Origin of the sequence: Mesorhizobium sp. CA14 (assembly GCF_020165195.1) — a bacterium.
In the GTDB taxonomy this organism is placed as follows: domain Bacteria; phylum Pseudomonadota; class Alphaproteobacteria; order Rhizobiales; family Rhizobiaceae; genus Mesorhizobium.
Window position 1 is genome coordinate 1 of the sequence record NZ_JAIUHR010000028.1, and the last position, 92,944, is coordinate 92,944.

The window sequence follows — 92,944 nt, forward strand, 5'->3', positions numbered from 1 at the left end:
GCCTACTGCCTACTGCCTACTGCCTACTGCCTACTGCCTACTGCCTACTGCCTACTGCCTACTGCCTACTGCCTACTCACATACCCCACCACTCCATCCTCAGTCAGTTCCGCCAAGGCCAGCGACTGATCGAGGTGAGCGGCGCGCCAGGCGAGCATCTTTTCCGCGAACTCCAGCCGCACCGGCAGATAGGCCGGGTCGTTCGCCACATTGTTCAGCTCGCCGGGGTCCTTCGATAGGTCGAACAGAAGCGGCGGCAGACCGCCGCCGAAATGTACATATTTGAAGTCCACGGTGCGAATGACGGCGAGGTTGCAGGCGCGCGATCCGATGCCGAAATGACGCTCGGCTTCGCCTTTGGAGACCGTGCGGAAATCAAACTCCCAATGCGCGGCGTCGCGCCAGGTCTGCGGCTCCTTGCCGTCTATCCACGGCGCGAGCGAGCGGCCGTCGAGGTGGCGCTGAGGCGCGGCGCCGATAAGGTCGAGCACGGTCGGAAAGATATCGACAGCCTCGGTGAAATGATCCACGGACGTGCCCGCCGCGGCGCTCCGGCGCGGATCGCGGACGATCAGCGGAATGTGATAGCTGGCGTCGAAGAAGCCGCCTTTGCCGAGCATGAAATGGTCGCCCATCATCTCGGCATGGTCGGAGGTCAGCACGATGACGGTGTCGTCCCAGGCGCCCGCTGATTTGATCGCTTGCCAGATGCGGCCGAGCTGCGCGTCGACCTCGGAGATCATGCCGTAATAGATCGCGCGGATGCGGCGGAAGTTCTCCTCGCTCCAACCCTCCACCTTGCCCTCGATGCCGGGGATGAATTTTGTCCGCTTCTGCCCCGCGAAATCGTAGACGAGATAGGGATGGCTCTCGGCTTCGGCTTGGGGGTTTGCCGCGCGCTTGAAAGGGGGCCCTTCAGCCGGACCGTACATGCTGTTGTAGGGTTGGGGCACGATGAAGGGCGGGTGTGGGCTGATGAAGGAGATATGCGCGAACCACGGCGCGCGCTCGTCCTGCTCGCCAAGCCAGCGGATGAATTCGCCGGCCAGGAAAGCGGTCGGCGTCTGGTCTTTCGAATAGACCGGCGGTGCGTTGGTCACGTCGCGTTTCGCCTGGCCGCGGGCCGGACGGTGGATGTCGGGGCTGCCCGCGCCGGTGTCAACGCCTTGCGCGCGCAGCCACGACAGCCATTGCTTCTGATGCTCAGGCAGGGCCTGGCGCACGGTGAAGCCCGGCAGCACGCCCTCATAGCTGCGCAAGCGCGGATCCCCGGTCGCCAGCCGGCGCGGATCGAGCGAGACATCGGTGTAGCCGAACAGGGTGGGATCATAGCCCGCCGCGCGCGCCGAAAGCGCGATGTTGCCATGGCGCGCGTCAAGCGGCGTGCCATTGCGGCAGACGCGGTTGTTCATCTGGTAGAGCCCGGTGTAGAGGCACGCGCGGGCGGGAGAACACGGCGCCGCCCCGCCATAGTGGCGGCGGAAAAGCACGCCTTCCGCGGCGAGCGCATCCACATTCGGCGTCTTCACCACCGGATGGCCGGCCGCCGACAGGCAATCGCCACGCCACTGGTCGCAGGTGATGAGGAGAACATTCGGGCGGCTCGGCTGATTGTCCAAGATCGTCTCCTTGTGGAAGCGCTCAGATGGACCGGAAATCACCGGCGTTGCAAGCCAATGCCGGTGATAGACCGGTGAACATATTTCGAATAGTTGTTCACTTTTATGACACAGTCCATTCTGTGTTTGCCCGCTTTGCCGCCAGCCCGCCTATCCTCATATTGGCGTGGACAGCGGCGAGGGCCGCACAAAGACAAGGGAAGGAGCACGATCATGCTCAATCAGATCCAGGGGTTGCATCACGTCACCTCGATGGCGAGCGATGCACGCCGCAACAATGAGTTCTTTACAAAAAAGCTCGGCCTGCGCCGGGTGAAGAAGACCGTCAATTTCGACGCGCCGGACGTCTACCATCTCTATTACGCCGACGAGGTCGGCACGCCGGGTTCGGTGATGACCTATTTCCCGTTCCCCGATATCGCCAAGGGCAGACACGGTGTCGGCGAGGTGGGCACAACGGTGTTCTCAGTGCCGGAAGGCACGTTGGCCTATTGGGAAAAGCGCTTCGCCGATGAGGGCGTGGGCAATGTTGCCCGCACGACAAGCTTCGGCGAAAAGCGGCTCACCTTCACCGGTCCGGACGGCGACAGTTTCGCGCTCGTCGAGGACAAGACCGACAAGCGGGCGCCCTGGATCAAGGGCGGCGTTCCCGGCGACGAGGCGATCCGCGGCTTCCACTCGGTCTCGCTCCGGCTGAAGGATGGCGGCGCCGCCGAGGAGCTGCTGAAGTTCATGGGCTATGAGGAGGTCGACAAGTCCGGCAACATCCGCCGGCTGGCGATCAAGAAAGGCAACGGCGCCGATGTCGTCGACATCGAATCGCTGCCGGGTGCCGGCTTTGCCAATCTTGGCGCCGGCTCGGTGCATCACGTCGCCTTCGCGGTCGAGGATCGCGCCAAGCAGCTGGAAGTACGCAAGGCGCTGGTCGACACGGGCTATGGGGTGACGCCGGTCATCGATCGCGACTATTTCTGGGCGATCTATTTCCGTACGCCGGGCGGCGTGCTGTTCGAGGTCTCCACCAACGAACCGGGTTTCGACCGCGACGAGGACACCGCGCATCTCGGCGAGGCGCTGAAGCTGCCGACGCAGCATCAGCATCTGCGACCTTACCTCGAAGAACACCTGCCGAAGCTGGAAGACTGAGGCCATGAGCAAGGGTGCTTACATCCACAAGGTGCTGCCCGGTCCGCCGGGCAGTCCGCTGCTCTTGGTCTTGCACGGCACCGGCGCCGACGAGAACCAGCTTCTCGGTTTCGGCCGCGAGCTTCTTCCTTCGGCGACGATCGTCTCGCCGCGCGGCGATGTGTCGGAGCACGGTGCTGCGCGCTTCTTCCGCCGCACCGGCGAGGGCGTCTACGACATGGACGACCTGGCGCGCGCGACATCGAAGATGGCTGGCTTCGTCAGGGCGCATACCGAAGCGGCAAAACCCTCGGCGGTGTTCGGCCTCGGCTACTCCAACGGCGCCAACGTCCTGGCTTCGGTGGTGTTTGCCGAGCCCGGCCTGTTCGACGCCACGGCGCTGATGCATCCGCTGATCCCGTTCGAGCCGCAGGTGCAGGGCAGTCTTGCCGGCCGCCATGTCCTGATCACGGCCGGCAAACGCGATCCGATCTGCCCGCCCAATTTGACGTCGCGGCTCGAGGCCTATTTGCGCGCCGACGGCGCCGATGTCACAGTGGAATGGCACGACGGCGGGCATGAGATTCGGCCGAATGAAATCGAGGCGGCGCGGCGGTTCTTCGCGCCGGCGCCGGTTGCCGAAGGAGGCAATTAAAGTGACTGACCAACTGCCCGAGATCGAACTGGAAGACCGTGGCTCCAAGGGGCGCTATGTGCTGCGCGGTCCCGGCGGCGCCGAGGCCGAGATGACCTTCACCAAGATCGGCGAGCACCAGCTGATCATCGACCACACCGAAGTGCCGGATGTCTTTCGGGGCCAGGGCGCCGGGCTTCGGCTCGTCACCCGCGCGGTCGAGGATGCGCGCGCCGCCGGCAAGAAGATCATCCCGCTCTGCCCCTTCGCCAACGCCCAGTTCCGCCGCCACCCGGAATGGGCGGATGTGCTGAAGCGGTAGCGCGGCGTTCCCTTCTCCCTTGTGGGAACTGAGGAATTGAAGAACTGAAGAACTGGGGAATTTTAGAAAAAAGCTCAGCGCCCGACGTGACGTCGCTTCTTCAATTCCTCAGTTCCCGCAGGGGATAAGGAAAAGAGCAGCGCTGGCATTTGCACCGCCCGGTCATCTTGCCTAAGTTGACGGTTCGCCCGGACGAAACCTGTCGTCCCGCCCGTCCCGATTTGAATGGCTTCCCTGATGACCGATACCGACCTGATCCCCGTTTTCGACGGACATAACGACACGCTGCTTCGGCTCTACCAGTCGAAGGAAGCTGATGTCGAAAAACTGTTCATCGAGGGGACGCCGGGCGGGCATATCGATCTGCCGCGCGCCAGGAAGGGCGGCTTTGCCGGCGGTATGTTCGCGATCTTTCCGCCGCCGGTCGAAAAGTCGAAACGCAGCGCGGTGCCGCCGGCACCGAGCGACAATGAACCGCTGCCGCCGGAACTGCCGCGGGCCGATGCGATCACCTCGACCATCGGCATGGCTTCCATCCTGTTTAGGCTGGAGCGCGCCGGCGCGCTGACCGTCTGCCGCAGCGCCGGCGACGTGCGCGACGCGATGGCCAAGGGCTCGATCGCGGCGGTGTTCCACATCGAAGGCGTCGAGGCGATCGATCCCGAGCTTGCCATGCTCGACGTGCTGCATGCTGCAGGTCTGCGTTCGCTGGGCATCGTCTGGAGCCGCCCCAACGCCTTCGGCAATGGCGTGCCGTTCCGCTTTCCGTCCTCGCCCGACACCGGGCCTGGCCTCACCGATGCCGGCAAGGCGCTGGTCAAGGCCTGCAACAAGCTTCGCATCATGATCGACCTCTCGCATCTCAACGGGATGGGTTTTCGCGATGTCGTGGCGCTGAGCGACGCGCCGCTGGTAGCGACCCATTCCAATGTGCATGCCATCTGCGGTCATTCGCGCAACCTGACCGACTGGCAGCTCGGCGCGATCCGCGAATCGGGCGGCATGGTGGGTCTCAACTTCGCCACCGGCTTCCTGCGCGAGGACGGCCGCATGAACGCCGACACCAGTCTCGACATCATGGTGCGCCACATCGACTCGCTGTTGCAGGCGCTGGGTGAGGACGGCGTCGGTCTGGGTTCGGATTTCGACGGCGCCATGATCCCGGCCGTTATCGGCGACGTTGCCGGCCTGCCCAAGCTCATCGATGCGCTGGCGGCGCGCGGTTTCGGGCGCGCGCTGATCGAGAAGATCGCTTACCGGAATTGGTTGGATGTGCTGGAGCGCACGATCGGCTGAGACCCTGTCGATATTCAAGTGATGCCGGCCTGAGCTGTAAACTTGCAGTGTGGATTGGCTGACGGCCCGAAATTCGTCATCCAAGGGCGAAGCGGACGCGCAGACCCCAGGATCCATGCCGTGACTTGGCGCGAAGGATAAAGGCGGCGCAGAACAGAGGCTTTTCTGCACCGTGGCGACGCCTCGAAGTCACGGAATGGCCTATATCGCGGCCGAAGGGCTCTCCTTCGCCATGGCCTCGCCGGCGTGCTATGCCGAGGCGATGCGCCGCGCCGGCTTTATCGACATCAGCATACGCGACCGCAATCCATGGTATCGCGAGGTCGCGCGCGAAGAGCTTTCGCGGCTCAGGGGGCCGCTCTACGCGCGGGCCGCGGCAGCGGTCGGCGCGGCCTATGTCGACAAGAACATCCAGACCTGGGAGGCGATGCAGAAGGTGCTTGACAGTGGCGAGCACCGCCCCACTCATCTGCGCGGTTGGAAGCCGGTTGGATAACCGGCGATGCTGGAGACCGTCACACCCATGAAGACTGCAGAGGCGAGCGATGCTCTCCCCGATACGGCGCGGAAAGGCGATGCCGAAAAGCGTGGCCGCAAGGCCTCCAAAGAGGTCCGGCGGCTGCAGCTGATCGAGGCGACGATCGATTCACTGGCCAAGCGCGGCTATGCCGAAACGACGATGGCTGACGTGGCCGACGGCGCGGGCCTGTCGCGCGGCATCGTCAACTTCCATTTCGAGAGCAAGGAAAAGCTGCTCATTGCCACGCTGCAGCACATGTATGACGAATATTCGGCGCATTGGCGCACTGCCCTGCAGAAGGCGGGCGACGATCCGGCGCGACAGCTGCAGCATCTGGTATGGGCCGATTTCGACCGCTCGATCTGCAACAAGCGCAAGCTTGCTGCATGGCTCGCCTTCTGGGGCGAAGCCAAGTCACGGCCGACCTACCAGGCGCTGAGCAGTTCGCGCGACGCCTATTACCAGCAGGTCTTCATCGATCTCTGCACGACGCTCAAAGAGAGCGGCAACTACACCTATGACCCCCAGGTCATCGCGCTGGCGCTCAGCGCCATGCTCGAAGGCTTGTGGCTGCGGCTGATGATGGGGACCGAGGACACCACGCGAGAGACCGCTTTGCAGGCGGCGAATGCGTTTTTGGCCGCCGCCTTCCCGAAACACTATGGCTAGCGAGAACTGGGGCTAGCAAAAGCCGGGGTTAGCAACAGCCGGCCAGCAAGACCGGCAAATCAAAAGAGGATGGAACAGCATGAAGAAACTCAGTCGACGCCTGACATTGAGCTTGGCGCTTGGAAGCGCGATCGCGGCTTCGGCTGCGGCGTTCGCCGTTGCCGCCGCCGATCCGAAATACAAGGGCAGGGTTTCGATCGGCGACAATGTCGACCCGCCTATGCGCTGGCCAGCCTCGCCATCGGGCTCAAGGACTGGACCAAGATGACGGACGACCAGTTCAAGCAGGCCTCGGATTTCCTGCGCCAAGTGCACAAGAATGTGCGCTCCTACTGGACCGACACCACCGACATGCCGATCAAGTCCAAGAAGGACACCGACGAAGGCATCTCGACCTGGGTCTGCGGCTACGTGCTGTTCAAGGACGCGCCCGGCGACGCCGACAAGGCCTATGACTACCTCAACGCCATCAACGATCCAGAAGTCGCCAAGGTGCTGGTCAAGGACTGGGGCTACGGCCAGGCCAATGCCAAGGGCATGGCCGGCGTCGACCCGGCGGTCCTGAAGGAAAAGGGCTACGACAACGTGGAGAAATGGGTGGACAAGACGCTGTTCCAGCCGCCGCTGCCCTCGGGGCTCAAGCAGCGCATGGTCGCCGAGTTCGAGAAAATCAAGGCCGGCTATTGAAGAGCAGCATCGAAAGGACCGACGTCGTCATCGTCGGCGCCGGCTTCACCGGCCTGTCCGCAGCGCTCGACCTTCAGCGGGCGGGCATCGATTTCCTCGTGCTGGAGGCGCGCGACCGTGTCGGCGGCAGGGTAGAGGCTGTGTGCAATGGGCTAGGCGAACTGATCGACAGCGGCGGCCAGTTCCTGTGCGTGGACATGCCCGAAATGATGGCGCTGGCCAGGGCCCACGGCAAGACCTTCGTCGAGACCTATGTCGAGGGCGAATTCATCACCCATCCATCGATGGAGCCGGCGCGGGCGGAGCGGACCTATCGTGTCTCGATGGCGATCCGCGAGCGCATGAACAGAATCGATCCGGACGATCCAGCCATTGCCGGGCTGACCGTCGCCGATTGGCTGGAACGCCAGCACGATGAGGCCGATGCCAAGGCCGCTTTCCGCTCGTTGGTCGAGGGCCTGTGGTGCCTGGCAGCGGACAAGGTGCCGCTCTGGTATCTGATCGACAATGATCGCCGCATCACCAACGAGGTGTTCGAGCTGCAGTATTTTCTGGGCGACACCATGCAATCGCTGGCCGATGACCTCGCCGGAGAGCTTGGCGACCGGCTGCGCCTGAACCAAGCGGTGGCCCGTATCGAGCGCGCCCCTGAAGGCATTCGCATCAGCACCGGCGCAGCCACGATCGAAGCGCGCGAGGTGCTGATCGCGCTGCCGCCGGCGACGGCCGCGAAGCTCGATTTCACGCCGGCTTTGCCGGCGGAGCTCGCAAGCGCGCTCGGCGTCTGGGAAAGCGGCGCGGTGATCAAGATCCTGGTGCGCTACGCCAAGCCGTTCTGGCGCGAGCGCGCCTTGAGCGGCATGATGATGTGGCGCGATCAACCGGGGCTGTTTGCCTGCGACGCCAGCAAGGATGCCGATCACGCCGCGCTTGTCGTCTTTGTCGGCGGGCCGCTCGCGCTGCGCTGGCATCCGCTCGGCAAGGCGGCGTTGCAGGCGGAAGTCACCGCGCGGCTTGTCCAGGCGCTCGGCCCGCAGGCCGCCGACATCGTCGATTTCAGCTCGCGCGACTGGACGCATGACCGCTGGAGCGGCGGCGCCTATAGCGATCTCATCGTCGATGTGACGGCGCGTAATGCCGAGCGCGTGATCCTTGCCGGCGCGCCGCCGGTCCATTTCGCCGCCTCGGAACTCTCACCGTCTTTCCCGGGTTATGTCGAAGGCGCGATCGTCGCCGGCCGCATCGCGGCCAGGAAGATTCAGTCCGCCATCGCAACCAAGGCTTCAGGATCGTAGGCGAGACGGATCGGCGCGCCGACCGGAATGTCGTCGGCGCCGAAATCGTTGGTCTCGGTCATCGAAAGCGGCTTTTCGAGCCCAGGTATCTCGACGATCAGATGCGTGATCTCACCGAAATAGTGGCGCTCGACGACCTTGCCGGCGACCTCAAATTTTGCTGACGCATTGTCCCACAAAACGCGCAGGCGTTCGGGCCGGATGCCAAGCGTCGCAGCGCCGCCATTGCGGACGAAGGCCTTCGGCCTGTCGGTCCTGACGCGGCCGAAGCCCAGCGTGTCGAGCACCAGCGAAGCGCCGTTTTCCTCGACGATCTCTGCCTTGACGAAATTCATGCCGCCGAGGAAGTCGGCGACCTGGCGGTTGACCGGACGCTGGTAGATTTCCTTCGGCGAAGCGACCTGCGCGATGCGGCCGCCGAACATCACCGCGATGCGGTCCGACATCGTCAGGGCCTCGTACTGGTCGTGCGTGACCAGAACGAAGGTGCCCGTCGCCGAGGTCGGTCGCGGCTTCGACCAGGGTCCGGTCGGCCTTCTCCAGCGAAACGAAGATCGGCAGGATGGCGAAGGTCGCCCAGGCATGGGTGAGCGTGATGACGACGGCGCTGGAATTGTAGAGCAGCGCCGTCGACGGCTCGTCGATGATGCCGAGGCCCGTCAGGCCGGAATTGAGCACCCCGTTGTAGCCGAGGATCACCTTCCACGACATCACGCGCAGCAGATAACTCGTCCAGAACGGGATGGTGATGAGAAACAGCCACAGGCTCTTGTGGCGCCCGCCATGGAAGGAGATGAAATAGGCGATCGGGTAGGCAAGCATCACCGTCAGCAGGCTGCCCGTCAGCGATATATAAAGCGAGCGTCAGAGCAGGTCGCGGTAGATCGGCTCTGTCAGCGCGATCCGGTAGTTCTCCAGCGTGAATGTGTGGTCGATGGTGAGGTAGTTCTGCGTCCAGAAGGAATGGGCGATGACGACCAGGATCGGCAGGACGAGGAGAATAAGGGCGTAGACGAAGGTGGGACTGATCAGGGCAAAGCCCTGGACGGCTTCCGATTGCAGAAGGGGACTTCGTCTCGATCCCGCCATGCGCAACGGGGGCGACGACCCTTCTGCGGCAACCGTCATTGCAGCGCTCCGGGCGTGATTTCGGTAGCTGGCTCGGACTGTCCCGCCATGCGGCCTTCCCATTCGTAGCGCCGACCGCCTGTTCCCGAATTATGCTTGGAGCATGATCGCTCCTGGCTTGCCGGCTTTCTTCATCATGAGCGCATTCGCCGATTGAAATCAAGCGCTATTTCTGAGATATTGATTGAACGGATATTCAAAATGAAGCGACGAAAAGCCGAATTTCCATGGTTTTCCGCGTCGTTCGATATCCGATCAGAACAACCTGGCGATGCGAGGCGAAAATGGCGGCTCAGAGCAAGATCAAGGCAAGCGAACTCATCGAGCCCGGCGATGACGACGCGGTCGAGCTCGCCAAGCGCCATCTCGTGCAGCCCTGGCCCTATGCGGGCTCGGTCGGCAACGAGGCCCGCGCGCTGATCGGCGAGGGCGACGGCATCTACATCACCGACGGTTCCGGCAAGCGCCTGATCGACGGGCCGGCCGGTATGTGGTGCATCAATGTCGGCCATCGCCGCGAGGAGCTGGCCAAGGTCATGTACGACCAGGCGATGGCGCTCTCCTACAACACGCCATGGTACACGATGAACGCGCCCTCGGCCGCGCTTGCGCGGCGCATCGCCGATGCGGCACCCGGCGATCTCAGCCACACCTTCTTTACCACCGGCGGCTCGTCGGCGGTGGAGACGGCGCTGCGCTTCATGCAGTTCTACAACAATGTGCGCGGACGGCCGGAGAAGAAGCTGATCCTCAGCCGCGGCGGCGCCTATCACGGCTCGACCTATCTGTCGGCCTCGCTCAACGGCCGGCCGCGTGACCGCGACTGGATGGACGGCGCCGACGATCTGGTGGTGAAGCTGTCCTCGCCCGATCCGTTCCGGCGGCCGAAGGAGATGAGCATCGCCGCCTTCACCGATTTCCTGGTCGATCAGTTCCGCGACACCGTCGCGCGCGTCGGCGCGGAGCGCATCGGCGCCTTTGTCGGCGAACCGGTGCAGGCTTCCGGAGGCGTCATCGTGCCGCCGGACGGATATCTCAAGCGCATCCGCGAGATCTGCCGCGAGAACGATATCCTCTATGTCTCGGACGAGGTGGTGACCGGCTTCGGACGGCTCGGCCATGTTTTTGCTTCCGGCGATATGTTCGGCATCGACCCGGACATGATCACCTTCGCCAAGGGCGTCACATCGGGCTATTCCCCGCTCGGCGGCGTCCTCATCTCCGAGCGGCTGCTCGAAGAACTGCGCCGCTCCAACCATCCCGGCGCGCTGTTCGGCCATGGGCTCACCTACACCAGCCATCCGATCGGCTGCGCGGTCGCGCTGAAGAACCTCGATCTGCTGGAGGAGGGCGTGCTCGCCCACACGCGCGAGGTCGCGCCCTATTTCCAGGCGCGACTGAAGACGCTGGAAGAGCTGCCGCTGGTCGGCGAGGTGCGCGGCGTCGGCCTGATGGCTTGCGTCGAATGCGTCGCCGACCGCGAGAGCAAGGATCCGCTGCAGCTCGACAAGGATGTGGGAAAACGCATCGACGCGCATTGCCACGAGCTCGGCCTTCTGGTGCGGCCGCTGATCAACATGTGCGTGATGTCGCCACCGCTCATCGTAAGCCGCGAGCAGGTCGACGACATGGTGGCGATCCTGCGCGAAGGCATTTCGCGGACCATGGATGATCTGAGGAAAGAAGGAGTGTGGCGGGGGTGATTGGCCAGTCTCCCTCCTTGAGGGGGAGATGTCGCCGAAGGCGACAGAGGGGGTCGTCTCACGTAAATCGCCAGCGTTGTCTATCATGAAGTGTTGGCGCTTCACGCGCAGCGACCTCCTCTGGCCGCTTCGCGGCCATCTCCCCCTCAAGGGGGGAGAAGGAAAGTTCTACCCCCTCGACCGCAGCACGTCGTTCAATCCCCACATGTCCTTTTCCTCGGGCGCCGTCTCAAGGTTCAGCACAGGCACCTGTTTGCGCAAATGGTCGTGGTGGGTGCGCACGCCATATTCGAGGTCGGAGAGATAAAAGCCCTCGAAGGCTTCCGACAACATGGATTCGTTCGACCACACGGAAAGCTGCACGTCTTCGTTCATGGTGTCGCGGTCGATGCGATAGGCGAGGTAGCGTGCCGCCGCCTGTTCGCGCGTCTCGTCCTTGTAGCGGTAGATGGCGCCGCGCAGCAGCGTCTCGCCGGTCGATAGCGGGAACTCCTGATAGAACTGGACGGATTCCGGCATGATCGACAGCGCGTTGTTGGGGAAGATGCCGTAATAGATCTAGGCCTTGCGCAGATGTTCCGGCAGATTCGTGGCCTCGGGCGCGAGCTTGATGTACTCGCGCACGCTCCAGCGCCGCCCGGCGTGCGGATTGTAGTGGCGAAGGACCGCGACACGCCGTTGATGAAGGGTTCGTCGAAATAGGTGGCGCCATACAGGTCCTGCAACGCGGGATGCGCCATGGCGACGTGATAGCCTTCATTGTCGACGTCGCGCACCGACTTCCAGTTGACCGGCGATTTCTGCGTCCAGATGCCCCAGGACGGCACCATGTCGGCGACGTGGTAATGAGCGATCTCGGCCTCGATCGGCTTGAGCAGCTCGGCCACCGAAGGCTGCGGGCCGCCCCTTGCGGAAGCGGATGAAGATGAAGCCCATCCAGATTTCGAGGTCGAGAGGCATCAGGCCGAACTCGGTCTTGTTGAGCTCGGGGAAGGAGCGCGGACGGGCGGCACCGCGCAGCGTGCCGTCGAGATTGTAGACCCAGCCATGGAATGGGCACACCAGGGCGTTCTTGCAACTGCCCTGGCTGTCGGCGACAACGCGGCTGCCGCGGTGGCGGCACATATTGTTGAAGGCGCGCACGACGCCGTCTTTGCCGCGCAGGATCAGCGCGCGTTCGCCGATGACGTCCATGGTCAGATAGTCGCCCGAATATGCACGTCGGAGACATGGCCGGCGATCTGCCAGTGATTGCGGAAGACGTTTTCCTTCTCGAGTTCGAGAAGGGCGTTGGAATGGTAGCTCCACCCCGGCAAACCCCGCCGGTCCCAATCGTTGGGGATCGCCATGTCACGGAGGTGCGGGTTCACCTGCGTGTTCTTATTTTGTTGAATACTCATTCAATATAAGCATATTTTGCATTGAAATGCAACGGCTTGTTGGAGTATGGAAATTCCGTGGCGGCGAGTTTGACCTCGCCCGATCCGGAAAAACCCCGGAAAATCCGGGTATTAATCGAGGAAGTGGAACGGCTATTCAGCGGGCGGATACCAGCCTCGGAGAAGGCGTGTTTTGCCGAGTCAAGGGGCGTGCGCAGACAGCGGCGGCGCTCGATTCAGGCGTTGCTGTGTGAGGCTGTTTACAGTCCGACCGGGCGCGGCAGGCGTATATCTGCTCTGACCGTTTCGATCGCCGGTCGAATGGTCGCCTCGGATTGGGATGCTGCTGCGTACGGTGCCTGTTTCAATCCTGTTACACAGACAATCGCCGTCGATCATTCGGCTGTTACCTGGTGCGATTAAGTTCGTTTCATAGTCAAAAGAAAGATAAACGAAGGGAACAGGGATGTTTGCGAAAGTTCGTACCTCCGACGTCAATCGCCGCCTGCATGGACCGGAACGCAATGACCGCCGGCCGAAGCTGGCGCTGCGCCAGCGCGCGAGCGATCATCCGATGGCGATGTTCATGGCGATCGGCGTCTGCGCTTTCGGCTGCATGCTCGCGGCACCTGCTTCAGGCCCGGCTTTCGCCTCGATCAATCCGCCGGCCAATGTCATCGAGGGTGCGCAGACGACGCTCAAGACCGCCCGTCTGCCGGAGTCCTCGGTCGACTTTGCCTGCAAGGGCCAGAACTGGGGCGCCGAGAGCCTCGAGTGCCTGCGCGCCATCGCCGAGCAGTCCGGCCAGCACCGGGAACGCGCGGTGCGCATGATCGCCAACGCCGCGCCGCTCACCAACACGCCGAACATTTTTTAAGACCTCCCCTGAGCGCGCCCTCCTGCGCTCGAGTCAGGCTCCCGCCGTGGAAATCGGTCGGGAGCCTCTTTTTTTGGTGCCTGTCGATATTCAGGTGAGTCCGGCCTGCGAAGGGCAGCTTCCTGCGCTTCCGGTGCTCACGTACTGAAAGTACGCTCCGCTCCGGTTCTCGGAATCCACCCTTCTCGGCTCGGCCTGACCTGAATCTCAACAGACCCCGCGGCGGCGCCAGAACAAGAGGTTTCGCCGCACCTTCCTTACGTTTCCCAGTCGCTCTGGGCAGTCAACTCAGATATGAGCGCCGTTGTCGGCGGCGGCTTCGTCGGCGACGGTTGATAGGATGCCGCGGACGTCGAGGGTCGAGAAAGGCTTTTCCAGTATATGCGGGCGCTGCTGCGGCGGCAGCGCTTCGATTTCCGCCTTGGCGCCGATCAGATCGCCGGTGACCAGCACGAAGCGCTGCGCCAGCGCCGGCTTCTCGGCAAGCAGCTCGCGGTAGATGGCAATGCCGCTGATGCCCGGCATGCGCAGATCGGAAAAGACGATGTCCGGCGGCATGTAACCGTTCAACAGGTTGGCCGCTGATGTCCAGCTTACCACGACGCGCGACTTCACGCCCATCAATTCGAGTATGTCGGACAATGAGGCGGCGACATCGGGCTCGTCGTCGATCACCAAGGCATGACGCAGTCCGCTCGAACGCGCCGGACCTTCGCCGGGCGCGGCGCTGCTGCCCGCGATCGCCGGCAATTGCACGACGAAGCGCGCGCCATTCGGCTCCACGTCCTCGAACCAGGTGCTGCCGCGGTGGCGCTCGACGATCGATTTCGAGATCGACAGGCCGATGCCGGTGCCGACGCCGACCGGCTTGGTGGTGAAATAGGACTCGAAGATGCGCGCGCGGATCGCCTCGGGAATGCCCGGGCCGTTGTCCTCGACGGAGAAGCCCGGATTGCCGTGCTCGTTGCGAAACGTCCGCACCTTGATGCGCCGCTCGCCGGTGACGCCGGCCAGCGCATGCTGGCTGTTAATGAGGAAGTTGGCTGCCACCTGCGTGATATGGTCGGCATCGGCCATGGCAAGCAGCGGCCCGCTGGCAAAGTCGGTGTCGATGATGATGCCGCTGGAGCGCGCGCCATAGGCGGTGACTTCGAGCGCCGAACGCATCACCTGGTTGAGGTCCGTCTCGGCCTGCTCGGTCGGGTGCAGCCGCACCATCGATAGGAAGCTCTTGACGATGCGGCCGCATCGCTCGGCAGCCGCTCGCACCTTCTCGGCACGCACCTTGGTCTGCGGGTCGCCGGCGAATTCATGCAGTAGCGTCGACTGCGCCACCACCACCGCCAGCGGATTGTTCAGCTCATGCGAGACGCCGGCGAGCAGCGAGCCCATCGCCGCCATCTTCTCGTTCTGGTGCAGCTTCTCGCGTTGACGGTTGATCTCCTCCTCGGCCTGCAGCTTTTCGCGCAGGTCACGGATCGAGCCGAAAATCAGGCGGCGGTCGGCAACACGCATCTCGGTTGCGGTCAGCTCGATCGGGAAAATCTCGCCCGCGGCGTTCTGCGTGACGGTCTCCAGCCGCTGGCCGACCATCGGCGCGCCGCGGCCGGCCATGTATTCGGCGCCAGAGGCATAGCCTTTGCGGTAGTATACCGGAACGATGGTATCGAGCAGGTCCTTGCCAAGGATGGCGCTGCGCTGGAAGCCGAACATCTTCTCGGCGGCCGGATTGAACTCGATGATCGAACCCGTCTCGTCGATGACGATGATGGCGTCCAGAGAGGCCTGCAGCATGGTGCGACGGATCACTTCACTGGCATGCGCCTCGGATGGCGAGCGCTCGATGGCGTCGCCGATGGCCAAGGCGATGATGTGCAGCGTCGCTTCTTCCTCATCCGTCCATTCGCGCTCGGCGATGCAGTCGTTGATGGCCAGCGTGCCCCAAAGGTGGCCATGCGCGAAAACGGAGACGGACAGGAACGACTTGATGTTCTGCTTCTCGAAATCGGCCCGCAGGAAACCGTCGAGGTCGCGCGTGTGGCCGGAGAAAATCTTGCCTTGCCGCTCATCCTCCTGCAGCTGCTCCAGCAGCGAGTCCGAATTGATGATCGACTGCATGATCACCGTGGGCGACGCCAGCTCGCCGCCGAAGTCAGGGTCGATCCAATAGGCGGCGACGGACTGGGCGAAGCCTTCGCCTGGCAATTCACGCAAGCGGAAAAGAATGCCGCGCTGGCAATCCATCTTGCGGCACATTGTTCCCAGAATGTCGTCCATCTCGCGCTGCCAGTCGCCTGCCTCGCGCAGGCGGCGCACGACATGGACAGCCGCCATCGCGGCGCCGCCGGGACGCGAGCCATTCATATCGGTGCGTGCTGCATCAGCAGTCATGGTCATCCAAGGCCCGGACGTCGGTCGTTCAGAGCGTCCCTCCGTTCCACGGAAATGGCGAACCGCTCTACCGCTCTGTTTTGACGCAATTCCGGACGGAAGGCTACGGCCAAGGCGCCAAGCCTGGCCGTTTCACGCCATTCCCGGAATGCTCTTGTTGCGGCTCACCGTTTCACGCCCTACCGCTTTGTTTTGACGCAATTTGGACAGAAGGCTACGGCGAAGACGCCGAGCCTAACCGCTCACACTCTAGTCTAGTTGGCGTCGCCGCTCGGCAGCGAGAAGATATAGCCTTCGCCGCGCACCGTGCGCAGGAATTTCGGATTGGCGGGGTCGGCCTCGATCTTCTTTCGCAACCGCATGATGCGGATGTCGACCGCGCGTGAGGATTCCGGATCCTCGACGAAGCCGATCGCTTCCGAAATCGCCGCTCGCGTCAGAAGCCGGTTGGCGCGGGTGAGGAAAACCTCGAGCACGTCGAACTCGCTCTTGGCCATCTCGATCACCGCGCCATTGGCGGCAGTAACCAGCCTGCCGTCGAAATCGGCCTTGAAGCCGCCGAAATTCATGAAGCGGCGATTGCCGGCGTCGGCCTTCTGCGCCTGCGGCTCGGCCGGCTGCGGCACGCGGCGCAGCACGCTGCGCACACGCGCCAGCACCTCGCGCAATTCGTATGGCTTGACGATGTAATCATCGGCGCCGAGCTCCAGCCCGACGATGCGGTCGAGCGCGGTGCCTGCGGCGGTGGCGTAGATGATGCCGATCTGCGTTTTCGAGCGCAGCCAGCGGCCGAGCGACAGCCCGTCCTCGCCGGGCATAGCGATGTCGAGGATGGCGAGGTGGAAGGGCTGCGCCTCGAACAGCGCGCGCGCCGCCACGGCATTCTCGGCCGTCGCGACGACAAAGCCGCTGGCGCCGAGATACTCGGCCACGGCCTCCCTCAGATCCGGTTCGTCCTCGACGACGATGATGCTTGCCTTCACAACGCGCTCGCTGCCGCTTTCAGCGGAAAGTAGATTGGGTATAAACATGATGTCCAGCACTCATCTCGAGTTGTCTGTGGCGGGGTGGAGAAAATGGCCGCACGATCCGTCATTGCGCTTGTGTCCGTCGCCGAGGTGGTGGCCAAAGATCTCGCCGACCATCTCGATCGGCGCGGGCACGACGTGCGCCAGGCGCGCCAGCCCTGGGAGGCCGAGACGCTGCTCTCGGCCGGCGGCATCGATATCGTGGTGGTCGGCGACGAGGTCACCCAGGCCGAGGGCCGCGAGCTGCTCAGGCGTTACAGCAGCCAGGGTGGGGGTGGCGAGGGTGGCCCCGATTTCATCCTGATCTGCCGGCCGCGCGACCTTGTCGACAAGGTGCTGGCGCTTGAGCTGGGTGCTGCCGACGTCATCGAAAGCCCGCTCAACGTGCGCGAGCTTGCCGCGCGCATCGGCGGCCTGCTGGCCAGACGCGGCAGGGCCGCCGGCGAACTGATCGTGCTGGAGAACGCCACCGTCGATCTGCGGTCGGCCATGGTGATGCATCGCTCGGGCGCGGAGGAGCAGCTTTCCCCCGGGCAGGTGGCGCTGCTCAAGCTGTTCCTGGCCAGCCCGCGCAAGGTGCTGACGCGCGACGACATCATTGCCGCGGCACCGGCCGAGAATGCCGATGCTTTCGACCGGTCGATCGATTCGCGCATCGTGCGGCTGCGCCGCAAGCTCGACACCGAGACCATCACCACCATCCGCGGCGCCGGCTATCGTTTCGATCCACCGCTCTCGCGCAATGAGTGAGTTCAGGTCGGCGAGGCTATCGAGCATCGGATTCCCCAAAGCGGCGGTCATTCTGGGTCCGTTGCCCGGCGCTCAGCGCACCACGATGACCGAGGGTCCAGTTGGAACGTTCGCGCTGACGGTGATCTCGGCCGGGGCACGCTCCTTCAGCAGCACCGTCGCCAGGGCGGCGAAGCCGAGCAGGCCCTGGGCGTAAAGGAGCGCGGACAACACCGAGGCGGCAAGTTTCGTCTTCATGTCCTATCCCCAATCTCGATATCGTCGGTGCTTCAGGAAACTCCCGAAGCGCCCGCGCCGCTGACGGAGCCCCCCGCTGCGGCGCGGGCCTTCGGTCCTCTCGGCAGCAAGTAGCCGGAGGGGCCGCGCGTCCTCATCAGCCGACGGCCGACCCGCCAGAGGGCCTTCAGCCGGTGGACGCGCAGGCTGGAAACAATCCAGACCGTGGCGATGAACAGAGCCATGTGCAGCGTCGAAACCTCGCCGGAACTCATCGCCGCCACCGTCATCGCCGGGTTGCCGGCCACCGAGCCGGCACCGCCGAGCACGATGGCCGCGACGCTGATCCTGAGAAGCCAGGAGCGGAGTTTCGATTTCCTGCCCATTTTCGTTTGCAGATGTCTGTTCCCGTTGCGTCAAATCTGCCGCGGGCCTGTATCCGAATCATGCCGCCGGAGACGCATTTTGTTGCAGATCGGTTTCGAAAGTGGGCTCCAATCTTTCATTTACATATGAAATGAACTTTCGTTTCTGGCTAAAGCTGATTGTGCGACGGCTGACCGCCATATCTCGGAAAGGTTCGCAGTGTTGCCCAACTGGCCGGGCCGTTAATGTGCAGAAACGAATTCGAAACAGAAACGAGCATCAAGCGAAATAGGTCTGAAACGGACGAGCACGATAAGGCCACATCGAAATTGAAGCCGGACACAACGGCAAAAAACAGAGGGATCGTCATGCACACCGCCATTTCGGCCAAGCTTATTCATATCACCGCCGCCGCGCTCACCGGCGCGGCGCTTCTGTTGGGCGCCGGCAAGGCCGCCCACGCCAACCAGCTCGTCGCCAAGGTTTCGCTGTCGCAGCAGATCATGGAAGTCACGGTCGATGGCCGCCCGACCTACATCTGGAAGGTTTCGACCGGCAGCAGAGGGCACATCACGCCGACGGGCTCGTTCAAGCCGACCAGCATGCACGAGATGTGGTATTCGAAAAAATACGACAACGCGCCGATGCCGCATTCGGTCTTCTTCAGCGGCGGCTATGCCGTCCACGCCACCTATGCCATCAGCCATCTCGGCCGTCCCGCTTCGCATGGCTGCGTGCGGCTGCATCCTGATGCGGCGGCCGATTTCTATCAGTTGGTCGAGGCCTTCGGCCCCGGCAACACCAGCATCGTCATTGTCAAGTAACGCCCTGGGTCAAGTAACGGCCTGGCGAAGTGACCGGCTGGGCAAGAGTAGCAGGCAGGTTGCCGCCTTCCACCGATCGCGAAGCTGTGAGGCAGCCGCCAAAAAAAGAGGCCGGAATTTTCCGGCCTCTTTTGTTTTTCGCTTCGGTCGCCGTCTCAGCTCGGCAGCGCCGGCATCAGATTCGGATCGGGCTTCTCGGCGAGATGCGGCAGGTCCTTGCTGGCGATGAAGGTGTAGAACATCGGCACGACGAAGAGCGTGAACATGGTGCCGACCAGGATGCCGGTGAAGATCACCAGGCCCATCGAATAGCGTGCGGCAGCACCGGCGCCACTGGAGATGATCAGCGGCACGACGCCGAGCGCCATGGCCGCCGTTGTCATCAGGATCGGCCGCAGGCGCACCTTGGCCGAAGCGATGATGGCATCGCGGCGCCGCATGCCATGGATTTCACGCTGCTGGTTGGCGAATTCCACCAGCAGAATGCCGTGCTTGGTGATCAGGCCGATCAGCGTGATCAGTCCGACCTGGGTGTAGATGTTCAGCGTCCCCAGGCCGATGTTGAGCGGCACGATCGCGCCGAAGATCGACAGCGGCACCGCCATCATGATGATCAGCGGATCGCGGAAGCTCTCGAACTGTGCCGCCAGCACCAGGTAGATGACGATCACGGCGGCGGCGAAGGCGATCAGGATGGTGTTGCCCTGTTCCTTCTCCTGCCGCGACTGACCCGAATAGTCGATGAAGAAGGTATCGGGCAGCGTCTCCCTGGCGAGCTCCTCCAGCACCTTCAGTCCGTCGCCGGTGGTCACGCCGGGCAGAGGCAAGGCCGAGATCGTCGAGGAGTTCAGCTGGTTGAACTGCTCGATGGCGGCCGGCGAGGCATTGGTGGAAATCTTCACGACCGCCGATAGCGGCACCATCTTGCCGTCGACGCTGCGCACGAAATATTCGCCGAGCTTGTCGGGATTGTCGCGGAATTCCTGCGGCACCTGCGGGATGATGTCGTAGCTGTTGGAGTCGCGGTCGAACTGCGCCACTTCGGAGCCGCCCACAAGCAGCGTCAGCGTATTGCCCACATCGGCGATCGGCAGGTTCAATGCCGCCGCGCGCTCGCGATCGATCGTGACGGTCACCTGTGGCGCATCGTAAGACATCGAGTTCTGCACGACGATGAAGCGGCCGGAGGCCTGCGCCTTGTTCTTGATCTTCTCCGCCTGCTCGAAGACCTCCGAGGGATCGCCGGTGGAGCGCACCACCATGGAAATCGGCAGGCCGCCGCCGGAGCCGGGCAGCGTCGGCGGCGCGAAGACGAAGGCTTGGACGCCGGCCACCTTGGCGAGGCGGCCCTGGATGTCGGCTTGCAACTCCTTCGAACTGCGCTTGCGCTCTGCCCAATCCTTGAAGGCGAAGCCGACGAAGGCGCCGTTGGTCGCGCCGCCGAAGGCGACGGCGGAGAATTGCGCCCTGGTCTCCGGAATATCCTTCACCAGGCCGAGCATCTGGTTGACGTAGGCCTCGGTATAGTCCGACGTCGCGTAGCGCGGCGCGGTGACGATCGAGAGCAGGAAACCCTGATCTTCTTCCGGCGCGAGCTCGGTCGAGGTCTTGGTGAACATGAAGCCGGTGAGGGCGACGAGGGCGACGACGATGATCAGCGTAACCGGCCGGTTCCTGAGCGAAGCGGTGACCGCCCGTTCGTAGACGCGCTCGACGCGGCCGAAGGTTCCGTCGACGATCCGCTGGAAGCGACCGTGCTGGCCGGCCTTCAGCAGGCGAGCGGACATCATCGGCGTGATGGTCATGGCAATCACGCCCGACAGCACCACGGAGCCGGCCAGCGTCACCGCGAATTCGCGGAACAGCGCGCCGGTGAGGCCGCCGGTGAAGGCAAGCGGGGCGAACACGGCGGCCAGCGTAATGGTCATCGCCACGATGGCCGTCGCGATCTCGCGCATGCCGTTGAAGGCCGCCTGCATCGGCGACATGCCGTCTTCCTCCATGTGGCGGTGGATGTTCTCCACCACCACGATGGCGTCGTCGACGACAAGGCCGATCGCCAGCACCATGGCCAGCAGCGACAGAAGGTTGATCGAATAACCGACGGCGAACAGGATGAAGCAGACGCCGATCAGCGACAGCGGGATGGTCACGATGGGCATCATCACCGAGCGGAACGAGCCGAGGAACAGGAGGATGACCACGATGACGATGGCGACGGCCTCGCCGATGGTCTTGAACACCTCCTCGATTGAGGCGCTGATCTGGCCCGTTGCGTCGTAAACGACCTCGATCGTCATGCCTTTAGGCAGCGTCTCCTGGATCTGCGGAACGAGCTTGGTGACCGCCGCCGCGGTCGTCAGCGGGTTGGCTGCTGGTGTCGGGAAGATGGCCAGGAAGGTTCCCGGCTTGCCGTTGAAGCTCACCCTGGTGTCGGTGTTTTTCGCACCGAGCTCGACACGCGCGACATCGCGCAGGCGCACAACCTCGCCGTTCGTCGAGCGGATCGGGAGCTGGGCGAAGGCCTCGGGCGTCTGCAGGGTCGAATGCACGGTGATCGATGAGACCACATATTCGTTCTGGGTGTTGCCGGGCGCCGACAGGAAGTTCGAGTTGTTGATCGCGGTCAGCACGTCCACGGCCGTGGCGCCGCGGGCGGCGAGCCGGATCGGGTCGATCCAGATGCGCATGGAATATTCCTGGGCGCCGAAGATCTGGACGTCGGCGACGCCTTCCACGGTCGAGATGCGAGGCCGGATGACGCGCTCGATATATTCGGTGAGCTGCTCCTTCGTCATGTTCGGGTTCTGCATCGAGATGTACATCATCGCGAACTGCTGGCCGGTGCCCTTGACGATCACGGGGTCCTTGGTGGCTTGCGGCAGGGTGCCGCGCACGCCCTGGACCTTGGACAACACCTCGGCGAGCGCGACGTCCGGATTGGAGCCGAGCTTCATCTGCACCGTCACCGTGCTCGAGGACGGACGGCTGGACGAGGTGACGTAGTCGATGTTTTCGGTCGAGGCGACCGCCCGCGCGATCGGCGCCGATATGAAGCCCTGGATCAGGTCGGCGCTGGCGCCCGGATAGGCCGTGGTGATGGTGATCGCCGTCTCGTCAACCTTCGGATACTGGCGGATCGACAGGCCAAAAATGCCCTGGAAGCCCAGAAGCAGGATCATGCAGGCCAGCACCGTCGACAGCACCGGCCGACGGATGAAGAGGTCGGAAAAGCTCATTGCTGAACCTGCTTGTTCGCCGATTTGCTGGGATCGATGGTGTTGTCGACGGCAACCGACATCCCGTTGAAAAGCCGATTCTGGCCGGCCGTGACGACCTGGTCGCCATTCTTGAGACCCTGGACGATCTCGACCATGCCGTTGTTGCGGCGGCCGAGCTTCACGAAGACCTGCGAGATGGTGAGCGCCGGCTGCTGCGCGGCGTCGGCCGGCTTGGCGGCGTCGCCGGCCGCTTTGTCAGCCGGCTTCGCGTCAGCCGGTTTTGCCGTGGTGTCGGCGGCAGGCTTGGTGGTGTCCGCCTTCGGCGTGGCGGCATCGCCGGACGCCTTGTCGGCGCCGGCCTTCTGCTCATCCGGCTTTGCCGGCGCGGCAGCGGCACCCCCGGCGGGCTTTGCCGGTTGGACCACGAAGACATAATCGCCATAGAGGCTGGACGTCACCGCCGTCTGCGGCACGGAGATGACATTGTTTTCCTGCGGCAGCTCGACGCGGATCTGGACGAACTGGCCAGGCGTCAGCTTGCCTTCCGGATTGGCGACCTCGCCGCGAATCGAAACCAGCCGGCTTGCCGGGTCGATCTTCGGGTCGATGCCGCGGATGGACCCGGCAAAGGACATGTCGGCGAGATTGGTGCCGAGCTTGATGGCCTGGCCGATCTTGAGCAGCGGCAGCTGCTGTTCGGGTACCGTGAAGTCGACCCGCATCGTGTCCAAATCCTGGATCGTCACCACCGCGTTGCCTGGCGCCAGATACTGGCCGATATCGATCTTCGGGATACCGACCGTGCCGCCGAAGGGCGCGGACAATTGCTTCTGGTCGAGCACCGCCTGCAGCTTGTTGACCTGCGCGGCCGAGGCGTCCGCCGCGGCGCGGGCGGCATCGAGCGTCGCGTCCGTGCCGACGCCGCGCCGCTGCAACTCGATCGCGCGGGTCAGCGCCGCCTGGTCGGAGGCGGCCTGCGCCTTCTGTGCCACCAGATCGGCTTTCTCGACGGCATCGTCGAGCTGCACCAACACCGCGTCGGCGGCAACCTTCTGGTTGGCGTGGAAAAGGATGTCCTTGACGATGCCGCTGGTCTCGAGGGTGAGATCGACGCCGCGTACGGCGTTGACGGTGCCGATAGCCTCGATGCCGGGCGTCCACTCCGATGGCTTGACCGTCACTGTCGAAACCGTCGCGGCCGGCGGCTTCATGGTGGCGAAATACTGCTTGATGCCGGCGTCGCGCATGAAGTTGAAACCAACGATGCCGACGCACACCAAGGCAAGCAGGAGCAAGAATCCGGCGATGATGAAAAAGCGCTTCACGGTGGTCCCCTGAGCCGGCAACCGGCAAATCAATCGATGCCGGGGCACATATCGACGATAAGTCCCGATTTCAAATCGGCGCGCTTTACTGTACCGGCTGGACGGTCTTGTCAATTCCGCCTAAGCTAATGTACGGGGAGGCGCGATGAGAGTACCCAGGGCGAACTCGCGCGAAAAGATACTTGCCGCCGCTGCCGACGTGGCGCGCGAGGCCGGTCCGGGAAGCCTGTCGCTCGAGGCGGTCGCCAGCCGCGCCGGCGTGTCGAAAGGCGGCCTGCTCTACAACTTCCCGACCAAAGCCAAGCTGATGCAGGGGCTGGTCGAAAGCTATCTCAGCGACTTCCAGAAGGCGCTGGAAGCACGCGCCACCGAGGCCGGCCATGAAAGCGTGCTCTCAGCCTATATCAAGTTGTCGGCCGACGATTGCGAGCGGCCGAAACCCTCGGCGTCCTGGATGTTCTCGGCGATTGCCGAAGATCCCGATTTCCTGACCCCAATCAAGGCCTTCAAACGCCAGCTGTTCGAACGGCTGAAGGGAGAGACGGATGACCTCGGCTCGCTGCTGGTCTGCTTTCTCGCCATCGAAGGGATGCGCAGCATGAATCTGTTTGATTCAGACGTGCTCTCAGAAGACGAGCGCAAGCTTTTGGTGTCGTCGCTCCTGAAGATAGCCGGATAGGTCACCAAACGGTTCGGTAGTGACCAAACGGTTTGCGACCAAGCGGTTTGGTGGTGACCAAACGGTTAAGAGCGTCATACCAGCTTCATCCTAGGGACATAGCGTCCTCCCCGGTTCTTTGCTGCAATGCAAAAGGAGTGGGACAATGGTGGACGTAGTTTCCAGTGAGGCGGGGATCCCGAGACCGGATCATCCCCTGGAACAATCGGGCGGGGCCAAATGGTTCTTGCCGGCTTTCGGCGTGCTGGTGCTCGTCGGCGTCGTCTATGTCGGCTATGCGCTCAGCCAGGATCTGGCCATCGCCAAGACGGTTCCCTGGATCCTGCTCGGCATCGCGCTTTTGATTGCGCTGGGCTTCGAGTTCGTCAACGGCTTCCACGACACCGCCAACGCGGTCGCCACCGTCATCTACACGCGTTCGCTGCCGGCCGAATTCGCGGTCATGTGGTCCGGCGTCTTCAACTTCCTCGGTGTCTTGACCTCGAGCGGCGCGGTGGCGTTCGGCATCCTGTCGCTGCTGCCGGTCGAGCTCATCCTGCAGGTCGGCTCGTCGTCCGGCTTCGCCATGGTGTTCGCCCTTCTGGTTGCCGCCATCCTGTGGAACCTGGGCACCTGGTTCCTCGGCCTGCCGGCCTCGAGCTCGCACACGATGGTCGGCTCGATCATCGGCGTCGGCCTCGCCAACCAGTTCATGGCTCCGGCCGGAAGCGCCACCAGCGGCGTCGACTGGGGCCAGGCGACCAATGTCGGCACCACCTTGCTGGTCTCGCCGATCGTCGGCTTCTTCGCCGCCGCGGCGCTGCTCTACGCCATGAAGCTCCTGGTGCGCAACCCGGCGCTCTACGAGGCGCCGAAGGGCAACACGCCGCCGCCATGGTGGATCCGCGCGCTGCTGATCTTCACCTGCACCGGCGTCAGCTTCGCGCATGGCTCCAATGACGGCCAGAAGGGCATGGGCCTGATCATGCTGATCCTGATCGGCGTGGTGCCGACGGCTTACGCACTCAACCGCACGCCCGACATCAACTATCTCGACGCCTACAAGTCGGCGTCGGTCGCCGTCGAGCAGGCGCTGGGCAAATATGTCAAGCCGGGCGTTACGGTCGCCGACGCCAATGCTGCCAAGGCTACCGTGCAGGAGGCCGTGCGCAGCAAAACCTGGAGCGATCAGACCACGGTCGCGCTGCAGACCTATATCCACAACACCACTGCCGGGCTGCAGCCTTATGCCTCGGTCGACAACGTGCCCACCGATCTGGTCAGCAACGCGCGCAACGACATCTACCTGATCGGCGAAGCGCTGAAGCTGATCGACAAGAAGAAGCTGCTGCCGATGCAGGACGCCGATCTCAAGGCGGTGACCGATTATCACAAGGCCGTCGATAATGCGACGAAGTTCATTCCGCTCTGGGTGAAGATCGCCGTGGCGCTGGCGCTCGGCCTCGGCACCATGGTCGGTTGGAAGCGCATCGTCGTCACGGTCGGCGAGAAGATCGGCAAGAGCCACCTGACCTATGGCCAGGGCGCCGCCGCCGAGCTGGTCGCGATGATCACCATCGGCATGGCCGACCGTCTCGGCCTGCCGGTGTCGACCACACATGTGCTGTCGTCCGGCGTCGCCGGCACCATGGCGGCCAACGGCTCGGGCCTGCAGTGGTCGACCGTGCGCAACCTTCTGCTGGCCTGGGTGCTCACGCTGCCCTGCTCGATCGCGCTGGCCTTCGTGCTGTTCGTGATCTTCCGCCAGGTGTTCTGAGCGGGAAGGCCCTCAAGGAAACGGAGCGGCCGGCGGCGCCGTTTCCTTCTATCGCCGCGCAACTTCCGCCCTGCTAGAGCGGTTCACCGTTTCACGGAAACGGCGAACCGCTCTATCTCTTTGTTCTACGCAATTCCGGACGGAAAACCGCTCACACTTTTGCTGGAATTGCTCTAAGGCGGCGCAGCTGGCGTAGCGACACAAGATGCAGCAGGATTGAGCTTGGCACCACGAAAGCAGGGGTCAGCACACCCGGATAGTCGCCAGCGCCGATGCTCAGCACATCCGGAACGATCAATTGCCACGGGCCGGGCGAGGTGATTATGCCCATGGTGATCGCGACAGCGAAATCGGCAAGGCCAAGGATATTCCAGAGGGTAGCTGCCCTCCGGCCCCCGGCTGTGCCGGTCGCCACCGCGATCGCCGCAGGCAATGCGAACAGTCCTGTCAGCACGTCGCCAATGCCTGCCGGCACCGCGAACACGCCGGGCAGCGCACCATGCAGCCACGCCGCGAGCGCCCAACTGCCGAATACGCGGTAGAGCTGAACCGCGACGAGCCAGCTCGCCGGCGTCGCATCGAGCACCTGCCCGACCCGCCTGGAGAACAGCAATAGCGGCGCACCGATGATCACCGGCAGAAAGATGGCCGATGGCAACGCCGGTAAAGCCGTGGCGTCCGGATGGAAGGCGCCATTGATCGCGGCGCTCCAAGCGACGGCGAACCACAGCGTATCTGGGATCATGATCGCCAACCAAGTCGCGCGACGTTGACCCGGTGTCAGGCTCGTATGTTCGAGACCGAGCCACAATCCCAGGGCGATGAGCCCGTGGGCCGCGAGCTGGTGGAACGTGGTCGGAACGCCGCTCTCCGGGATCGCCGGCCAACGATAGATCAAGAGTAACCACAGCGTTGTGAGCGGCACAAACCACAGCAGGCCTCGCCAGGCGTCACGCAAGGGAACGACGGCAGGGGAAACAGCTTCGGCGGTCATCGGCGGTACTCCATTGAGCCCAGCGCATTTTTTGCTGACGCCCAGATGTAAGCCCACTCTCCGCGAGGCGGCTATCCGCGACAATGTTGATGGCCTGTGAAGCAGAGCTTCACAGCTTTACGGGCTCCCAGGCCAGCGACCGCTGTGACTTTTCCCGAGATTGCTCCGCTTGTGGCGAATGCAAATATCAGGTCGGGTCTTCGCGATGCAGGTCGTGGATGGTCGCGCCATCGGCGTTGTCGGGCAGCATCAGCCACTTCTTGTGGCGCAGCGTGCGCTCGGTGTCTTCCAGGCCCATTTCCCAGTGCTCGCGCATCGAGGTGCCGGAGAATTCGTAGTCCTTCGCGTGGCCTTCATAGCCTTTGTGCTGATAGATCAGGTGGACGATGTTGACCACGCCGGCGTCGGAATAGTCGGCTATCAATCCCTTCTCGCCATCCTTGAGCTGGTCCGGCGGCACGCGCTTCAGCGCGTCGAGCAGCTTCATCTTGAGCGCATGGATGCGCTGGAAGTTGTCGGTGTTCTGGCGCGTGCGGCTGGAATACATGATGTCCTTGTGGCGCGACAGGACGTCGGCCAAGCCGCGCGGCAGCACGCCGCGGGCGCTGAACAGATCGACCTGGAACACCAGCGAGGAGCGGTCCTCCTCCTGGTCGAGCGGATATTGCAGCGGCGTGTTGGAAACGATGCCGCCGTCCCAGTAATACTCGCCTTCGATGCGGATCGACGGGAAGGCCGGCGGCAGCGCGCCGCTTGCCATGATGTGCTCCGGGCCAATGCGCACCTTGTCGGTGTCGAAATAGACGAAATTGCCGGTCCTGACATTGACCGCGCCGACGCTTAAGCGCTTCTTGCCGTCGTTCAGCACGTCGAAGTCGATCAGGCTTTCCAGCGTGTCCTTGAGCTCGGCGGTGTCGTAGAAGCTGGTGGCGCCTTCCGCTCCCGCGAGTTGGAACCAGGGGTTGGGGCTGCGCGGCTTGAAGAAGCCGGGCTGGCCCATGGTCATCGTCATCCACGACGAGGTCTGGTTGCGGATGTCGCGATAGATGTCGCCTTCCGGCGTATAGGCCCAGATCTTGCGGCCCGAGACCGTCTGCCAGAACTGCTCCAGCCGCTGCAGGCGGCGGCTCGGCTCGTTGCCGGCGATGATCGAGGCGTTGATGGCGCCGATCGAGACGCCGGACAGCCAGGTCGGCTCGCAGCCGGCGTCGGCAAGCGCCTGATAGACCCCCGCCTGATAGGCGCCGAGCGCGCCGCCGCCCTGGAAGACCAGGGCGATGCGGTCATATTGCGCCGTGATTTCCGCGATGGTGGCGGCGGCCGCCTTGTTGCGGGTACGCTCAAGCACCGGCTTTCTCCAGCTCTTTCGCGCCGGCAGCCGATCGGCCGCGGTCGGCGAGATAATCATGCACGACTTCGCCAAGACCGAGCGTAAGGTCGGCGGTGAAGTGAACGGCCGAGACGATGTCGAGCACAGGCAGCTTGGCGACATCGGCCATGACATGCGGGCGCAGGTCGAGCGCGGCGGGCGCCGTCCAGGCTTCCTTCAGCGTGACGTCGGTGAGGTAGTAGCGGACCAGCTCGCAGATGCGCGGGCTGCCGTCGACATGCGGGATGATCTTGATGAGGAAATTGGGCGCGGCGAGCGAGGCGAGCACCTGGTCGTGGTCGGCTTCGCGGTGCTTGTAGCCCATGGTGCCGGTGGCGCACAGAACGCTTCCATAGTGCAGCGTGCCGACCACCACCTCGCCCTCGTGCACGATCTTGGGGCTGGCGAGTTTTTTCGGGAAACCCCAGAGCTCGCGGCCGCCGGCAATCGGCGCGTCGTCGTCGAGATACATTGAATGCACATAGCCGCCATGCTGGCCCTTGTAGCGCACCGGGATGACCTGGCCGGTTTCGGTGTAATCGCCGAAGCCCGTCGAATCCGGCATGCGGATGAACTCGTATTTCACCAGCGGCTCGTCGATCTCGAGCGGCTCCGGCACGACGGCTTCCAGCGCCTCGCGCGTCGTGCGGTAGGTGATGATGATGTATTCGCGGTCGAAGAAACGATAAGGGCCGGGCGGGAAGGACGGGTTGGTGAGCGGCATCGCATAGGCGCGCTTCACGACGTCGGCGATTTCCATGGCTGGTGCCCCAGTAAGGTTTGAAATGACCCCGCGCGAATGCGCTGGCAAATGTGTTGCACGGCAGCATGACAGTGCCGTGTCAGCGCCAAGACGGCGCTTCCCGGAGCCGGCAAATGCCGTCGTGGAGCTGTAATAGCGCGGACATATGGGTGTGGCATTGTGATGCTGCGGCGCACAAATCATGTGCCTTCCCGGTTGTCTGCCTTCATACTCTTCCCTCCTGTCCTCCTGTCGCGAGATCTCCCATGGGTTCCTTGTCTTCGAAGAATGCGCTCGTCACCGGCTCGACCAGCGGCATCGGCCTTGCAATCGCCCGTGCCTTCGCCGCGGAGGGCGCCAACGTCACCATCAACGGCCTGGGCGACGCCGCGGCGATCGAGCAGGAGCGGGCCGGCATCGAGAAGGATTTCGGCGTCAAGTGCCGCTATTCGGGCGCCAACATGATGGACGGCGCCGCCGTCACCGCCATGATCCACGAGGCCGAGGAGGCGTTCGGCAGCCTCGACATCCTGGTCAACAATGCCGGCATCCAGCATGTCGCGCCGATCGAGGAATTTCCCGACGACAAGTGGGAAGCCATCATCCGCATCAACCTTCTAGCCGCCTTCTACGCCATCAAGGCGGTGGTGCCGGGCATGAAGCAGCGTAAGTGGGGCCGCATCATCAACACGGCCTCGGCGCATGCGCTGGTCGCCTCGCCGTTCAAGTCGGCCTATGTCTCGGCCAAGCACGGCATTGCCGGCCTGACCAAGACGGTGGCGCTGGAGGTCGCGCAGAACGGCATCACCGTGAACGCGATCGCGCCCGGCTATGTCTGGACGCCGCTGGTTGAAAAGCAAATCCCCGACACGATGAAGGCGCGCGGCATGACCGAGGAGCAGGTCAAGCACGACGTGCTTCTGGCCGCGCAGCCGACCAAGGAATTCGTCACCGTCGAGGAGCTCGCCGCACTTGCGCTGTTCCTGTGCACCGACGCGGCCAGGCAGATCACCGGCACGACCTTGCCGATGGATGGCGGCTGGACGGCGCAGTAAGGCCACCGACCGCTTCAGGCCAAAGCGCGGGGCGGAGCTCCGCCCCTGGCAATTTGAATTCTTGACAATTGCAGGGGACCGTTCCAGCATTCCCGCAAGGGGTTCCCCGCGACGACCCCGTGAGGCGTCAGCCCAACGATCGCGTCCAGACTCTCTCTGTTCAGGAGGTGGACGCCATGCCGTCAACAACCGCAATTACCGTTCCGCAGCTTGCCCGTCTCATCGGGCTGCCCGACGCGCCTTGTCTGATCGATGTGCGCATCGACGAGGATTATGAAGCCGACCCGCGCCTGCTGCCGGCGTCTTGCCGGCGCGATTTCAGGACTGTCTCGACCTGGGCGTCGGAATTTTCGGGACGCAAAGTCGTCGTGATCTGCCAGAGGGGGCAGAAGCTGTCGCAAGGCGTTGCCGCATGGCTGCGTCATGAAGGCATTCCGGCGGAGTCGCTTGAAGGCGGCTTCGAGGCCTGGCTTGCCGCCAAGGCGCCGTTGGTCAAGGCCGGCGCGATCCCGCCTCGCGACGAGAAGGGCCACACAGTATGGGTCACGCGCTCCCGACCGAAAGTCGACCGCATTGCCTGCCCCTGGCTGATCCGCCGCTTCGTCGATCCCGAGGCGGTTTTCCTGTTCGTCGACCCGGCCGAAGTGCCTCTTGTGGCGGACCGCTTCGCAGCGGTTCCCTTCGACATCGAAGGCGTGTTCTGGAGCCATCGTGGGGATCGCTGCACTTTCGACACGATGATCGAGGAATTCGGCCTGCGCGTCGAAGCGCTCGATCGCCTGGCGCTGATCGTGCGCGCCGCCGATACGGCGCGCCTCGACCTCGTGCCGCAGGCCGCCGGGTTCCTCGCCGCCTCGCTCGGCCTGTCGCGCATGTTCCGCGACGATCTCGAGCAGCTCGAAGCCGGCATGCTCTTCTACGACGCCTTCTTCCGCTGGTGCCGCGACGCCACCGACGAGACGCATAACTGGCCGGTCGGAGGGAAGGCACAATGACCATGCTTGCCAAGGACGGTGCGGCGCGGCCGGTCGAGGTCCCGGCCGCGCCGAGCTTCCGCGAAGCGACGCGGCTCTGGACAAAGATCGGCCTGCTTTCCTTCGGCGGGCCGGCCGGGCAGATCGCGCTGATGCACAAGGAACTGGTCGAGGAGCGCCGCTGGATCGGCGAGGAGCGGTTCCTGCACGCGCTCAACTACTGCATGCTCCTGCCGGGCCCGGAGGCGCAGCAGCTTGCCATCTATATCGGCTGGCTGCTGCACCGGACGGCCGGCGGTCTTGTCGCCGGCACATTGTTCGTGCTGCCGGGTGCGCTGGTCATGCTGGGCCTGAGCAGCTTCTATATGCTCTACAACGACGTCCCGGTGGTCGAGGCGTTGTTCTTCGGCGTCAAGGCAGCGGTGCTCGCCGTCGTCGTCGAAGCCGTGATCCGCATCGGCAAGCGGGCGCTGAAGAACCGGGCCATGATCGTGATCGCGGTGGCGGCCTTCCTGGCCATCTATGCAGGCAAGCTGCCGTTCCCCCTGATCGTGCTCGCGGCAGCCTTTATCGGCTGGATCGGAAATCGCTTCGCGCCGGGGCTGTTTTCGGGCTCGGCGCACGGCAAGGGCAGCGCCGCTGCCGACAGGACCGGCGTGGTCGACCTGATGTTCGAGCGCGGCGAGCTCGGCCACACCATGCCGACGAGATGGCATGCGGTCCGCACCACCGCCATCTGGCTTCCGGTCTGGCTCGGGCCGGTGGTGCTGATCGCCGCGCTGGCGGGGCCAGCCAGCGTGTGGGCGCAGATCGGCGGCTTTTTCAGCCTGATGGCCGTCGTCACCTTCGGCGGCGCCTATGCGGTGCTCGCCTATGTCGCGCAGGCGGCGGTGACCTCTTTCGGCTGGCTATCGGCGGGCCAGATGGTCGACGGGCTGGGGCTTGCCGAAACGACGCCCGGGCCGCTGATCCTGGTGCTGCAATTCGTCGGCTTCGCCGCCGCCTATCGCCATGCCGGCGCGATCAGTCCTTTGCTTGCCGGATCGCTCGGGTCGGCGCTGACGCTCTGGGTCACCTTCGTCCCCTGTTTCTTCTGGATATTTTTGGGCGCGCCCTACATCGAGCAGCTCAGGCAGAACAAGGCGCTGGCAGCGGCGCTGGGCGCGATCACGGCGGCAGTCGTCGGCGTGATCATGAACCTTGCATTGTGGTTCGCGCTGCATGTCGTCTTCGGCAAGGTCGCAAGCGTCGGCTGGGGTGTGGAGGTGCCGGTTCTGTCCTCGCTCGACTGGCGCGCCGCGCTGCTGTCGGCGGCGGCGATGGTCGCCATGTTCAGGCTGAAGGCCGGCATGCTGCCGACGCTGGCGGGATCGGCGCTGGCGGGGCTTGTGCTGCTGGCCTTTTAGGTTCGCACGCCTTCCGATCACGTTAGCGTGAACGAAAAAGCCGACCGGCCGGGAATAAACGGCCCGGTCCGCCGGTCTCCAGGGCATGCGCCCTTTGTGCGCGACAGCAGGAGACCGTCATGAAGCGGCACGAAGACAAATACGCACGGGCTGAAGAGGGCGAAGGCGTCAGCCGCCGTCGTCGCTTGGAGCATTGCAGTTGGGCGCATCTGTGTTGGGCGATACCGCCCCGCCGCCGGCCCTGATCCGTGCCGACCGCAATTATCGAGATCCACGACCGTGACGGCGAGCATCTCATTGCAGCCAGCGATGCGCCGTCCTCTTCCGAGGCGCGCCTTGCTTCCGAGACACTTGACTCCGGTGACACCAATGCCTTCTCCTCCCTCGAAGCAGGCGCCATCGCCTGCGGTCGCGATCTTCACCCGCGCGAGCAGGGACAGATCGTCGCCTCCCGCTGAGGGCGGCAGACCCATGGCGGGAGCGCCCGGCGGCGGAACGGTGTTGAGCGAAAAGATGCTGGCAGCGCGTTTTGCCGAAGTGGTGCTGCCGCATCTTGGCGATGCGCTGTCGCTCGCCCGCTGGCTGACCGGCAATCAAGCCGATGCCGAGGATGTCGTGCAGGAGGCCTGTCTCAAGGCGCATGCGGGCATTGCCGGGTTCGCTGGGGGAAACCCCCGCGCGTGGCTGCTCACCATCGTGCGCAACGCCTCCTACACATGGATGGCGAAGAACCGCCCGCGCAGCGTGGTCGCCGTCGGCGACCTCGCCGATCTCGACGACGTGTCGCCGCCGCCCGATTCCGATGCCGACAGCCCGGAGGCGGCGCTGATCGCCAAGGCGAATTCGGCGGCGGTGGAAGCTGCGATTGCCAAGCTGCCGCAAGCCTTCCGCGAAACGCTGGTGCTGCGCGACATAAACGGTCTCAGCTACCGCGAGATCGCCGCGATGCTCGGCGTGCCGCAAGGCACGGTGATGTCGCGGCTGGCGCGAGCCCGCGGCCTCTTGATGACGGAACTTGGAGGGCGCCACCATGAGCCCGCATGAAAATCGCCCGCGTGAGGACGGATTGCCGCAAGACCCGCAGGATATGAAGCTGATGATCCACGCCCTTGTCGATGGCGAGCTCGATGCCGCGGCCGCTTTGGCGGTCGAGCGGCGCATGGCCGCCGATCCGGCGCTGGCCGCCGAACATGCGTGCCTCGTGGCGTTGCGCGGCGCTGTCGCCAGCGTGCCGCGCCCGACCGTCAGCGACGATTTCCTGGCCCGCATTGCGGCCATCGCCGAGGTGAAAGACGCCGAGGACGCTGCCGAGCCCATGGCCGCGAAGGCGGAGCCGCTGCCGTCCGCGCAATCGCGAGGCCAAGTCATCGCGATGCAGCCGCGTGCGGCACGCTGGTTCGACTCCTTCGACTGGCGCCAGATGGCGGCCTCGATCGTGCTGACGGCATTTCTCGCCAGCGGCGCGACGCAGTGGCTGGCGACGGCGGACAATGGGTCCGACAGCTTCGCCGTGGCCGTCGCCAACGGCCACCGCCGCAGCCTGCTCGCGGCGACGCCGGTCGACATCGTCTCGTCCGACCGCCACACGGTGAAGCCGTGGCTCGACGGCCGCATCGGCGTGTCGCCGCCGGCGCCCGACATGGCCAAGGACGGCTACGCGCTGCTCGGCGGCCGCGTCGAGGTGATCGGCGATAGGCCGATGCCGGCGCTGGTCTACCGCCATCACGAGCATCTGATCACGCTGGTGGCCGCACCCCGACAGAACGAGGCCAAATCGGTGCCGGTGGCGGACGATCTGTCGGCAGGTGGCTTCCTTCTGGTCCACTGGACCGACGATGCCTTCTCCTACTGGGCAATCTCGGATGCCGAACGTCCGGCGCTGGACGATTTCGTCGCCCGCTTCCGGGCCGCCATCATCGCCAATCCGGCGGCCGGCAGCCCGGGTTAGGGAAATGAAACTTCTTTCGCCGCTATTTCAGAGCCCGATAACCCGTTTGGCGGGATGAGCGAAGGCAGACGCCTGTCCGTGCGAGATAATCGGGCCAAAGCACTTGCCCGGCGGCCCCCGGCGGCACGTAGATAAGTCAAAGTCGACTTTGGTATGTTATACACGCTTCGTTCTCGGGGCGGACACGAGTCGATGGATCAGGAAAGACTTCTAGCCGCGGTCCTCTTGGCTGATGTCGTGGGCAGCACGCCGCTCTATGAGCGCATCGGCGACGATGCCGCTCTGCGGCAGGTTTCGGATTGCCTCGACGCGATACGCGAGATCGTCGCCCAACACGGTGGTGACTTCATCTACTCGAAGGGCGATGACGTGCTCAGCCTGTTCGAGAGGCCGGAGGCGGCGCTGAGGGCCGTCTGCCAAATCAGCAGCCACCTGATGAAAGGGCCGTTGAGCGCCCGTATCGGATTGCATTTCGGAGCGGTCATTCGCGCGCGGGGCGCCCTATTCGGCGATGTTGTCAATGTCACCGCAAGGTTGTCCACCACGGCCAACCCCGGGGAGGTCCTGATCAGCCAGAGCTTCTTCGAAGCCCTTTCCGCGGACAGCCGCAGCACCTTGCGGCTCCTCGACAAAATGGCCTTCAAGGGAAAGCAAGAACTCTTCGATGTATATACCCTGAGGAGCGACGATGGGGCCCTCAGCACGCACATCGCCAACCGAGGCACCTTTGTCGATAGGCGCTCCGCCGCGCCGCCGCAGATCAATCTGATCATCCGCTATGAAGATCAGTCGCGATCCTGCCGAAACAACGAATTCGTGACGATCGGCCGATCTCCGGAATGCGACATCGTCGTCCAGCGGCCCTGGGTCTCAAGGCACCACGCGACCTTCACCATTTCGAATGGCAAGGCGCGCCTTGTCGAGCGAAGCTCGTCGGGCACATTTGTGTCGATGGGACCCGGCCATGAAGTATTCGTACGCCGCGAAGATATTCTTCTCTTCGGCTCCGGCGTCATCTCGCCTGGACGCAGATCGTCCCTCGGCGACGCCCAGATCCTTCACTACGAAATTATCTCAGGCTGACCTCGCTGGCGCCGACAAACTTTAACTTCCTTACGGCGATCTCTCGCTTGCGACCCGGATATGCCGCTTCGCGTCGGTCTATCGGACAATGGATTGGAGTAGCTGGAGACAACTGCAGGGAAACGACGCTCCATGACATCAGCCAATATTCTGATCTGCGATTTTGTCGGCCTCCGCTTTGGCGCGGACGGCAATCCCGACCACAGCGAGGTCAAGGCCTACATCGAAGCCAAAGGTGGCGTGTTCCACCAGACAGGCATCGCCAAGGCCGGCGCTCTCTACCCCGGCAAGCTGCATTTCTTCTACCTGCCGCAATTGAGCACGCGCGAGGAATTGTTGGCCGAGGCCGGCGACGGCCGCTACGACGCCGTCATCGCCGCCGCGACATTCATTCCGGCCGAGACCAGGTTCCGCCTTGGCGGCGTGCGCATCGGCGCCGGCACCGGCAATATGGGGTCGGCATCGTGGGGCGGGGGCAGCGGAGAAGGCGGCGAAGCGCCTCTCATGAACACGCCGGGCATCAACAGCCGCGCCACCGCGCAAATGGCCATGAAGGCGCTGCTGAAAGTCAGGCCGGATCTTCCCGTGGACAGGCTCAACGCCCTGGTCGCCGGTGGGCAGTTCGATACGGGAAAAGATCTGCGGCACTACCCGACCGAAAAACTCGAAGGCAAAAGACTGGCGGTGATCGGCTATGGCAATATCGGCCGGGAGTTCGCCAGGCTTGGGCAGGCCTTCGGCATGCGGGTCTGCATCCATGCGCGGCCACGCCACCAGAAATGGATCGAGCTGGAAGGCTTCGACTACGCCGCAACCATGGAAGACGCGGCGCGCGGCGCGGACGCGCTTTCGGTCCACCTTGGCCTCGGTGCTTTCGATGCCGGCAAGCAACGATACGCCAACGCCGGACTGATCGGAGATGAGGTCCTCTCCCTCCTCAACCACGGCGCCGTGCTTATCAACTACGATCGCGGCGAACTGGTCGACGTGGCGGCACTGGAGCGCGCGCTGGCATCAGGGCGCGTTTCCCATGCGGCGATCGACGCGGACCTGTTCAAGGACGGCGGCACAGTTTCGGGGCCGATGCTGCCTTATCTCAGACTGGTCGAAGCCTATGGCCAGCGGCTGGAACTTCTCCCCCATGCCGCGGCCGACACGGACCATCCCTCTCGTGTCGCGGGCGCCAAGCAGGCCGTCGATCAGATCCACGCCGCCATCACCGAGCATCGCGTCCACAATCTGAAAGGATCGCTGCCTCCGGGCTTTGTCGACATGGGAGCGAAAGTCCCGCCCGGCATCGGCGGCATCACACCTCGGCACTTGGTGGCGCTAGCCGCCGATCAGGCCGTGGCCGCCGATCTCGCCCGGTCGAGCGCTGTCGTCGCCGCTTTCTGGGAACGCGTCCTGGCTGCGTCCGAGCAGGAACGACCGGCACTGATCGCTTCCGGAGGCGAAGCACTCGCCGAGGCCGCGAACCACCTCTCCACACTTTTGCGCAGGCACCATCTTTCGGGGCCGTTCACTTCAGGATCACCTTGACGCCCACGATGCGGCGACCTGCTCGCCAACCATTGAAAAACTTGGTGATCCCGACAGGAATCGAACCTGTGACCTACAGATTAGGAATCTGCCGCTCTATCCTACTGAGCTACGGGACCACGCGGCCCGACACATAAACGCTTCGGGCCGGTTCGCCAAGGGGCATGCTGACCTCCCCCTTGGGCTGCAACTCATCCCGGCAGGCCAAGCCGGCCAAGCCGTATCGCGGGATGCTCACCGCCTTCGCCTCAAGGCGCTTAGGCAGCCAGCGCGGTTTCGGCCAGCTTCACCCAATAGCTCATGCCGTGCGGGATGACCTCGTCGTTGAAGTCGTAGGCCGGGTGATGCAGGCCGGCGGAGTCGCCATTGCCTATGAAGATGAAGGCGCCGGGGCGGGCCTCCAGCATATAGGAGAAGTCCTCGCCGCCCATCACCGGCTGGATGGCGCGGTGGACATGGCTGTCGCCGGCGATATCGGCTGCGACATCGCCGGCAAAGGCGGTTTCCTCGGCATGGTTGAAGGTGACGGGGTAATTGGCGTCGTAGTCGACCTCGATGGTGGCGCCGAAGGCCGCGGCGAGGCCGGCGCAGAGCGCGCGGATGCGCTCTTCCGATTTCTTGGCCACTTCCTTCTTCAGCGTGCGCACGGTGCCGGCGATCTCGGCGCTTTCGGGAATGACATTATAGGCGTCGCCGGCGTGGAACTTCGTCACCGACACCACCACGGCCTCGACCGGATCGGTGCTGCGCGAGGCGATGGTCTGCAGCGCGCCGACCAACTGGCTGGCGATGACGATCGGATCGATCGTGCCGTGCGGCATCGCCGCATGGCCGCCGCGGCCCTTGACGGTGACGGTGAATTCGGCCGTCGCGGCCATGATCGGGCCGGGCTTGATGGCGAACTGGCCGACCGGCAGGCCCGGCATATTGTGCATGCCGAACACCTTCTCGATGCCGAAGCGCTCCATCATGCCGTCCTTGACCATCTCGTTGCCGCCGCCGCCGCCTTCCTCGGCCGGCTGGAAGATCACCGCCACGCTGCCGGCGAAATTGCGCGTTTCGGCAAGATATTTGGCCGCACCCAAGAGCATCGCGGTATGGCCGTCATGACCGCAGGCATGCATCTTGCCGCGCACCGTCGAGGCCCATGGCTTGCCGGTGATCTCGTCGATCGGCAGCGCGTCCATGTCGGCGCGCAGCCCTATCGTCGTGCCATCGCCCTTGCGGCCGCGGATGATGCCGACGACGCCGGTCTTGCCCAGCCCCGTCACCACCTCGTCGCAGCCGAAGGCCTTCAGCTTCTCGGTGACGAAGGCGGCGGTCTGGAACACGTCGAAATTCAGCTCCGGTGTCTGGTGCAGATGCCGTCGCCAGCCGGCGACTTCTTCCTGCATTTGCGCGGCGCGGTTCAGAATCGGCATGATCGGTCCATCTCTTGGTTGATTGGCGGCAGTCGGTCAGAGCCGCTGCTCAGCAATTATGATTGTCTTGAACTTTGCCATTTTGGCGTCACATAGGGTAAATAGCACCGCAACAATGCGGTCCGGGTCGAGGGCCGGGCCGCATTTATGCTGGCGATGGGTAACGAAATCTTACGGACCCAGCCGCGATTACGGCAAGAGGCGATTTCGGATTTGATCATGCGGCGAAGGCATTTCCTCAACCTATTACTGGGAGGCGCGCTTGCGTTGCCGGTGTTTGCCGGCGCGGCCCGGGCCAATCCGATCGTGCTTTTCGACTTGAAGAGCGGCTCAATTTTGGAGCACCAGGACGCATTCAAGCGCTGGTATCCGGCCTCGCTCAGCAAGCTGATGACGGCCTATGTCGCCTTCCGCGCGATCCAGGCCGGCGAGGTGGCGCTCGATTCGCCGATCAAGGTGACGAAGCATTCGGCCGGCGAGCCGGCGAGCAAAATGGGCTTCAAGCCCGGCTCGGTGATGCGGCTCGACAACGCGCTGAAGATGATGCTGGTCAAGTCGGCCAACGACATCGCCATGGCCGTGGGCGAGAATATCGGCGGATCGCAGGCCGCCTTTGCCGACCGCATGAACGCCGAGGCGGCCAGGCTCGGCATGGTCGGCACGCATTTCGTCAACCCGAACGGGCTCTATTCGCCGGAGCAGTATACGACCGCGCGCGACCTTGCCGTGCTGGTGACGGCGTTGCGCAATGATTTTCCGCAATATTCCCCGTGGTTCTCGATCGAAGGCCTTGCCGTCGGCAAGAAGGCGATCCCGAATTACAATCTCCTGATCGGCCGCTATCCGGGCGCCGACGGCATGAAGACCGGCTTCGTCTGCCCGTCCGGCTTCAACATGATCGGCTCGGCGACGCGCAACGGGCGCACACTGGTGGCCGTGGTGCTCGGCGAAAAATCGGCGATCAGCCGCGCCGAAGCGGCGGCAAAGCTGCTCGATCAGGGTTTTGAGATGCCGACGGCCACTTCGACCACGCTTGCAGCGCTCAAGCCCTATGGCGACACGCTGTCGCCCAACGATATGCATGACGAGATCTGCGCGAAAAAACCGAAGGACGAGCAATCGGAGGCGGCCCCCGAGGTTGCCGCCAAGGATAAGCCGAAATCGCCCTACCAGGTGAAGCTCGGCCATCCCACGCTCGTTTCCGTCGGTCTCGGCGGCGCCACGGGGCCGGCGCCCAAGGCGTTCGTCGACCAGGCCGATCAGAATTATGCCGGTGTGCCGCTGCCGAGCTGGCGGCCCGACAGACCGGCGCCGGCCGGCGCCGAGCCGCTGGCGACCGGAACGGCCGCCGCCGCGGCACAGGGCGACCAACCCGCCAAGGCCAACTGAGCCGCGTCATGGACAGCAGTTTTCCCATTCCCGTATCCGTGCTCACCGGTTTTCTCGGCGCCGGCAAGACGACGCTGCTCAATCGGCTGCTCAAGGATCCGGCGCTTGCCGACACGGCGGTGATCATCAACGAGTTCGGCGAGGTGGCGATCGACCATCTGCTGGTCGAGCAGGCTTCCGACGGGATCATCCAGCTTTCCGACGGCTGCCTGTGCTGCACGGTGCGCGGCGACCTGGTCGACACGCTCGCCGATCTCGTCGACCGGCTGCAGACCGGCCGTATCGCGAAACTGGCGCGCGTCGTCGTCGAGACGACGGGTCTGGCCGATCCGGCGCCGGTGCTGCAGTCGATCATGGCGCATCCCGCGCTGGTGCACGCCTTCCGGCTCGACGGCGTCATCACGCTGGTCGACGCTGTCAATGGCGAGACAACGCTCGATACCCATGTCGAGGCGGTGAAGCAGGCGGCGGTGGCGGACCGCATCGTGCTGACCAAGACCGACCTGGCCGACGCGGCCGAGGTCGAGGCGTTGCGGGCAAGGCTGAAGCAGGTCAATCCGGGCGCCGTCCTGCTCGACGTCGCCGATGCCGGCGCTGCGGCGCTGTTCAATTGCGGCCTCTATAATCCTGAAACCAAGTCCGCCGACGTGCGGCGCTGGCTCGGTGAAGAGGCGGCGCATGATCATGATCATCATCACCATGACGGCGACCACGATCACCACCATCATGAGCATCGCCACGATACGCGCGTGCGCACGCACTCGCTCGTCCATGACGGCCCGGTGCCGTTCTCGGCGATTGAAATGTTCCTCGACCTTCTGCGCTCGACGCATGGCGAGAAACTCCTGCGCATGAAGGGCGTCATCGAGCTTGCGGAGGATCCGTCGCGGCCGCTGGTCATTCACGGCGTACAGAAAATCCTGCATCCGCCGGCAAGGCTGCCGGCCTGGCCCGACGGCCAGCGCGGCACCAGACTGGTGCTGATCACGCTCGACATGCCTCAGGACTATATCCGTCGGCTGTTCGCGGCCTTCACCAACAGGCCGTCGATCGATACGCCGGATCGTGCCGCGCTCGAAGCCAATCCGCTGGCAATAGCCGGGCTATAGGCCGAAAACGGCGCCGGCTCAGGCCGCGCTGCCGCGCTCGACGAGAAAGCGGTGGCCGCCAGTGACTGCGGCCGTTTCGACCAATTGGTGGCCGGCATCGGCGCAGAAGGCCGGGATGTCGATCACGGCCAGCGGATCGGTGGTCTCGAGCCACAGCCTGGCGCCCGGCCGCATCGCGGCCAGCCGCTTGCGGGCTTTCAGCACCGGCAACGGACAATTCAGTCCCTTGAGATCGTAGATGGCGGGCGGCTTTGCCCTCTGTTCATGCATGTCGTAATTCCAAAACCGCCTTACGTCCTCGGGTCAATGCCCGACGGCATGCTTTTGGGCGACATGCATGAAGTCTCAGCCGCCGAACATGCCAAGCAGCTTCTTCTTCAGCTTGGACACGGTGCCCTGGTCGGCGTCGGCAGCCTGCTGCGTTTCCTGGGCGGGCACTGCCTCGACGCCTGCGGTGACGACCGGCTGCTGCGCCGCCTGCTTGGCGGCTTCCTTCTCGGCCAGCGCCTGCTGCTTGGCCGCTTCCTTGGCGGCCTTGGCCGCCTCGATCGCGGCCAGGCGCTGCTCTTCGGCCTTGCGCTTGGCTTCCTTCTCCGCGTCGGCTGCTGCCATCTTGCGGCCGAGCGGGGAATCGATGCGGCCCATGCGCGTCGTTTCCGTCACCGAGCCGTCGGCGTTCATCGACGGCGGGTCGATCGGCACGCGCTCGCCGCGGGCGCGGCGCTTCGACCAGTCGGAAACGATGCTCGCTTCCTTGATGCCGGCAATCGTCGGCTTCGGCGGCGGCGTGCTGGAATTGACGGCTGCTTTGAAGGCCGCGTCGTAACGCTTCTCGTAGTCGGCGTAGGCCGTTTTCAACGAGTCAGGCTGCATGGTCGCGGGGCAGGGGCCGGTCGGGTTGAAGGTCGTGCCTTCCGGCGCGACCTGGTTGAAGACGTAGCGCTTCTCGCAGACGTCGACCTTCGGCGGCACCTTGGTGATCTCGAAATTGTCGTAGCCGACCTTCAGCATCTTCCAGAATTCGTAATTCGGGTCGTTGCGGTAGCGCGCCATGTTGGCGGCGGTCATGCGGAATGGAAAGGCCTGGATCTGGAACTCGGTCTGGCCGCCCTGGAAGGCGTCGCGGCCGAAGGCATAGATCTGTTCGATCTGCGCGTCTGTCATCGAATAGCAGCCGGACGACGAGCAGGCGCCGTGCACCATCAGGTTCTGGCCGGTGCGGCCATTAGCGCGGTCATAGGCGTTGGGGAAGCCGATGTTGAAGGACAGATGGTAATTCGAGCGCGGATTCATCTGCGACGGACGCACCGTGTAGAAGCCTTCCGGCGCCTGGCGGTCGCCCTCGGTGTATTTGGGGCCGAGCTTTCCCGACCATTTGCAGATGTCGTAGGTGGCGACGAGATCGTAGCGGCCATTGGTCTTGGCCTTCCAGATCTCCAGCTTGCCTTCTTCCTTGAAGATGCGCGCCATCACCGAGGAGGTGCGCACCATGCCCTTGGCCTTCATATCGGCCAGGATCTTGTCGGGCAGCGGCTTGTTGGCCTCCGGCGCGAAATCCTTCATCGACGAATCATTGCAGCCGGCGACGCCGATGGCGGCGATCAGGACTCCGGTGCGGGCAAGCTTGGCAAACATCGATACGGCTACGTCTCTTCTCTCGGGCCAACGGCTCTCGGCATGGCCGGGGCCGCAGGCTGAACACCAGTGGACCGTAAGCCCGTTAACCTTGAAAATTCCTTACCGCAAGCCTTGGCAAACCCCTCGCGGCGATTTCCATTGAGCCGAATCCGGCGGCATTTTTGTGGCGGAATTGCTTATTCCGGCCACAGTTGAACGTCTTGCCGGGACTTGAGAGGTCAGAGGCTGCGGCCCATCGCCAGGTATTTCTCGCGGCGCTGCTCGCGGAAATCGGTGTTGGCGCCGGCAAAATCCTTCATCGTCCGAGCGATGAGGTCGCCGGCGGACGCAATCACCGTCTCCGGCGCGCGCTGGGCGCCGCCGATCGGCTCGGGAATGATGGCGTCGATGATCTTCATCTCGAGAAGATCCTGCGCGGTGATCTTCATGTTGGTCGCAGCGTCCTTGGAACGCGTGGTGTCGCGCCACAGGATCGACGCCGCGCCCTCGGGCGAGATCACCGAATAGATGGCGTGTTCCAGCATGTAGACGCGGTTGGCGGTGGCGATCGCGATGGCGCCGCCGGAGCCGCCTTCGCCGATAACCACGGAGATCGAAGGCACTTTCAGCGAAAGGCAGGCCGAGGTCGAACGCGCGATCGCTTCGGCCTGGCCGCGCTCCTCGGCGCCGACGCCGGGATAGGCGCCGGCAGTGTCGACCAGGGTCAAAAGCGGGATCTGGAAGCGGTCGGCCAATTCCATCAGGCGCACCGCCTTGCGGTAGCCTTCCGGCCGGACCGAGCCGAAATTGTGCTTGATGCGGCTTGCGGTATCCGAACCCTTTTCCTGGCCGATGACCGCTACCGGCTCGCCGCGAAAACGCGCGAAGCCGCCGACGATCGCCTGGTCGTCGCCGAAATTGCGGTCGCCGGCCAAAGGCGTGAAATCGGTGAACAGCCCTTTGATGTAGTCGACGCAATGCGGGCGGTCGGGATGGCGCGCCACCTGCACCTTCTGCCAGGGCGTGAGCGCCTTGTAGAGGTCGCGCAACGCGTCGCGCGAGCGCTTTTCCAGCCTGCTGATCTCTTCGCCGACATCGACGGCCTCGCCGTTCTCGGCAAGCTTCTTCAGCTCAAGGATCTTGAGCTCCAGATCCTGCACCGGCTTTTCGAAGTCGAGGTAGTTGTACATGCTTGGGCGGACCGGTCCGTCGGAAGGCAAAATGGCTGGCGGAACCGCTGAAATGCCGGCTCCGGGCGGTGGAACGTCGCCCTCACATAGCGATATGAGGCCTAGTCGGCAAGCGGGTGATGATCGTTGACCAGCCGCACCAGCCGCTCCTCCAGCACATGGGTGTAGATCTGCGTGGTCGAGATGTCGGCATGACCAAGAAGTTGCTGAACGGCTCTGAGATCGGCGCCGTTCTGCAGGAGATGGCTCGCAAAAGCATGGCGAAGCACATGCGGCGAGATCTTCGCCGACGCTATGCCGGACCGCGCGGCCAAACCCTTGAGATCGCGGGCGAAAACCTGCCGGGAGAGATGGCCGCTATCGGAGGAGGCCGGAAACAGGAAGGGGCTCTCGGCAAAGGCCGGCCGTTTGGCCCTCGCGGCAAGCCAGGCGCGCATGGCGGCGCGCGCCTTGGCCGACAGCGGCACCATGCGTTCCTTGTCGCCCTTGCCGCGCACCATGAAGAAGCGGTCGTCGCGCAGCGCCACCGTGACCGGCAGGCCGACCAGCTCCGATACGCGCAGGCCGGTGGCGTAGAGAACCTCGACCAGCGCGTGCAGGCGCAGCGCCGCCAACCTGTCGCCGTCCGGTCCGGCTTCGGCCGCTTCCTGCGCCGCGCGGTCGAGCAGGCGCCCGGTTTCGGCCTCGCTCATCGTCTTCGGCAGCGGCCGGCCCTTGCGCGGGCTGTCCAGCGTGCCCGTCGGGTCGTCGCCGCGCAGACCTTCGGCATAGAGGAATTTGAAGAACTGGCGGATCGCCGACAATTTGCGCGCCTGCGAGGTCGGCGCGAAGCCCCGCGCGGCGATGTCGTCGAGATAGGCGCGGATGTCGGCCGGCCCCGCGCCGGCAAGCCCGCCTTTGATCGCCTCGGAAGCATCCTCCAGATCGCGGCGGTAGGACGAAAGCGTGTTTTCGGCCGCGCCCCGCTCGGCGCTCATCATTTCGAGGAAGGCTTCGATGCGGGCGGCGCTGTTCATCGGGCCGGGATCAATTCTTCTTCGGATTGAGCTTCTCGGCCGGAATTCGGATGCTCATTTCGGCCTTTTTCGGCTCCACGAACATGGCTAGGGCGAACATCGCGCCATAGGCAATGCCTGCAAGAACCGCCAGCGTCACGACGAAGCGAAACAAAGTCGGCATTCAAATTTCGCCCGTCTTCTTGTTCTGCGTTTCCAAAGCCCTGTGCCCTTATGGGACGCCAATCCAGGCAATTCAAGGACGAAGGATTTCGGGCGACAGAGGTTTTGCCGGAAAAGCTTTGAAACCGTTCGTCCGCCTGCGCTTGACGCAAACAGGCTTTTGATGTCGATACGGCGCAAAGAGGCCCCGATGAACGCTCTGCCAAATCCGACGGACGAAGGCTGCGCCGCGCTGATCGAAGCGCTCGGCAGCCGTTCGATCGTCTTCGTCGGGCTGATGGGCGCCGGCAAGACGGCGATCGGCCGCAAGGTGGCGACGATGCTTTCGCTGCCCTTCATGGATAGCGACCAGGAGATCGAAAGCGTCTCGCGCATGACGGTGCCGGAGCTGTTCGAGCGCTATGGCGAGCCGGAATTCCGGGCGCTGGAGCAGCGCGTGATCCTGCGCTTGCTGGAGAACGGCCCGCAAGTGCTGTCGACCGGCGGCGGCGCCTTCATGAACGCGCAGACGCGCGAGGCGATTTCCGCGCATGGCGTATCGGTCTGGCTGAAGGCCGATCTGGACCTGTTGATGGAGCGCGTCTCCAAGAAGCAGAACCGGCCGCTGCTGAAAAATCCCGATCCGCGCGGCGTGCTGGAGCGCCTGATGGGCGAGCGCTATCCGGTGTACGCGACCGCCGATCTGACCGTGCCGACGCGCGACGACCGCAAGGAGATCATCGCCGGCGAAGTCGTCGCGGCGCTCTGCGCCCAACTCGGTGTGGCCACCATCGCGACGGGCGCTCCAACTGACGAGGTGCAGCCGTGAGCCATGCCGAGCCGGTGAAGGTCGAGGTCGGGCTCGGCGATCGCGCCTATGACATATTGATCGGCGCCGGGTTGCTGGCGCGCTCCGGCGAAGAGATCGCGCGCCGCCTTCCCGGCACCCGCGCGGCCATCGTCACCGACGAGAACGTCGCTGCTGCGCATCTCGACACGCTCAAGGCGGGGCTGCAGAAAGGCGCCATCCAGTCCGCCGTCATCACGCTGCCGGCGGGCGAAAAGACCAAGAGTTTCACCCATCTCGAGGAGGTGGTCGACGGCGTGCTTGCGGCAAAGCTTGAACGCCGCGACGTGGTGATCGCGCTCGGCGGCGGCGTCATCGGCGACCTTGCCGGCTTTGCGTCGGGCATCGTGCGGCGCGGGATGAATTTCGTGCAGGTACCGACCTCGCTGCTGGCGCAGGTCGATTCCTCCGTCGGCGGCAAGACGGGCATCAACAGCGCGCGCGGCAAGAACCTCGTCGGCGTCTTCCACCAGCCCAGGCTGGTGCTTGCTGATACCCAAGTGCTCGACACGCTGCCGATCCGCGAGTTCCGTGCCGGCTATGCCGAGCTCGCCAAATACGGGCTGATCGATCGCCCGGCCTTCTTCGCCTGGCTGGAACAGAACTGGCGGGACGTGTTCGCCGGCGGTCCGGCGCGGGTCGAGGCGATCGCCGAGGCCTGCCGCGCCAAGGCCGATGTCGTCGCCCGCGACGAGTTCGAGACCGGCGACCGCGCGCTGCTCAATCTCGGCCACACATTCGGCCACGCGCTGGAAGCAGCCACGCAATATGACGGCGCGCGCCTGGTCCATGGCGAGGGCGTCGCCATCGGCATGGCGCTGGCGCATCGTTTTTCAGCGCGGCTCAACCTGGCGAGCCCGGACGACGCGGAGCGCGTCGAAGCGCATCTGCGCGCCGTCGGCCTGCCCTGGCGGATGGCCGATATTCCGGGCGACCTGCCGGATGCCGAGGCGCTGCTCGGCTTCATCACCCAGGACAAGAAGGTCTCGCGCGGCGCGCTGACCTTCATCCTGACGCGCGGCATCGGCCAGTCGTTCATCGCCAAGGACGTGCCGTCCTCGGAAGTGCTCTCCTTCCTCAAATTGAGCCATCCCGAACGGCTCAAGATGAGCCATCCCAGATGACCGGCGCCGGCTGGATCGTCGCCGCCGTCCTTGCCGTCATCGTGCTTTCGGCGCTTCTGTTCCGCGCCCGGTTGCTTGCCGCTTTCGGCTACGCGCTGCGGCCGCTCGAGCCGCATCGGACCGAGCGCAACGGCAAGGACGAAGACAGCGACGATGCCCGCCGCGACGGCGCGGCTGCCGGTGAAGAGCGCAATCGGCTTGAGGGTCTCTTCGACCTCGATGAACTCGAAGTGTCGGACATCATGGTCCACCGCACCAATATGCGCTCGGTCAATGCCGATAATGCGCCCGAGGCGGTGGTGCGCGAAATCCTGCAGAGCCCGCACACCCGCATGCCGCTGTGGAAGGGTTCGCTCGACAACATCGTCGGCGTGCTGCACGCGAAGGATCTGCTGAGAGCCCTCAACGAGGTCGGCAACGACTTTTCGCGGATCGACGTGATGAAGATCGCGGCGAAGCCGTGGTTCGTGCCGGACACCACGACATTGCAGGAACAGCTCAACGCCTTTCTGCGGCGCAAGGCGCATTTCGCCATCGTCGTCGACGAATATGGCGAGGTCGAAGGACTGGTGACGCTGGAAGACATCATCGAGGAAATCGTCGGCGAGATCGCCGACGAGCACGACATCGACATGCAGGGCGTGAAGAAGGAGGCCGACGGCTCGGTCGTTGTCGACGGCACGGTGCCGATCCGCGACTTGAACCGCGCGCTCGACTGGGATCTGCCCGACGAGGAGGCGACGACGATCGCCGGTCTCGTCATCCACGAGACGCAATCGATCCCTGAGGAGAAGCAGGCTTTTACGTTCCACGGCAAGCGCTTCGTCGTCATGAAACGCGACAAGAACCGCATTGCGAGGCTGAGGATACGTCCGGCCAACGAGGGCTAGGTGTGTTGAAAATCAGGTGATGCCGGCCTGCCAGAGCATGATCCCAAAAAGTGGGAACCGGTTTTCGGAGAAGATCATGCTCCAACAAAGAGTTGGATCAGGATGGCGATTCAATGAAACGTCATCCTGATCTGATGACGGCCTGCGAATCTTAGAGTTCCTTGGTCCAGCGCTCGGAGAGCATTGCGCCGGTTCCGCCGTCGATTGCGGCCAGGCTGACGTCGTAGCCCCAGAGGTTGCGGACATGTCGCAGCGTTGCATCGCGGCTTTCACCCTCGAGCATGACGCCGTCCTTCACCGTGTGCTGAAGCCGCAGGTGCCGATCGCCCAGAAGGTCGACGTCGACCACCTGGATGTCGGGGCGACTTGCCCCGATATCGTAGCTTTGCGCCAATGCCGACCGTATCTTGGCATAGCCACGCTCATTGTGGATCGAGGCGACTTCGTAATGCGGCTCGTCGGCGCCGTCGGCCAGCACGAACAGCCGCCATTTGCGGATCAGCGCCGGGCTCAGATACTGGCGGATGAAGGATTCGTCGCGGTGGTTGGCCCAGGCGTCTAGCAGGGTGTCGCGCCAGTCGCCGCGGCCGGCGATGTCGGGAAACCAGTCGCGGTCCTCGGCAGTCGGCGCGGTCGAGATGCGCTGGATGTCCTGCATCATGTCGAGACCCAGCGCATAGGGATTGATGCCGGAAAAGCGCGGGTCGTCATAGGCCGGCTGAAAGACCACATTCGAGTGGTTGCGCAAGATCTCGAGCATGGCGCCTTCGCTGATACGGCCACGGTCGAAAAGCGTGTTCATGAGCGTGTAATGCACGAAGGTGGCGCAGCCTTCGTTCATCACCTGGGTTTGCCGCTGCGGGTAAAAATATTGCGCGATGACCCGCACGATCCTGACGATCTCGCGCTGCCAGGGCTCGAGGATGAGGCTGTTCTTCTCGAGGAAATAGAGCAGGTTTTCCTCCGGCAGATGGAGCGATTTCTTGCGCTCGGCCGCATCCTCGTCAATGCCTGTTTTGGTCTCGCCGCTCTCTTGCGGAGGCGGCAGTGTTCGCCAGAGATCGTTGAAGGAACGCTCCTCGTATTCCAGGCGCTCGCGAAGCCCTTCGCGCTGCTGCTCGGACGACAGTCTCGGCGGCCGGTGATAGCGGAACACACCCTGCTCCATCAGCGCGTGGGCTGAGTCCAGGATCGCTTCCACGGCCGCCAGGCCATGCCGTTCCTCGCATCGGGCTATGTAGCTCTTGGCAAAATCCAGATAGCTCAAAATGCCGCCGGCATCGGTCCATTGCCGGAAGAGATGATTGTTCTTGAAAAAATGGTTGTGCCCAAGCGCGGCATGGGCGGTCACCAGGGCCTGCAGGGCCATGGTGTTCTCTTCCATGAGGTAGACGATGCAGGGATTGGAGTTGATGACCAGCTCATAGGCCAGACCGCGCGCGCCCTTGCGGTAAAGAAGCTCGTCGTAGAGGAAACGCTTGCCGAATGACCAATGCCGGTACATCAGCGGCATGCCGACCGAAGAATAGGCGTCGAGCATCTGCTCGGAAGAGATGACCTCCATCTGCACCGGATAGATGTCGAGTCGAAGCTCTTCGAGGCCGAGCGCTTCGATCTCGTCATAGACGCGGGACAGTTTCGCAAAATTCCAGTCAGACCCGGAAAACAACAGTTCGGATTTGCGCGCCTGGCTGACCATCGGCCTGTGTCCCTTCGACCCTCAGTCCTCAAGCGCTCTTGCGCAGATCAGGTTGCCTGGCGAAGAGCTCGCGGAAGACCGGGTAAATGTCGGCCGGCGCAGCGATGCGCCTCATCTGGAAGTTCGGCCATTTCCCGTCGACGGCGTTGTAGGCCCGCCAGAGCGACGTTCCGTTCTCGGTCGAGCCGAAAATATGGCTTTCCCGCTCGTCGATGATCTCCACATAGGCGAAATACTGGCAAAGCCGCATGAGCTTGCGGTCGAGCAGTTCTATGCAGCGCTCGGAATCGGTGGCGAAATTGTCGCCGTCGGAAGCCTGGGCGGCGTAGATGTTCCATTCGGCGACCGGATAGCGTTCTTCGATGATGCGGTGCATTTCCTCGAGCGCGGTTGAGACGACGGTGCCGCCGCTTTCGGTGTGGTAGAAGAATGTATGTTCGTCCACCTCCTTGGCTTCGTGGGTGTGGCGGATGAAGACGACTTCGGTGCGTTCGTAACGGCGCGTCAGGAAGAGATGCAGCAGCACGAAGAAGCGTTTGGCCAGATCCTTCTCGCGCTCTCCCATCGAGCCGGAAACGTCCATCAGGCAGAACATGACCGCGCTCGCATTGGGCACGGGCTGGGGATCGAAGCGATTGAAACGGATATCGACGGGATCGACATAGGCAATGCGCCTGCGCCGGCGCTCCAGCCGTTCAAACGCCTCGCGCAGGGCGGCGATGCTTTCACTTACCGCCGCGCTGGCCGGCTTCGCTTCCAACTCGGCGATCTGCTGGGCGATCGCATCGAGCTCCGCCTCTTTGGGGCGTCTCAGCGCGATGCGCCGCCCGTGGCTGTTGCGCATCGTGCGTCCGACATTGATGTTGGTCGGCGCTCCGCTTGCGCTGAAGCCCGCCCGTCTCGGCTTGAAGCTCAGTATCTGCTTGAGATTGAGCTTGACCAGATCCGGCAGTTCGAGGTCTTCGAAAAAAAGATCGAGCACTTCCTCGCGCGACAGCACAAAGCGAAAGTCGTCCTCGGATGCCGTGGTTCCCGGGGCCGATCCGTAGCCTCCGCCGCCGCCCGGCTTGGCGATAAGATCGCCGGGGCTGAACGTCCGGTTGCCGGGCAGGATATGCTGGCGCCGGCCGGTTTCCTTGTCGTTGCCGAAGGTCGGTTCGTTGATACCCTTGCGAGGCATCGGCACGGCGTGCTCGCGGTCGACGTCGGCGATGCGGCCTGTCCGGACGTGGTCGCGCACGCTGCGCTTGAGGTCTTCGCGCGCGCGCCTGAGGAAGCGCTGGCGATTGCCCAGGCTCTTGTCCTTCGGATTGAGGCGGCGGTCGATGAAGATCGGCATGGAACCGTCCCGGCTTTGTTCAGCCCGCCTTGTTCACGCGCATGTACCAGTCGACCAGCCGTCGCACCTGCCGCTGAGTGTAGCCGCGCTCCACCATGCGCTGGACGAATTCGTTGTGCCGCTTCTCCGTTACGCTGTCCTGCTTGGAGCCGAAGCTGATCACCGGCAGCAAGTCCTCGACCTGACCGAACATGCGCTTCTCGATGACCTCGCGAAGCTTTTCATAGCTCGTCCAGGAGGGATTGCGGCCATGGTTGCGCGCCCGGGCGCGCAAGGTGAATTTGACCACTTCGTTGCGGAAGTCCTTCGGATTGGCGATGCCGGCGGGTTTTTCGACCTGCGACAATTCCTTGTCCAAGACCTCGCGGTTGAGGATCTGGCCGGTGTCGGGGTCCTTGTAATCCTGATCCTCGATCCAGGCGTCCGCATAGGCGATGTAGCGGTCGAACAGGTTCTGACCGTACTCGCTGTAGGATTCCAGATAGGCCTTCTGGATCTCGTGTCCGATGAACTCGGCGTAGCGCGTCGCGAGCTCCGACTTGATGAATTCGAGATAGGCGGCCTCGGTCTCCTTCGGGAATTGCTCGCGCTTGATCGCCTCCTCGAGGATGTACATCAGATGCACCGGGTCGGCGGCGACCTCCTTGGTGTCGTAGTTGAAGGTCTGCGACAGGATCTTGAAGGCGAAGCGGGTGCTGACCCCGGTCATGCCTTCGTCGACGCCGGCGGCATCGCGATATTCCTGGACGGACTTCGCCTTCGGGTCGATTTCCTTGAGGTTCTCGCCGTCATAGGCGCGCATCTTGGTGTAGAGCGGCGAGTTCTCATGTTCGGCAAGGCGGGTCGAGACGGTGAAGCGGCTGAGAATGTCCAGCACCTCCGGCGCGCAGGGACTGTTTGCCAACTCGCTTTCGCGCAGCAGCTTTTCGTAGATCTGCCGTTCCTCGGTGATGCGCAGGCAATAGGGAACCTTGACCACGAGGATGCGGTCGAGGAAGGCCTCGTTGTTCTTGTTGTTCTTGAACTGCTGCCATTCCGACTCGTTGGAATGGGCGACGACGATGCCCTGATAGGGGAAGGCGCCGAAATTCTCGGTGCCGTTGTAGCTGCCTTCCTGGGTTGCCGTCAGCAACGGGTGCAGTACCTTGATGGGCGCCTTGAACATCTCGACGAATTCGAGCAGGCCCTGCGTCGTCCGGTTGAGGCCGCCGCTGTAGGAGTAGGCGTCCGGGTCGGACTGGCTGAAGTGCTCCAACTGTCTGATGTCGACCTTGCCGACCAGGGCCGAGACGTCCTGATTGTTCTCGTCGCCGGGCTCGGTCTTGGCGATGGCGATCTGGCGCAGCCGCGACGGCGTCAGCTTGACGACGCTGAATTTGGAGATGTCGCCCGACAACTCGTCGAGGCGCTTGGCCGCCCAGGGCGAGATCAGCCCGTTCAGGCGGCGGCGGGCGATGCCGTATTTGTCTTCCAGCAGGTCGCCCATGCGATCGGGATGGAAAAGGCCAAGCGGCGACTCGAAGATCGGGCTGATCTGGTTGCCTACCTTGAGCGTGTAGATCGGCCGCTCTTCCATCAGCTTTTTCAGCCGTTCGGCGAGCGAGGATTTGCCGCCGCCGACCGGACCGAGGAGATACAGGATCTGCTTGCGTTCCTCGAGGCCTTGCGAGGCGTAGCGGAAATATCCGGCGATGCGCTCGATCGTATCCTCCATCCCGTAGAAGTCGGAGAAGGAGGGATAGACCTTGATGGTGCGGTTGGAGAAAATGCGACCGAGCCGCTCGTCCTTGCTGGTGTCGACCAGGTTCGGCTCACCGATGGCCTCGACCATGCGTTCGGGCGCCGACGCATACATGGATTTGTCTTCGCGGCAGGCCAGTAGATATTGCTGTAAGCTGATCTCTTCCTGGGCCGCGTTGGAATAAATCTCCGAAAACAGATCGAAGACGTCTGATTGGTTCTCGCGCATGGTGCTTTGCCTCGGAGCCGATGGGCTGCCAATCGGCTCATCGCTGCATCAACTGCCGGAAAGCGCTGTTTGTTCCCTTCATATGAAGGATAGCGCATGCAATCTGACATTGACCCGTTTAGATGCCCGATGCGGCCGAATTGCTCGCCTTGGAAAATACGTGGTGATTGCCGCCGGAGCTTCAAGGGCCGGATTTGGTTTGCGCCTCACAAGTTGTCGTTATTGATGCTTAATCCAGGCGCGCGGCGCGCTTCTGCGCGCTGCCGCCGCAATCTGGCCGCAGATGATGATGGCGATCGATTGACGCAGCTTCATCGCGGCATGGCTGGCGGCGCTGTTGCCAGGAGGGCGCGTCAGCCACCGGGTGTTCGGGCAAGGTCACGCTGTTCGACGGCAGCGCCTATACGCATATGTCGATCTATCGCGATTTCGGTCAGGACGGCGACGTCTTGACCGCGGCGCCTTGGCGTTTCTCAAGGCGACGGTCGGCTGACTACCAGCGCGTCTTCTCGCCCGGTGCCGCCGGCTCGATCGCCAGCGCATGCACGCCGGCTTTCAATTCATCGGCCAGCAATTCGTTGACGGCGCGGTGACGCTCGACGCGGCTCATGCCCGCAAAGGCGGCCGAGACGACACGGACGCGGAAATGCGTCTCGCCGGTGCCGTCGAAGTTGGTCTCGTGACCGTGCTCGACGTGATGATGGCCGGCATGAAGATGGCTTTCGTTGATGACGGCGAGCCGTTCGGGCGAAAATGCCGCTTTCAGCTTGTTTTCCATCGTCGACTGTATGGACATCCGGGCTTCCCTTCCCCACTTGACGGCCATAGCCGCAAGTTGTTGACGGCATGGCCGCAACTTACCTGCGGCACAGCCGCAAAATCTTGAATTTCGACCGCTTTTAAGCCGCGATTCAGCGGTTAGGGCGATCATCGGCGAAATGTCAATTCTTGTTTCGCAGGTGCGAACAGCCCATAAATGGGTGAGATGAAAGCGTATCCCAAATATTTCGAGAAAATTCGAATCCGGCCGGAAAAGGACGCGGAGCTGAAGTCGCGCGCGCCGATCTGCCAGTGGGACGGCTGCAACGAGGCCGGCACGCATCGGGCGCCTGTCGGTCGCCTCAAGGAGGGCGAGTATTTCCGCTTCTGCTTCGAGCATGTGCGCGAATACAACAAGGGCTTCAACTACTTCTCCGGCGTGTCGGACAGCGAGATCGCGCGCTTCCAGAAAGAGGCGCTGACCGGCCACAGGCCGACATGGCGCATGGGCGCCAATGGCGGCGGGCCGCGCTCGGCGCCGGATTTCGCGCAGCAGCGCTCAGGTCGCGCCGGCTACTACAACCGCATGCGCGATCCGTTCAACCTGTTCGGCTCGGGCGCGCGCGAGCCGCGCGAGCGCAAGGCAAAGCCGCTTGAGGCCAAGGCGCTGGAAACGCTTGGCCTTGACACAAAGGCGACTGGCCAGGACATCAAGGCGCGTTATAAGGAATTGGTAAAGCGCCACCACCCGGATGCAAATGGCGGCGACAGAGGTTCGGAAGACCGGTTACGCGATGTGCTCCAGGCCTATCGCGTGCTCAAGCAGGCAGGATTGTGCTGAGCGGCCCTACGGTCCGTGTCGTTTTCCAACTTTCATAAGGTTGGAAAAGGCTCTAAGACCGCCCCCGGACAAAATCGATTGCCGGCGAAACGCGGCGTTTCGCCCGTGGAGACGTTGATAGAGATGAACAAGGTCGATCGCGACATCGCCAACCTGCCCGACACGACGGTGTCGGTGAAGGAGAAATTCGGTTTCGAGTCCAAGATGGTCGTTCCCGCTTATTCGGCGGCGACCGAGCACGTGCCGGACATCGATCCCGACTACCTGTTCGACCGCGCGACGACGCTGGCGATCCTCGCCGGCTTTGCCTACAACCGCCGGGTCATGGTGTCGGGCTATCACGGCACCGGCAAGTCGACGCATATCGAGCAGGTGGCGGCGCGGCTCAACTGGCCCTGCGTGCGCGTCAATCTCGACAGCCATGTCAGCCGTATCGATCTCGTCGGCAAGGACGCCATCGTCGTCAAGGAAGGCCTGCAGATCACCGAATTCCGCGACGGCATCCTGCCCTGGGCCTATCAGCACAATGTCGCGCTCTGCTTCGACGAATATGACGCCGGCCGTCCTGACGTGATGTTCGTCATTCAGCGCGTCCTGGAATCGTCGGGGCGGCTCACGCTGCTCGACCAGAGCCGCGTCATCCGTCCGCATCCGGCGTTCCGGCTGTTCGCCACCGCCAACACGGTTGGTCTCGGCGACACCACAGGCCTCTATCACGGCACGCAGCAGATCAACCAGGCGCAGATGGACCGCTGGTCGATCGTCACCACGCTCAACTATCTGCCGCACGACAATGAAGTGAACATCGTGCTGGCGAAGGCCAAGCACTATCGCGACAGCAAGGGCAAGGATATTGTCAACAAGATGGTGCGCGTCGCCGACATGACGCGCTCGGCCTTCATCAATGGCGACCTGTCGACCGTGATGAGCCCGCGTACCGTCATCACCTGGGCCGAGAACGCCGAGATCTTCGGCGATATCGGCATGGCGTTCCGGCTAACCTTCCTCAACAAATGCGACGAGCTCGAGCGTCCGGTGGTGGCCGAGTTCTACCAGCGCGCCTTCGGCGAGGATCTGCCGGAGAGCGCCGCCAACGTGGTGCTGGGTTAGGCGCGCAGCTGAAAGGCCTCCAGCCTTTCAGCATGAATCGCGCAGGGAATGATCAATGGCGGGTCCGGGCGACAACACGCGCAACAAGCCGAAGAACGGGTCTGAAGCCGACAGCTTCAAGCGCGCCGTGACCGTGTGCATGCGCGCCGTCGCCGGCGACAAGGACCTCGAGGTCGGCTTCGCCAAGGATCGGCCGGCGCTCGCCGGCAACCGCGCCCGGCTGCCCGAGCTGCCGAAGAAGGCCTCCCGCAATGACCTCGCGATCACCCGCGGGCTGGGCGATTCCATGGCGCTGAAACGCGCCTGCCACGATCAGCGCATCCACAACAAGCTGGCGCCGGAGGGCAAGCTGGCGCGGTCTATCTTCGATGCCGTCGAACAGGCCCGCGTCGAGGCGATCGGCAGCCGCGCCATGCAGGGCGTGGCCGACAATATCGGCTCGATGCTCGAGGACAAATACGCCAAGGCGAACCTCGTCGATGTTCGGGACAAGGCCGATGCTCCGCTCGAAGAGGCAATTGCGCTGATGGTGCGCGAAAAGCTCACCGGACGTCCCGTGCCGAAGAGCGGCGAGCGGCTGGTCGACCTCTGGCGTCCCTGGATCGAGGAGAAAGCCAGCGCCGATCTCGACGGCCTGTCGGCCAAGCTCGGGGACCAGCAGGCATTTGCCCGCGTCGTGCGCGACATGCTGGTTTCCATGGAAATGGCCGAAGAGCTCGGCGACGACCAGGAAACCGACGACTCCGAGGAAAACGAAGAGAACGAGCAGCAAGGCGAGGAACAGAGCGAGGAAGGCGGCGAGGAGGATTCAGGCTCCGAGCAATCGCAGTCGGAAGATGCCGAAGCCTCCGCCGACGAGGAAGAGTCGGCCGAGACCGAAGCGACCGACGCCACGTCGGACGACCTGTCCGACGAGGACGATTCCGACGCCGAGACGCCGGGCGAGGCCAAGCGCAACGACAACCCGTTCCTCAATTTGCCGAAAGAGATCGACTACAAGGTCTTCACCACCGCCTTCGACGAGACGGTCGGCGCCGAGGACCTTTGCGAGGAAGAGGAACTCGACCGGCTGCGCGCCTTCCTCGACAAGCAGCTGGCTAACCTCTCCGGCGTCGTCGGGCGGCTCGCCAACCGGCTGCAGCGCCGGCTGATGGCGCAGCAGAACCGCTCGTGGGATTTCGACCTTGAGGAGGGCTATCTCGATCCGGCGCGCCTGGTGCGCGTCGTCATCGATCCGATGCAGCCGCTGTCCTTCAAGCAGGAGCGCGATACCAAGTTCCGCGACACGGTGGTGTCGCTGGTGCTCGACAATTCGGGCTCGATGCGCGGCCGTCCGATCACCGTCGCCGCGACCTGCGCCGACATCCTGGCGCGCACACTGGAGCGCTGCGGGGTTTCGGTGGAAATCCTCGGCTTCACCACCCGCGCCTGGAAAGGCGGGCAGGCGCGCGAGAAATGGCTGAAGGATGGCAAGCCGCCGAATCCCGGCCGGCTCAACGACCTGCGCCACATCATCTACAAATCCGCAGACCATCCGTGGCGGCGCGCGCGGCGCAATCTCGGGCTGATGATGCGCGAGGGCCTGCTCAAGGAAAACATCGACGGCGAGGCGCTGCTTTGGGCGCATAACCGCCTGATCGGCCGGCCGGAGCAGCGCAAGATCCTGATGATGATCTCGGACGGCGCGCCGGTCGACGATTCCACGCTCTCGGTCAATCCGGGCAATTATCTGGAGCGGCATCTGCGGGCGGTCATCGAACTGATCGAGACGCGCTCGCCGGTCGAGCTGCTGGCGATCGGCATCGGCCACGACGTCACGCGCTATTATCGCCGCGCGGTCACCATCGTCGATGCCGAGGAACTGGCCGGCGCCATGACCGAGCAGCTCGCATCGCTGTTCGGCGAGGAAAGCGCGCGCGACACAAGGCGCGGCGGCCTGCGGCGCGCCGGATGAGCTTTTCAAGGGGGCGTGCGCGGCGGACGCTTTTCGCCTGCGTGCTGGCCTGCGCCTCGCCGGCCATTGCCGCCGCGGGGACTCCCGTCGAGACGGTCGAGATCTCGGCGCGGCCGATCAGCCAGGTCCACATCGGCCGCGACGAGACGCGGTTCGGGCCGCTCGAATTCGTCGGCGGGCTGGAGATGACCTCGCCGACGCGCGATTTCGGCGCGCTGTCGGCCTTTCGCTTCCTGAAGCCGGGCGAGGATTTCATCGGTGTCGCCGACACCGGTTTCTGGTTCTTCGGCACGATCACGCATGACGCCGGCAAGCGACCGTCGGCTGTGACGAATTTCCGCATGCAGCAGATGGTCGACGCCTCGGGCCGCCCGATCGACCGGAAATGGGAGGTCGATGCGGAGGGGCTCGCGGTCAAGGACGGCATTGCCACCGTCAGCTTCGAGCGCGACCAGCGCGTCGCCCAGTTCAAGATCGATCCCGACAATATGAAAGCCCCGGTCAGGCAGCTCGATTATCAGGTCCCCGCCGAGGAGCTGCGCCAGAACCGCGGCTTTGAGACCGTCACCCACGCCAATTCTTATGGGCAACACGCCGGCAGCCTTGTCGTGGTTTCGGAGCGGAGCCTCGACAAGGCAGGCAATGTCTACGCCGCTGTCATCGAGGGGCCGCATAAGGGCGTCTTCACCGTCAGGCGCGACGGCGATTTCGACATAACCGACGGCGCCTTCCTGCCGGACGGCGATCTGCTGCTTCTGGAGCGCAGCTTCTCGATTGCCCGCGGCGTGAAGATGCGGCTGCGGCGCATCTATGGCGAAAGCGTCGCGAAGGGTGCGGTCGCCGACGGGCCGGTGCTGATGGAGGCCGACATGGGCTACCAGATCGACAATATGGAAGGGCTGGACGTCTGGACGCGCGACGACGGCGCGCTGATGGTGTCACTGGTGTCCGACGACAACCATTCGATCCTGCAGCGGAACCTCTATTTGGAATTCATCCTGCACCAGGACTGAGCAAGATCGGCTGGCATGCAGCCAGTCTTGCCGACGGCGAGCACCGAGAGATTACCGGCCGACGTGGCGGACTTCGTTCATCACGAAATTGGCCGCGCGCTTACTCCGGTTGCGGATTTTGAGCGTCGCGGTGTTGTCGACGAAATAAGTGTGAAGGATGCTGTCGCGGGTGCGGACCTCCGGTCCGACCGTGTCGACCGCGTGCCAAGTGTCGGTGCCGACCGCAAAGGCGTAGCCTGTATTCGGCGAAAACGACATCCGATGCGAATTCTCGAAACGCCCGTCCGGCATGCGCTCGGCGAAGCGGGTGCCGATATGGTTGATCGAGTCGTCCTCCGGCAGGTAGAACTGGACCGTGATGCCCTTCCATTTCGTGTCGGTGTGGAAACCGATCTTGTAGCCCGCCACATCGCGCGTCAGCATCGGCACCGGATACATGCCGACCTTCATGAAATCCGAGCCGAACCGGCGCTCCAGGCCCGGGGCAAGGCGGCGCATGAACGCGTCCTTCAGTTCCGGCGCATGCAATGCCTTGCCGACCAGGGCCCAGACGGCCCGCTTTTCGGTGGGCAGATGGCGGATATATTCGGGGTAGAGGTCGATCTTGATCCGCGTCGCGGTGCCGTCAGCCTTGATATTCACATTGTTGCGCCCCTTGAGCGCGCGATATTCGCGCGCCTCCGGCATAGCGGCGCGCATGCGCCGATAAAGGTCCGCCGGGAAAACATCGGTCATTTCCAGATGCCAGAAAGGCTTTTCCACAAAGGCGGCGCGGTTCACGGCATCCACCATGTGGGAGACTACATGCTGCAGCGTTTGTGTGGCTGATGCTGGCGCCAACGCGCCGTCTATGGCCGACATGGATATTCTCTCCCCGAAAACCGTGAATCCAAATGCTTGAACACATATATCGCCGCCCAAGCGAAATGCTAACCAAAGCACAGGCTGGATTGCAACGACCACGGAACTGATTTCGATCGCGATTTTCTAAATCACGAAGTGAAGTTGCATCAGCTCAAAGCAAGCAGGTTGCGAGGGGCGCGGTCGACGATGCTGATATCGTTGCAGGCTGATATTCAACGGACCTTGTAAATCTCGATCGGCTTTCCCGCCGTCGACTGGTCCAGTTCGAGCCATTCCGGCAGGTCGCCCCGCAGCAACGCCGCGGCAAGGCCATCCGGCGCGTCCAGGCCCAGCGATATCTCTTCCGTGTTGCCGCGGCAGATCGCGATCAGGCCAACATGCTCGCGCTCGATGACGGCGCGGGCGGCGTCCGGGGCTCCCATGAAGGCGTCGAGCATGGCCAAATTGCCGCCGACATTGCGGTGGTAAGGGCCGGCCAGCGTCCGGTGGCCGGTGAACACCAATATTCCCGAGCCGAGATTGGACGAGGCAAGCACGGTCGTCGCCGGCATGGCGGCGAGATCGCGGAAGTCGCCCGGCTTGCCGCAGGTCACGGCATGGTCGGGATCGGAATTGATCCGCTGCGGCGCCGTGTGGACCATGGACTGCGCCGCTATCGCGACCCCGGTCCAGGTCGCGTTCAGCGAGACCAGCCACGCCATGACGATGCCGGTGGAAAGGCGCCATGACGGCGCGGCGTCCGCCCGCAGGCGGATTTTCGCGATCCAGGCCGAGAGCGGCAATATTGCGAAGGCGACGGAGAAGGTCGAGCCGCGCACCTGCCAAAGGCTGACGACGAAGGCAACGAGGAGCAGGATGGCGGCGAGCGTCTCCTCGCGGCGCAAGCCACGGCTTCGCAACCGAAAACCGATCAGCAGGATCGCGATGAAGGGCGTCACATAGCGCGCCGCCATCAGCTTCGGCTGGTGGATGGCGACGCTCCAGAAGGGCTGCGCTTCGATCACGTCGGCCAGCCAATAGGTGCGGATGCGCTCGTCCATGCCCGCATAGGGCGATGCCAGGCACTGCGGGAAGAACAGCACCATGGCGGCCGCGACCGCCACCGCAAGCGCCAACATTGAAACCAGCCGCGCCCGGGGTGTCGACGCGGTCAATGCAGCCGCGATCGCGAGGCCGAAGCCGGACAGCGCTGCTACTGCGAACTGGAAGGACGAGAAGGCGTCGCATTGGGCCGCGCCCCAGTCGGCGGGCCGGATGGTCGCCACGAAAACCAAGGAGGCGATGCCGGCAAATCCGAAGCCAAAGCCTCGTGCCGTGACGCGCTCCTTGTCGTCGAGGATGAACAGGACAGCGGCGCAGATGCCGAGCACCGCCACATAAGGAGCGGTCTCCATGCCGACGGCGAGCGTCAGGCCGGCGCAAATGCCCGACAGAAGGGCAGCGGGCCGCCAGGAGGGCGCTTCCATCAGGAGCCAGAGGCTGGCCGCGGTCAGCAACAGCTGGACGTTGTGGTGATCGATCACCCCCGGGCTGTAGATCACCAGGAAGAACAGCGCCGCCGTCGACAGGATGATTGCCGGCATCGCGACATTCGCAGCGGCGAAGCGCTGCGAGGCGCGCATGAGCACGAATATGTTCAACCCGTAGAGGAGAGTCGGCCAGATGATCTGCGCGGCGCGTTCGGCAGCGGCCGTGCTGGCGCCCAGCGCATCGAAGGCGATGATGATCAGCGCGAGCGGCGTGTCGACAAGCCGCGACCAATGCATGACGAAGCCGCCCGAGGTGCCCATCCTGTATTGATGAAGATCGAACCAGCTTTGGCCGCCGAGCAGGTCGCGAACCTCGACCAGCCGCAGCATGCTGTCATTGTCGGCGCCGTAGTTGGCAAGGGTGGGGAAGCCGGAAACGGCGTTGATCGCCAGCACCACCAGCGTGGCGCATAACGCAAGCAGCAGATCGTTTTTCCAACCGGTGCCTTGCACGGTCATGCTGGTCGCGATGCCCTAGAGCAATTCCAGGAAAAGTGTGCCACGGTTTTCCGTCAGGAATTGCGTCAAACCAAAGAGATAGAGTGGTTCGCCATTTCCGTGAAACGGCGGACCACTCTGGAGAATTTCCGCGATCCTGCATCATCGGGCGTAACAAAGCGTAAAGCCGCTGCGGCTGTGGCTGAAAGCGTCAGGCCTGGTTGGTAGCAACCCAGATGACGTGGCGGGCGCCGCGCTTGCCGTTGGCCCGCGTGCTGATCTCCTCGACCGCGAAGCCCGCCTGCTTCAGCCGCCGGGTGAAGCCGCTGTCCGACCCCTGCGACCAGACCGCCAGGACGCCGCCGGGCGTCAAGGCGACCCGCGCGGCCGCCAAGCCGACCGCGCCATAGAGCGCGTCATTGCCCTTGTAGACGATGCCTTCGGGACCATTGTCGACGTCGAGCAAGATGGCGTCCCAGGCGGCTTTCTCCGCCCGTATCAATTGGCCGACATCGGTCTCGCGAATGGTGACGCGAGGGTCGTCGAGGCAGCCGTCGAAGATTCCCGCCATAGGGCCGCGCGCCCAGGCGACGACTGCGGGGACGAGTTCGGCAACGGTTACGGCAGCATCGCCATCGAGCGCGGCGAGAGCGGTGCGCAAGGTGAAGCCCATGCCGAGCCCGCCGATGAGGATGCTTGGCCGTTTGCGGCCGGCGATCCGCTCGCAGGAAAGCCTGGCCAGCGCTTCCTCGGAGCCGCTGAGGCGGCTGTTCATCAGCTCGTTGGTGCCAAGCATGATCGAGAATTCAGCGCCGCGCCGTTTAAGGCGCAGTTCCTGGCCGCCATCGGGCGTGCGGGCAGAATCAAGCTGAATCCAGGGGATCACGGCCTGATTTCACTTGCTGGGTTCATGGCCTAGACTGCGACCGCCGGCTGGCTCCAGCGCGCGGCGAGCAGCCGGTAGGGGATCAGCGCCACGACAGCGATGATGAGCTTCACCGAAAGGTCGCCAAGGGCCCAGGACACCCAGCGCATGGTCTCGACCGGCAGCACGCCCATCAGCGGCGCGGTCTCCAGCGCGAAGCCGTCATTGGGGCCGGCAAAGGCGAAGGCGGCGGAGAAGGCGACGCCGAAGAAGACGACCGTGTCGAACACCGAACCGACCAGCGTGCCGACGATCGGCGCGCGCCACCAGCTCTGCCGGCGCAGGCGGTTGAAGACGGTGACGTCCAGCAATTGCGCGGTGAGGAAGGCGGCGCCGGAAGCGGCGGCGATACGCACCAGCCGGTCGGCGGCGGTCTCGAACTCGATCAGACCATGGCGGAACAGGAAGGGCGGGATCAGGATCGAGCAGGTCACCGCCGTCATGAAGCCGACGAACACCACCTTGCGCGCCACGGCCGGGCCATAGCGGCGGTTGGCGAGGTCGGTGACCAGGAAGGAGAACGGATAGGTGAAGGCGCCCCAGGTGAGCAGGTCGGCCAGCGACAGGCCGCCGATCTCGCCCTGCATCGGGAACTGCACGAGGATGTTCGACGCCACGACGACAAGCGCCATGGCGGCCACGAAGGGCGAATATCGCGTCAGGAAATTCATTTTTTTATCCTGGGTGATGGAACCAGCGGAGCGTCATGCCGACGCTCGCTCACATTCCGAGCACCGGTCTGGCCGGTGCCCGAGGCGGTCGTCCCCCGCCTGAAAGCTGTTTTAAGCGGCCGACTGCTCGGCAAGCTTCTTGGCGATCTGCTTCTTGAGCAGGCGCGCGCGCCGCGACAGTTCCTTGACATCGGCCTTGGCCAGGAAGGCGTCGAGGCCGCCGCGATGCTCGACCGAACGCAGCGCGTTGGCCGAAATGCGCAGGCGAACGTTCTGGTTCAGCGCTTCGGAAATCAGCGTCACATTGACCAGGTTCGGCAGGAAGCGACGCTTGGTCTTGTTGTTGGCGTGGCTCACATTGTTGCCAGTCTGGACTGCCTTGGCAGTGAGTTCGCAGGTGCGGGACATCTTGTCTTACCTTCAGTTTCTAAACCTGCCAAACCATTCTGCCCGCGCCAGGCGGCGCGCGGTATCGGTCAGGCGGCCTTTGGAAAAGTTGGCGTTCCATAGTGGCATTTCACCACTGCGTCAAGCTCCGGGACGTAGCCAGGCGTCATCCGCGCTCCATATAAAGGCCGGATTTCGCACTATAAGCCCTTCGCGAAGGGATATGCCAGGCTGGAGCCGTTGCGTTCCGGCCGAACCGCCAGGGATTCGCCAGCCGCCATGCTCCGTCCATCTCATGCATTCGCAGCCCTGCTTGCCCTTGCCGTGCCGGCAACGAGCTTCGCCGCCGCGGCGCCGCAGTCCTTCAAAGGCGAGTATACGGTGTCCTATCTCGGACTTTCGATCGCCAGGGCGACTTTCTCCAGCCGCTACGAGGGCGACACGTACGCCATCAACGGCACCGTCTCGGCCGCCGGCCTCGGCAGGCTGTTCGACGACACGAAAGGCACGATTTCTTCGAAAGGTACCATTTCCGGCAAGCAGATGCAGCCGCGGGCATTCAGGGCCGATTATACGTCCGGCAAGAAAGCCTCGATGGTCGACATCCGCTTCAGCAACGGGACGGTCACCTCCACGCAAGTCGTTCCCGCGCCAAAGGAGCGTGACCCCAAGAACTGGGTCCCGATCGGCGCTGGAGACCTGAAATCGGTGCTCGATCCCATGGCCGCGACCGTCATCCATGCCGACAGCCCGGACAAGGTCTGCGGGCGCACGGTCAAATTCTATGACGGCGAGATGCGCGCCGACCTGACCTTGACCTATGCGTCCAAGGGTTCGATCTCGGTGCCCGGCTACAAGGGTGATACGGTTACCTGCAAAATGGGCTTCGAGCCGGTGGCGGGCTATCGCAAGGGCCGCAAAGCGTTGAATTTCCTCAAGAACAAGAGCCGCATGCTGGTGACGTTTGCACCACTCGGCCAATCCGGCGTATATGCGCCAATCCGCGCCACGGTCGGGACCCAGATCGGTCCGCTGACCATCAGCGCGGGACGGTTCGAGGCGGTAAATTAGGTCAGGCGCCACCGCGCGCCGGCGGGGGAAATATGGGGCGCGCAACACTGATCGGGTTTTCGGCGGTCGCCATGTGGGCGTTGCTGGCGCTGCTCACGGACGCCTCGGGCCAGGTGCCGCCGTTCCTGCTTTCGGCTATCACCTTCGCCATCGGCACCTGCGTCGGGCTTGCCGCCCGGCTGGTGATGCCGGCTGTCGACAGAAACCAGAAGATCCCGCCGCAGGTCTGGGTGATCGGCATAGCCGGGCTGTTCGGCTATCATTTCTTCTACTTCACGGCGCTGCGCAACGCGCCGGCGGTCGAGGCGAGCCTGATCGCCTATCTGTGGCCGCTGCTGATCGTGCTCGGCTCGGCGCTGATGCCGGGCGAGCGGCTTGCCTGGAACCATGTCGTCGGCGCGCTGCTCGGCCTTGCCGGCACCTTCCTGATCGTCACCAAGGGCGGCGGGCTGGCCTTCGACGCGCGTTACGCCTTCGGCTACGCGATGGCCGCCGTCTGTGCACTGTTGTGGTCGTCCTATTCGCTCTTGTCACGGCGCTTCCCATCGGTGCCGACCTCGATCGTCACCTGGTTCTGCGCCGCGACGTCGGTGCTGTCGCTGGCCTGCCACCTGCTGCTTGAGAAGACGGTGCTGCCGGATGGTCCTGGACAGTGGCTGGCCGTCATCGGGCTCGGCCTAATGCCGGTGGGCGCAGCCTTCTATGCCTGGGACATTGGCGTCAAGCGCGGCAACATCCAGGTGCTGGGCGCGGCGAGCTATGCCGCGCCGCTTCTGTCGACGCTGGTGCTGATCGGTGCCGGCGTCGCCGAGCCGTCGCTGCGCATCCTCGCGGCTTGCGTGCTCATCACCGGGGGCGCCGCGCTTGCGGCGAAGTCGCTGCTGATGCGCAAGCCGGCCAAGGAGGTCAACGCATGATGCCGTTTTCCGGCGGCGTCGAGGCCAACGCCAACGCGACGCTGCTGTTCTCGTTCGTCGCGGCCGTGATCTACGCCTTTGCGCTCGACATGCCGCCGAAATGGACGCGCACGGCGGCAAAGACGCTTGCCGTGGCTTTGCTGGCCGTGCTTGCCGCCATGCAGGGCGGTCCACTGCTGTTGGTCGCGGCGCTGGCACTCAGCGCGGCCGGCGACGCCTTCCTGTCGCGCGACGGCGAAAAGGCCTTTCTCGGCGGGCTGGCGAGCTTTCTCGCCGGCCACATCGCCTATGTCGCGCTGTTTTCGCAGGCGGGCGGCGGGCTCGGCCTGTTGAGCGCCGAATCCTAGCGCGGCGCGATTGCGCTCGCCATGGCCGCCTTCAGCATCGTCATGCTTGCCGCGCTCTGGCGCCGCGTCGGCCCGCAACTGCGCGCGCCCGTCGCCGTCTATGTCGCGGCCATCCTCGCCATGGGTATTTCGTCGCTCACGACAAATGCTCTCTGGGTGATAGCCGGCGCTGTGCTGTTCATCGCCTCGGACGGGCTGCTGGCAGCCGAGCGCTTCCTGCTCGCGGCGATCTCGCCGCATCGCCTGTGGATGCGCTACGCCGTCTGGATGCTTTATTACGCGGCCCAACTGGCGATCACGCTAGGTTTCCTGCTCGGTTAAGCGGTTTTCGGCTGCCAGCCCGGCTCGGCCAGCTCGAAAGCGGCGAAATCGAAGCCCGGCGCCACGGTGCAGCCGACCAGCGTCCATTCGCCGAGGCTGAGCGCCGACTGCCACCAGCCGGCCGGCACGACGATCTGCGGCCGCTCGCCGGCGGCAAGGGCCGTGCCAAGCACCTGCTCGATGACGGCGCCCGCGCCGTCCTCATGCATCGACAGCGCCAGCGGCGCGCCGGCATAAAAATGCCAGACCTCGGCCGCGTCCTTCACCCGGTGCCAGGCCGAAAGCTGGCCCTGCTCGAGCAGGAAATAGATCGCGGTCGAATGACCGCGCGGGCCGCCCGCGGCATCGCGAAACGTCTCGGCGTACCAGCCGCCTTCGGGATGCGGGTGAAGGCCTAGCGTTGCGATGATCTCGGCGGCGCTGGTCGTCATTCGCATTCTTTGTCTTGAGGCATGTCGTTATCCCAAAACCGCTGCGCACTTTCGGACGACATGTATCAAAAATTATCCTTGCGCTTGCGGATCTCGGCGAACACCTCCGCGTCCGAGGCTTTCTCCATGCCGAGATGCTTGCGGATCGCCGGGTCGTGCCAACGCAGGAACGGGTTGGTCGACAATTCCTCGCCGATGGTCGTCGGCAATGTCGGCTTGTTGTCGGCGCGCAGCGCTTCGATCCTCGCCGCGCGCTGCTTCAGCGCCGGGTTGGTCGGATCGACCGTCACCGCGAAACGGGCATTGGCCAAAGTGTATTCGTGGCCGCAATAGATGGCGGTTTCGGCCGGCAGCGCCGCCAGCTTCTTCAAAGAGTCATACATTACCGGCGGCTTGCATTCGAACAGGCGCCCGCAACCCAACGCAAACAGCGTGTCGGCAGTGAAGGCCACTTTCGAGGCAGGCAGATAATAGGAGACGTGGCCGGCGGTATGGCCGGGCGTCTCGATGACTTCGATTCGTTCCTCGCCAAGGCGCACGACCGAGCCCTGGCTGACCGTCTCGTCGATGCCGGGGATTTTCGCCTTTTCGGCTTCCGGGCCGACGATGCGCAATTTGAAGCGCTCCTTCAGCGCCAGATTGGCTTCGACATGATCGGCGTGATGGTGAGTGGTGAGGATCAAAGTCGGCGTCCAGCCGGTGCGCTTGATCGCCGCCAGGATCGGCGCCTCTTCCGGCGCGTCGATGATCGCCGTTTGTCCGCTTTTCGGATCGTGAACCAGCACGCCGAAATTGTCGGTGCGGCACATGAACTGCTCGATTTCGACCGGCATCGCATGTCCTCCATTTGTCGTCGCAGACATAGGGCGAGCGGCGGCCGATGTCATCCGCGTTTGTTGAGCTGGGCGCCTTTGTTGAACTTGGCAGGCTTCGCAGCTACCGTCGCGCGCATGCATTCGGATATCGTCGATCTGCGCTCCTTCTACTCGTCCACACTCGGCCGCCTGGCCGAGCATTCGATCACCATGGCGCTGTCGTCCATATGGGCGACCGTGCCCAACGAGCGGCTGGTCGGCCTCGGCTACACGCTGCCCTGGCTGGAGCGCTTCGGCACCGATGCCGAGCGCGTCTTCGCCTTCATGCCGGCTACGCAAGGCGCGGTAGTGTGGCCGGCATCGGGGCCGGCGGCGACGGCGCTGGTCTTCGACGAGGAACTGCCGCTGGTCGATTCCTGCATCGACCGCATGCTCCTGGTGCACTCGCTCGAACATGCCGAAAATCCGCGCGAGACGCTGAACGAGATCTGGCGCGTGCTGTCGCCGGCGGGCAGGGTCGTCATCGTCGTGCCCAACCGGCGCGGCGTGTGGGCGCGCTTCGAGCACACGCCCTTCGGCAACGGCCGGCCGTTCTCGCGCGGCCAGCTGACCGAGTTGCTGCGCGAGGCGAACTTCACCCCGGCGAGCTGGAGCGACGCGCTGTTCTTCCCGCCGTCGCCGCGGCGTTTCCTGATGCGGTTCCACAATGTGCTAGAAAAAGCCGGCCGGCGGTTCTGGCCGATCTTTTCCGGCGTCATTGTCGTCGAGGCGCAGAAGCGGCTCTATCAGGGCGTACCGGTGGTGCAGCGCGCGTCTCGCCGCGTCTTCGTGCCGGTCTTCTCGCCGCAGGGAGCAACGCGGCTTGGCCGGCATGCGACTGGCGGCGCGCCTGGCCAAGTGACGCGTTCGTGATCGCCGCGCCTTGCATCGCGCGACAATCGTCACCCTATCTGAGGCATGCCGATCTAAGGCGTGCTCGCTTGGCGGTAATCATGGCCGCAGCGGAAACCAGGAATATCCTTTATGGACGACCAGACCAATAAAAAGCCGGGGCCGCAGAAACCCGTTGTCTCGGTGGAGGCGAGCAGCCTCGCCGACCAGGTGGCGACGATCAAGCTGGGGCTGAAATCCTCGCCGGTGCGCAGGCAACTTGCCTGGGTCTCCATCGGTATTGTCGCGGTCATCGTCGCCACCTCGATCGGACAGGTCCTGCTCAATCGCTGGAACCAGCCTTTCTACGATGCGCTGGCCCGGCGCGACATGACGGCCTTCCTGCACCAGCTTCTGGTCTTCGCGATGATCGCCGGCGGCCTTCTGGTGCTCAATATCGGCCAGACCTGGCTCAACCAGATGATCCGTCTGAGGCTGCGCGAGGCGCTGACGCTCGACCTGATCGATCAATGGATGCGCCCGGCGCGGGCCTTCCGGCTGGCCAATGCCGGCGCCATCGGCGTCAATCCCGACCAGCGCATGCAGCAGGACGCCGCTCACTTGTCGGATCTGTCGACGGATCTCGGCGTCGGCCTGCTGCAGTCCTTCATCCTGCTTGTCTCCTTCATCGGCGTGCTGTGGGAGCTGTCTTCCGGCTTCGTGTTCCATGTCGGCGGCTATTCGCTGGCGATACCGGGCTATATGGTCTGGGCGGCCTTCCTCTATGCCGGCATCGCCTCCTGGCTAAGCTGGCTGGTCGGGCGCCCGCTGATCGGCCTCAACAGCGAGCGCTATACCCGCGAAGCGGAACTGCGCTCGTCCATGGTGCGGGTCAACGAGAATGTCGACGCGATCGCGCTCTACCATGGCGAGCCCGATGCCCGGCGCCGGCTGGAGCTTGACCTCGGCACGGTGCTCGGCGCCATGCGGCGCATCTTTACCGCGCAGATCAACCTGTCCTGGGTGACCGACACCTATGGCTGGATAACGGTCGTGGCGCCCATCCTGGTTGCATCGCCGGTCTATTTCTCAGGCGACATCTCGTTCGGCGGGCTGATGATGGCGGTCGGCGCCTTCAACCAGGTCCATTCGTCCCTGCGCTGGTTCATCAACAACATCGGCAGCATCGCCGATTGGCGCGCGACGCTGATGCGCGTGGCCGATTTCCGCATTGCGCTCACCGAGACCGATGCGCTGCACCACAAGGAAAAACGCATCCAGTTCGTCGAAAACGCCAATGGCAGCCTGACCTTCGAAAGGCTCGAAGTGGCTTCGCCCGAAGGCTGCACCAAGCTTGCGCAGACGGATGTCGAAATCCACGCCGGAGAGCGTGTCATGATCACCGGCGAGCCGGGCGCCGGCAAGACATTGTTCTTCCGCGCCATTGCCGGCCTGTGGCCATGGGGGAACGGCCGGATCGGCCTGCCGGCCGGCGAGACCCCCATCTTCGTGCCGCGCGTGCCGTATTTCCCGGCCGGCACGTTGCGCGAGGTCCTTGACCATCCGAACGGCCAGGCCCCGGCCAGCGATGCCGAGATTGCTGCAGTGCTTGGCGAGGTCGGCCTCGATCGGCTGGCAACCTCCCTCGACCATCCCGGGCGGTGGGAGCGTGAGCTCGGCGATGACGAACAACGGGCGCTGGCTTTCGCCAGGCTCGCCATACGCAAGCCGAAATGGGTGATCATCGACGAAGCCCTCGACGCGTTCGACGGCCCGACTTTGCGGCGCGTGCTTGCCATGCTGCAGAAGCGTCTGCCCGAAACTGCGATCGTCAATATCGGGCGCGGTCAGCACAACGATGAGTTTTTTCCGCGCTCGCTGAACATCGTCAAGGATTCCGGCGCCCCGGCGCTGAAACCCGTGCGCGTCAGGGCCGGGGCGATCGAACCGCCGCCTCCGGCGGCGCGCCGCAAGAAGGAATCCACTGAAGCCTAGGGTGTTTCACTGTTTCACCGAAACGGCTCTATTTCTTTGCTTTCACGCAGTTCCTGACGGAAAGTGTGGAGCGGTTCTCCGTCCGCGACCGCGTCAAGAAGGCGATCAGACCGCCCGGGCGCCAGCAGGTCCAAGCGACGGCCTATCCCGATGACCTCCGAGGTAATCGACCGAACTACCTGGTTCCCGCATGGTGATCCCACGAGGCCGGCCGATCGGCTTCAATCCAACGAGGAGCAGGACCATGACCGCTTACGCCGTTGCCCATATGCGCCAAGTCACGCCGGGTCCCTGGATGATCGAGTATCTTGAGAAGATAGACGCCACGCTGATGCCATTCGGCGGGCGTTTCATTGTCCATGGCGGCGATGTCGAGGTGGTCGAGAACAGCTGGCCCGGGCACCTGATCGTCATCGAATTCCCCAACAGGCAGCATGTGCGGGATTGGTACAATTCGCCGGCTTATCAGGCGATCCTTTCGCTGCGCACCGAGAATTCACTGTCCGACGTGATCTTCGTCGACGGCGTCGAGCATCCGCACAAGGCTACGGATGTGCTTGGTTAGCGGGTATCCATCAGATTTGTGGAATTGGCGCCGCACCTTCAGCGCCTCAACAAAAACACCGCCTGCTGGCCGAAGAAATTCCAGAACCACCAGGGCATCGACAGGCCGATCTTCTGACCGTTGGCGTCGAGCGCGGTGGCCTTCTCGACGGTCGCGCCGAGCTCCTCGCACAGATTGACGAAGTCGCGGATGGTGCAGAAATGGATGTTGGGCGTGTCGTACCAGGAGTAGGGCAGGTCCTTGGTGACCGGCATCCTGCCCTTGATCAGCAGCGAAAAGCGCACGCGCCAATGACCGAAATTGGGGAAGGAGACGATGGCGCGGTTGCCGATCCGAAGCAGTTCGTCGAGCACGACCTTCGGGTTGCGCGTCGCCTGCAGCGTCTGCGAGAGCACGACGAAGTCGAAGCCCTTATCGGCGTAGAATTTCAGATCCGTGTCGGCGTCGCCCTGGATAACCGACAGCCCGCGCGCCACGCATTCGTTGACGCCGCGCTGCGACAGTTCCAGCCCGCGGCCGTCGACCTGCTTGGTCCCCTGCAACAGTTCCAGAAGCACGCCGTCGCCCGAGCCGACATCGAGCACGCGCGAATTGGGCGGGATGAGATCGGTGACGACCTCGAGGTCGACGCGCTGGGCGCGATTGACGCTCATGGCTTCGCCTCCTGCATGGCGCATGATCCCCGCCCGAAAAGCCTGAAAGTTTTTGCGTTCGCCGACCTTCGGTTCGGGGTCATGCGCTGAGCCCCCTGGCGCGGGCGGCGGAGGCGATGAAGCCGTTGATGGCCGCGAACAGCTCCGGCTCGTCGAGCAGGAAGGCGTCATGGCCGCGGTCGGTCTCGATCTCGACGAAAGAGACGGAAGCGCCCGCCGCGTTCAACGCATGCACGATCGAGCGGCTCTCCTCGGTCGGGAACAGCCAGTCGCTGGTGAAGGAAACCAGGCAAAAGCGCGTCTTGGTTCCGGCGAAGGCGTCGGCGAGGCGCCCGCCGTGATCTGCGGCAAGGTCGAAATAGTCCATCGCGCGGGTCAGATAGAGGTAGGAATTGGCGTCGAAGCGGTCGACGAAGGTCATGCCCTGGTGGCGCAGATAGCTCTCGATCTGGAAATCGGCGTCGAAGCCGAAAGTCAGCGCCTCGCGGTCCTGCAAATTGCGGCCGAACTTGCGGTGGAGTGCTGCTTCCGAAAGATAGGTGATGTGGGCGGCCATACGCGCGACGGCGAGCCCCTTTTCCGGCCGCTTGCCGAAATCGAGATATTTGCCGCCATGCCAGTCGGGATCAGCCATGACGGCCTGCCGGCCGACCTCATGGAAGGCGATATTCTGCGAGGAATGGCGGGCGCCAGTGGCGATTGGCAGCGCGCAGAACACGCGCTCCGGATAGCTTGCGACCCATTCCAGCACCTGCATGCCGCCCATCGAGCCGCCAAGCACGCAAAACAGTTTCTCGATGCCGAAATGATCGATGAGCATCGCCTGCGCGCGCACCATGTCGCGGATGGTGATGATCGGCAGGTCGAGCCCGTAGGGCTTGCCGGTCGCCGGGTTGGTCGAGGCCGGGCCGGTCGAGCCGAGGCAGCCGCCGACGACGTTGGAGCAGATGACGAAGAAACGGTTGGTATCGATGATCTTGCCAGGGCCGATCAGCACCTCCCACCAGCCCGGCTTGCCGGTCACCGGATTGGTGTTGGCGACGTGCTGGTCGCCGGTCAGCGCATGGCAGACGAGGATGGCATTGGAGCGCGCGTCGTTGAGCGTGCCGTAAGTCTGGTAGGCGATCTGGAAAGGCGAGAGCAGCGTGCCGGCATCGAGCTTCAGCGGCTTGTCCGGGCCGAACTGCAGCACCGGGCTCGACGGATGGTCGACCTCGTCCTTGGTTCTTGCAGCGCGCTGAGCGGCCATGTCCGTCCTCATCCTGTGCCGCAACGGTCTCGTCCGAAGCGGTGTCCGGCCGGCGGCGGACAATAAAAAACCGGCATTGCCGTCGCAAAGCCGGTTACAGGTTGCAAACGGCCCTTTAGCGAGTTGTTTAACGTGGCTGCAAGCCGACCGGCCAAATCACCACGGAAGTCTGGTAGCCCTTCTAGGACCAGTGCCGCGCTTCGTCAACGGGTAGCGTCCTCGCGGCGGTCCGCACACACAAGGCGTCGGCACTCGACATTCCGGCCCGTGGCCTGTATTTCCGCTGCGGCCTTGGAGGCCTTCTCGACGGATTTGTGACATGAAGCAGGATCAGCCCCGTCCGACGCCCCGCGCGGGCATTATGGACATCGAGGCCTATGTGCCGGGAAAAAGCACCGCGCCGGCCGGCGTGACGAAAGTCTACAAGCTGTCGTCGAACGAAAACCCGCTCGGGCCTTCGCCGAAGGCGATCGAGGCCGCGCGCGAGGTGGCGGCTAAGCTCGACGTCTATCCCGACGGCACGGCGCGGCGGCTGCGCGAGGCCATCGCCGAGGTGCATGGGCTGAACCCGGCCAACATCATCTGCTCCAACGGCTCCGACGAGATCCTTGGCCTGCTGGCGCAGACCTATCTCGCGCCGGGCGACGAGGCCGTGTTCACCGAGCACGCCTTCATGGTCTACAAGATCTATATCCAGGCGGCGGGCGCCAAGCCGGTCGCGGTGAAGGAAACCGAGGAGCGCGCCGATGTCGATGCGATCCTTGCCGCGGTGACGCCGGCGACGCGGATCGTGTTCCTCGCCAATCCCAACAATCCGACCGGCACCTATGTGCCGTTCCAGGAGGTGCGCCGGCTGCACGCGGCATTGCCGAAGAACGTGCTCCTGGTGCTCGACGCCGCCTATGCCGAATATGTGCGGCGCAACGACTACGAGGCCGGCATTGAGTTGGCGGGCAGCTCCGAGAACGTGGTGATGACCCGCACCTTCTCCAAGCTCGGGCTCGGCGGCGCGCGTATCGGCTGGATGTATGGGCCGGCGCATATCGTCGATGCGATTAACCGCATTCGCGGCCCCTTCAACGTCAACGCGACCGCGATCGAGGCCGGAATCGCCGCGATCCGCGACCGCGCACATATCGAGCGCAGCGTGGCGCATAACGAAAAATGGCTAGCCTGGCTCAGCGCCGAGCTGACCGGGCTTGGCCTGCGCGTCACACCCAGCGTCGGCAATTTCGTGCTGATCCATTTTCCCGACAGCAAGAAACATTCGGCGGCGGCCGCGGACGATTATCTGAGCGCGCGCGGCTATATCCTGCGCCGCGTCACCGGCTATGGCTTCCCCAACGCGCTGCGCATGAGCGTCGGCACCGAGGAAGCCAATCGCGGCGTCATCGATGCGCTGAAGACCTTCCTGAAAAGCTAGAACACCATGGCACCACCGATGTTCGAGAAAATAGCGCTGGTCGGCATCGGCCTTATCGGCTCGTCGCTTGCCCGCGTCGTCCGCCGCGAGGGCCTGGCGCGCCGTATCGCCATCGCGACGCGCAGCCAGTCGACGCTGAAGCGTGCCGAGGAGCTTGGCCTGGGCGATTCCTACAGCACCGATGCTTGCGAAGCCGTGCGCGACGCCGATCTAGTCATCGTCTCTGTTCCGGTCGGCTCGTCCGGCGAGGTCGCGGCCGAGATCGCGCCGGCGCTGAAGAAAGGCGCCATCCTCACCGATGTTGGCTCGACCAAGGCCTCGGTGATCGCGCAGATCGAGCCGCATGTGCCGGAAGGCGTGCACTTCATCCCCGGACATCCGCTGGCCGGCACGGAAAAGTCCGGGCCTGATGCCGGCTTTGCCGATCTCTTCGAGAACCGCTGGTGCATCTTCACGCCGCTGCCGGGCAGCGATCCCGCCGCGCTCGAGACGCTTTCGGAATTCTGGCGGCGCTGCGGCTCCAACATCGACACGATGGACCCGCAGCATCATGACATGACCTTGGCGATCGTGTCGCATCTGCCGCACATCATCGCCTACAACATCGTCGGCACCGCGGACGATCTGGAGGCGGTGACCAAGAGCGAAGTCATCAAATATTCCGCTTCCGGTTTCCGCGACTTCACCCGTCTTGCCGCCTCCGACCCGACCATGTGGCGGGACGTGTGCCTGCACAACAAGGACGCGATCCTGGAGATGCTGGCGCGGTTTTCGGAGGATCTGGCCTCGCTGCAGCGGGCGATCCGCTGGGGCGACGGCGAGAAGCTGTTCGACCTCTTCACCCGCACCCGCGCCATCCGCCGCTCGATCATCGAGGCCGGCCAGGACATCGATGTGCCGGATTTCGGCCGGCAGGCCGTCGAGCATCCGGCCAAGTCCTAGGCGTTTTCCTTCGTCTGCTGCGATGGCGGCCAGTGCGCCGCCATCATCGCCAGCGTTTCGGCCCGATCCGGCGCGCCGAGGCGGCCGCCGAAGCGCAGGCATTTGAGCGCGGCGGCGGCGCTGGCAAAGCGCAAGGCTTCCTCCATCGGCATCGCCTCGGCGAGGCCGACGGCGAGGGCGCCGTGGAAGACGTCGCCGGCGGCGAGCGTGTCGATCGCCTTGACCTTCGGTGCCTCGACATGGCGCACGCGCCCGGTCGCCCGATCGTGCCACCAGGTTCCGGCGCCGCCGCCGGTCACCGCGACAAAGGCGTCGGTGCGCGAGGCGAGGTCGGCGCAGGCGCTTTCAGGATCGAGCGCATGGCCGCAGACGATGCGCGCCGCCGGTTCCGACGCGACGATGTGCGAGGCCAATGGCAAGAGCCGCTCCAGCACCTCGACGGGCGCGGTGTCGGCGTCCAGGATCGCCGGACGGCCGATCGATCTGGCCGCGCCCAGGGCGAGCGCCGCAGCGCCCGGCCAGCGGACATCCACCAGCACGGCGTCGAAGCCGGAGAGATCGGCAAGCGGCAGCGCCTCGGGATCGGCTTGCGCTTTTTTGTCGTAGAAGGGGACGATGATGCGCTCGCCATGCGCATCGACCACGATCGCGGCCAGCGCCGATCGCGCGCCGGGAACGCGGCGGATAAGGCTGCAGTCGACGCCTTCGGCCTGAATGTCGGCGATCAGCTGGTCGCCGACCGGATCGTCGCCCGCGCTTGCCCAAAGCGAGACTTCGGCGCCGAGGCGATGTGCGGCGCAGGCGGCGCTCGTCGCCATGCCGGAGGCGATCTGGACGCCGTCGCTGGCGATGAACTTGCCCTGATGCGCCGGCAGCGCCTCGACGCGAAGGATGGTGTCGAGGGTGAAGGCGCCGACGCTGAGCAGTCTGACCGGCTTCGCCATTGTCGCATTACTCGAGCGGCTTGATCTTGCCGAGCGGGATGAAGCCGAGCGAGGCCTTGCCCTTGACGATCTTGAGCGGCAAGGACGGTTCCTTGCCAAGCATGGCAATGGCAGAAAAACCCTGCTCGATTTCGCTTTTATGCTCGGGAATCGCGCCGGCAAGAATAGATGCTACCGCCTTTGGGTCGTTGAGCTTGATCGTCAGGTCCCCGTTGACCAGCCCTTCCGCATCTACGGAGACAGGCCCGGACAGGGTGATGCGCGCCGTGCCGGACGACAAATCGAGCCTGGCAATCTGGATCGACTGGTCGCGCAGGCTCTTCGGCGGTGCTGCGATCAGCGCCACGCCGTTCTTCAGCGTTACGTCGCCACTGCCGTCCAGCGCCGGCAGCACACGTCCATCGATGGCATCCGCGTTGATCTCCAGGTCGCCGAAGCTGCCGACGTAATTGATATCCTGGCCAATCGGCTGCAACTGGCCGGCCGCCTTGCCGGCGCTGAACAATTGCATCGGATCCGTGTCGTCTTGCGGATCGGTCTGACCGTTCAGTCCTTCTGCCCGCAGCGAGACACTCCGCGGCAACGGCCACCACACTTTGACATTGGCCTGCAGCTGGTCCCAGTCGATCCAAAGCGGCGGCACGCCGGGCGCCATCGTCCGCAGCGGCCCGCGCAGGTCGGCGACGGGCGACAGCGGTCCGGTGATCCCCGCCACGGCGTTGAAGCTTCCGGTGGAGGCCGCAACCTTCCGGGCGTCGTCCTCATAGGCGATGTTGTCGCAGGAGACCGTGAAACTCATCGGATAGCCGCTGACGGCGAGGTTGGCGCAGCCGGCGGAGATGCCTTTGCTGCCCAGCTTCGCCACCGCCTGGTCGGCCTCGGTCTTGAGCCTGCCGGCGAGATAGAACCAGCCACCGCTGTAGATGGCGAACAACACGAGGACGAACGCCGCAAGCCAGAACAGCCGGCGGCGAAGTTTGGGCGATCGCTCGTCACTTGACGTCATGCTGCGGCTCTCGTTAACCCCGGCGAGCGGGCATTTACCAATACGCAAACAAACGGGGACAGAAGAAACACCTTGGCGGTGCGGTGTCGTTCACTCGAATGCGATCAGGCCTGGCGATATGGGCGATTTTTGGGTTTTTGGCTATGGGTCGCTGATCTGGCGGCCCGGATTTGCCCATGTCGAGACGCGCCGCGCCCGGCTCTACGGCTATCGCCGCTCGCTTTGCGTCTATTCCTTCGTGCATCGAGGCACGCGCGCACGGCCGGGCCTGGTGCTCGGCCTCGACCGGGGCGGCTCCTGCATCGGTCTTGCCTACCGTGTTCCCGGCAATTTGCGCGACGAGGTGCTTTCCTATCTGCGCGAACGGGAATTGGTGACCAGCGTCTATCTCGAACGCATTCTCGATGTCCGGCTGGATGGCGAAGGCTCGGTCGAGGCGGTCGCCTACACCGTTGACCGCCAGCATGAGCAATATGCCGGCGCGCTCGATGCCGATCATGCGGCAAGGATCGTTCGTGGCGCGGTCGGCCAATCCGGCCGGAACGAGGACTATGTCTTGAGCACGCTCGAGCACCTCGAGGCGCTCGGCATCCGCGATCATTGGCTGGAGGAAGTGGGCCGTCGGGTCGCGTCTTCGTGAAGCGCATTTTCGGCGAAATGATTTCGCCTCCAATGCTCTATCTCTTTGTTTTTACGCAATTCCAGACGCTAAACCGCGACGCACTTTGCTGGAATTGCTCTGGTCCGATCAAAAAGCAAAACCATGCCTTTGACCTCGACCGGCCGCGACCTAGCTTAGCGGCATCCCATCACTGGGCGTCAGGCCCGTTCAAGCACCACGGAGATCAGTCTTGCAGAAACGTCGTCTCGGTCGCACCGACCTTTCCATTGCGCCGCTGGTCCTGGGCGGCAACGTCTTCGGCTGGACGGCCGATGAGAAGACCTCCTTCGACCTGCTCGACCGGTTCGTCGCTGCCGGCTTCAACGCCGTCGATACGGCCGATGCCTATTCGCGCTGGGTGCCGGGCAACAAGGGCGGCGAATCGGAAACGATCATCGGCAATTGGATGAAAAGCCGCGGCAATCGGGACAAAGTCATCGTCATCACCAAGGTCGGCTCCGACATGGGCCAGGGCAAACGCGACCTCTCCGCTGCCTATATCGAAAAGGCGGTCGAGGCGTCGCTGAAGCGGCTGCAGGTCGATGTCATCGACCTCTATCTGTCACACTGGCCGGACCCGGCCACGCCTTACGAGGAAACGCTCGGCGCCTATCAGCGCCTGCTCGAAAAGGGCAAGATCCGCTATCCCGGCTGCTCCAATCTCGATGCCGGCCAGCTGCGCGCGGCGCTCGACGTCGCCAGCCTGCGCAGCCTGCCGCGTTACGAGGTGCTGCAGCCCGAATACAATTTGTACGACCGCTCGTCGCTCGACGGACCGCTACTCGACCTCTGCAAGGCGGAGGATATCGGCGTCATCACCTATTTCAGCCTCGCAAAGGGATTCCTGAGCGGCAAGTACCGCAGCAAGGCCGATCTCGGCCAGAGCGCGCGCGGCGAAGACGTCGCCGAATATCTCAACGAGCGTGGCATGCGCATCCTTTCCGCTCTCGATGCCGTGGCCGAGCGCCATTCGGCCAAGCAGGCGGAAGTGGCGCTGGCCTGGATCATCGCGCGGCCGGGCGTCACCGCGCCCATCGCTAGTGCCACCACGCCGGCCCAGATGGACAGTCTGATACGCGCCGCGTCGCTCAAGCTTTCGGCGGACGACATCGCAGCGCTCGACCGTGCCAGCTCGTAGCATTCGCACGATCGTCCAAGACGGCAATGACGATCCCTCCTAAGTCCTGCCGCATCGCGGCAGGAGGAGGTTCGGCATGGCTGGTGGCGTTCTGGGCGCGGCACAGCCTTGGCAGCAAGTGCTGGCGCTTATCGTGGCCGCGGCTATCGTCATGGGCAGTCCGGGACCGGCGACGATCAGCGTGACCGCCGTCGGCGCGGCTTTCGGTCTGCGTCCTTCCCTGGGTTACACGTCTGGCGTGGTGCTCGGCACGATCGCCGTGCTTCTGGCCGTGGCGGGCGGGATCTTCGGCATGCTGACCTCAGTGCCGGGAGTGGCGCCGGTGCTGGCGATCCTTTCGGCCGCCTACATCCTTTATCTCGCTTTCAGAATAGCAACCGCGCCGCCATTGGCGGAGCGAGGGAGCACGGCGACGAAGCCCGATTTCCTCGGCGGCTTCATGCTCGCCGTCGCCAACCCGAAAGCCTATGTGGCGATCGCCGCCGTGTTCGCCGGCGCCGCGCCGCAGGCCGATGCGCTCGGCGTCTCCACCCGGCTGCTGGTGCTCGCCGCGATGATCGTCGCCATCCACGTCGTGTGGCTGCTTGCCGGAACAGCGTTCGCGCGCGTCCTGCGCCATCCGCTGGCCTCGCGGATCATCAACCTGGTGTTTGCCGCCACGCTGGTGCTGACAACCCTGCTGGCGGCGCTGCGGTAGCCGATCAGGTCTTGGCGGTTACGCCGAGCTCGGCCAGGCGCTTCACCGCCGTCGGCGGCATGGGCGGCGGGTTCGGCGCCTGCGCGGCCTCGACGAGCATCTGGTCGCAGGCGGCCTCGGTCTCGCCGATCAGCCGCTGCATGAATTCCTCCTTGCCGAGACCCGGCGGGATCGGCGGCAGGAAGCGGGCCTTGACGGTGCCTGGATAGCGCAGGAACTTGCGGCGCGGCCAATAGAGTCCCGCGACATGAGCCACCGGGACCACAGGAACGCCGAGCTGCGTGTAGAGCTCGACGATGCCGTATTTGTAGGACGGTTCGGCACCCGGCGGGCGGCGGGTGCCTTCGGGATAGATGATGAGCTGGCGCGGATTGCGGTTCATCTCTTGCCTGGTCGCGACGACGACCGCCTTCAGCGCTCTCGAACGGTTGCCGCGGTCGACCGGGATCATGCGCATCTTCATGATGTACCAGCCGAAGAAGGGGATCCAGGTCAGTTCGCGCTTCAGGATGTAGAGCGCGTCGTCGAGATAGGGGAAGAAGGCGATCGCGTCCCAGAAAGACTGATGCTTCGGCGCCAGGATGAAGGAGCCTTGCGGCAGGTTCTCGATACCGGTGATCTCGCTCTTTGTCGCGGCGATCTTGTCATAGAGCCACATCGAGGTGCGCGACCAGAATTTCGGCACGAACCAGGCGCGGTGGCGCGGCGACAGGAAATAGAAAGGCGTCCAGAAGATCATCTGGACGATCAGGCTGAGATAGAAGACGAGGTTGAACGCCAGCGAGCGGATAATGAGCATGCAAAGGGCCCGTGAGGAAGTGTGCGTTGGTTACACCAAGCGGCGCAAAAAAGGAAACGGCGCCTTGGTCGAACGGTGCCCCTACAACGAGCCTGCCAGCCGTTCCTTCAGGCGCGGTGCTGCAAAATCGAGGAAGGCGCGCAGCTTCACCGGCACCCGGCCCTGGCCGGCATGGACAAGGCTCACCGGCCAGGGCGGCGGCTCGAACGGCTCCAGCACCACCCGCAGCGCGCCGGCGCGCACGGCGGCATCGGCTTGGTAGGAGAGCACTTTTGTCAGGCCTAGGCCGGCAATCGCGGCATCGATCGCCGCCTCGGCCGTGTTAACCTGCAGGCGCGAGCGGACCGCGACCGTGGTTTCCGTCTTGCCCGCTCCAAAACTCCATGTCGCGGGAGCGGCAAGACCTTCGAAGGTAATGCAGTTGTGGCCCGCCAGCTCCGGCGGCTTCTTCGGCGTGCCGTGCATGGCGAGATAGGCGGGACTTGCGCAGACGATGCGGCGGATCGAGCCGACGCGGATCGCGACCATGGCCGAATCCGGCAGCTCGCCGATGCGCACCGCCAGATCGATATGCTCCTCGACCAGTTGGGTGATCCGGTCCGACAAGTTCAGGCGGACATCCACCTGCGGATAGACGGCGAGAAAGCCGGTGATCACCGGCAGCACATGCAGGCGACCGAAAACCACCGGCGCCGTGATGACCAGCTCGCCGGTCGGGCTCGAATATTCGCCCGCCGCGATGCGTTCGGCCTCGCTCACCTCGTCGAGGATGCGACGGCAGGCGGCAAGATAGGACTGGCCGGCATCGGTCAGCGTCAGGCGTCGCGTCGAGCGGTTGAGCAGGCGCGTCCCCAAGTGCTTCTCCAGTTCGGAGAGCTTGCGGCTCACGGTCGCCAGCGGGATGCCGGCGCGGCGCGCGGCGGCGGAAAGGCTGCCGGCCTCGGCTGTGGCGACGAACAGGGACATGGCGTCGAGGCGATCCATTATTCTCCCGAAATATGGAAGGATGAGTTTGCAAATATGCTCTCTACATCCGAATTTCGGAAGAGGCTAAATGGTGTGCGATACTGTTCGCGGAGCGCCGGCATGAATGAATTCACCAGCGACGTCGCCTTCACGCCGACCGTCAAGGCCATCCAGTCCCGCAAGGGATCGCGTGATTCCTATGCGCGCGTCGAGCAGCGCGGCGGCTGGCGGGCAACAATCACGCCGGACCTCGCCGCCTTCATCGAAGCGCAGACCAGCGTGTTCTTGGCGACGGCCAATGCCGAAGGCCAGCCCTACATCCAGCATCGCGGCGGGCCGGCCGGTTTCCTCAAGGTGCTGGACGAGCACATGATCGGCTTTGCGGATTTTTCCGGCAATCGGCAGTTCATCACCCAGGGCAATCTCGAGGACAACGACCGGGCCTTCCTGTTCCTGATCGACTACATGCTCAGGCAGCGCATCAAGATCTGGGGCAGGGCGCATGTCGTCGAGAATGACCCGGAGCTGACGGCGAAGCTGATGCCGGCGGACTACAAGGCGCGGCCGGAGCAGGCGATCCTGTTCACGGTCACGGCCTGGGATGCCAATTGCCCGCAGCATATTCCCCAGCGTTTTGAAGCCGCGGATGTCGCGGCCGCCCTTGCCGAGCGCGACCGGCGCATAGCCGGCCTGGAGCAGGAGATAGCCCGCTTGCGCGATAATGCGGCGGCTGAGGTTTAATTCTTCACCACGGTCGATGCTTCCGCCAAAGTGACGCCTTCGGACGTCGTGCGAAGCCGCAGGAAGCCGCGCGCCAGCGACAGTACATATTTGCTGTACTCGGTCAGCAGCACGCGCAGCGCTTCCGGCTTGGTCAGCCAGCCGCCATTGCCGAGGTTAGTGTTGACCACCGGATAAGGCTCCAGGCGTGCGCCATGCAGCAGCCGGCCCATCTCGAGCAGGCTGCGCGGCATGTGGTAGTTGTTGGTGACGATGATGATGCTGCCATAGGCGTGGTTCTCCACCCATTTGGCGCTTTCCTCGGCATTGCCGATGGTGTCGAGCGCGGCGCGGTCGATATCGACGCAGCAGGAGAAGAGCTGCCTGTCGCCGCCCATTGCCGCCTGCAGCTGGCGCCTGGTAGCCGACGGATGGACGCCGCTGATCAGCAAGCGTTCGCCTTTGCCGGAGGCCAGCAGGTCCATCGCCGCGTCGAGCCGCGACTGCCCGCCGGTGAGCACGATGATGGCATCGGCCCTGGCCGGATTGGCCGGAGTCGTCATATGGCTGACCTTGTCGGCAAACCAGCCGAAGCCGCCGGCAAAAAGCACCAGCGCGGCCAGAACCACGAAACCGCAGACGCGCAAGGCGAGCCGCAGACGACCGAACCCGACGGAGGCAGCGCTGCGCATACGCATCGCCGGCATCCGTCCAGCCGTCTCGATCGAATCCCGCGCTTCCATCATCCCCGGGTTAATCCTGAAAGCTTCTAATGGTTAACTCCGAAATGCGGCCGTTGATAGGTGGGACGGCGCACATTGCGTTACGGCAAGTGTCCCACGTGTGATCGTTGTCTTGTTTGAATATAGCGCTTTGCGCTGGTTTCCGGATTGATCTCATGGGTCAGCCCGCATCCGGCTGGCGAACGTCGATGTCGCTGAGATAGGCGACGACGGTCGCATGCGAGGTGGCCGCGGTCAGCGCGCCGATCACCAGCACCATCAGGCCGACGCCAAAGTAACCGGCCGAACCGATGGCGAAATTGCCGAACAAAGCGGTCGCCTGGTCGGCCTGGGGCGTGGCCATGTTGCGCGACGACCACCAGGAAAAGACGATGAAGACGGCGATCGCCAGGGCGCCGCCGGCGGCCGCGCCCTTCATGCCGGTGACCAGGAAATGCCAACGGAATTCGCGCGCGATGAAGCGCGCCTCGGCGCCGACGAAATGCAGCACCTCGATGATGTGGCCATTGCCGGCCATGGCGCCGCGCGTGGCGAACACCACCGTCAGCACGGTCGCCGACAGCATCAGCACCAGAACGGCGATGCCGATCGTCACCGTCGTGTGCGCCATGGCGACCAGGCGGTCGACCCAGGTGCGGTGGTCGTCGAGTGCCGCGGTCGGGATTTTCGGCGTGATGGCGGCGCGCATGGCGGCGAAGTCCGGCGGGCTGGCCTCGTCGATCGTGACGATGATGAGGCGCGGCACCGGCAGCTCGTCGATGTCGAGACCGCTGCCCAGCCATGGTTCCAGAAGGCGCGCGGTCGCGTCGCGGTCGATGATCTTGGTTCCCTTCACACCGGGGAACTCGCTGGCGATCTGCGAGGCCTGCGCAAGGGCCGCCTCCATGTCGAGACCGTCGGCCGGCTTGATCTGGATCGTCGCCTCGCGCGAAATCTGGTTTTCCCATACCGATGCCGTATCGCGCACTAGCGTCACCGCGCCGAAGGTGAGGCAGGACAGGAAGGTCATGATGGCGATGACCAGCACCAGCGCCCGTCCGGCGATGTTCTGCGCCGGCACGATCGGCGCCGTCTTGCGCTGGACACGCCGGACCGTCACCGGCGTCTCGGCTTCGTCGTGGAGGTGATCGGCCGGAAGGTCAGTCATAGACGTCCAACCTTCCACCGGCCAGAATCATGCGGCGCGCATCGACCTGCTCCATCAGGCCAAGGTCGTGGGTGGCGATGACCACAGCGGTGCCCAGCCGGTTGAGCTCTATGAACAGCCTGAGCAGCCGGCGCGCCAGCGGCGGGTCGACATTGCCGGTGGGCTCGTCGGCCAGAAGGATCTCCGGCTGTTCGATCAAGGCCCGGGCAATCGCGGCGCGCTGCTTCTCGCCGCCGGACAGCACCGGCGGCAGCACATGCATGCGGTCGCCGAGGCCGACCCATTTCAGAAGCTCGGTGACATCGGTGCGGTAGGTCGCTTCCTCGCGCCCGCGTACGCGCAGCGGCAGCGCGACATTCTCGTAGGTCGTCATATGGTCGAGCAGGCGGAAGTCCTGGAACACCACGCCGATGCGGCGGCGCAGCAGCGGCAGTTCGCCCCGCGAAATGCGCGAGCGATCCTTGCCGAAGATGGTGATCAGGCCGCGCGTCGGCTTCAGCGACATGAACAGCAAGCGCAGCAAGGTCGTCTTGCCGGCGCCCGAAGGGCCGCTCAGGAACTGGAAGGAGCGCTCCGGAATGTGCAGGGAGATGTCCCGGAGGATCTCCGGACCCATGCCATAGCGGAGGCCGACATTTTCGAAGCGGATCACGTTCGGCGACCTGGAAACTCTCGGCGGCGACGCGCCACAATCTACTCTAACAGACCATCGGCCGGCATGGTTAACCGGCGGTTAATTTTGCGATGCTCAGCGTGCATCAAAGCCATTCCGGTGGGGAAGCGTTAACCAATTCCGTTTACGCAAAAGAAACGAAGACTGCACTGGTGCCGTAATGGCTGACGAGAGAACCGCGCGCCCTGTTTCCGGCGAAATCATGACCGGCACGGCAACAAATGCCGCGCCGGAACGCGTCATGTTCGGTACCGCCGATATCGTCGATGCCGATTACGTGGTGCTGACGCGTTTTGCCGCTTATCCAGAATCGGCACCGCCGCCGCAGATGCCGTCGACGCCATCGATCGGCGGCATGGGCATGCTTCGCAGATCGGAGGCGGCGCCGTCGCGATCCTCGCGTGGCGGTCCATTGTTCTGGATAGCCGGCATCGGTATAGCGCTGGTCTCCTTCTGGGTGTCGGGCGGTCATGCGCTGGTCCGGCAGAGCCCCTTTTGGACGGCCGCCGCGCCGGCGAGCGCGCTCACCATTTCCGGCGTGACGTCGCGCATCGATGCGACGGGCTTGAAGCCGGTGCTGTTCGTGGATGGCGAGGCAGCGAATGACGGCATGAGGTCGGAAACACTGCCGCCGCTCGAAATCCGCGTCACCGACAACAATTCCAACATCATCCGCTACAGGCTGGGGACATCCAACCGTTCCCTGGGGCCTGGCGAAAGATTCGGCTTTTCCAGCCGCCTCGATGTGCCTAAAGACGGCGTCAGAACCGTCTCCGTAATCTTCGCCGGCTAGGTATGTCGATCTTCAGGTGAGGCCGGCCTGACCTGAATCTCAATAGACCTCACCTTCCGGCGTTGAAGCCGATTGGAAGGACAAAACTATGCCAGTTGTACGCGGCAAGGACATCGAGGTCCTGTTTTCGGCGTCGGCGATCGCGCGCCGCAATCTCGAGCTCGCCAAGGAAATCGCCGGGCGCGACTACCATGACCTTCTGGTGATCTCGATCCTCAAGGGCTCGTTCGTCTTCGCCGCCGATCTCATCCGCGCCATGCATGATGTCGGCCTGTCGCCGGAGGTCGAGTTCATCTTCATCTCCAGCTATGGCGCCGGCACCACGAGCGGCGAGGTCAGGGTGCTGCGTGACATCGACAACGAGGTCGCCGGCCGCGACGTGCTGCTGATCGACGACATACTGGAATCCGGCAAGACGCTTTCCTACACCCGCGACCTGATGCTTTCGCGTGGCGCCAAGAGCTGCGCCGTCGCGGTGCTGCTCGACAAGCGCATGCGCCGCCAGACCTCGCTCAACGCCGACTATGTCGGCTTCGATTGCCCGGACTATTTTGTCGTCGGCTACGGCATGGATGTCGCCCATGCGTTCCGCGAGCTGCCGTTTGTCGGTGTGGTGAAAGGCGACGCCTGAGGAGGCGGGGCCATTCCGAAAGCTGCCGATCGTTAGAATTTTCAGAAAACATCAACATTTCGGCGGCATCTATCTCGGCATGGCAAAGCTTCTGATCGTCGAGGACGATGAGTCCGTCCGCACCCTCGCTGCCCGCGCGCTCGAGCGCGATGGCCACAATGTCACCATCGCCACCGACGGCGCGCAGGGGCTGGACATGATCCGGCAGGCGCGTGGCGGTTTCGATCTGGTGGTGTCCGATATCCGCATGCCGGAAATGGACGGCATCGAGATGGCGACAGCCGCCTCGAGAGAGTTCCCTACGATGCGGATCATGCTGATGACCGGCTATGCCGACCAGCGCGAGCGCGCCGAGGAACTCAACGGCATCATCCTCGACGTCGTGCAGAAGCCGTTCACGCTTGCCGAGATCCGCGGCCGCGTCGGCAAGGCATTAAGCTGCTTCGCTTGAGACCGCATCGGTCGTAACAGGGGCGGTCGGGGCAGCACCTCGCCGACGCCCGCCGCTGAGCGCAAGCAGGCCGGCGCCGATGATCAATGCGGCGCCCAGCACGGTGGTTTCACGCGGCACTTCGGCGAAGAACAGGAAACCCCAGAGCGGCGACCACAGAATGCCTGTATATTCGAACGTGGCGACGCGGTTGGCGGGCGCCATCCGGTAGGCCTGCGACAACAGGATCATGCCGGCCGAAGCGACGAGGCCGCAGGCGGCCATCTTCAGGAAGTCCGCCATTGTCGGCCACACCCATGGCCGCACCAGGAATTCGACGCTCGGATGCGCGGCATGGGTGATGCCGGCAAGTTGGAAGACGGTCGCGACGGCAACGGCGCCGCTGAGATAGGCGCCGTTCTGGTAGAAGGCCATCACGGTCGAGGATTCGGTGTCGCCGATGCGGCGCGCCATCAGTTGCGAAAAGCCGTAGAGGAAGGCCGAGCCCAGCGACAGCAGCGCCGCCCAGTCGAACACGCCGGCGCCCGGACGCACCATCACAAGCACGCCGACCAGGCCGATCAGCACCGTCGCCAGCGTTTTCCAGGAGACGCGCTCGCCGAGATAGGGACCGGCCATCGCCATGATGAACAGCGGCGCCATGAAATAGAGCGCCACCGCATCGGCCAGCGGCAAGGCGGCGATCGCCAGATAATAGACCGTGTAGGACGAGAACTGGATGAAGGCGCGCAGCGTCAGCATGCCGAAGCGCTTCGACAGCACCGCCTTCAGGCCGACATCGGCCTGGACGAGTACGATCAGGATCGGCAGAGCGACGATGGCGCGGATCGCCATCACCTCGGTCACCGGATAGCCGCTCGACACCGCCTTCACCAGCGGATCCTGCAGCGAAAAGACCAGCACGCCGAGGCAGAGGCTCAAAATGCCAAGCACCGTCCGGTTCTGCATGATCGATCCAGCGAAAAAGAACCCGCCACCGTTTTCAGGCAGCGGGCACGAGTGAGGACTCTTCGATTGGTCCGCGACCGATTTCGCGGTCGCATATCCAATGGGTGTCGTGACTATCCTGCGGCGTTTGACATCTGGCAAACGAATTGGAATGATGCCAGCAATCAGCTTTTCTTATGGCGACTTCGATGCGACCAGTCCTCGACAGCGACCTCCTGCGCACCTTCGTGGCGGTGGCCGAAACCGGCAATTTCACACGTGCGGCGGAGAAAGCCGGGCGCACGCAATCGGCCGTGTCCATGCAGATGAAGAAGCTGGAGGACATGGTCGGCGACAATCTGTTCGAGCGCGGCTCACGCGGCGTGGCGCTGACGCGCCGCGGCGGCGAATTGATCGCCAACGCGCGCCGGATCGTCTCGCTGCTCGACGAGACGGCGGCCTCGCTGGTGGCGCCGCCGCTCGGCGGGCTGGTGCGCATCGGCATCCCGGCCGAATATGGACGTTCGATCCTGTCGCGGGCGCTGGGCGAATTCGCCAAGCGGCATCCGCGCGTCGAGGTCACGGTGCGCTACGCACATTCGGATTCGCAAGTGCGGGCACTCGCGGCCGGCGAGCTCGACCTCGCGGTGGTGTTCGAATGGGAGGGCTCTTCCGGCGGCGAGGTGCTGATGCACGACCCGACGGTCTGGGTGACATCGACGCTGCACCACATGCATGAGGAACGGCCGGTGCCGATCGCGCTCTACAGCCGCAACGGCTGGTGCCGCGACTTCGCCATCAAGTCGCTGCAGCAGCGCGGCCTCGACTACCGCGTCGCCTATACCAGCGACACCAATGGCGGCCTGACGCTCGCCGTCACTTCCGGCCTGGCGATCGCGCCGATCTCGCGCAGCAACATCCCGCCTGATTGCCGCGAACTGACGGCTGCCGACGGTTTCGGCGACATCGATTCCTCGAACGTTGTCCTGCACCGCAATCCGCTGGCGACCGGCGAAGCGATCGACGGCATGGAGAACGCGATCCGCGAGGCCTTCATGCTGACCCGGCAGACCGGCGCGGCGGTCGGACTTTAGTCCGGCGGGCCACTTTCAATCTGCCTGAGCCAGCGCATGGCATCATCCAGGCGATCGTCGCCCCAGAACAGCTCGCCGTCGACGAGGAAACTCGGCGAGCCGAAAATGCCGAGCGCCTTGGCTTGTTCGGTCGCGGCGGCGAGATCAGCCTTGGCGGCGTCGCTGTCGGCCTCCCGCAGGATCGGTTCCGGTTTCTGCCCCGCTTTCTTGATGCTTGCCGAGATGTTCGGCTCGCTGCCGGCCGGCTCACCCATCTCGAACCAGCGTCGGTAGCTCTCCCTGGCATAGGCCTCGCACCAGCCCTCCCGCGCGGCAATGACGGCGACGCGATTGGCGCGCTCAAGTTCGGCAAGCGGATAGGGCGCGGGTAGCTTGGGCACCATCCTGTACGTCGCCGCGCGACGCTCTATGTCGCGCCACATATAGGCGGCCTTCACCGGCTTCTTGGCGAAGGGGATATTGTCCATCTCGATCATGATCGAGCGCACGTTGAATGGCCGCCAGCGGAACTCGATGCCGGTCTCAGCCTGGATCTTCGCCAGTCGCATCACCGAAAGGTAGGTGTAGGTGCTGCCGATGGAAAACCAGAAATCGATCATCGCCCTGTGCCCTCGGCTATGACGCTACCGGTTCTGAATGTGCAGGGCAATCTCGCAACGCCGACGGACTATTTCAGCTCCAGCAGCCGTTCGAGATAGCTGCGCTCGATATCGGGGCTGAGCGCATTGCCGAGCCGCTTGCGGATCGCGTCGAGGATCTGGCGCGCGCGCTGGACGTCGATCTCGTCGGGAACCTTGACCGAGGTGCCGTCGTCGGGGCCGTTGGTGGCGCGCGGCCGCCCCAGCGGATCGCGGTCGGCGTCCTGCTGGCGGCCGCCCTGCTCGCTGCCGCCCTGATCGCCCTGCATGGCCTGCATCTGCTTCATCATTTCCTTGGCGCCGCGGCGCAGCGCCTCCAGCGCGCGGCCCTGGTGGCCGACGGCCTGGTCGCCGTCGCCCTGGCCAAGCGATTGTTCGGCATTGCCCATCGATTTGCCGGCCTCGCCGAAACCTTCATTGGGCTCCATGCCCATGCCTTCGAGGCCTTTCTTCAACTGATTGAGCTCGCTCTGCAACTGGCCCTGGCCTTCCTGCAGCTGCTTCAGCGCATCGGCCAAATCCTTCGGCGACATTTTCGGCCGTGCCAGCGGATCGCGGTCCTGACCGGGCCCCGGCCGCTGCTGGTCGTTGGGCTGGCCCTGTTCGCCATCCTCGCCAAGCTGCTGCTGCTCGCCGCCCTCGCCACGCTGTCCGCGCTGCATCTGGTCCAGCCGGAAGGTGTCGTTCATCATCTCCTGCTGGCGGCGCATGATGTCGCCGAGCTTGTCCATTTGCTGGCGCATCTCGCTGTCTTGCTCGCCGCCAGGCTGCTGGCGGCCGGCCTGCAGGTTGTTCATCATGTCCTGCAGCTCTGAGAGAAGCTGCTGCGCCTTGTCGCGATCGCCCGATTTGGCCAGATTTTCGATCTGGTCCATCATGCGGTTGATATCGCTCTGGCGCAGCTCGCGGCCGTTCTGCTGCATCTGCGGCGCGTTCGGGTTCTGCTGCGCGCGCTGGGCGAATTCCTGCAGGAACTGGTTCATCGCCTCGCGCAGTTCCTTCATCGCCTTTTCGATCTCCTGATCACTGGCGCCGTTCTTGATGGCGTCCTGCAACACCTGCTGCGCCTGGCGCAGCCGGCGTTCGGCGGCAGACAGATTGCCTTCCTCGATGCCGAGCGCGATTTCCCAGAGATAGGAGACGACGTTGCGCAGCTGGTCGTCGCTCTCGGAGAGCTTCAGCCGGCTCCTCGCGCTCATGATGGCAAGATAGTTCGACATGTTGTCGAACGTGTCCTCGGGCCGCAGCGTGATCGCGTCCATCAGGTCGAGAACGCGCGGCTTGGCATTGGTGTCAAGCGCCAGCAGCCGGCGCTGTTCGATCACCGCCCGGGCCAGCGGATTGGCGAAGGGCCACTCGGGCATGACCATTGTCTTGGTCTCGCTGGTCGCGGTGTGGCCGGCATCGTCGGTGACGCTCAGCGTCAATTTGATGTTGCTGCCGGCCCAGACATGCTCGGTCAGATCCTTGGTCGTCTTGGCCGCGCTCGCCTTGCCACCGCGGCGCGGCAGGGTCAACGGCATGTCGGGCGGGCCATAAAGCGGATGCGCGTTGGCCGCCGGCGGGTCCGACAGCTCAAAAACCGCCTTGGCGGAGGCCGCCCCGTAATCATCTGCGATCTCGTAATTCAGCTCGATGGCGCCGTTGACGGCGCGTTTCGGCTCGCCGACGAAGCGGATCGTCGGCGGCTTGTCTGGAATGACGGCAAAGGCCCAGTGGCCGAGATCGCTGTCGCCGGATTTCAGCGTCAGCGTACCGTTGGTGTTCAGCTTGCCGGAGAACTGGCGCACCTTTGGCGCCGTCTGGCTGGAAGCGGCGGGCGCGGCCCCTTTCGGTGCTACGGGGGGCGCCGCGGGCTCGATGGCGCGATCATTGCCACCTTGATCGGCATAGCTCAGCGTTTCCTCGCCCGAGCCGCCGGTGACGCGCAGCGAAACGTCGCTGCCTTGCGGCACGGAAAAGGTCTGGACGGCCTGGTTGGCGTCAGCGGTCAGGAACAGCGGTGCCTTGCCGGTATAGGCGGGCGGTGTCACCCAGGCATCGATGCGCGGCGGCACCGCATCGTGCGCGGCGCGGGCGACAAAAGCGTCGCTGACTCTGCCGCCAAAGGGTCCGAAGGAGAAGGCCAAGGCGGTGACGAACAGCAGCCCCGCCACGGCGCGCAAGCCCCAGCGGTCATAGTCCGGCACACCGGTGCGCGGCCGGTCGGCGCCGAGGCTCGAAAGGCGCTCGGCCATGCGCTTCTGGTGCTCGCGCCACAGCGCCTGCGAGAAGATGCTCTCGGCGCCGCTCGGCCGGTCGGTCTGCACCTGCACCGGACTGTGCAGCAATTCGTTCGCTGCCTCGATGCGCCGGTCGATCTCGGCTGCCGAGGGGATGCGGAAGAAGCGAAGCGGATAGAGTGCCGCGACCGCGGCCAGCGCGAACAGGATCAGAAGGCCAATGCGTACCGTGTCCGGCAGACGCGGGAACAGACCGAACCATGAAAAGCTGAGGAACAGGCTGGCAACGACCAGCAATGGCAGCACAAGCGGCCAGGCGCGCTCGAAGAGTATCGAGGCCCGCGTCGCCAACCGGCTGAGCGCCAGGCGCCCGGCCAGGCCGCGTCCACCGCTGGCCAGGCCGCGTTCGCCGCTGGAAATGGGACGTTCGGTCATCGGCCCTTCCTGCCCGGGCACGATAGCCCGGACGTCATCAGCAGAAGGATACCAACAAACACGGCAAAGGCGAGGCGAGTTCCAAAAAACGTGAAGCGGTTTGGCCGGGTTATGATCAGAAATTGCCGGGATTCGTGTTGGAACCGCAGACCAGGACCGCCACGCGCTCGCCTTCCGCCGGCACATAGCGCCCCGAAAGCATGGCGGCGAAGGCCGCGGCGCCGCCCGGCTCGGCGATGATTCGCACGCGGTCCCACAGCGCTTTCTGCGCCGCGACGATGTCATCGTCGCTCACCAGGATCGATCGCTCGACGAAGGCTTCGGCGATCGGGAACATCATCTCGCCAACGCGCTTCGGCGCCAGCGAATCGGCTGCAATGCCCTCGGCGGGCGCATCGACCGGCGCTCCGGCCTCCAGGGCACGGTAAAGCGTCGGCGCTCCCTCGGGCTCGATGGCGACGATGCGGATGCGGCCAGCGAACCAGGCGGCGATGCCGCCGATAAGGCCGCCGCCGCCGACGGCGACCAGAAGTGCGTCGAGCTCGGGCAGGTCGGCCTCGATCTCAAGGCCGAGCGTGCCCTGGCCGAGCAGCGTTTCTTCCTGGTTGAAGGCGTGCACCTGCAGGGCGCCGGTCCTGGCGGCGAAATCCTCGCTGGCGGCCAGCGCTTCGGCATAGCGGGCGCCGCCAACCACCAGCTCGGCGCCATAGCCGCGAATGCGCGCGAGCTTCGCCGGCGGGCTGACTTCGGGTACGAAGATGGTCGCCTTGTGCCCGAGCTTCATGGCGGCGTAGGCGACGGCTGCGCCATGATTGCCGCCGGACGCGGCGACCACGCCGGCTTCGGGCACCTGGCGCTCAAGCAGATTGGTGAAGGCGCCGCGCGCCTTGAACGAGCCGGAATGCTGGAGGGATTCGAGCTTTAGGTCGACCGGGAAGGCGGGCCGGCCGAAATCCGCCATGTCGACGCGCATCACCGGCGTATGGCGGACATAGGGCCGGATGCGCGACTCCACGGCGGCGATGCGTTCGCGCGTGATCGTCCCTTTGTCCGACGTGCTTGTGTTCAACATGACCTGCTCCTCGGGATTGACTTCAATTAGTAACTTAGCAAAATGGCTAAATGCAAGAGGTCGACATCTTCAAGGCATTCGCCAATGAGCGCAGGCTGCAGATCCTCGATTGGCTCAAGGATCCGCGCGCGCATTTTCCGCGCCAGGCCGATGGCGATCTTGTGGAGGACGGCGTCTGCGCACTGCTGATCGCCGAGAAGCTCGGCATCAGCCAGGCGACGCTCAGCGAGCATATGCGCGTGCTGACCCAGGCCGGCCTGCTCAGCACCAAGCGCACCAAGCAATGGATTTTCTATCGCCGCGATGAGGGGCGGATCGCCGAAGCCAAGGCGCTGATCCAGGAGAAGATCTAGAGCGTTTCACCGCTCGATAGAATCGGAAGGGATTCCCGCTCGGTTGGATTTGTGATTCAAGATGCTGGCTGGA

Annotated in this window: 87 protein-coding genes, 1 tRNA gene, 5 pseudogenes and 1 riboswitch; of the genes and pseudogenes, 48 read left to right on the forward strand and 45 right to left on the reverse strand. The window is 64.1% G+C overall.

Annotated features, from left to right (window positions below; all coding sequences use genetic code 11):
• Positions 1–65: 65 nt before the first annotated feature.
• Complete coding sequence (locus LB565_RS23820) at positions 66–1,619, reverse strand: alkaline phosphatase family protein (RefSeq protein ID WP_224588367.1); 1,554 nt, start codon at positions 1,617–1,619, stop codon at positions 66–68.
• A gap of 213 nt (positions 1,620–1,832) precedes the next feature.
• Here LB565_RS23820 and LB565_RS23825 point away from each other — a divergent pair, with 213 nt between their 5' ends.
• The 6 genes from LB565_RS23825 (at position 1,833) to betI (ending at position 6,185) form a co-directional block, all read left to right on the forward strand.
• The gene (locus tag LB565_RS23825; protein WP_224588368.1) at positions 1,833–2,765 is read left to right on the forward strand and encodes a VOC family protein; all 933 of its coding nucleotides are present in this window, start codon (positions 1,833–1,835) and stop codon (positions 2,763–2,765) included.
• Between the two features lie 4 nt (positions 2,766–2,769).
• Positions 2,770–3,399, forward strand: a complete 630-nt coding sequence (locus LB565_RS23830) for an alpha/beta hydrolase (RefSeq protein ID WP_224588369.1) — start codon at positions 2,770–2,772, stop codon at positions 3,397–3,399.
• 1 nt (position 3,400) lies between these two features.
• Positions 3,401–3,700: a GNAT family N-acetyltransferase gene (locus LB565_RS23835; RefSeq protein ID WP_224588370.1), complete on the forward strand. Its 300-nt coding sequence runs from the start codon at positions 3,401–3,403 to the stop codon at positions 3,698–3,700.
• A gap of 237 nt (positions 3,701–3,937) precedes the next feature.
• Complete coding sequence (locus LB565_RS23840) at positions 3,938–4,996, forward strand: dipeptidase (RefSeq protein WP_224588371.1); 1,059 nt, start codon at positions 3,938–3,940, stop codon at positions 4,994–4,996.
• 196 nt (positions 4,997–5,192) lie between these two features.
• On the forward strand, positions 5,193–5,492 hold the full coding sequence (locus tag LB565_RS23845; protein WP_224588372.1) for a hypothetical protein: 300 nt from the start codon (positions 5,193–5,195) through the stop codon (positions 5,490–5,492).
• Positions 5,493–5,498: 6 nt separating this feature from the next.
• A complete protein-coding gene (gene betI / locus LB565_RS23850) occupies positions 5,499–6,185 on the forward strand; it encodes a transcriptional regulator BetI (RefSeq protein WP_224588373.1) in 687 nt (228 codons plus the stop codon).
• A 12-nt stretch (positions 6,186–6,197) separates the two neighbouring features.
• Here the strand turns inward: betI and LB565_RS23855 are convergent, their stop codons facing one another.
• Complete coding sequence (locus tag LB565_RS23855) at positions 6,198–6,392, reverse strand: hypothetical protein (protein WP_224588448.1); 195 nt, start codon at positions 6,390–6,392, stop codon at positions 6,198–6,200.
• On the opposite strand from LB565_RS23855, the pseudogene LB565_RS23860 reads away from it, so the two are divergent.
• Positions 6,346–6,872 (forward strand): annotated as a pseudogene (locus LB565_RS23860) (polyamine ABC transporter substrate-binding protein); the annotation flags it as partial. The gene LB565_RS23855 and the pseudogene LB565_RS23860 sit on opposite strands and share 47 nt — an antisense overlap.
• A complete protein-coding gene (locus tag LB565_RS23865) occupies positions 6,869–8,167 on the forward strand; it encodes a flavin monoamine oxidase family protein (RefSeq protein WP_224588374.1) in 1,299 nt (432 codons plus the stop codon). The pseudogene LB565_RS23860 and the gene LB565_RS23865, both read left to right, overlap by 4 nt.
• Here the strand turns inward: LB565_RS23865 and LB565_RS23870 are convergent.
• Positions 8,131–8,655 (reverse strand): annotated as a pseudogene (locus tag LB565_RS23870) (TOBE domain-containing protein); the annotation flags it as partial. The gene LB565_RS23865 and the pseudogene LB565_RS23870 sit on opposite strands and share 37 nt — an antisense overlap.
• Positions 8,645–9,295: pseudogene (locus tag LB565_RS29965) on the reverse strand (ABC transporter permease); the annotation flags it as partial. The pseudogenes LB565_RS29965 and LB565_RS23870, both read right to left, overlap by 11 nt.
• 284 nt (positions 9,296–9,579) lie before the next feature.
• Between LB565_RS29965 and LB565_RS23880 the strand changes: the two are divergent.
• Positions 9,580–10,998: an aminotransferase gene (locus LB565_RS23880; RefSeq protein ID WP_224588376.1), complete on the forward strand. Its 1,419-nt coding sequence runs from the start codon at positions 9,580–9,582 to the stop codon at positions 10,996–10,998.
• A 168-nt stretch (positions 10,999–11,166) separates the two neighbouring features.
• Here LB565_RS23880 and LB565_RS23885 read toward each other — a convergent pair.
• A pseudogene (locus LB565_RS23885) lies at positions 11,167–12,368 on the reverse strand (aromatic ring-hydroxylating oxygenase subunit alpha).
• 475 nt (positions 12,369–12,843) lie between these two features.
• On the opposite strand from LB565_RS23885, the gene LB565_RS23890 reads away from it, so the two are divergent.
• Positions 12,844–13,254, forward strand: a complete 411-nt coding sequence (locus tag LB565_RS23890; protein ID WP_224588377.1) for a hypothetical protein — start codon at positions 12,844–12,846, stop codon at positions 13,252–13,254.
• A 288-nt stretch (positions 13,255–13,542) separates the two neighbouring features.
• Here LB565_RS23890 and LB565_RS23895 read toward each other — a convergent pair whose 3' ends face one another.
• Both LB565_RS23895 and LB565_RS23900 read right to left on the reverse strand, forming a co-directional pair.
• On the reverse strand, positions 13,543–15,645 hold the full coding sequence (locus tag LB565_RS23895; protein ID WP_224588378.1) for an ATP-binding protein: 2,103 nt from the start codon (positions 15,643–15,645) through the stop codon (positions 13,543–13,545).
• 254 nt (positions 15,646–15,899) lie between these two features.
• On the reverse strand, positions 15,900–16,676 hold the full coding sequence (locus tag LB565_RS23900; protein ID WP_224588379.1) for a response regulator: 777 nt from the start codon (positions 16,674–16,676) through the stop codon (positions 15,900–15,902).
• Between the two features lie 45 nt (positions 16,677–16,721).
• Between LB565_RS23900 and LB565_RS23905 the strand changes: the two genes are divergently transcribed.
• Positions 16,722–17,423, forward strand: a complete 702-nt coding sequence (locus LB565_RS23905; RefSeq protein WP_224588380.1) for a response regulator transcription factor — start codon at positions 16,722–16,724, stop codon at positions 17,421–17,423.
• Between the two features lie 72 nt (positions 17,424–17,495).
• Here the strand turns inward: LB565_RS23905 and LB565_RS23910 are convergent, their stop codons facing one another.
• Both LB565_RS23910 and LB565_RS23915 read right to left on the reverse strand, forming a co-directional pair.
• Positions 17,496–17,660 carry a hypothetical protein gene (locus LB565_RS23910; RefSeq protein ID WP_224510573.1) on the reverse strand — a complete coding sequence of 55 codons (165 nt, stop codon included), beginning with the start codon at positions 17,658–17,660 and terminating at the stop codon, positions 17,496–17,498.
• 32 nt (positions 17,661–17,692) lie between these two features.
• The gene (locus LB565_RS23915) at positions 17,693–18,025 is read right to left on the reverse strand and encodes a hypothetical protein (protein ID WP_224588381.1); all 333 of its coding nucleotides are present in this window, start codon (positions 18,023–18,025) and stop codon (positions 17,693–17,695) included.
• Between the two features lie 348 nt (positions 18,026–18,373).
• Here LB565_RS23915 and LB565_RS23920 point away from each other — a divergent pair, with 348 nt between their 5' ends.
• Complete coding sequence (locus LB565_RS23920) at positions 18,374–18,829, forward strand: L,D-transpeptidase (protein WP_224588382.1); 456 nt, start codon at positions 18,374–18,376, stop codon at positions 18,827–18,829.
• A gap of 155 nt (positions 18,830–18,984) precedes the next feature.
• On the opposite strand, the gene LB565_RS23925 is transcribed toward LB565_RS23920, so the two are convergent.
• Together LB565_RS23925 and LB565_RS23930 are read right to left on the reverse strand one after the other, a co-directional pair.
• Positions 18,985–22,068 (reverse strand): efflux RND transporter permease subunit, encoded by a 3,084-nt coding sequence (locus LB565_RS23925; RefSeq protein ID WP_224588383.1) that lies wholly within the window; start codon positions 22,066–22,068, stop codon positions 18,985–18,987.
• Entirely contained in the window at positions 22,065–23,375 is a 1,311-nt protein-coding gene (locus tag LB565_RS23930) for an efflux RND transporter periplasmic adaptor subunit (RefSeq protein ID WP_224588384.1), read from the reverse strand. The genes LB565_RS23925 and LB565_RS23930 overlap by 4 nt, the downstream gene beginning before the upstream one ends.
• 145 nt (positions 23,376–23,520) lie before the next feature.
• Here LB565_RS23930 and LB565_RS23935 point away from each other — a divergent pair, with 145 nt between their 5' ends.
• Positions 23,521–24,054, forward strand: a complete 534-nt coding sequence (locus tag LB565_RS23935) for a TetR/AcrR family transcriptional regulator (protein ID WP_224588385.1) — start codon at positions 23,521–23,523, stop codon at positions 24,052–24,054.
• Positions 24,055–24,199: 145 nt separating this feature from the next.
• Entirely contained in the window at positions 24,200–25,810 is a 1,611-nt protein-coding gene (locus tag LB565_RS23940; RefSeq protein ID WP_224588386.1) for an inorganic phosphate transporter, read from the forward strand.
• Between the two features lie 151 nt (positions 25,811–25,961).
• Here the strand turns inward: LB565_RS23940 and LB565_RS23945 are convergent, their stop codons facing one another.
• The 3 genes from LB565_RS23945 to LB565_RS23955 form a co-directional block, all read right to left on the reverse strand.
• Entirely contained in the window at positions 25,962–26,804 is an 843-nt protein-coding gene (locus tag LB565_RS23945; RefSeq protein WP_224588387.1) for an MFS transporter, read from the reverse strand.
• A 187-nt stretch (positions 26,805–26,991) separates the two neighbouring features.
• Positions 26,992–28,152, reverse strand: a complete 1,161-nt coding sequence (locus LB565_RS23950; RefSeq protein ID WP_224588388.1) for a patatin-like phospholipase family protein — start codon at positions 28,150–28,152, stop codon at positions 26,992–26,994.
• Complete coding sequence (locus tag LB565_RS23955) at positions 28,145–28,933, reverse strand: acetoacetate decarboxylase (protein WP_224588389.1); 789 nt, start codon at positions 28,931–28,933, stop codon at positions 28,145–28,147. The genes LB565_RS23950 and LB565_RS23955 overlap by 8 nt, the downstream gene beginning before the upstream one ends.
• 248 nt (positions 28,934–29,181) lie before the next feature.
• On the opposite strand from LB565_RS23955, the gene LB565_RS23960 reads away from it, so the two are divergent.
• From LB565_RS23960 to LB565_RS23995, 8 genes are all read left to right on the forward strand, one after another.
• Complete coding sequence (locus LB565_RS23960; RefSeq protein WP_224588390.1) at positions 29,182–29,970, forward strand: 3-hydroxybutyrate dehydrogenase; 789 nt, start codon at positions 29,182–29,184, stop codon at positions 29,968–29,970.
• Positions 29,971–30,146: 176 nt separating this feature from the next.
• Positions 30,147–30,965: a chromate resistance protein ChrB domain-containing protein gene (locus tag LB565_RS23965; RefSeq protein WP_224588391.1), complete on the forward strand. Its 819-nt coding sequence runs from the start codon at positions 30,147–30,149 to the stop codon at positions 30,963–30,965.
• Positions 30,962–32,350 (forward strand): chromate efflux transporter, encoded by a 1,389-nt coding sequence (gene chrA, locus LB565_RS23970; protein ID WP_411970688.1) that lies wholly within the window; start codon positions 30,962–30,964, stop codon positions 32,348–32,350. The genes LB565_RS23965 and chrA overlap by 4 nt, the downstream gene beginning before the upstream one ends.
• Before the next feature lie 248 nt (positions 32,351–32,598).
• The gene (locus LB565_RS23975) at positions 32,599–32,808 is read left to right on the forward strand and encodes a hypothetical protein (protein ID WP_224588392.1); all 210 of its coding nucleotides are present in this window, start codon (positions 32,599–32,601) and stop codon (positions 32,806–32,808) included.
• A gap of 13 nt (positions 32,809–32,821) precedes the next feature.
• Positions 32,822–33,394, forward strand: a complete 573-nt coding sequence (locus LB565_RS23980; RefSeq protein WP_224588393.1) for a sigma-70 family RNA polymerase sigma factor — start codon at positions 32,822–32,824, stop codon at positions 33,392–33,394.
• Entirely contained in the window at positions 33,381–34,298 is a 918-nt protein-coding gene (locus LB565_RS23985; protein ID WP_224588394.1) for an anti-sigma factor family protein, read from the forward strand. The genes LB565_RS23980 and LB565_RS23985 overlap by 14 nt, the downstream gene beginning before the upstream one ends.
• A 192-nt stretch (positions 34,299–34,490) precedes the next feature.
• The gene (locus tag LB565_RS23990) at positions 34,491–35,381 is read left to right on the forward strand and encodes an adenylate/guanylate cyclase domain-containing protein (RefSeq protein WP_224588395.1); all 891 of its coding nucleotides are present in this window, start codon (positions 34,491–34,493) and stop codon (positions 35,379–35,381) included.
• Between the two features lie 132 nt (positions 35,382–35,513).
• Positions 35,514–36,920, forward strand: a complete 1,407-nt coding sequence (locus LB565_RS23995; RefSeq protein ID WP_224588396.1) for an NAD(P)-dependent oxidoreductase — start codon at positions 35,514–35,516, stop codon at positions 36,918–36,920.
• A 42-nt stretch (positions 36,921–36,962) separates the two neighbouring features.
• Here LB565_RS23995 and LB565_RS24000 read toward each other — a convergent pair.
• Positions 36,963–37,039 (reverse strand) — tRNA-Arg (locus LB565_RS24000).
• A gap of 138 nt (positions 37,040–37,177) precedes the next feature.
• The gene (locus LB565_RS24005) at positions 37,178–38,341 is read right to left on the reverse strand and encodes a M20 aminoacylase family protein (protein WP_224588397.1); all 1,164 of its coding nucleotides are present in this window, start codon (positions 38,339–38,341) and stop codon (positions 37,178–37,180) included.
• 219 nt (positions 38,342–38,560) lie between these two features.
• Between LB565_RS24005 and LB565_RS24010 the strand changes: the two genes are divergently transcribed.
• Together LB565_RS24010 and LB565_RS24015 are read left to right on the forward strand one after the other, a co-directional pair.
• Positions 38,561–39,730 carry a D-alanyl-D-alanine carboxypeptidase family protein gene (locus tag LB565_RS24010; RefSeq protein ID WP_224588398.1) on the forward strand — a complete coding sequence of 390 codons (1,170 nt, stop codon included), beginning with the start codon at positions 38,561–38,563 and terminating at the stop codon, positions 39,728–39,730.
• Positions 39,731–39,738: 8 nt separating this feature from the next.
• Positions 39,739–40,839: a CobW family GTP-binding protein gene (locus tag LB565_RS24015; protein ID WP_224588399.1), complete on the forward strand. Its 1,101-nt coding sequence runs from the start codon at positions 39,739–39,741 to the stop codon at positions 40,837–40,839.
• An 18-nt stretch (positions 40,840–40,857) separates the two neighbouring features.
• Here the strand turns inward: LB565_RS24015 and LB565_RS24020 are convergent, their stop codons facing one another.
• The 5 genes from LB565_RS24020 to LB565_RS24040 all read right to left on the reverse strand — a co-directional run bounded on the left by LB565_RS24020 (position 40,858) and on the right by LB565_RS24040 (position 44,825).
• Positions 40,858–41,109: a sulfurtransferase TusA family protein gene (locus LB565_RS24020; RefSeq protein ID WP_224510543.1), complete on the reverse strand. Its 252-nt coding sequence runs from the start codon at positions 41,107–41,109 to the stop codon at positions 40,858–40,860.
• A gap of 75 nt (positions 41,110–41,184) precedes the next feature.
• Positions 41,185–42,474: a murein L,D-transpeptidase family protein gene (locus tag LB565_RS24025; RefSeq protein WP_224588400.1), complete on the reverse strand. Its 1,290-nt coding sequence runs from the start codon at positions 42,472–42,474 to the stop codon at positions 41,185–41,187.
• 221 nt (positions 42,475–42,695) lie between these two features.
• Positions 42,696–43,646 carry an acetyl-CoA carboxylase carboxyltransferase subunit alpha gene (locus LB565_RS24030; RefSeq protein ID WP_224588401.1) on the reverse strand — a complete coding sequence of 317 codons (951 nt, stop codon included), beginning with the start codon at positions 43,644–43,646 and terminating at the stop codon, positions 42,696–42,698.
• Positions 43,647–43,747: 101 nt separating this feature from the next.
• On the reverse strand, positions 43,748–44,662 hold the full coding sequence (locus LB565_RS24035) for a site-specific tyrosine recombinase XerD (RefSeq protein ID WP_224588402.1): 915 nt from the start codon (positions 44,660–44,662) through the stop codon (positions 43,748–43,750).
• A 10-nt stretch (positions 44,663–44,672) separates the two neighbouring features.
• Positions 44,673–44,825: a hypothetical protein gene (locus LB565_RS24040; RefSeq protein WP_042643428.1), complete on the reverse strand. Its 153-nt coding sequence runs from the start codon at positions 44,823–44,825 to the stop codon at positions 44,673–44,675.
• Between the two features lie 189 nt (positions 44,826–45,014).
• Between LB565_RS24040 and LB565_RS24045 the strand changes: the two genes are divergently transcribed.
• The 3 genes from LB565_RS24045 to LB565_RS24055 are packed head-to-tail and all read left to right on the forward strand — an operon-like array spanning position 45,015 to position 47,664.
• Entirely contained in the window at positions 45,015–45,632 is a 618-nt protein-coding gene (locus tag LB565_RS24045) for a shikimate kinase (RefSeq protein WP_224510536.1), read from the forward strand.
• On the forward strand, positions 45,629–46,774 hold the full coding sequence (gene aroB / locus LB565_RS24050) for a 3-dehydroquinate synthase (RefSeq protein WP_224588403.1): 1,146 nt from the start codon (positions 45,629–45,631) through the stop codon (positions 46,772–46,774). The genes LB565_RS24045 and aroB overlap by 4 nt, the downstream gene beginning before the upstream one ends.
• Positions 46,771–47,664, forward strand: a complete 894-nt coding sequence (locus LB565_RS24055) for a transporter associated domain-containing protein (protein WP_224588404.1) — start codon at positions 46,771–46,773, stop codon at positions 47,662–47,664. Before aroB ends, LB565_RS24055 begins: the two co-directional genes overlap by 4 nt.
• 151 nt (positions 47,665–47,815) lie before the next feature.
• On the opposite strand, the gene LB565_RS24060 is transcribed toward LB565_RS24055, so the two are convergent.
• From LB565_RS24060 to LB565_RS24075, 4 genes are all read right to left on the reverse strand, one after another.
• Complete coding sequence (locus tag LB565_RS24060; RefSeq protein ID WP_224588405.1) at positions 47,816–49,363, reverse strand: SpoVR family protein; 1,548 nt, start codon at positions 49,361–49,363, stop codon at positions 47,816–47,818.
• Positions 49,364–49,391: 28 nt separating this feature from the next.
• The gene (locus LB565_RS24065) at positions 49,392–50,702 is read right to left on the reverse strand and encodes a YeaH/YhbH family protein (RefSeq protein WP_224588406.1); all 1,311 of its coding nucleotides are present in this window, start codon (positions 50,700–50,702) and stop codon (positions 49,392–49,394) included.
• 19 nt (positions 50,703–50,721) lie between these two features.
• Complete coding sequence (locus LB565_RS24070) at positions 50,722–52,671, reverse strand: PrkA family serine protein kinase (protein ID WP_224588407.1); 1,950 nt, start codon at positions 52,669–52,671, stop codon at positions 50,722–50,724.
• Positions 52,672–53,164: 493 nt separating this feature from the next.
• On the reverse strand, positions 53,165–53,467 hold the full coding sequence (locus tag LB565_RS24075) for a BolA family protein (protein WP_224588408.1): 303 nt from the start codon (positions 53,465–53,467) through the stop codon (positions 53,165–53,167).
• A 180-nt stretch (positions 53,468–53,647) separates the two neighbouring features.
• Here LB565_RS24075 and LB565_RS24080 point away from each other — a divergent pair, with 180 nt between their 5' ends.
• The 4 genes from LB565_RS24080 (at position 53,648) to LB565_RS24095 (ending at position 58,348) form a co-directional block, all read left to right on the forward strand.
• The gene (locus tag LB565_RS24080; RefSeq protein WP_224588409.1) at positions 53,648–54,271 is read left to right on the forward strand and encodes a J domain-containing protein; all 624 of its coding nucleotides are present in this window, start codon (positions 53,648–53,650) and stop codon (positions 54,269–54,271) included.
• A gap of 123 nt (positions 54,272–54,394) precedes the next feature.
• Complete coding sequence (gene cobS / locus LB565_RS24085) at positions 54,395–55,381, forward strand: cobaltochelatase subunit CobS (RefSeq protein ID WP_224588410.1); 987 nt, start codon at positions 54,395–54,397, stop codon at positions 55,379–55,381.
• A 55-nt stretch (positions 55,382–55,436) separates the two neighbouring features.
• On the forward strand, positions 55,437–57,335 hold the full coding sequence (cobT, locus tag LB565_RS24090; protein WP_224588411.1) for a cobaltochelatase subunit CobT: 1,899 nt from the start codon (positions 55,437–55,439) through the stop codon (positions 57,333–57,335).
• Positions 57,332–58,348, forward strand: a complete 1,017-nt coding sequence (locus LB565_RS24095; RefSeq protein WP_224588412.1) for an esterase-like activity of phytase family protein — start codon at positions 57,332–57,334, stop codon at positions 58,346–58,348. The genes cobT and LB565_RS24095 overlap by 4 nt, the downstream gene beginning before the upstream one ends.
• Positions 58,349–58,399: 51 nt before the next feature.
• Here the strand turns inward: LB565_RS24095 and LB565_RS24100 are convergent, their stop codons facing one another.
• From LB565_RS24100 to rpmB, 5 genes are all read right to left on the reverse strand, one after another.
• Positions 58,400–59,311, reverse strand: coding sequence for a hypothetical protein (locus LB565_RS24100; protein ID WP_224588413.1), 912 nt, complete (start codon positions 59,309–59,311; stop codon positions 58,400–58,402).
• Between the two features lie 113 nt (positions 59,312–59,424).
• A complete protein-coding gene (locus LB565_RS24105; RefSeq protein WP_224588414.1) occupies positions 59,425–61,200 on the reverse strand; it encodes a GtrA family protein in 1,776 nt (591 codons plus the stop codon).
• Positions 61,201–61,390: 190 nt separating this feature from the next.
• The gene (locus LB565_RS24110) at positions 61,391–62,065 is read right to left on the reverse strand and encodes a hypothetical protein (protein ID WP_224588415.1); all 675 of its coding nucleotides are present in this window, start codon (positions 62,063–62,065) and stop codon (positions 61,391–61,393) included.
• Positions 62,066–62,094: 29 nt separating this feature from the next.
• On the reverse strand, positions 62,095–62,775 hold the full coding sequence (locus LB565_RS24115; protein ID WP_224588416.1) for a queuosine precursor transporter: 681 nt from the start codon (positions 62,773–62,775) through the stop codon (positions 62,095–62,097).
• 111 nt (positions 62,776–62,886) lie between these two features.
• Complete coding sequence (gene rpmB, locus LB565_RS24120) at positions 62,887–63,183, reverse strand: 50S ribosomal protein L28 (protein WP_224588417.1); 297 nt, start codon at positions 63,181–63,183, stop codon at positions 62,887–62,889.
• Between the two features lie 258 nt (positions 63,184–63,441).
• Between rpmB and LB565_RS24125 the strand changes: the two genes are divergently transcribed.
• From LB565_RS24125 to LB565_RS24135, 3 genes and pseudogenes are all read left to right on the forward strand, one after another.
• Positions 63,442–64,233, forward strand: a complete 792-nt coding sequence (locus LB565_RS24125; RefSeq protein WP_224588418.1) for a DUF3108 domain-containing protein — start codon at positions 63,442–63,444, stop codon at positions 64,231–64,233.
• Between the two features lie 32 nt (positions 64,234–64,265).
• Positions 64,266–65,150 carry a DMT family transporter gene (locus LB565_RS24130; RefSeq protein WP_224588419.1) on the forward strand — a complete coding sequence of 295 codons (885 nt, stop codon included), beginning with the start codon at positions 64,266–64,268 and terminating at the stop codon, positions 65,148–65,150.
• Positions 65,147–65,818 (forward strand): annotated as a pseudogene (locus LB565_RS24135) (lysoplasmalogenase family protein). Before LB565_RS24130 ends, LB565_RS24135 begins: the two are co-directional and overlap by 4 nt.
• Here LB565_RS24135 and LB565_RS24140 read toward each other — a convergent pair.
• Both LB565_RS24140 and gloB read right to left on the reverse strand, forming a co-directional pair.
• On the reverse strand, positions 65,815–66,249 hold the full coding sequence (locus LB565_RS24140) for a cupin domain-containing protein (RefSeq protein ID WP_224588420.1): 435 nt from the start codon (positions 66,247–66,249) through the stop codon (positions 65,815–65,817). The pseudogene LB565_RS24135 and the gene LB565_RS24140 overlap by 4 nt on opposite strands.
• 65 nt (positions 66,250–66,314) lie before the next feature.
• Entirely contained in the window at positions 66,315–67,082 is a 768-nt protein-coding gene (gene gloB, locus LB565_RS24145) for a hydroxyacylglutathione hydrolase (RefSeq protein ID WP_224588421.1), read from the reverse strand.
• Between the two features lie 117 nt (positions 67,083–67,199).
• Between gloB and LB565_RS24150 the strand changes: the two genes are divergently transcribed.
• The 3 genes from LB565_RS24150 to LB565_RS24160 all read left to right on the forward strand — a co-directional run bounded on the left by LB565_RS24150 (position 67,200) and on the right by LB565_RS24160 (position 70,494).
• Positions 67,200–67,976, forward strand: coding sequence for a class I SAM-dependent methyltransferase (locus LB565_RS24150; protein ID WP_224588447.1), 777 nt, complete (start codon positions 67,200–67,202; stop codon positions 67,974–67,976).
• A 111-nt stretch (positions 67,977–68,087) separates the two neighbouring features.
• Positions 68,088–69,929 carry an ABC transporter ATP-binding protein/permease gene (locus tag LB565_RS24155; RefSeq protein ID WP_224588422.1) on the forward strand — a complete coding sequence of 614 codons (1,842 nt, stop codon included), beginning with the start codon at positions 68,088–68,090 and terminating at the stop codon, positions 69,927–69,929.
• A 244-nt stretch (positions 69,930–70,173) separates the two neighbouring features.
• Entirely contained in the window at positions 70,174–70,494 is a 321-nt protein-coding gene (locus tag LB565_RS24160) for a DUF1330 domain-containing protein (RefSeq protein WP_224588423.1), read from the forward strand.
• Between the two features lie 38 nt (positions 70,495–70,532).
• On the opposite strand, the gene metW is transcribed toward LB565_RS24160, so the two are convergent.
• Both metW and metX read right to left on the reverse strand, forming a co-directional pair.
• Positions 70,533–71,147, reverse strand: a complete 615-nt coding sequence (metW, locus tag LB565_RS24165; RefSeq protein ID WP_224588424.1) for a methionine biosynthesis protein MetW — start codon at positions 71,145–71,147, stop codon at positions 70,533–70,535.
• 79 nt (positions 71,148–71,226) lie between these two features.
• Positions 71,227–72,396: a homoserine O-acetyltransferase MetX gene (metX, locus tag LB565_RS24170; RefSeq protein ID WP_224588425.1), complete on the reverse strand. Its 1,170-nt coding sequence runs from the start codon at positions 72,394–72,396 to the stop codon at positions 71,227–71,229.
• Between the two features lie 95 nt (positions 72,397–72,491).
• Positions 72,492–72,569, reverse strand: a riboswitch (SAM riboswitch).
• A gap of 146 nt (positions 72,570–72,715) precedes the next feature.
• Between metX and hisC the strand changes: the two genes are divergently transcribed.
• Positions 72,716–73,819: a histidinol-phosphate transaminase gene (gene hisC, locus LB565_RS24175; RefSeq protein WP_224588426.1), complete on the forward strand. Its 1,104-nt coding sequence runs from the start codon at positions 72,716–72,718 to the stop codon at positions 73,817–73,819.
• Between the two features lie 6 nt (positions 73,820–73,825).
• Positions 73,826–74,761: a prephenate/arogenate dehydrogenase family protein gene (locus LB565_RS24180; protein ID WP_224588427.1), complete on the forward strand. Its 936-nt coding sequence runs from the start codon at positions 73,826–73,828 to the stop codon at positions 74,759–74,761.
• Here the strand turns inward: LB565_RS24180 and LB565_RS24185 are convergent.
• Both LB565_RS24185 and LB565_RS24190 read right to left on the reverse strand, forming a co-directional pair.
• The gene (locus LB565_RS24185; protein WP_224588428.1) at positions 74,758–75,705 is read right to left on the reverse strand and encodes a sugar kinase; all 948 of its coding nucleotides are present in this window, start codon (positions 75,703–75,705) and stop codon (positions 74,758–74,760) included. The genes LB565_RS24180 and LB565_RS24185 overlap by 4 nt on opposite strands.
• A gap of 7 nt (positions 75,706–75,712) precedes the next feature.
• The gene (locus tag LB565_RS24190; RefSeq protein ID WP_224588429.1) at positions 75,713–76,711 is read right to left on the reverse strand and encodes a DUF2125 domain-containing protein; all 999 of its coding nucleotides are present in this window, start codon (positions 76,709–76,711) and stop codon (positions 75,713–75,715) included.
• 118 nt (positions 76,712–76,829) lie between these two features.
• On the opposite strand from LB565_RS24190, the gene LB565_RS24195 reads away from it, so the two are divergent.
• From LB565_RS24195 to LB565_RS24205, 3 genes are all read left to right on the forward strand, one after another.
• Positions 76,830–77,351 carry a gamma-glutamylcyclotransferase gene (locus LB565_RS24195; protein WP_224588430.1) on the forward strand — a complete coding sequence of 174 codons (522 nt, stop codon included), beginning with the start codon at positions 76,830–76,832 and terminating at the stop codon, positions 77,349–77,351.
• Positions 77,352–77,562: 211 nt separating this feature from the next.
• Complete coding sequence (locus LB565_RS24200) at positions 77,563–78,510, forward strand: aldo/keto reductase (RefSeq protein WP_224588431.1); 948 nt, start codon at positions 77,563–77,565, stop codon at positions 78,508–78,510.
• Positions 78,511–78,586: 76 nt separating this feature from the next.
• Positions 78,587–79,207, forward strand: coding sequence for a LysE family translocator (locus LB565_RS24205; RefSeq protein ID WP_224588432.1), 621 nt, complete (start codon positions 78,587–78,589; stop codon positions 79,205–79,207).
• Between the two features lie 4 nt (positions 79,208–79,211).
• Here the strand turns inward: LB565_RS24205 and LB565_RS24210 are convergent, their stop codons facing one another.
• Together LB565_RS24210 and LB565_RS24215 are read right to left on the reverse strand one after the other, a co-directional pair.
• Entirely contained in the window at positions 79,212–80,006 is a 795-nt protein-coding gene (locus LB565_RS24210) for a lysophospholipid acyltransferase family protein (RefSeq protein WP_224588433.1), read from the reverse strand.
• An 81-nt stretch (positions 80,007–80,087) separates the two neighbouring features.
• Entirely contained in the window at positions 80,088–80,990 is a 903-nt protein-coding gene (locus LB565_RS24215) for a LysR family transcriptional regulator (protein WP_224588434.1), read from the reverse strand.
• A 102-nt stretch (positions 80,991–81,092) separates the two neighbouring features.
• Between LB565_RS24215 and LB565_RS24220 the strand changes: the two genes are divergently transcribed.
• Positions 81,093–81,713 carry a pyridoxamine 5'-phosphate oxidase family protein gene (locus tag LB565_RS24220; RefSeq protein ID WP_224588435.1) on the forward strand — a complete coding sequence of 207 codons (621 nt, stop codon included), beginning with the start codon at positions 81,093–81,095 and terminating at the stop codon, positions 81,711–81,713.
• On the opposite strand, the gene LB565_RS24225 is transcribed toward LB565_RS24220, so the two are convergent.
• From LB565_RS24225 to ftsE, 3 genes are all read right to left on the reverse strand, one after another.
• Positions 81,710–82,438 (reverse strand): YdcF family protein, encoded by a 729-nt coding sequence (locus tag LB565_RS24225; protein ID WP_224588436.1) that lies wholly within the window; start codon positions 82,436–82,438, stop codon positions 81,710–81,712. The two genes, LB565_RS24220 and LB565_RS24225, sit on opposite strands and share 4 nt — an antisense overlap.
• A 157-nt stretch (positions 82,439–82,595) precedes the next feature.
• A complete protein-coding gene (locus LB565_RS24230; protein ID WP_224588437.1) occupies positions 82,596–83,582 on the reverse strand; it encodes a cell division protein FtsX in 987 nt (328 codons plus the stop codon).
• Positions 83,575–84,234 carry a cell division ATP-binding protein FtsE gene (gene ftsE / locus LB565_RS24235; protein WP_140632926.1) on the reverse strand — a complete coding sequence of 220 codons (660 nt, stop codon included), beginning with the start codon at positions 84,232–84,234 and terminating at the stop codon, positions 83,575–83,577. The genes LB565_RS24230 and ftsE overlap by 8 nt, the downstream gene beginning before the upstream one ends.
• Positions 84,235–84,415: 181 nt before the next feature.
• Here ftsE and LB565_RS24240 point away from each other — a divergent pair, with 181 nt between their 5' ends.
• The 3 genes from LB565_RS24240 (at position 84,416) to LB565_RS24250 (ending at position 86,130) form a co-directional block, all read left to right on the forward strand.
• Positions 84,416–85,048 (forward strand): hypothetical protein, encoded by a 633-nt coding sequence (locus tag LB565_RS24240; RefSeq protein ID WP_224588438.1) that lies wholly within the window; start codon positions 84,416–84,418, stop codon positions 85,046–85,048.
• Between the two features lie 88 nt (positions 85,049–85,136).
• Positions 85,137–85,679 (forward strand): hypoxanthine phosphoribosyltransferase, encoded by a 543-nt coding sequence (gene hpt / locus LB565_RS24245; protein ID WP_140542580.1) that lies wholly within the window; start codon positions 85,137–85,139, stop codon positions 85,677–85,679.
• A gap of 79 nt (positions 85,680–85,758) precedes the next feature.
• Positions 85,759–86,130 carry a response regulator gene (locus LB565_RS24250; RefSeq protein ID WP_224588439.1) on the forward strand — a complete coding sequence of 124 codons (372 nt, stop codon included), beginning with the start codon at positions 85,759–85,761 and terminating at the stop codon, positions 86,128–86,130.
• Here LB565_RS24250 and LB565_RS24255 read toward each other — a convergent pair.
• Complete coding sequence (locus tag LB565_RS24255; RefSeq protein ID WP_224588440.1) at positions 86,113–87,078, reverse strand: DMT family transporter; 966 nt, start codon at positions 87,076–87,078, stop codon at positions 86,113–86,115. The two genes, LB565_RS24250 and LB565_RS24255, sit on opposite strands and share 18 nt — an antisense overlap.
• Positions 87,079–87,266: 188 nt before the next feature.
• Here LB565_RS24255 and LB565_RS24260 point away from each other — a divergent pair, with 188 nt between their 5' ends.
• The gene (locus LB565_RS24260) at positions 87,267–88,151 is read left to right on the forward strand and encodes a LysR family transcriptional regulator (protein ID WP_224588441.1); all 885 of its coding nucleotides are present in this window, start codon (positions 87,267–87,269) and stop codon (positions 88,149–88,151) included.
• Here LB565_RS24260 and LB565_RS24265 read toward each other — a convergent pair.
• The 3 genes from LB565_RS24265 to LB565_RS24275 all read right to left on the reverse strand — a co-directional run bounded on the left by LB565_RS24265 (position 88,148) and on the right by LB565_RS24275 (position 92,518).
• On the reverse strand, positions 88,148–88,750 hold the full coding sequence (locus LB565_RS24265; protein WP_224588442.1) for a 2-hydroxychromene-2-carboxylate isomerase: 603 nt from the start codon (positions 88,748–88,750) through the stop codon (positions 88,148–88,150). The two genes, LB565_RS24260 and LB565_RS24265, sit on opposite strands and share 4 nt — an antisense overlap.
• Positions 88,751–88,818: 68 nt before the next feature.
• Positions 88,819–91,446 (reverse strand): TIGR02302 family protein, encoded by a 2,628-nt coding sequence (locus LB565_RS24270; RefSeq protein ID WP_224588443.1) that lies wholly within the window; start codon positions 91,444–91,446, stop codon positions 88,819–88,821.
• Positions 91,447–91,561: 115 nt separating this feature from the next.
• Complete coding sequence (locus LB565_RS24275; RefSeq protein WP_224588444.1) at positions 91,562–92,518, reverse strand: threonine/serine dehydratase; 957 nt, start codon at positions 92,516–92,518, stop codon at positions 91,562–91,564.
• 50 nt (positions 92,519–92,568) lie between these two features.
• Between LB565_RS24275 and LB565_RS24280 the strand changes: the two genes are divergently transcribed.
• Complete coding sequence (locus LB565_RS24280) at positions 92,569–92,871, forward strand: ArsR/SmtB family transcription factor (RefSeq protein ID WP_224588445.1); 303 nt, start codon at positions 92,569–92,571, stop codon at positions 92,869–92,871.
• Positions 92,872–92,944: the final 73 nt, after the last annotated feature.

Excerpts from the sequence above, each read along its gene's own strand:
- LB565_RS24080 (WP_224588409.1), top strand. The coding sequence starts at position 53,648 with ATGGGTGAGATGAAAGCGTATCCCAAATATTTCGAGAAAATTCGAATC.
- hisC (WP_224588426.1), top strand. The coding sequence starts at position 72,716 with ATGAAGCAGGATCAGCCCCGTCCGACGCCCCGCGCGGGCATTATGGAC.
- LB565_RS24040 (WP_042643428.1), bottom strand. The coding sequence starts at position 44,825 with ATGCCGACTTTGTTTCGCTTCGTCGTGACGCTGGCGGTTCTTGCAGGC.
- LB565_RS24055 (WP_224588404.1), top strand. The coding sequence starts at position 46,771 with ATGACCGGCGCCGGCTGGATCGTCGCCGCCGTCCTTGCCGTCATCGTG.
- LB565_RS23900 (WP_224588379.1), bottom strand. The coding sequence starts at position 16,676 with ATGTTTATACCCAATCTACTTTCCGCTGAAAGCGGCAGCGAGCGCGTT.
- LB565_RS23925 (WP_224588383.1), bottom strand. The coding sequence starts at position 22,068 with ATGAGCTTTTCCGACCTCTTCATCCGTCGGCCGGTGCTGTCGACGGTG.
- gloB (WP_224588421.1), bottom strand. The coding sequence starts at position 67,082 with ATGCCGGTCGAAATCGAGCAGTTCATGTGCCGCACCGACAATTTCGGC.
- LB565_RS24255 (WP_224588440.1), bottom strand. The coding sequence starts at position 87,078 with ATGCAGAACCGGACGGTGCTTGGCATTTTGAGCCTCTGCCTCGGCGTG.
- LB565_RS24035 (WP_224588402.1), bottom strand. The coding sequence starts at position 44,662 with ATGAACAGCGCCGCCCGCATCGAAGCCTTCCTCGAAATGATGAGCGCC.
- LB565_RS24065 (WP_224588406.1), bottom strand. The coding sequence starts at position 50,702 with ATGCCGATCTTCATCGACCGCCGCCTCAATCCGAAGGACAAGAGCCTG.
- LB565_RS24160 (WP_224588423.1), top strand. The coding sequence starts at position 70,174 with ATGACCGCTTACGCCGTTGCCCATATGCGCCAAGTCACGCCGGGTCCC.
- LB565_RS23940 (WP_224588386.1), top strand. The coding sequence starts at position 24,200 with ATGGTGGACGTAGTTTCCAGTGAGGCGGGGATCCCGAGACCGGATCAT.
- LB565_RS24025 (WP_224588400.1), bottom strand. The coding sequence starts at position 42,474 with ATGTTTGCCAAGCTTGCCCGCACCGGAGTCCTGATCGCCGCCATCGGC.
- LB565_RS24225 (WP_224588436.1), bottom strand. The coding sequence starts at position 82,438 with ATGATGGAAGCGCGGGATTCGATCGAGACGGCTGGACGGATGCCGGCG.
- LB565_RS24280 (WP_224588445.1), top strand. The coding sequence starts at position 92,569 with ATGCAAGAGGTCGACATCTTCAAGGCATTCGCCAATGAGCGCAGGCTG.
- cobT (WP_224588411.1), top strand. The coding sequence starts at position 55,437 with ATGGCGGGTCCGGGCGACAACACGCGCAACAAGCCGAAGAACGGGTCT.
- LB565_RS23840 (WP_224588371.1), top strand. The coding sequence starts at position 3,938 with ATGACCGATACCGACCTGATCCCCGTTTTCGACGGACATAACGACACG.
- LB565_RS24150 (WP_224588447.1), top strand. The coding sequence starts at position 67,200 with ATGCATTCGGATATCGTCGATCTGCGCTCCTTCTACTCGTCCACACTC.
- LB565_RS24140 (WP_224588420.1), bottom strand. The coding sequence starts at position 66,249 with ATGACGACCAGCGCCGCCGAGATCATCGCAACGCTAGGCCTTCACCCG.
- LB565_RS24270 (WP_224588443.1), bottom strand. The coding sequence starts at position 91,446 with ATGACCGAACGTCCCATTTCCAGCGGCGAACGCGGCCTGGCCAGCGGT.
- LB565_RS23965 (WP_224588391.1), top strand. The coding sequence starts at position 30,147 with ATGCCGTCAACAACCGCAATTACCGTTCCGCAGCTTGCCCGTCTCATC.
- LB565_RS23890 (WP_224588377.1), top strand. The coding sequence starts at position 12,844 with ATGTTTGCGAAAGTTCGTACCTCCGACGTCAATCGCCGCCTGCATGGA.
- LB565_RS24030 (WP_224588401.1), bottom strand. The coding sequence starts at position 43,646 with ATGTACAACTACCTCGACTTCGAAAAGCCGGTGCAGGATCTGGAGCTC.
- metW (WP_224588424.1), bottom strand. The coding sequence starts at position 71,147 with ATGAGCGTCAATCGCGCCCAGCGCGTCGACCTCGAGGTCGTCACCGAT.
- LB565_RS24060 (WP_224588405.1), bottom strand. The coding sequence starts at position 49,363 with ATGGTCAGCCAGGCGCGCAAATCCGAACTGTTGTTTTCCGGGTCTGAC.
- LB565_RS24260 (WP_224588441.1), top strand. The coding sequence starts at position 87,267 with ATGCGACCAGTCCTCGACAGCGACCTCCTGCGCACCTTCGTGGCGGTG.
- LB565_RS24005 (WP_224588397.1), bottom strand. The coding sequence starts at position 38,341 with ATGCCGATTCTGAACCGCGCCGCGCAAATGCAGGAAGAAGTCGCCGGC.
- LB565_RS24275 (WP_224588444.1), bottom strand. The coding sequence starts at position 92,518 with ATGTTGAACACAAGCACGTCGGACAAAGGGACGATCACGCGCGAACGC.
- chrA (WP_411970688.1), top strand. The coding sequence starts at position 30,962 with ATGACCATGCTTGCCAAGGACGGTGCGGCGCGGCCGGTCGAGGTCCCG.
- LB565_RS23905 (WP_224588380.1), top strand. The coding sequence starts at position 16,722 with ATGGCCGCACGATCCGTCATTGCGCTTGTGTCCGTCGCCGAGGTGGTG.
- LB565_RS24180 (WP_224588427.1), top strand. The coding sequence starts at position 73,826 with ATGGCACCACCGATGTTCGAGAAAATAGCGCTGGTCGGCATCGGCCTT.
- LB565_RS23985 (WP_224588394.1), top strand. The coding sequence starts at position 33,381 with ATGAGCCCGCATGAAAATCGCCCGCGTGAGGACGGATTGCCGCAAGAC.
- LB565_RS23895 (WP_224588378.1), bottom strand. The coding sequence starts at position 15,645 with ATGACTGCTGATGCAGCACGCACCGATATGAATGGCTCGCGTCCCGGC.
- LB565_RS24010 (WP_224588398.1), top strand. The coding sequence starts at position 38,561 with ATGCGGCGAAGGCATTTCCTCAACCTATTACTGGGAGGCGCGCTTGCG.
- LB565_RS24075 (WP_224588408.1), bottom strand. The coding sequence starts at position 53,467 with ATGTCCATACAGTCGACGATGGAAAACAAGCTGAAAGCGGCATTTTCG.
- rpmB (WP_224588417.1), bottom strand. The coding sequence starts at position 63,183 with ATGTCCCGCACCTGCGAACTCACTGCCAAGGCAGTCCAGACTGGCAAC.
- LB565_RS23825 (WP_224588368.1), top strand. The coding sequence starts at position 1,833 with ATGCTCAATCAGATCCAGGGGTTGCATCACGTCACCTCGATGGCGAGC.
- LB565_RS23995 (WP_224588396.1), top strand. The coding sequence starts at position 35,514 with ATGACATCAGCCAATATTCTGATCTGCGATTTTGTCGGCCTCCGCTTT.
- LB565_RS23980 (WP_224588393.1), top strand. The coding sequence starts at position 32,822 with ATGGCGGGAGCGCCCGGCGGCGGAACGGTGTTGAGCGAAAAGATGCTG.
- cobS (WP_224588410.1), top strand. The coding sequence starts at position 54,395 with ATGAACAAGGTCGATCGCGACATCGCCAACCTGCCCGACACGACGGTG.
- LB565_RS24095 (WP_224588412.1), top strand. The coding sequence starts at position 57,332 with ATGAGCTTTTCAAGGGGGCGTGCGCGGCGGACGCTTTTCGCCTGCGTG.
- hpt (WP_140542580.1), top strand. The coding sequence starts at position 85,137 with ATGCCAGTTGTACGCGGCAAGGACATCGAGGTCCTGTTTTCGGCGTCG.
- LB565_RS24185 (WP_224588428.1), bottom strand. The coding sequence starts at position 75,705 with ATGGCGAAGCCGGTCAGACTGCTCAGCGTCGGCGCCTTCACCCTCGAC.
- LB565_RS24015 (WP_224588399.1), top strand. The coding sequence starts at position 39,739 with ATGGACAGCAGTTTTCCCATTCCCGTATCCGTGCTCACCGGTTTTCTC.
- LB565_RS24220 (WP_224588435.1), top strand. The coding sequence starts at position 81,093 with ATGAATGAATTCACCAGCGACGTCGCCTTCACGCCGACCGTCAAGGCC.
- LB565_RS24205 (WP_224588432.1), top strand. The coding sequence starts at position 78,587 with ATGGCTGGTGGCGTTCTGGGCGCGGCACAGCCTTGGCAGCAAGTGCTG.
- LB565_RS24210 (WP_224588433.1), bottom strand. The coding sequence starts at position 80,006 with ATGCTCATTATCCGCTCGCTGGCGTTCAACCTCGTCTTCTATCTCAGC.
- LB565_RS24240 (WP_224588438.1), top strand. The coding sequence starts at position 84,416 with ATGGCTGACGAGAGAACCGCGCGCCCTGTTTCCGGCGAAATCATGACC.
- betI (WP_224588373.1), top strand. The coding sequence starts at position 5,499 with ATGCTGGAGACCGTCACACCCATGAAGACTGCAGAGGCGAGCGATGCT.
- LB565_RS23910 (WP_224510573.1), bottom strand. The coding sequence starts at position 17,660 with ATGAAGACGAAACTTGCCGCCTCGGTGTTGTCCGCGCTCCTTTACGCC.
- LB565_RS24215 (WP_224588434.1), bottom strand. The coding sequence starts at position 80,990 with ATGGATCGCCTCGACGCCATGTCCCTGTTCGTCGCCACAGCCGAGGCC.
- LB565_RS23845 (WP_224588372.1), top strand. The coding sequence starts at position 5,193 with ATGGCCTATATCGCGGCCGAAGGGCTCTCCTTCGCCATGGCCTCGCCG.
- LB565_RS23915 (WP_224588381.1), bottom strand. The coding sequence starts at position 18,025 with ATGGGCAGGAAATCGAAACTCCGCTCCTGGCTTCTCAGGATCAGCGTC.
- LB565_RS23990 (WP_224588395.1), top strand. The coding sequence starts at position 34,491 with ATGGATCAGGAAAGACTTCTAGCCGCGGTCCTCTTGGCTGATGTCGTG.
- LB565_RS24155 (WP_224588422.1), top strand. The coding sequence starts at position 68,088 with ATGGACGACCAGACCAATAAAAAGCCGGGGCCGCAGAAACCCGTTGTC.
- LB565_RS24250 (WP_224588439.1), top strand. The coding sequence starts at position 85,759 with ATGGCAAAGCTTCTGATCGTCGAGGACGATGAGTCCGTCCGCACCCTC.
- LB565_RS24020 (WP_224510543.1), bottom strand. The coding sequence starts at position 41,109 with ATGCATGAACAGAGGGCAAAGCCGCCCGCCATCTACGATCTCAAGGGA.
- LB565_RS24125 (WP_224588418.1), top strand. The coding sequence starts at position 63,442 with ATGCTCCGTCCATCTCATGCATTCGCAGCCCTGCTTGCCCTTGCCGTG.
- LB565_RS24070 (WP_224588407.1), bottom strand. The coding sequence starts at position 52,671 with ATGCGCGAGAACCAATCAGACGTCTTCGATCTGTTTTCGGAGATTTAT.
- LB565_RS24130 (WP_224588419.1), top strand. The coding sequence starts at position 64,266 with ATGGGGCGCGCAACACTGATCGGGTTTTCGGCGGTCGCCATGTGGGCG.
- LB565_RS24105 (WP_224588414.1), bottom strand. The coding sequence starts at position 61,200 with ATGACCGTGCAAGGCACCGGTTGGAAAAACGATCTGCTGCTTGCGTTA.
- LB565_RS23830 (WP_224588369.1), top strand. The coding sequence starts at position 2,770 with ATGAGCAAGGGTGCTTACATCCACAAGGTGCTGCCCGGTCCGCCGGGC.
- LB565_RS24195 (WP_224588430.1), top strand. The coding sequence starts at position 76,830 with ATGGGCGATTTTTGGGTTTTTGGCTATGGGTCGCTGATCTGGCGGCCC.
- LB565_RS23880 (WP_224588376.1), top strand. The coding sequence starts at position 9,580 with ATGGCGGCTCAGAGCAAGATCAAGGCAAGCGAACTCATCGAGCCCGGC.
- LB565_RS24190 (WP_224588429.1), bottom strand. The coding sequence starts at position 76,711 with ATGACGTCAAGTGACGAGCGATCGCCCAAACTTCGCCGCCGGCTGTTC.
- LB565_RS23960 (WP_224588390.1), top strand. The coding sequence starts at position 29,182 with ATGGGTTCCTTGTCTTCGAAGAATGCGCTCGTCACCGGCTCGACCAGC.
- LB565_RS23945 (WP_224588387.1), bottom strand. The coding sequence starts at position 26,804 with ATGACCGCCGAAGCTGTTTCCCCTGCCGTCGTTCCCTTGCGTGACGCC.
- LB565_RS24045 (WP_224510536.1), top strand. The coding sequence starts at position 45,015 with ATGAACGCTCTGCCAAATCCGACGGACGAAGGCTGCGCCGCGCTGATC.
- LB565_RS23920 (WP_224588382.1), top strand. The coding sequence starts at position 18,374 with ATGCACACCGCCATTTCGGCCAAGCTTATTCATATCACCGCCGCCGCG.
- metX (WP_224588425.1), bottom strand. The coding sequence starts at position 72,396 with ATGGCCGCTCAGCGCGCTGCAAGAACCAAGGACGAGGTCGACCATCCG.
- LB565_RS24265 (WP_224588442.1), bottom strand. The coding sequence starts at position 88,750 with ATGATCGATTTCTGGTTTTCCATCGGCAGCACCTACACCTACCTTTCG.
- LB565_RS23955 (WP_224588389.1), bottom strand. The coding sequence starts at position 28,933 with ATGGAAATCGCCGACGTCGTGAAGCGCGCCTATGCGATGCCGCTCACC.
- LB565_RS24115 (WP_224588416.1), bottom strand. The coding sequence starts at position 62,775 with ATGAATTTCCTGACGCGATATTCGCCCTTCGTGGCCGCCATGGCGCTT.
- LB565_RS24230 (WP_224588437.1), bottom strand. The coding sequence starts at position 83,582 with ATGACTGACCTTCCGGCCGATCACCTCCACGACGAAGCCGAGACGCCG.
- LB565_RS23935 (WP_224588385.1), top strand. The coding sequence starts at position 23,521 with ATGAGAGTACCCAGGGCGAACTCGCGCGAAAAGATACTTGCCGCCGCT.